Raw genomic sequence first — 115343 nt, forward strand, 5'->3', positions numbered from 1 at the left:
GAGTCATTTGCCCTACGATACCATGATCACATCCTGGAATAATGCGGTTCATTCCTTGAACAAAGGATTGATGATCATTACGCCGGATGGCATCATAGACAAAATTAACGATCCACTCATTACCATGGCCGGAAGATATGGTGTTTCCCCTGAGTTTGGATGGCAGGGGGCATCTTTTTTTAATCTCGCTTCCAAGTCCCTGAGTCTGGCTTCATTTGGTCACTTTTTCCGTGAGTTGGATTTGCCCTCCGTAAGAGATGTTATGTTGGGGAAGCAATCTGATTATTCCTTTGAATATGCCGTACAATGGAACGGCCAAGAGAATTGGGTTTTATGTGAGGTACTGCCGCTGCTTATCAACAAGGACAGCCGTATTCACGGAGCTATGATATCATTTACGGATATTACGAAGTTCAAACGCAAGGAGCTGCTGCTGGAACAAGCGCTGGCTCACAGCTTTCCCCTTCCCGGGCATATTCCCATCTGCGCCGTATGCAAACACGTTCACCACGCGGAAGAGTGGGAGCCTGTGGAGAGCTATTTGGAGAGCCGCCTCCCCATTGAATTCACCCACGATATCTGTCCGGATTGCATTCGCAGATTATACCCGAAGTACTCTTCCATCCTTGATGATCCGGAGATACACGATTAACTCTCTGCCTATACACAGCAACGCAGAATAAGCAGCTTCATCATCCGGCTTTATCCCTGGATATGAGGCTGCTTATTCATGCTTATTCATGCTTAAGGCATTATTAAGGCATTATTCTCATTACGCGTTCACAAAACGAAGCAGAGGGCTTATCAGAGCAGGCAGCACCGAGACGTGGCCTTCTCCCTCAATTTCATGGAACGTAGTCTCCAGCACCTCATCATGCCCTTTGAGGAATGCATAGAGTTCCCTGGCGTCTTGAACCATGGACGGCTTCTCCTCAGCTCCAACATACAGACGCAGCTCTTTACGCTGTCCGCTCTGTTGTAAACGGAGCTTCCCCTCTTCCCACCGTTTGTACAGCGCGTAGTTCTTCCACCACACCGAGGGACAAGCCGCAATATACCGCGAAAAGGTCTCAGGTCTGGTGAATAATGTATACAAGGTGAAAAAACCACCGAGCGAGTGCCCGAACAGCGCCTGCTTCGAACGATTCACCGCGTATTGCCGCTCCACGGCCGGCTTCAGCTGAAACTCGATGAACATAAGGAATGCTTCGACGCCGCCTGTTTCCGGCCAATCCAATCCGTTAGGGCGGACCGGCAATTCATGGTCTTCAGCATATTCAGTAAAGTTGTAAAAACGCTCGCTGCTCACGATCGGACTGTCACTATCAAAGCCGATCCCGACAATAAGCGCCGAGGGAATGCCGCGGGGGGTCCGGGATTGCAGTCGGATTGCCTCCGCAAGCGTTCCGAAGGTCGCATTGGCATCCAGCGAATATAATACAGGATAACCGCCTTCAGGTGGTGGTCCCATCGGTTCGGCAATGAAAATACGGTATTCGCGGCCTGTGACGTCGGATTGCATGGACCATGTCACCGTTCCCGGTATGCAAAACAGAGGATCCTTTTCGTGGTAATTGCAGTTAGCTCGCACAATCTCAGATTCTTGGTCATATTCTTCCTTGACGAACAACCACCGCAGCGCATCCGGAAATCTTCTGGCCATAAAAATGGGATCGTGGGTCCCATCAGGATCTACCGCCAGTTGGAGCCGCTCGGGGCTCACCCCTTGTTCGATCCAGAATCGATGCGCCTCGACGTTATTCGGATACATATGTTTCTGCGCATTGTTCTTATATGCGCCTTCCAACTGTCCAACGAACATATATACCCTCAGCCCGGCAGGCAATTCCCCCTGCTCCCTAATGTAACCCATAACCCCGTCATACCATAACGAAGCCGACAGCATCCCGATCCGTCCGAAGGTCTCGGGACGCCAATACCCCGCGAACATCGAGATCAAACCGCCAAAGGAACCACCGATGATGGCTGTATGTTCGGGCGCTGCGAGTGTACGGTACTGTCTGTCTATGTACGCCTTGATGACATCCGCCACCTCATCGACATAAGCTCTGCCCTCCCCGCCGAAAGGCGGATTGCCCTCCAGCAGCGGCTCGGCCGGCCAAGGCGTGTACTCACGGTTTCGATTTGTTGACGAAATCCCGACCAGGATGACCTCGACGAGTTGGCCTGCTGCAAACAGATGGTTCAGATAATTGAGACAGTCCGTGAACATATCTCCTTGATCCTGTACGTAGGCAACAGGATAAGAACGGTCCGACTCATGATAGGAAGGAGGCAAATACAGTGTGAGTTCCCTGTCCTCAACCACCAGCTGTTGATAACGATTCATGTGATCCTCCCGAAAGCTGCTTTTATTTTCGCATACGAATTAATAGATAGATAAAATATGGAACCCCAATCACGGACACCACAATGCCTGCAGCCAGCTCGGCCGGAGCGAATATCGTTCTACCGATGAAATCGCCTATGACCACAATCGCCATGCCTGCTATACCGCTGATCGGGATGATATGCCTGTGCTGCAGTCCAACCAGCTGCCTCGCCAGATGCGGAGCGATCAGACCGACAAACCCGATGCTGCCGGATACGGCAACGCTCGCGCTGACCAAACCGATGCTGCATAGAAGCAATACATTTTTCTCGCGTTCAACGGTTACCCCGACACTCTTCACGCTTTCCTCGCCCAGCTGGAACAAATCGAGCACTTGAGAGCGGAGCCAAATGACAGGCGGCAGCATGATGAGCCAAGGAAGCATCGTGACCACGAACTTCCAGTTAGCGCTGTGAAGGCTGCCGGCCAGCCAAGCTACAGCCATCTCATAATCCGATGGATTCATTTTCAGCGAGAGGAACATCGTAATAGCACCAAAACCGGATGCAATCGCAATCCCCACAAGAATTAGCCGCTGCGGATCCAGCTTTCCGTTTTCTCTGGCGAACATAAATATGGCCGTAGTCGCCGCCAAACCGCCAGCGATACCGAACATCGGCATCATCATAACCCCGAACCAGCCGGTCATCGTGATCTGCCCTTGCAGCAGGAACATAAACAACACAACCGCCATGCCTGCGCCTGCATTGATGCCGAGAATGCCCGGATCCGCAAGACCGTTGCGGGTAACCCCCTGGATAACTGCACCGGCCATACCCAGCGCAAAGCCGACGAGAGCGCCAAGCACAATACGAGGCAGCCTGAATTCGAACACAACGAGATCGAAATCCGAATTGGGATTCATGCGGAGCAAAGTTTGAAATACTTCCTTGATGGACATATCAAACGTCCCGTTGGTCAGACTGAAATATACGGCAGTCAATACAACCAAGATTCCTCCAGTCAGAACCATCGGGAATCGATAATAGGTGTTACGCACGCTGAGCCCCTCCCCTCGTCTTGATCAAGTAGAGGAAGAAAGGAACCCCGATCAACGAAGTTATAACACCCACCGGCGTCTCAAACGGGTAATTTACAAACCGTGCGAGAATATCGCATAATGCAAGAAACATGCCGCCAAGCACGCCTGACACCGGTACGATCCATCGATAATCCGAGCCGGACAGGAAACGGGCAATATGAGGAATAATCAAACCTACAAAAGCAACCTTACCCGCCAGCGCCACAGATACGCCGGTCAGAATCACAACAGCCACCATCGCAAGGGCTTTAATAAGCCATGTATTCACACCGAGCCCTTTGGCCGTCTCGTCCCCGAGCGACAGCAGCGTGATCGATTTGGATAATACAACGGCAAGACACAAACCAACGATTGCAAACGGAATGCTCAGTTTAATCAGTTCCGGGTCCATGGCATGCAGCCGGGCATTGTACCAGAAGCTGATATTTTGCGATATCTGAAAATAGGCCGCCAAAGCCTCTGCAGTACCGCTAAGAAACGTCCCGATTACGGTTCCGAGTATAGCCAGTCGAACCGGGCTGAGCCCGCCAGGAATAAGCCATGCCAAGCCGAACACGACGGCCGCTCCGATGGCTGAGCCGATCAACGAGCTGACGATATACATATTGGAGCTGGCGTTCGGGATAAATACCATGAACAGTGTTACCGCGAACACCGAACCATCTGATACTCCCATGATGGATGGGGACGCCAAATAGTTCCTTGTCATTCCTTGCATTAAAGCGCCTGATACCGCGAGAAAAGCGCCGATAAGCATGGCACCGACAACTCTCGGCAATCGGGAGCTCACTATGATCTGATGATCGATGCTCTCCGAATCAAAAGCAAAGATGGAATCCCAAACGGTATCCATCGTAATATTTTTGGCTCCATACAGGATGGAGGCCGCTATGAGCAAGAAACAGACTGCCGGGGCCATCACAAGGATGACAGCCGGCAGTGATTTTTTGAACCTCATGAACAACACGCCTTATAGGTTTATACTGAAATGTTGGATGTTACTTTGTCAGGCTTTCGACTGCAGCTTTCAGAAACTCGATTTTGCTGTACGCGGTTCCGCCTTGAGCCAGTGGATCCACCACGTTGACAAAAGCGGTCCCGTTCTTGAATGCATTCAAGTTCTTCATGATCGGATCATTCTGAAGTTCTTCCAAAGCATTCGGCGTATCCTTATTCTCATCTGGCGAGAATTGGACAAATACATAATCCGGATTCATCTCTGCAATTTTCTCTTTCGAGATCAGTTCCTGTGCTTTGGCTGCCGCTACTTCAGCCGGTACTTCAATCCCCAAATCCTCATACAATACCGGGTTAAAGAACACGCCTGCCGGATAGATGTACATCTCGCCCGCACGAATCCGAAGCGCCAGAACTTTCTTGTCCTTCAGGCTATCTCCAATCGTCGCTTTGACTTCTTCCAAGCTCTCTTTATATTTCGCGATTGCCTGTTCCGCTTGTTCCTGTTTGCCGCTTAACTCGCCGAGCAATTTCAGGTTGCTCTCCCAGTTGGTCGATATATGGGAGTACGGAATCGTGGGTGCGATTTTATTTAACTGCTCAATGACTTCAGGCTTGGCTTTGGACGATGCCAAAATCACATCCGGCTTCAAAGACAGGATCGTTTCGAAATTCGGCTCCATTTTCTCGCCAACCGACTGGGCGTTCTTCGTAATCGATTCAAACATCGGCGGGAATTTACCCGAGAAGCTAATGGCCCCAACCGGGTTTACTTCCAGCACAATGGCATCCTCCATGGCTTCAACGGCACCGGTGATAACGATGCGCTCCGTCTTGGCCGGAAGCGTATATTCCTGATCGAGATATTTCACAACGTTAGTATCGGACGATGCTGGAGCCGCTTCTTCTTTCGCAGCGTTTTCCTCCCCGGCTGTGTTCGCGCTCTCTGCTGCATTATTCGCGCTAGCTCCGTCTGTATCTTTAGCCTCGCTGCCTCCACCGCAGGCGGACAGTACCAACGCAAATACCAGCAATAACCCCAAGACCCATTTCATTCGTTTCATCTCTCTCCAATTACCCCTTCCATGATCTATGATCAACAATTGATAATGATTATCATTATTGATCATAGTATAGGATTTGCTCTCTTAGTACCATGGACAAATCACCGGATTCCTCATGGACAATTTCCGGAAAACAACCGAAAGGCTTCCTCCGCCATCTGCTCCATCGCAATGGGAGAGTACTCGCGCCAAGGGTAAGAGGATAGTTGGTGCAACGTTCCGTCTCGCACCGCAGGAATGGTCATCCACTCCGGCGTTGCCTGCAGTTTTCTCCAATTGGCCAGCGTTTCGGAATCCTGACGGATCAAGAGCAGCATATGGTCTGCCCGGCTCTCCTTGATCTGCTCAATCGTTAAACGTCCAGCCTCCTCCCAGTCCACAGACTTAGCCGGCTGAAAATTAAAATAATCAAATAATAGTTCCTTCATGCCCGGATGACTGTAAGCCATCAGTTCATCCTGATGCAGGCGTGCGGTCAAAAGCGTGCGTTCTTCCATCATTTCAGCGGGGAGCTTCCCACGGTAAGTCGATATTTTATGATGAAACGTATCGATCCACTGCTCTGCTTCGGGCAGCTTGTTCAGCAATTTAGCGAGCCCTAACAGATTAACCTGCCACCCTCCCTGCTCTTCAGGCATTTCGTAGAGGGGGGCAATCAGCCGAAGCTGCTCCTTCTCCCAATCTTCCACCCCCTGTGCACAAACGATGAGCTCCGGACGTGCCGAGGCCAGCTTCTCCAGATTCGCATATTTATTATGATTCTGACGGTATGCATCCAGATGAACGGGGATATCCGGCCCAAGAATGTTATAGTAATGCTGTGACCACTTCGGATGAAGCGGAGCCGCATACGGCGTGAAATCCAGCGGCATGGCGTAACCCAGGAGGGCCGTTGAGCCGTACATCGCCAGTTTATTTTTCCTTGTTTTCATATACACCGAGGGGGATATCCCGAATGCCTTCTTAAACTTGCGGCTAAAATAAAATTCATCCTTATACCCCACCATGTGCGCCACTTCACGCAGCAAAGAATCCGAGCCCAGCATCAACTGCTTCGCCTTGTTCAAACGAACATGCGCCAAATAATCCATCGCGCTGTGCCCGTACGTCTTCTTATATACTTCAACAAAATATTTGGGACTCAGCTCCGAAAGGTTCGCCAATTGTTCAATCGTTAAATCTTCATCATAATGTTCCTCGATATACTCCTTCACCCGCTCCAGCGCTTGCCGCTTATCATTCTTGGAGTAAGGGCTGCATTCGGCAATCATCGTATATAGCAGCTCTTGAAAATCCAGCTGAACCCTCCATTGCTTCATGGGCTCCTTACTGTGAAAATCCTTATACATCGACCGGCAGACGAGATTCAAGCGGTCCGGAGAGCTGATGACAAAGATGCCGTCATAGGGCATGAAATCGGCGCAATCCACCTCATGCAATCGACCGCAGCCTGATATCCCTTCCATGAAACTATAATGAAGGATCGCGACCGAAGCCTGCTCGTGCTCCTCGGAACTCCTGTGATCGACACTCGTAATTCCGAAAGTAGTCCCCGCTGCACAACAATAAACGCATCCCTTATTCATACGGGTGATTTGCTCGGCCTGTTGTAAACAGGTTTCTCCGCTAAGCGGGATAATCAGGGCTGGCTGCACTGCCAACTGCTGCTCCAAGGAGAGCTCTTGCCCATGAACAATATCCATATTCCATAAACGGGCCGTGAGCCCGCTGTATTCACGCGAATCTTTTTTGCTACTGCTATTCGTTGACAGGTTTAACATATGTACAGACCCCAACCTTAAATGAGAATGGTTATCATTATCATATAATTATCACACACCGTCCCAAAAGTCCAGCACGATATTCTCTTTTCCACCTTGTCGCATGCTGATGTTAGACAAAAAGAAAGCAGCCACGCGCTCCCTGTCAGGAAGCCGTAGCTGCTGCTTTTCAAATATTGGGTATGAAGGCGGATCCTTCGCATGAGAGAATTTCAGTCCCCTCCAAGAAAAACCTCTTCTCAAATGCGCCGGATTGTCATTAGTTCCCCCGCTGGCGCTGTCTTGCTCTTGCCTCGCCGCCTTTGCGGCCCGCTTCTTCACGGCTCATCTTGCCGTCCCCGTTGCTGCCGCTGTCGCTTCTGGCTTCGCCGCCCTGCTGTCCAATCTCTTGATAGAACTCACGTCCGTGGGATTCCGAGGTAGCCTCGCCGCCTTTGCGTCCGATGTCCTCATAGAATTCCCTGCCATGGGAATCGGAAGTCGCTTCCCCGCCCTTCTGGCCGATTTCCTGATAAAATTCCTTATCATGGGAGTTTGACGTGGAGTCTCCTCCCTTTTTACCGATGTCCTGATAAAACTCTTTGTCATGGGAACGGGAAGTTGCTTCGCCGCCCTTCCGTCCAATTTCTTGGTAGAACTCTTTGTCATGGTTGTTCGCAGTTGCTTCTCCACCTAAACGTCCTGCTTCTTCACGGCTCATCTTTCCGTTGTTGTTATTAGCCATTCTGAATCACTCCTTATAGGTAATTTGAAGTTGTTGCTCGTCCACGTTATGATATTAAACTCCTGACCAGAGATGAAACACTTGTTGTGCATAAATGTGCAATGAAAATCGATCAAAACCGTGATGAATCCTATGTAAACCTTGATATAAGAAAAAACTATCGACGTACATTCTAAAGAAGACAGAACTCGATTAGATGTTATTTTCTTGCATGATCAGGTAAGGCCATGCTTCGAAGTTTATACTTTCTGATATCTTAAGCGCAAAAAAAAGCTCCGCACAAGGTACGGAGCTTTTTCTTAATATTCGTATGCGGTAGAGAGGACTCGAACCTCCACGGGTATACACCCACTACCCCCTCAAGATAGCGTGTCTGCCATTCCACCACTACCGCATAATATAAGGAGTACATCGTTTCGTTGCTTTGTAAAAAATGGTGAGCCATGAAGGGCTCGAACCTTCGACACCCTGATTAAAAGTCAGGTGCTCTACCAACTGAGCTAATGGCTCTCGATGACAATCGTGCTGCTGCCATATAAGAAAGTGGTGACCCGTAGGGGATACTCTCTCTTCGTTCGAGACTGCGAAGCTTATCCTAACGATGATTACGCTCCGACGAACCGACGGGGTTCTCATCCCGAGGTTATATAGAAAGTGGTGACCCGTAGGGGATACTCTCTCTTCGTTCGAGACTGCGAAGCCTATCCTAACGATGATTATGCTCCGACGAACCGACGGGGTTCTCATCCCGAGGTTATATAGAAAGTGGTGACCCGTAGGGGATTCGAACCCCTGTTACCTCCGTGAAAGGGAGGTGTCTTAACCCCTTGACCAACGGGCCACTTTAACCACGTCGCCGTGACGACAAGATTGAGTATAGCATAATTCCAAAAATGCTGGCAAGCTTTTTTTTCGTAAATTTTAAAATTTATTTTTGGAGCTTTTTCGGCCAATAAATCAGCCTAAAAATTCCGGTGTTAACTCCACTTCTTGAACGCTATTTCCTTCTCGATCCACATGGTATGCATGTGCATTTTCCCTTGAGCTTACGATTCGATGCAACCGTCCGTCCATAAAATGTAATGCAACCCCATCATGGGAGCTTTCTTCGATGTAACGCTCAACGAAAGAGAGAGGGATACTCTCCCTTCGGTCGAGACTGCGAAGTATTCCTAACGCTGCTTATGCTCCGACGAACCCTATTCAGGGTTCTCATCCCTATGCAAAAAAAAGCTCCCGATCACTTGGTGATGGGAGCTTTCTTCGATGTAACGCTCAACGAAAGAGAGAGGGATACTCTCCCTTCGGTCGAGACTGCGAAGTATTCCTAACGCTGCTTATGCTCCGACGAACCCTATCCAGGGTTCTCATCCCTATGCAAAAAAAGCTCCCGATCACTTGGTGATGGGAGCTTTCTTCGATGTAACGCTCAACGGAGAGAGAGGGATTCGAACCCTCGCACCGCTTACGCAGTCTAACCCCTTAGCAGAGGGTCCCCTTATAGCCACTTGGGTATCTCTCCATATGGCTCCCCGAACAGGACTCGAACCTGTGACAACTCGATTAACAGTCGAGTGCTCTACCAACTGAGCTATCAGGGAACATTAAGTTGGATATTAATAATTTATCATGACTTCATAGGGGAGTCAAGCTTCAGGAGTGTAAGGCGTCCGCTGCACTTTCCGCACCGATACCGGGCGGGATTCATCTTCCGTTTACGCAGATATTCGGTTGCGCAGACGCTGCAGCGTAGTTTATATCGGTATGGTTCCGGTTGACGACGGCCCGCGGCCTTGCCCTTCGGCAAGGATTTGCAGAAACGGCTCCCTCCAACGGCTTGCAGCAGGCTTTTGAAATCAGCGTCCCGATGCCGATATCCCCTGCCCGCGATATGCAGATGATAGTGGCACAGCTCATGCTTGATGATCTTCTCCACCTCTTCCTTACCGTTCGTAGCAAGCTGATGCGGATTGATCTCGATGTTATGGCTTTTCATGAAATAACGCCCGCCTGTTGAAGACAATCGCCGGTTAAACGTAGCCTGATGCCTGAACGGAACCCGAAAGCTTTCCAGCGAGATTTTCTCAACCCATGCCTGCAGTTCTTCATTACTCATCTCGTTCATCGTCACCATGTCTGATCCTTCCTTTTGCCGTATAAATGCTACTTGAATTTTAACTTCTCTCTGGGCTACACTGTCAAGTAGAAAGTATGGAGGGAGAACCTGCAATCATGCCGAACATGCGCTACGTTATTTTAAAAGGACAGGACGAGCTGTTATTTGTTGAAATGCCCAGTGACTATGCTTACCAGCTCAGTGCTCTAAATTTACGCCTCAATAAGGAAATCGATAAACTCACCGCCGCAGGCAAACCTCAGCTGCCTCTTGCTGTAGCCGAATGCGACAATTTGGATCTGCTTCAGGAATCGCTGAGCATTCAAGGTGGTCTGGAATACATAAATGAGCTTGAGCAGGCCTTTGCTTCCCTTAAGGAAACGGAATATCCGCTCATCTCATTGCTTACCGAAATTCGTGCTCTCCAAGCGCAGCTTGAGCAATGGTACGAGGAAGAAGCGTTATAATCGAGGTAGACCTGCACGCTTTGGGCTTTTTCCCCATATGCTATCCATACAGATGGAATTAGCAAGAGGAGGAGATACCCTTGCCGCAATGGCTCTGCAATCAATTGACACGCGCTTTTCGCAAAAAGGACAGACGTCAGATCAAGCTGCTGAATGAATGCTGGTACTTTTACCGGAATTCCCCGGGCGAAGAAAACTCGAATGCCCGTTAGTGCACTGCAACCGATCCATAGGTATGACAATAAGCCGGACGCCCTGTCCGGCTTATTTTTGCATTTATTATGATGGCTGAATGGACGAATGTTATACTTATAGATCGCTGCGTTTAGCTGGCCAGGAGCCCTGAAGCTTCCGGAGAAAAACAATTTGTCCCGTATGATACGCATCATGCATGATTAAGCTAAGTATTCGCTGCGGCGATTCGATGATCTCCGCCTCCGTCATCACTTCCATCTTCTGTCGTAAAGCGGCATGAACATCCTGAAGCTGCTCCCGGGCCGTATTCCATGCCCCCTCACTTGTGTCATGAATAAGAAACGTCTCGTCATTGCCGATTCCTTCATTAGGAAGCGGCGTTCCTTCCAATCTCGCGAGCAGACGCTGCTTGTAATACAGCAAATGCTGAACGTTCTCCCAAATGGAATTTGCCGCCTGCCCTTCCGGTTTCCACAAAGCCTGCTCAACTGTTACGTCCTTCAGGGCAGGAAGAATCGGCGGATACCAATCCTCCTGCCCCATCGCATAATCCCAGTTTTGGAGCAGCAGTTCCTTCATGTTCATAACTATCGCCTCCGCATCAAATTTGTAACCAGTATAAACTAAATAGATTGTTACATAAAAATTAACACACTTCGGACCCCATTACAAGTAACTAGCAACATTAATGTTTACTTGTTACAATAATGAGATGAGAAAGGATGAGTTTCATGTTATGGGATGATTTTATAAACAGCGAATGGCATGACTGGAGGGGCAGCGGCCGATCCGAGGACCGGCTTGCCCGAGAGGATTGGCTCACCGATTTCATGAACCAATATCAGCTTCAAGTCAGCCTGCCCCTGGCCCCGGATGAGCTGGGGCAGTTGAGGGAGCTTCGTTCCCTCCTGTTAACGTGCGTTCAACACATCGTTGCGGGGGAGTCACCCTCTCCCATGGAGATAGAGCAATTAAACCGCTGGATGGCTGCTGGACCCGTTATTCGTCATCTGGAGATCGATGAGGAACAAAATTTGGCGCTGTCCTATATCCTCCAAAATCCTGGCCTGCAAGCAGCGGCTGCCGAGATTGCCGGCTCCTTTGCGCAAGCCATCGAGCAAGGCGAATTATCCCGGTTCCGCATCTGCACGAATCCCGATTGCCTCTGGGTATATTACGACGACACGCGTAACCGTTCCAAACGGTACTGCGACGATAAAATGTGCGGCAATCTGATGAAGGTCAGACGATTCCGGGCGAAGAAAAAACAGCAATCTTCGGACAGCGAGGACTAATCCGAATGCTTATGCTGCGCGCAGTATACCTCCACATCCATTTTGAAGAAACTGAGGTGAGTAATCATGAGCATCAAAAGGGTGACTCAAGCAGAATTGCCTTGGGTCAATCAACAATACGAGCACATCGGCTTTCAGCCAAGTTCACTGGACAATGAAATCATTGCCATCGTCATGTCGCAAAACAACTACGCAGGAGTCGGTCGATTGGTTAGACTTAATGAACACGAGGCGGAGCTCGGCGGTATTTATATTCTGGACAAGTTTAGAGGCCAGTCCCTCGCGCACGAAGTCGTCTCGTTTCTGGTGGAAGAATCCAAAAGACTAGGTTTAAAGACGGTTTACTGCATTCCATTTGAGGAGCTGCAGCATTTTTATAAGAAGTTTGGTTTTCATGAAGTCGATGTAAATGCTCCCGCAGTCGAACCCAAAATTTCAGCAAAATATCACTGGTGTCTCGAAAGATACGATAAAAAAGTACTGCTGCTAAAGCTGAACCATGGCTAAGCCAACCGCCAGGACATGCCCCGTTAGCTCTTACTCCAGATCAAGAATTATACAAAAAAAGAGCCGTTCTCCCCAAAGGAACTGCGCCTCCAAATGTTAGATCATCGCTAACAATTGGGGTACAGTTCAAGGAGTTACGGCTCTTCTTCTATTTTACGCAAGTTCCTATGACTGATCTTTCGGCTTGCGCATCGTCAATCCGACGCGGCCTTTCTTCAAATCTACATTCAGCACCCACACGGTAACGTTATCCCCCACAGAGACAACATCCATCGGGTGTTTGACAAACCCATCGCTCAGCTGGGAAATATGCACCAGTCCGTCGCTCTTGATGCCGATATCCACAAAGGCGCCAAAATCGATGACATTGCGTACCGTTCCCTGCAGCTCCATTCCCGGCATGAGATCCTCGATCTTCAGCACGTCCTGACGGAAAATCGGCAGCGGCAATTCCTCCCGCGGATCGCGTCCCGGGCGCTGCAAGCTGTCCAGTATATCACGCAGCGTCGGCACGCCAACCTCCAGCTTCACGGCAAGGTTCTCCGGCTGCTGGGCATCCAGCAGTTCAGCGAGCTCCTTGCTTCCAAGCTTGTCCAGACTTACCTGAAGCTCTTTGAATAAACGGTCAACCACCACATAGGATTCCGGGTGAATCGGGGTACGATCCAATATGTTCTCGCCTTCCGAAATCCGCATAAAGCCCACGCACTGCTCATAGGTCTTGGCACCGAGACGCGGGACCTTCTGGAGCTGCTTCCGGCTGACAAACTTCCCGTTCTCTTCCCGGTATTTCACGATATTTTTGGCAATCGTGGCATTGATGCCGGCCACATAGGATAGCAGTGACGGCGAAGCCGTATTCACATCCACCCCGACATGGTTCACCGCAGACTCCACGACGGCCTTCAGGCTCTCCTCCAGATGCTTCTGGGTTACGTCATGCTGATATTGGCCCACGCCGATCGATTTCGGATCAATCTTCACCAGCTCGGCCAGCGGGTCCTGCACACGGCGGGCGATCGAGGCCGCGCTGCGCTCGGCGACATCCAGGTCCGGGAATTCTTCCTGCGCCAGCTTCGAGGCCGAGTACACGCTTGCTCCCGCTTCATTGACGATGAGGTAGGCCAGCTCAGGGTCAGCAAGCTCCGCAATGACTTCTTCGGCTACGAACTGCTCCGTTTCACGGGATGCCGTACCGTTTCCAATGACAATAAGCTTGATGCCGTATTTGGCAATCAGCTCCTTAAACTTGGCGGCGGCCTCCTGCTTCTTGTTGGCCGGCGGCGTCGGATAGGTTACGGCCACCTCAAGCAGCTTGCCCGTATCATCGACCACTGCCAGCTTACAACCGGTACGGTAGGCCGGGTCAACGCCCAGCACACAGCGTCCCTTCACCGGCGGCTGCAGCAGCAGGCTGCGCAGGTTCCCGGCAAAGATGGAGATTGCCTGGTTCTCCCCTTTTTCCGTCAGCTCTCCCCGTACTTCCCGTTCAATCGATGGAGCAATGAGGCGCTTGTATGAATCCTCGATCACCGCCGTAAGAATGTCCGTGACGGCTGATGGACCTTTAAGCACCTGCTTGCCGATATACGCGTGAATGGATTCGGAAGGAACATCCAGCCCTACCTTTAGAATATTCTCGCGCTCTCCCCGGTTAATGGCCAAAATCCGGTGCGGCGGCATTTTCTTCGCCAATTCCCGGTAATTGTAATAGTTCTCGTATACGGATTCCACTTCGGTATCCTTCGCCTCAGAGGTCAATATGCCGTGGTCCAAGCTGTATCTGCGAACCCAGGAACGAACGGTTGCGTCATCGGCAATGTTTTCAGCCAGTATATCCATCGCGCCTTGCAAAGCCTCTTCTGCCGAAGCCACACCCTTCTCCTCATCCACATACTTGGCTGCCTCAACCATCACATCAGCCTGCTTCGGCTGCGACCATATCCACTCCGACAGCGGCTCAAGCCCTTTTTCCTTGGCAACGCTTGCCCGGGTTTTACGCTTTTGCTTATACGGACGGTAGAGATCTTCTACCTCCTGCAGCTTAACGGCGGCCGTAATCGATGCCTTCAGATCTTCCGTCAGCTTGCCTTGCTCCTCTATGATGCGGATGACTTCCCGCTTACGGATCTCCAAATTGCGCAGATAGCCAGTCCGCTCTTCAATATAACGTAATTGGTTCTCATCCAGTTCGCCTGTCATTTCCTTACGGTAACGCGCAATAAACGGTATGGTATTGCCCTCATCCAGAAGTTCAACGGTCGTGCGCACCTGTTTTTCGGACAATTGAAGCTCCTTCGCGATCTGCTTCACGATCCGTTTCGATTCTTCCTTGCGAATCTGTTCCTCATTTACTTCCACAACAGCTTCTAATTCAGACAATGATATCCCTCTTTCTTCAATGAAACTATATTTGCTATTATCCCAAACTTAAGCGCTCATTTCCACTACATCGCTCACTTCATAAGGCTTTAAGCTGCTTTTAATGTCAATTTCATCTGATTTTAAGATTTAATTTATATTCTTAGTGTACGAAAATGCTGCTGCCGGATATCCGCACCTCATTACAATTAGGGGGTCACCTTAGATGAATGACAAATATGCGATTGCCTGGTCCGTTGTCTGCCTTTTGTTTATCGTTGCGGCGGTCACAACGGCCTACATCCTCATACCTACAAACGCGTAAACCGCCGCTCTCTTAGTCTCATGCATCCATTGCCGTGCCCTTCGAACATACCCTCCATATAAAAACCCTCAAGGAGTTAGTCCTTGAGGGTTTTTAGTCATAACATTCTATGTGGAAAACGTTAGCGCTTGAATGGAATCAAAAATCAATCAAGCCCAGACTTATTTGCAGGGAATCATCCACCTTACTCATCATTTCATCATCAAGATGGGTGATTTTGTCGGTTAGCCGCTGCTTATCAATCGTCCGGATCTGCTCTAGCAAAATGACGGAATCCCGGTCAAATCCATGCGACGCCGCGTCGATTTCGACGTGAGTCGGCAGCTTGGCTTTTTGAATCTGTGCCGTAATGGCTGCAACAATCACAGTCGGACTAAACCGGTTGCCGATATCGTTCTGAATGACAAGGACTGGCCTTACGCCGCCCTGCTCAGAACCGACAACAGGTGATAAATCCGCAAAAAATACGTCGCCCCGTTTAACGATCACTGTCTACACCCCGCTTACTAAGCGGTCTAGAGTGTTGTCTGCATCTTCCTCCGCGTGAAACGCCTCAGAAGCCATGGTCAGGTTAATTTTGGCCATTTCCATATAACCCCGCTGCATGGATTCACGAATGTAACGTTTCTTCCGTTCATTCAGGTACAACTTCATGGCTTGCCTAATAAGCTCACTGCGGTTGGAATTTTCCAGCTGAGCGATCCCGTCCACTTCCTGCAAAAGATGATCCGGTAAACTGATCATGATTCGTTTGGTGTTCTGCATATTGGCCACCCTCTATTACACCCCCACAACCTTCTCGCCCTGTGCACCAGTATTACATTATTCAAGGAAAATTATACAAAAGAATATATATGCCGAAGGTATATCAAGTATGCTGCATATCATTATAAACTACAATCGACACTTTCGTACAGACTTAAACGACATATTCCTAATTCGGGAAGATCTGTACTTATTCCTTCTTTCCTGAATAAATTACTTATGGTGACTTGACTTTTAAAGGTTGCTCCAGAGTGCATTTACGGTCTTCACGGGTATATCATTGCGTATATACTGACGTGGTACCCGGTGGGCAATCATGCAGACGACCTCGTAGTGGATCGTCCCCAGCTTGGACGCCAGCTCATCTGCCGTAATGCATTCGTCAGACTGCTGACCGATGAGTACAACCTCTTCACCAGCTTTAATTTGTTCCGCCTCATCGGCGAAAGGTTTGAGCGATACCATACATTGGTCCATACAGATGGTTCCGACAACAGGGACGCGGCGGCCGCGTATCAGTACTTCCACTTTACCGCTCAGCATACGAGAGAAGCCATCGGCGTAACCGATGGGGAGGGTTCCAATTTGCTCTTCCTCCTCCGTTACATACTTCGTCCCGTAGCTGATACCGGAATGCGGAGGTAAATTTTTGACGTAGACAAGCTTTGTCTTTAACGTCATGACAGGGCGGAGGCTCACTGTTTTTCGATTCACCTCGTCCGAAGGATACAGTCCGTACAAGCTGATGCCGACACGAACCATATCATAGGATAATTCGGGTGTATCAATCGCAGCAGCGCTGTTGCCCGTATGTATGAGCGGGATATGGTAGTCCTTATCCCGAAGAGCGTCCGCTACGCCCTGAAAACGGCGGTACTGTCCCAACGTATAGTCTTTGTTCTTTTCATCCGCTCTTGCAAAATGGGTAAACATTCCTTCGACAACAACCTGCGGCAGCGAAAATACTTCTTCTATAAAAGAAATTGCATCTTCGCCTGGAAGCAGGCCCAAACGACCCATTCCGCTGTCAATCTTGATGTGTACCTTGAGTGGCTTCTCCGGCTGGACCGGCAGTGCCTTTATCGCTTGGAGCACTTCCGAACTGAACAGGGTTATGGTTACATCATGCTCATAAGCGATCTCTACAGCCTCCGGTGGTGTATATCCGAGCACCAGGATCGGGCTGGAGATGCCTCCTTGCCGAAGCTCGAGCGCTTCATCCAGGAAAGCTACGCTTAAGTAAGCCGCCCCCAGTTGCTGAAGTTCGCGTGCCACTTCTACAGCTCCGTGACCATAGGCGTTAGCCTTCACACAAGCAAGCAATTTCATGTGGCTTGGCAGCGCCTCACGAAAAGCGTTATAGTTGGCGCGCAGATGGTCCAGGTTGATCTCCGCCAGGGTAGGTCGATATATCGCTTGCAATTCCAGTCACCTTCTTACCATTTTGAAAAAAGCATTATGCTTTACATTAGATTAATGGTAATGTTCCCGGGGGCAACTGTCAATTGAGGCAAATTGCTTATTTATGAGGCTCGTGGTTCCCCCCGGGTGCGAAACTTGGTGAAACATCGGAATCTATGCAAGAAATAGTGATGAGCCCACGGATGGAGTTCCTTTATTTGGAAAATAGGCGAATGGCCTCATTGTCGGAATTTTGCCCTCCTTCAATGCTCGGTATCCGCCTACTTCGTATTATTTACCCGATTCTCCCTGCATGGAAGCAGCGACTTTCTTCATTTCTTCAACAGGCAGGTTGGCGCTCGTAATTCGGTATTCCACGCCTTCCGAATTCCAGGTCAGCGTTCTTTGCTGATCGCCGGTGAGCAGGCCAACCGTTGTGAAATCGATATTCACGGCCTCGCCCGGTACGAGGGAAACCGCACGATCCACCGGTCTGGATTCCATAATCGTGTATTGATACACACCGTCATACTTCAGAATAACCGCATGATCCTTGCTCTCCGGAACTTCCATCGTGTCTTTGTTCGTGACCCCTGCAGGCACATATTCCGGATAGATGATGCCAAAGGATCCCATATCGCGACCCGAAGCCGCTTCCGTCAAACCTTCGGTTCCCTGAGTGCCGTTACCTTCCGTACTGGAAGCCACCGGTACCCCGTTCTCGTCCACTTCCGCCATGGTCCCCTTCGCATCGTTCATGGCACTTAGATTCTTGTTCGTATCAAATGAATCCTTGGTCAGGTTCGTATCAAAGGTAAAGGTGTTGAATTTCACCTCAACAACCACATTCGCTTCGGAATCCGACACTTGTACCTGTTTCGGCGTGTAGTTGTCCTTGGCGAGCCAAATCTTCTGACGAATCAAGGAATGGCTGTGGTAATTGGCGGCCACATCAAACACGTAACTATCCTTATCCTCGGCAAACTGACGGGTGTTGTCGCTCAGAATGCTGCTGAGCAGCGTTTGGTACAGATATACCTGTCCCTGATTATCCGGCCAGTCGCTCTTGAAGCGGAAGCTCTTGTTTAAGCTCGGCGTCAGAACGAACACGCCGTCATCGTTGCGAAGCACGATTTGCGTAATATCCTTTTGCCCATTGGTTAAGCTGATCCGGTAATAAGATGGAGACTGGTACCATACCTCAACCTGATACTCCTGCGGCGCCGAACCGGTATGTATGGTCATAACGCCCGCTCCCTGGTAAGCGCCCTTGGCACTTTCCAGCTTATCAGCCACCTTGCCCAGATCCTTTACAACGCTGTCTGCATTCTTCTTCCCGCATCCCGCCAGTATTGTTGTTAAGCATAATACTACCGCGAGCAGCACCCATGAAATCCGGCGCATGTCATCATCCCCTTCAACACTTGTTTTGACTTGATTGATACATGTCTATGAGGGACTTGGTCACATTATGCAGACTAGCCTGACAAGCACCGCTGCGTTCCGGACTCGGCAGGCATTTACACTTCGCTTAAACGAAAAAAGAGCCGAGATTGAATCCGTCGATCGCTGATTCATCCTCGGCTCGATATATGAAAATAATCAGTACAAACCCTCTTCTTATAGGACTCTGTAAGTATAGAAGCTGATCGACCTTAGCCAACTCTAAGGGGCTGTGTGCATAGAAACGGACTTCTCAGCAGCCGTATTCGTATAAGGCGCGAACCATTCCTCATCTACATTGTCAGGTGACGGAAGACTACGGGTAGTCGAGTCAAAGACCCAGAAGATCCCCACGCTGAGCACGGCGATTCCGCATCCCGCGATAATGGAGTAACTTGCCGCAACCACGCCAAGGGCGCCTCCGATTAGGCTGCCAAGCGGCATGGCAATTCCGCTGAGTCCGCTAGCTGCCGCGAACACCGTACCCAATCTTTTCTCGGGTATTGCCTTCTGAATGACCGAATTGATGATAACGTTCGTAATCCCTCCGGGAAACCATGCCAGACCGTACACCAGAACGACAAGCCAAGTCCAAGGGGTGAATACGCTGAGACACCAGGCAGCGCCCGATAAACAGAACGCTCCGGCAAAAATATAACCAAGGGGCAGGCGCTCCAGCTTCAAATATGGAGCCAGGATCGCCCCCAGCAAACTTCCGAAAGCCTGGGCCATGAGCAATATACCGTAGACGCCGGCTCCGCCGAGGCTGTCGGCAAACGCTGGCATAACCGTAAAGGTAGCGCCGCCCGCAGCATTGATGACAATCATCCCCATTTGTACCCGTGCGAGCGGGGTTGCCAGAATGTAGCGAAGACCTTCCTTCATGTCCACCCAATAATTTTTAAGGGCATTAACCTTAGGTTTTGAAGTTAAGGTATTGTTCATTGATGTTTTATTATCGTTGTTATCCGAAGTTTTGATGGATTTCTTGATTTTCAATTGCGAGAATAACAGCGCTCCGATGAAGAAGCCAATGGAATTCCACAAGTAAAGGGATACTGCGCCCAGCACAATAATCAACACGCCGGATATTGCGTTGCAAGCGACATCGATGCCTTGATAGGCTAAGGAGAACAGCGAGTTGCCTTGCGTCAGCTGCTTCTTATCGAGAATTTTGGGAAGGGCCGACATTTGGGCCGGATATACCCACATATTCAGCGTGGACAGAATCGGTGTAATCGCCAGTACAACGCCGACCGTCAGAAAGTCGAAATAAAATGCAAGCGGAACGATCAACAGAAGAAGCGCCTGAAATAACTGGGTGTACACCAGAAGCCCCCGTATAGGAACGCGGTCAATCATCGGACCGGATAGCAGTTGAATGATTCGGGGCAGAATCGAGAGGAAGCCGGCAAGCCCCGTATACAGCGTCGAGCCTCCGAGATCGTACACCAGCCACATGGCCGCTACCGCGTACAGGCTGTCGCCGATATTCGTAAGAATTCGGCCAACGAACAACAGCAGGAAATTGCGATTTTTTAATATTTCCATAGAGGAACACTCCTTGATTTAAAGTTTAGTAGTTTTGGAGAGAAGAGGCTCTGGAAGCCCCTTCCTAATCGGACGTTTCCGTCGAAACCACGTTGATCCCGACGGCATACTCCTTACTGTCTTTCCCTTTGGTCGTGAGGGTTTTGTTCACCCATTTTTCAAGCAGCTCCTTGAATTCCGTTGTCATCTCTTCATATTGGTCTGCGTCCAACTGCAGCCTCAAGCTGATTCTTGTACGGGTCGCCGCTGCGTAATCTTCGGCAAGAACCGGGTCCATCGTTTGCGTTCCCTTGGTGTTAAACCACTTCGCTTTGGATTTATAATATTTTTCTACGATGCCGCCGACCGTCCGGGTCTCCACCAAATCTATCAGCCCGCCGTCATATAACTTCTGAATATGATAGTGGATGCTCCCCGGCGAATCTCCCAATTCATCCGCTACTTGCTTTGAGGTTTTGGCCGTATCCAGTATGGTTCCGAGAATTTTTACCCGCTGGGCGCTCCCGAGCAGCTTTGCTTGTTCCACCGATATTTCGATGCTTTGATTTTGATCTTGTTCCATAGCTCAACACTCCATTCTAAATTCATTCTAATTACGTAAATTATACGGTTATTTTCGTTCATTCCATTTTAATTTATCATTCTAATTTTTTAGATCGGTATGACACAATAATAAACCACCTATTACCATTTGTAAATAGGCGGCTTATAAATTATTTATTTTTTCCTTATACGGGTTTGACCATATGATAATAAACATGCCCGTTAATCATGATTTCCTTATCCGTTTTATATCCTCTTCTGTCGTACAAAGAATGGGCGCGATGATTGTCCGTTACCACAGCGAGAGCAATTTTACGATACGTAAGCTCCTTTGCCCGGTTCTCTGCATGATCGATGAGCGCCGAACCGATTCCCTTTCCTCCAAACCGCGGAGAAACGGATAACGTATCGATATAATACTCATCCTCGTCTGCCTCTTTGTCCAGCGCTGCGGAAGGGTCATTCTTAAGCTTCCGCAAACGATCCAGAATCGGACGATCCAATTCGGCCGCTTGATCCCCGCCGTAAGCAACGATAATGCCCGCTACCTCGCCGTCGATCTCTTTCACGGCAGCCTGACGGTAACTGAGCCTGCCCTCGTCTGCCCGGAAATATTGCTCCAGCACTTCAAGCACTTTCTCTTCACTGTCTTCCCCTGTTAATTGATGCGCCACATCGTGCAGTGCGTCATACAGCAGCCTTACCGCTGCAGCTGCATCCTGTGGTCTAGCTGATCTGATGCTCATGCCTATTCATCCTCCGATTACAATTCAATGCATTTTCATATTTCAAGTATCCCAGTCCTCAACCTCATAAAACAGCTCCATCTCAGACGATGCTGTAAAAGAACGCCGTTTAACTTCAGGATCCCCGATCTTCTCGTGCAGTCCAAACCCTCTTGATACCTTGAACGTAAAAGACAAGCCATGAGGTACCATTGCACTTCCTCTATATATGCCATCTCCGCAGTACGGAATCTCAAATCCGGCATAGATCGTGGAGGAAGCCGGTGTGGAAGGCGGTACCTTCACCTGAATCGTGATTTTCACAAGCTCAGGCAGTTGTTCCACGATCGTAATCTCTTTATCTGCGCTCAAGCTTCCCATCTGCAGCGTAACCCGGGTACTGCCGGATGTTCGAGGCTTCATCGTTCCGTCCGGCAGCAGCGTGAGCAATTCCGGCTCCTCGACATGGTAGGTTCCGTTCATCAACGATTGCACAAATCCGCTGTCGTATGTAATGACCGGGTTCAGTTGCTTGACGGGTCCGTTCACCCCTACGACGCCATCTCCATGCAGCTTTATCGAGGCTGGTTCTCCAATGTCGCCGAAAAAATACAGCAGCGGCGCTTGCGCTCTGCCTGCCCAGTCGCTTTGGCTGTGAGCCGCTCCCGGATCAAGGAACAGCATGAGATCTTCCCCAGGCACAAACCCGTCTTGGATCAAACGTTCTGCTTCCTCCCGTGCGTATTTTTCCATGAAGACCCCTTCCGCGCCGCCCATATCAAGCCATATCTTAAGATTGGGATGCGTCCCGTATCTTTCATAAAAGGGATGTTCCTTAAGCTCTCCCTGAGCATCAAAATGAGCTTTGACGACATAAGGAGACATGACCGCTATACTTCCGAACACGTCCGGTCTTCTAAAGCCGATATTGTAGGTAACGATCCCGCCCGCAGACGAACCCATCATGGCCGTGTGCTGAGGGCCCCTCAACGTGCGAAAGTTCTGATTGATATAGGGTATAACTTCTTCAATAATAAATAATTCGTAGCGTTCGCCGGCAAACGGGGGATCAAACACCTCATGCATCCTTGGATTGTCATGGAAGTATTCATTCAGTCTTTGATGAGGAACCGTTGCGATGCCAACGATCATAATCTCCTGCATTCGTCCCTCGGAAACCAGCCGATCCGCGGTGACGTGCATATCCCAGGAACCGCCTCTCTCATCCGCTGAAAATACATGCTGCCCGTCATGCATATAGAGTACGGCATAATGCTTATCCGTATTCTCATGATAACTGGGTGGAAGATATACATACAAACTTCGGGTATTGCCTAAGTTAACCGATGGAAAATCTGCAATTTCTACCATTCTTGAGGACATACTGACCATTCTAACCCCTCCTGACTATTTTTGCACCACATACGCTTGTTTCCCGATAATTCACTCCAGGCGATGCCAGATAACAAAAAAGAGGCACAACCCGATAAAATCAGGTTGTACCTCTTAGGTAAGCATTGCCTTACTTCACATTATACTGGGTAAATTCCCCATTTTCAATATCAGGATTTGCCTTCTGGCGGCTCTTTCGGCACATAATTAAAGATCTCGCCATCCACAAAAGTATCAATCAATCGTTCCAGCCATTTATAATAAGCAACGGCCTCACGCATCTTCGCCTGATCCTCTTGCAGCACCGCTGTCAGTTCTTCATCATCTTCATGTGCTATACGGAGCTTCTCCGTTTCGTCGAGCGCTTTGCGCAGAACCAGAATGTTGCTCTCCACCGATTTTCTCCACTTAATATCAAAGAAATCCACAAAGCTCTGGTACCAGTCATACTCCACTTCATACAAATCCTTGCGGGAACCCTTCTCCCACACCTTGTTTACCATTTTATAATCGAGCAGCGTCCGCACGCCTGTACTCATGCTGGTCTTGCTCATCTTCATTTCCTGTCCCATTTCATCGAGGTTCATCGGTTTATCCGCAAAATAAAGCAATCCGTATAAATGTCCCGTTGAGAGTGGAATGCCGTACAAATCCATATTCCGTCCAATATTTTCAATGACACGCTTACGAATCTTATGCACGGCTGCCTGCCGTTCATCATCTAAATGGTACAAGCCCATGCTTGCAGCCTCCTCTTTCTGTAGCCATCCAAGAAGTCATGTCAATATAACAAAACTAGGTGGACTCGAAGTGTAGTGTGAACGTTCTCCATGAAATCTAAACAAGCCCCGATCCACACACATTCTCTGATCTATTGTAGGGAAAGCTATTTTAAAAGTAAAGAAGATCGCTCTAGAGGATATTGGAGCATATGGGAGCATTTCAAAGGATAACTTTGTACAGTTTTTACTGTACGTTCTTTATGTACGGATATAACGTTTGATACTTTACGTATCGGTTGTTACAATGGGTGACATGGGTTTACGAGACGACAGGAATAAGAAGACTCGGTCAAATGGACGCGTCTCTATACAATAAAAGGAGGAGTACTTTTGGCTATTCTGCAAGTTAACAAAGTCAGCAAGTTGTTCGGCGCGAATCCGGAACAAGGGATTCAATTGCTGGAGCAAGGCTGGAGTAAAGCGCGAATTGCGAAAGAGAAGAACATAACGGTTGGCGTTAACCGTGTCAGCTTCGATATTCACGAAGGCGAGATTTTTGTCATCATGGGGCTGTCAGGCAGCGGTAAATCTACATTGGTCCGTTTGCTAAATCGGTTGATTGAACCAACATCGGGCGAAATATTGATCCACGGCAAAGATCTCCGAAAAATGAACAAGGAACAGCTGCGTGAAGTACGACGCAAAAAAATCAGCATGGTGTTCCAGAAATTCGCCTTGTTCCCTCATCGTTCGGTTGTAGAGAATGTGGAGTACGGATTGGAAATTCAAAAGGTACACAAAAGCAAGCGGCACGAAGCAGCCATGAAATCGCTTGAGCTTGTAGGCTTGAAGGGCTGGGAGGAAAAGATGCCCGATCAGCTTAGCGGCGGTATGCAGCAGCGTGTCGGGCTAGCCCGCGCACTCGCTAATGATCCCGAGATTCTGCTAATGGATGAGGCCTTCAGCGCACTGGATCCGCTCATTCGCAGAGACATGCAGGACGAGTTGATCGAGCTCCAGGATAAAATGAAAAAAACCATCGTGTTCATCACGCATGACCTGGACGAAGCTCTTCGAATCGGCGACCGCATTGCCTTGATGAAGGACGGTTCGATCGTACAGATCGGAACGCCGGAAGAAATCTTGACCCAGCCTGCCAACGATTACGTTGAGCGGTTCGTGGAAGATGTGGATCTGTCCAAGGTGCTTACCGCTTCACGCGTTATGCGCCGTCCGGAGACCATTACGATGGATCGTGGACCTCGCGTTGCGCTGGAGCTTATGCGTGAACGGGGGATCTCGAACCTGTTCGTCATCGACCGTTCCAAGAAGCTGCTTGGCGTCATTACGGCCGAAGATGCTTCGAATGCCATGAAAAATAACCTTAAGCTTGCGGATATACTCATCACGGATGGCCCGAGTGTTGGACCCGATACATTGCTAAATGAATTGTTTGAAATTACGAGCATGGCTAAAGTACCGTTGGCCGTTGTGGATGAGAATGGCCGATTGATGGGCGTTATCGTCCGCGGTGCTGTACTTGGTGCCCTGGCCGGAGAAAGCAAAAGCGAGGAGGTGACGCAAGATGCCTAAGATCCCTCTCGCAAGCTGGGTTGATTCCTTGGTCGAATGGATGGGAGACGTCTTCTCCGGATTCTTTGACGCCATCTCCTTCATCATCGAAAACATCGTGCAGCTGTTTACGGATTTGTTCATGCTGCCTCATCCGTATCTGTTCATTGTCATCCTGGCCGTCATTGCCTACCTATTAGGCCGTCTGCCGTTGACTTTGTTCACAGCCATCGGTTTTCTGCTCATCGATAACTTGGGTTACTGGTCACAGACCATGAGCACGCTCAGCCTGGTTATCACAGCAGCCTTAATCTCCGTTATACTGGGTGTTCCGCTGGGTATATGGGCGGCCTACAGCAAGTCGGCATCCCGCGTGATCATACCGGTTCTTGATTTTATGCAAACTATGCCGGCATTTGTGTACTTGCTCCCTGCCGTTACATTCTTCAGCTTGGGCGTGGTTCCCGGGGTTATCGCTTCGGTTATTTTCGCCATACCGCCAACGATTCGCTTGACCCGTCTTGGCATTATGCAAGTATCAGGTGAACTGACGGAGGCTGCAGATGCATTCGGTTCGACTTCCGGACAAAAATTGTTCAAGGTTCAGCTTCCGCTGGCCATGCCAACCTTGATGGCCGGCATTAACCAGACCATCATGCTGTCCTTGTCGATGGTCGTCATCGCTTCGATGATCGGTGCCCAAGGTATCGGTGCCGAGGTCTACCGGGCCGTAACGCAGCTGCAAATTGGTAAAGGTTTTGAAGCTGGCTTGGCTGTCGTCATTTTGGCGATTGTCCTTGACCGCTTTACACAAAATATATTTAAAACGAAAAAAAGGGGTGCTTAATTTGAAGAAACAGAAGTTTTGGTTGCTGCTCAGCTTGGCTGCTATTCTGGTTCTGTCTGCTTGCGGACAGGGCGGAAATGGCGGAACGGATGGAACGACGGACAAAGGGGCTGAAGGCGGTTCAACTGCTTCCCTCGGTGAACAAGTGAAACATGAAATCATCGGTATTGATCCAGGTGCAGGCATTATGAAGGCGACCGCAGCGGCTATTGAGGAATATGGATTGACCGACTGGAAACTGGTCGAAGGCTCCGGAGCTGCCATGACGGCAACCCTTAACAAAGCCATTAAGAATGAGGATCCGATCATTATTACCGGTTGGACTCCGCACTGGATGTTCTCCAAGTATGACCTGAAGTATCTGGAAGATCCGAAGAAAGTATTCGGTGAAGCGGAAGAGATTCACACCGTTGTCCGTCTTGGACTGAAAGAAGATCATCCGGACGCTTACAAGTTCCTAAGCAATTTCAAATGGACGTCCGACGATATGGGTCAGATTATGACGGCGATTCAAGAAGGCCAAGACCCTGAAGCTGCCGCGAAGGAATGGGCAGACAACAATGCGGAGAAAGTCGACGCCTGGCTCGAAGGCGTTCAACCCGTTGACGGCAAAACCTTCAAATTCAGTTATGTCGCTTGGGATTCCGAGATCGCCAGCACCAATCTGCTGAAAGTGATCATGGAAGACAAGCTCGGATACAAAGTTGAGGCGCTTCAAGTCGAAGCAGGCCCAATGTGGACCGGCGTTGCCAACGGCGACGTGGATGCAACCGTAGCAGCATGGCTTCCGTTGACGCATGCAGACTACTGGGATAAGTTCAAGGACCAAGTCGAAGACCTTGGCGCTAACATGGAAGGCGTAAAAACCGGCCTGGTGGTTCCGTCTTATGTGGAAGCCAATTCTATTGAGGATTTGAAGTAACGATGAAAGCCATCCCATGGTTTGTGGGATGGCTTTCTTTTTTTGGTGGTCAAGATTAGTCGGCCTGTTCTGGGAGGATGTATCCGTTCCGGTCGCTGTTGAAACCAGGAAAACGGGATGATATTCTTGCGGTATTTTCCCGGTTTCAAAGGCGAACGCCAGGTCTCCTCCACGCATACATCCTCTGTTCCTAAGTACGGCCTCCAATCTTTCCACCCACCAAAAGAGAGCCATCCCTATCGTCTGGGATGGCTTTTTTGGGGGCTGGGCGCGGGAGGGGCTAAGCTGACCACTGCTAAACGGTCAGCTGCCTGATTCTTGCCGGGCAAGCTGTGACTCCTCTTAGGACTCACAGGCTTGCCAGGCTAACTTCCTTGCCCTGTCGGGGGCTTGCAGCTTTCCCCGTACGGCCTCGACATTGCACTGCTTCAGCTTGTCCCTCGCTCACAAAAAAGATCATGCCCACAGATGGGCATGATCTTTTTTGTACCATATAAACACTACTCTTTAATCGTTACCGTCACGGGAGAGTATTCGGCAATGACGGTTTGCCCATGCACGGATACGCTGCCCTGTGGCGTAAGGTCTTTTTCGGTCATGATGCCCAAAGCGATGGTGAACTTATTAAACTTGATCGGGATGTTTTTCTCCCGGCGGATCTCTTCGCCGTTCACGTAGAAGATCGCTTCGTCCTCGGCACGGTTATACGTAATTTTGTACGTGTTGAATTCCCGCGGTGTAAAATGCGTATCTTCCTCTTTGAAAATGCAGAAGTAACGGGTCTTGTCCGATTCCGGCACCTGCACGCCCGGGAACGGCAGGACGGCATACACGCTGGCATACTTGTCGTTCGAAGCAAAAAAGTCCAGGGCTGCACCCGTGCTGAAATCAAGCAGATTCAACGATACGTAGCCGTCGTACAAGTCGCCGGGAACCGTACCCTGGGTGCGTGCCCGAATTTGCAGCTCGAACGTGACTTCACCGGATTCCGGCACCTCCACCTCTTCGTTGGAATAATACATATGCTTGGCATTATCGAGAATTTGGATTTGATCATTCTGGCGGCTGAGCGGTGCCCGCACGTACAGGATTCCGTTGCGGACGATCACGACTGCATTCGGCTCGCGATATTCCCAGAATGAACCGTCCGGCAGCGGAAAACCGCCGATCTTCCAAGTCCCGGTCTCGGATAGGATAGAGTGAAAATCACCAAAAACGCGTTGTTGTTCCATCTAATTCCCCTTCTTCCTTACAAAGTCTGAATGATTCCTTGAATGATCAATGACAGGATCAGCACGCCGCCGCAGCGCATGGTGGTCATCGTTGACGCACCCATCAGCGGTAAATACGCTTCGGAACGGTTGTTGTCCTTCAGTCTTCCATAGACAAGATACAACGGAATCATCGTAAGCAGTGCAATCAATGCGTACGGCGGGAGCGCCCCGGCCAATACGCAGGCTATCAAAGACAAGCAGGCCAGCAGCAGCAGAACTCTCGAGAAGCTCAGCGCTCTTTTTTCACCCCATACCACTACCAGGGTCTTCTTCCCGGCCTGACGATCCGCCTGCCAATGCAAAAAGTGATGATTAAACAAAATCAGCGTTGTCAGCAGCCCAATGGGCAGTGACAGCAGCAGCGCCCGAACATCCATATGTGAGGTTTGAACGTAGTATGCGCCCATCACCGGTAAAATACCAAAGGATAGCAAAATCGCAATCTCGCTGAAACCCTTGCCGCGGTAACCGAATTGAATCGGTGGTGCGACATAGAAATAAGCGATCAGCCCGCCAAGTCCGCCAAAGATGAAGGCCCACCAACCGCTGATCAAACTGAGGATAATGCCGCTCAGCGCCGCAATCCCGAACAGCGTCCAGGTAACGATCTCGAATTTACGGAGCGACCAGACGCCCTTCGTAAGAAAACCGGAATTCGTGGAGATCGCATCTACATGCTCCTGCGCTTCCGTATCCGTTCCGTTCTTATAGTCCCACAAATCATTCACCATATTGGAGAACAGATGGGCAGCGCCGCTCCCGATCAAGGTCAATAAAAAGAGGCCGATATGAAATTCACCCGTCCATACATAAGCCCCGAGTGCTCCTAAAGCAACCGGAATCAGCATAACGGGAATCACTTTGATTCGGGAAGCTTTTTTAAACTGTTCAAGGGCATCCACGTGGTTATGCTCCTTTCCTTCTATAATACAGAATAGAACGCCTGCAGGCAGCTGCAGACGTTAACGTTGTGAAACATGGAACTTGCATAAATAAGAATATCATAATTGTCGAACTTTGTAATCCGTTTGTTAGAACTTGGCTACGCAGCCATTATACCGATGAACGTTCGATCAGTTCGAAAGCAAGCTCCTTGCGAATCGGCTCTTTCCGCTCCCCTTGAATATGCGCATACAGCATTTTGAAGGCCTCCGAACCCATATCAAAGAGTCGGTTATCAATCGTGGTGAGACCCAGCATTTTTCCGATCGGTTGGTTATCGAAGCCAATGACAGCGAGCTCTTGCGGAATGGACAGTCCTCTCTTCTCAGCTTCATAGATCAAACCCGCGGCCACATGGTCACCCGTTACCAATAAACTACTTGGACGTTCCTCCATAGCGGACAGCCGATCCATGATTGCCGCACCGTCTTCCAGATCGATACAGCCATCCAAAATCCATTCTTGGCGGTAAGGCTCCCCGATCTCTTTAAGGACTTCTTTATATGCCACTTGGCGTGCTCTCGTGCTCGGACTGTCCAGTCTTCCCACCGTGAAGCCGATGCGTCGATGCCCCCGCTTTATCAAAAATTGCATGGCACTGCGAAATGCCTCAGCATGGTTTATATATATAGAAGAAAATAATCGTTCACCCGCATCCTGACAGCATACAATCGGTCCATAAGCACAATAGGCCTCGATCTGTTTCGGAGTTACGGCCGATGATAAAATAATAATGCCGTCAATCTCGCGGTTTCGCAGCATCTCCAGCACTTCCACTTCCTTGTCCGGCGCATACCCGGTTTGGCACAGGATTAGGCGATAGCTAGCGGCAAGCGCTTCTTGGCCGGCTCCCTCCATCAGCAAGGAGAAGTAGGCATGATTAATAAACGGCAGCATGATAGCAATATTCATCGTTTTCCCTGTAATCAGATGAACCGCGTTCATATTCCGGGCGTATTTCAACTGTTTCATGGTCTCCAACACGCGTGTCCGCTTATCTTCCCTGACATAGGGATGGTTGTTCAGCACCCGGGATACCGTTGAGACCGATACGCCTGCCAGCTTGGCAATCTCTTTAATGTTAGCCACAATCCATCAAGCCCCCTCATCCACCGGTTCCTTCCTGATACTATCATGTTTGCTTTCCCTATTCAAAGGGAGGCATTCCGGGAGTAAAGAGCGGATACGTTCGAGTGCACACAATACCCACGCATTGCTTTTTTTTAATACGATTACACAATATCACCCCTATGGAGGTATCGGCATGTCAAAACTGTTCAAGACACTGGGAGCTATATGGCTAGCCTGGCGATCAGAAACCACCCCTTGGAAATTCCAGGGCTAATCTCAGCGCACTGAAGGGCTATAAGATGAATGCAAAAGATGAACAACGATAAAAAGAAGTCTTGATCTGGTATGCTTTTCATACTTTACACTGAGGTTGGGTGGAAACCTTCATTCATTGTCAGCGTGACCGGCAAGGGCGTGATGGCAAGAGCAAGGCTTCTGCCTTTTTAGCATGATACGTGAAACTTGGATCTTGTCCATTACGTTATCCTTGTCAAAAGGAGCTGATGGAAGATGGAGACGTTCGGCAGAGGCTGCCTGTACATTATAATGGGTATGGTTGGATTGTTGCTGCTTGCCATTCTATTGGGGACGACGATTACGATCCCCTGGTTCATCTTCATTCCGCTTATCATCATTGCCTTTGCTATAGCTGCATCCAAGAGCAAGAACAAGGATGATGATTAAGCGAACCAGCGGATAAGCCGCCGGATGCTAGAGAGGTTGCTACCCGTCGTTATCAGACCCATATACGAATTTAGACCCGATCAACGCTTCTCTAGCCACTGTACATGAAAAAGACTCCCTTCATGGGAGCCTTTTTTCTTTCCTTATGATTCCGATCATTCTTTTTCTTACTCGTTCGTCGCTAACCCTATTATAAATGAATATCAATAGAGACGCTTGTTGTAACTATCCTGTAATCCCCGAATAACCGACTCCTCCGTCACACTATCTTGATTCACATGATCCGTAATGATCTTGGACGGATTCGGCAGCTGTTCGCCTGATATCCAGGAATCGGGATTCCATGCTTGCGAGCGTATGAAGGCTTTTGCACAGTGCATATAGCATTCCTCAACCGAGACCCCAATGCCAAGCCATGGCCGTTTGCCTTGCACGCTAAGCCGATCCAGGATTTCTTCATCCCTTACCAAGACGGCACTGCCGTTAACACGCAGGGTCTCCTTCAAACCCGGTATGACAAACACGATGCCGACCCTCGGGTTGGTCAGGATATTTCGCAGCGAATCAAAGCGTCGATTTCCCGGCCGTTCCGGAATAACCAAACAGGATTCATCCATCACATGCACAAACCCCGGTGCATCTCCCCTGGGCGAAGCATCGCAGTAACCGGATGCGTCCGAAGTAGCCATAAATAGCAGCGGACTCTTGGCAATGAAGTCTTTGCAGTGATGATCCAATCGATCAATCGCTTTATGTTTGACCACGTGATTAGACTCGCCGAACAGGTCCCGAAGCTCCTCCTCCGCTGTAATGATGGACTGAAATGGAACTGTTGTCATCATAATCACCCTCCTTTTAGTTACCCCTCAAACCTTCTTCTTATATCCAATCAGATTCTGACTCTTGTCCTCTCCCATCATATGAAAAGAAGCCCCCCGCAAGTTCCAAGAACCTGTGGGAAGCCATACTCCATTCTTATAAGAAGACAAGCAGCAAAACACCGACGACAAAGCAATAATAGGCGAAATATTTCAGGTTTCCGCGCGCCATGATATTCATGAGCCATTTCATCGCAACATAGGTACAGATCAGTGTAGCAATGAACGCGATCAGATAAGGAATTAGCAGCGAAGAAAAGTCGGGATCCGATGTGATATCCGATACACCCAGCACCATACCGCCGAGACTTATAGGGATATAGAGCATGAAGGAATACCGAAGCGCTGTCTCCTGCTTCATCCCTACAGCGATCGACGTAATGACGGTTGAGCCGGATCGGCTAATACCCGGGATCAGCGCAACCGCCTGGGCCAAACCTACGATAAGCGCGTCCTTGAATGACAGGTCATTGTCCAGCTTGCGGCCGCGAAGATTCCTTATCAGCCAAAGGGCGACCCCCGTGAACAGCAGCGCAATACCAACCGTATGTACAGAAGCAAATATTTCTTCGATCTGATCTTTGAACAACAGACCAATAATGACAGCCGGAATCGTACCTACAACAATATACAGAATGAACAAGAAGTCGGATTTATACTCCGGTTTTCGTGTGCGTAAATAATTTAGGCCGTTCACGATCAGTCTCTGCAAATCCTTGCGATAGATAAACGCAATCGCAATCAACGAGGCCGCATTGGTTAGCATTTCGAATGACAGCCCATTCTGCTCCATGCCCATGAGTCTCTGGGCGACAATCAAATGACCGCTGGAGGATACCGGAATCGGCTCCGTAACCCCCTGCACAATACCCAGCAGCAAGTACTTCAACCACATGATGAAATCTTCCATAACTCTCCTACTCTCTTTACAACATTTGTATGGCTTAAAAAAATACTAGTCTATCATATCCCAAAAAAATAGCAACAATCAAACCACGAGCGGGTCAAAAAGGTATGTAAACAAGAGAAGCCCCTCTAACCACGGAATTAGAGGGGCTCCTAATCTATTGTTAAGAGGTGATTCCATCATATGATCTGCAGCTTAATGAAACCTTAAAGCTTCATTAGGGGGACATAAAAAGTTGTAAGTACACCAGTGATCACTATGGTGAGATATGGGAAAGGCTACTGTTCACAGGTAATAGTTCTATTTTCCCATTAATTTCTATTATTCTACAATATCCGTACATTTTCGCATTAAATATAGAAATATATACCTAGTTCTGATAGACTATTCTATAATATTCCTGTTTTAACAGGCTAACAACAAGCGGCGGAAAATTTCCGTGCAAGCAAATCCCCTAGCCGATAGGGACTTCAAGAAAAGAGAAGAAGAAATGAAAAGCCTGGCAAAATCCACCCTGTTCATCATGTTGTTATTGGTCATGCTAACTGCATGCAGTTCAGGGAAAGACGCAACCGAAACTTCATCCGCCCCTTCACCATCCGAAAATGAAGCGGCAACAAACACGGCCTCTGAAAATACGGAGACGAATGAAGAACCTGACAAAACTCAAACATTTAAGGGAGAGAATTTCTCCTTTTCCTACCCTTCGACATGGAAGGATGCAGAGCTTAACGTCCCTCAAGTCGTCGCGGCATTCGTAAACCCCAATCCCCAAGGAGCTTTTGTTGATAATTTAAATGTCGTTATTGAGGAATCGTCTGCTACTCCCGAGGAAGCAGCTAATGTTGCCGTACAAGGTTTAACCAATGGAGATGGGGGACCATTAATACAAAATTTCAAAAAACTGAACTACATCGACGTTCCCGAAAAGGCGGCGGGAATCCTGGAATCGGAATACACTCATGGAGAGTCCAACGCCCAGGTCATACTGACTCAATATTTTGTCCCAAACGGCAATGAGCTTTATACGCTTTCCATTTCCTATTCCAAGACAGCCTACGATAATGGAGGAAAAGCGAGTGTCCAAAACATAATGGACTCGTTCGAAACCGTTAAAGTTAGTAATCAGGTGGAAGACTCGAACGCTAACGATGGCAGTAATGTCGAAGGATTAACGGAAGAAAACCTTTTCGCTGAAATCATGGCTTATGTGATCCCTATTGAAATTGAAGACGCAGCTCTAGACGAGCTCACCTATAACTATTTTGTTGAGCATTATGAGTTATTTCCAGCGCTTACACCCGAAGCTCAAAAGAGAGCGAAGGCAGAAGTCGATCCCAATATCACGTCTCGTCACCTCAACAAAAATCTGAGTCCCTATTTAGATCAGATGATCGAGGTAAGTGGATACGTTGTTGATATCGTTGAAGAGGAATTTGACGAGGGCATTACTCTTGCCGAAATACACATCGTAGATGATAACGATAACTCCATTATCGGTTTTTACGCCCACACTACCGGCGATATTCTGCAAGACGATTACGTCACGATGCGAGGAGTGCCGGCAACATTTTATTCATTTGAAAATGTAGGTGGAGGAACCACGAATTCCGTTCTTATCGGTGTGTCCACGATTGAGAAAACGGAATAGTTTGTTTCTTATAGATGCTCTATTATACGGTGATACCTGGACATAAAGAAAAGCACCTTTAGCGGTGCTTTTCTTTATTCTTTATAAATGACCAAAATATCGTACGTTCCGTCGGCAGACGAAAGCTTAACATCCTTGACATCATCAGGATGGATATTATGCAGGAACTCATTAACCTGTTCTTGCAAATCGTCCAGATTGGAATCGCTAAAGAGCTCGACTTTCAACGTTTTTAGCATGTAAGCACCCCCCACATCAAACTTCGACATAAAGTGAGTTTTCCCTGCTGGAATTGAGTAAACCGGGCGTTTCATCCCTCTAAGATACACTGGCCATTTTAACGTCTGGTTTCTCATACACGGCTTATCAACACTTAAATTATGGTATATTGGTGGAGTCGTTGTTCGATTTTAGAGGAATTATGATAAAAACATTTTTGGTGGTGGAACAGGATTATGCGAGTCAAACACAAACGAATCATTGGGATTACTGCCTTACTGATGTTACTTTCTACCATTCTCTTCTGCGCCATAATTTATATGATGGAACGACCTGGAGGATTATCGGATCGGCGTATGTCCCGCGCGCTGGGGCAAAAAGTTACCCTTCATATCCCACTCGGGAAAACCCCGGATAAAGCGGTTGAACGGTTTAGAGGTCCATCGTCGATGGAAGTCATTCACCGAGAACCTGTTAAAGGGGGCATCCTTTTATTTATGAGACGATATAATCAATCGGATAGCAGCAATCTTCAGGTAGAGTATGTGCGAAAAACATGGATGGGATGGAAGTGGGTTTGGGGCGGGGGATTCGGGATCAGTGAATCTCTACAATCAAAATCATCATTAAACTATATGAGCATGCCTAAACTAGATCATATCTCCACCCCCTTTCCCATGGTTTTTGGAGATATTCTGAATCCTTCCATCAAGAATGTAACTGTCAAGAGTCAGAAGAATGGTACATATCAAGCTAAACTGGCGACCGTAGGAAATGAAAAAATGATCTGGTTCGTGTTTTTGCCATCGGCCATTTCCACACCTTTTGATATCGAGGGCTTTAATGAAGAAGGAAATCTCATCGCTCGCAAAACAATAACCGACCCGAGAGACAGCGGCTCGGTCAATTTAGAAAATGATTTGAAGTTGTCTGAGACGCAATGTTTACCAACAAATTGACTTAGTAATAGAGGAGCTCATCCACCTCGGCTATATCCGGATGATCACTGATGAATGTTGTTTGCCTTGTGATGTCGATTTCGTTTTAGTCGATGTAGTTACGCAATATGACCTTCAAGTCGAGCATCGTGCCTTCAGTAAGCGAATACTCGTAAGAATCCAGTTGGATATAGCCATCGAATTCGTCCGGATATCCGTCAGCGTACGTTCGACAGGCGGTATATTCACTGACGGCGATAGCTTCATCAGCTGGAACTTAGTCACGTCTCCCCGCTTAATCGTTCCAGGAAAAATAAATCCGCCGTCAGGAGTTACCGCTGCACTTCCGACGCTGTAGATGGGAGGGCCTTTAAACAATTCCCTGCTGATCAACTCGCCGTTCCTCATCGACGCTCAGCACATCATATTGACGTTTGTAATCCAGACTGTTTCGAGAAAAATGTTCTCCCAGCATGGCGTAGGCGTCTTTGGTTCGGACAAGACGTTTGACGTATTCGGAGTTCGTCCCGTCTCGATATGTTTTTTCCCATTGCGCTTGTCCGTTCAGGTCCGTCTTGGTCAGTACGTTCACATGATTGCGGTTGACACTTTTTCCACTGCCAATGACATACCCCCCATCCCCCGAAGCCGTAACGAAGGCGGTCCAGCCGCTATCCGACTCTTTGAATTGTTCCGACCAGACCTCTTTGCCTTGGTCATCAATTTTGGCCCCGTTTCATATTCCGTCCGGCCTACGCTGCCAACGGCCAATGTACCCTCCGTCATTTGCCGGAATCAAATCGTTGAACGCCACGCTGTCCGTATAATTGTATTTGTTATACCACAACGTGTTGCCGTTTTTATCAATCTTAAAAATATAGGCCTTTTCATAGATAACCCAGCTTATGAGCCCACTCCACAGCTGACCGCGCCGAATCGGCAGCCGCGTGACTGGAAATGTCTAACTCAAACATCAGCAGCAATCCGACAAAACCCGCAATCAACAATCGAGAATATTTTTTGGACACAATCCTGCCCCCTTCAGCGAATGATATTTGTGAGTTTGTAAATATCTTCAATTCCTTTTCATTATTCATTCAATCCCTTGGAATTGGAATCCAACAAACTTCATAATCCCCTGACGCAATGGGGCTTTTTTTCATTTATGGATAAACAAAAAAGATCAGGACAGTTTCACTTTATGAACCATCTCCTATTTGCTGAAACTTCCATTTTGTTACTGCGTAAGTATCATCAAGGGGTTGATTTACATGTTTTGGATGTTTTTTGGCGTCATAATCATTCTACTTTGCCGATATAACTTCAAAAATCCGGATTCCGATTGGGTACGTTGGGGAAAAAGATTACCGGAGGACTACGAACAGGACGATCATGATTTATTAAAAACTCAGGTTAGTGCAGCAGTAGGTGGATTTGGGGGTGGTGTACTAATCTTAATGGGGCTATCGACTCTGGTTCAACAAGGAGGTAACGCCATGTCATGGGGCACACTTTTTCTTTTTGCTATTATCCTCATAGGAATTGGCATCCTGTCCAGAAAGTATCCGACATTCGGATGGAGGATGAATGAGGGATGGAAAGTCAAGGGAGATTCTGAACCAAGCGATACTTATATTGATTTGGTGAAATTCGGAGGACTAATCTCCATTTGCCTGGGATCCATATTTTTTGTGCTTGGAATGATAACATTATTGCTTTGATGTTTCATGCTCACGAGAAGATTATCTTATCGCTGACATTGTGATCTTTTTGCGGCACAATCTGTGGGGCGGCTGCATAAACGGCAGTACCTCCCAACATCAATAACGCGGTCATCGATAAAACAATTTTTCTCTTCCTCATTCCCCTTTCTTCCTCCCCTTCAGTTATTTCCCTAGACTATTAAAATATCGGATATTATACCAAAATAATCAATAGATCAAGAGAAGAGAATAGTAGGACAAAACTATGACATACACTTGTGTTTGGTTGCTTTGATTGGGCAAATTGTTAGTGTAACCGATATAAAATTATGTCCAAATTTTGCCGTAATAAGTGTTATACTTGACGAAAAAAGGAGTTGTATCACTTGAAGAAATCTTTTGTTAAAACCATTACCACTCTAGGACTTGGCATGATGATTGGATCTGCAACCATTGCAGCTGCAGCACCTGGTACAATTCAAGCCGTTTTATCAAAATTCACGATTATCGTAGATGGACAAAAACAAAATCTCAAATCAGATCCGATCATATACAAAGGTACAACCTACCTACCGGTTCGTGAGGTTGCTGAAATGCTAAACGCTGAGTTATCTTCTTTCGATAACAAGGCTAAGAGAATAGAATTGAAGACTGGGTCACAAACACCAACAAATACCCAAGTAAATTCAAATCAAACAAATGCACCGGAGCCTCCATTAAATCTCAGGCTTAATGAAACCGCTACTCGAGGTGATATGACACTTAAAGTTAACAGTGTAAGTTATACAAACTTCGTCCCATCTGGACCTGGAGCAACATCTGGGATGATTGCTGATAAAGGAATCAAGTTCGCTGTTATTCAATTTGAAGCAACGCTAAACGAAGAGCCTAAAAATCAATTTGCTTGGAGTGCATTAGATTTTTTTGATAGCGCTACTATTGGTGATAAGAAGATAAGTTCAGCTACTTCATATGACCATACCAATCTACTAAAGGGTGAGACAAAAACGATTCAAATTACGCTCAACCTTCCAGAAAGTATGGATATCAGTTCTATTACCTTTAGAGATCCAAGTAAAAATTCGATTTTTGGTACGATGAATCTTAAATAATCGATGCCAACGGCGGCAGCGACCGGATACCGATATTTGGGACCACTCCCGCAAGAAACGTGACCTTTTTGAGATTTCTAATAGAGAAGAGACCCCTTGAGGTCTCTTTTTCATTTATTAAACTTGCCAATAAACTGAACAGCTCTGGAAATACCATGCTCCGGATTTTGATCCACTTCACGTTCATCGTTAAATATCCCGTATAACCAATTTCCTGCAGGGCTGTAAAATAAAATCACTGTACCTCTACCTAGTGGCACTTCCCGAAAAAATCCGCCTCTTCAATTTTCTTTAAGTCCAGTTTATCACGGTTCCGGTCTATTGATTCCGTTGGATATTGCCGTGAGAAGTTTACTTAGTCTAGACTATAATTTTATAATTTCAGTCTAATGCTTTATTTTCCCTGAACAGAAGGCGCAGCTAAGCAGATCAAGCTCATACTTATTTAATCGAATTTCGTAACCTGTCCGTTTTAGCAGAGGCTGAAAAATAACTCATTTCCACGACGGAAATAGGCTTTGTTTTTGCTTTCTCCTTTTCTGCTTCTAAAGCCTCACCTTGACTTTGTTCTGCGCTTTCCTGGCGAGGTCTCCCTTCATTCAGCTTGATATCAATAAAATCAACGATCTGCTGAAGTGAGGAGATTTGATTCACGATATTTTCACGGTGGCTTCTTAATTGATCCACCAACTCCGTATATTCCACGGAATCTGTGTTGGCTGAGGCCGCCAAAAACGGTCGCATCGCCTCGAGCGGCATGCCCGTTTTTTTAAGGCAAGATATCAGCTTGATCATATAGATGTCTTCTTTTCTATAGACGCGATGCCCGTTTTCCTTTCGATCCGCCCGAGGTAGTAGCTTAATCTTTTCGTAATATCGAATGGTATCCTCGGAAATTCCGGTTTGCTCGGCGATTTGCTTGATCGTATATGTTAGTTCTTCCACTGCGTCCCCTCCCAAAATTGCATTTTGCCCATTATACATCTTGGATCCGACTCCAAGTCAAACTTATTCTCCTATCTCTTTCCCTTGGCACCTCTTTTGTTTTCGCATCTTGACTTGGATTCGACTCCAACTTTTATGATGAGCTCTAACAGGGAGAAGTGTCCCGACCATATAAAGGAGGAAATGTATATTGGACTCGAATCGACGCGACATTTCACGCGGTTAACTGCGCCTAGTGCCCGCATCAGATTGGAACTGCAATGATTAAAAAATAGGAGTGGACATCTATGGACCGTAAATATCAGCCTTTAATGGAGCCGTATCGTTTTAAGAATGGTATCCAAGTAAAAAACCGTATCGTTCATGCACCGATGACAATATCTTATTCTAAGCAAGACGGTACAGTATCTGATGAGTTAATCGCATATTACGAAAGTCGTTCAAACGGAGTTGGAATCGTTGTCACTGGGAGCGCCATAATCTCACCCAACGCCAAGGTATTTGGCGGCGAATTAGCGGCTGATCGCGATGATCTAATCCCAAGTTTACAACGCCTGGCGACAGCCATTAAGAAACGCGGGGCAAAAGCCATTCTGCAAATCTTTCATGGTGGTCGTGAGAGTTCGCCAGAATTGGTACCGAACCGTGAGATTGTCAGTGCGAGTGCGGTTGCTAAAGAAGGATCGAGCGTGATCCCTCAAGAACTCCAAGAGAAAGAAATTGTGGACATTATTCGAGCATTTGGCGATAGCACTCGTAGGGCAATCGAGGCTGGTTTCGACGGTGTGGAAATTCATGGGGCAAACCGATTTCTTATTCAACAATTCTTCTCCCCATACACAAACCGACGCGATGATCGATGGGGAGGAAATATAGACAAACGTATGGCATTTCCACTCACTATTGTAGATACAGTAAGAAAAGTGGTGGATGAGTATGCGAAACAGCCGTTTCTTGTGGGGTATCGGTTATCGCCAGAAGAAGAGTTGACGCCCGGTATTACCATGGCCGACACACTTATATTGGTGGACGCCCTCGCAAATAAAGATTTGGATTATTTGCATGTCTCTTTAATGGATTTTTGGTCTAAACCTAGACGTGGCGTAGAGGACAATCGCTCCAGAATGGAGATTATTAACGAGCTCGTGAAACAAAGAGTTCCCATTATCGGCGTAGGATCGATCCGTACGCCCGACGAAGCGCTTAGAGCGTTACAATCGGGAGTTCCATTTATTGCGCTTGGACGAGAACTGATTATCGATCCAGATTGGGTTGAAAAAGTAACTCTGGGTAAGGAAAACGAAATTCGTACAGAGTTAACTTTAAATGATCAAGCAAAATTAGGGATTGCTGATTCGTTATGGCTGAAAATCATCAATACTCCAGGATGGTTCCCTATCTCAACTAAAATTTAACAGACTGTAGCTACATCACAGTAAATGCTACTGCTCTTAAAGACATATATACATTTGTGACCTTATACAAGAAAAGAGACCCCGAGGGGTCTCTTTTTCATTGATATGACAGGCTTTTGGGGCCTAATGTTACATCATTCCACCCATACCGCCCATGCCGCCCATGTCAGGCATTGCTGGTTTTTCTGGTTCTGGCTTGTCAGCGATAACCGCTTCGGTTGTCAGGAACATAGCCGCAACGGAAGCTGCGTTTTGAAGAGCGGAACGCGTTACTTTCGCAGGGTCAACGATACCTGCTTCGAACATGTTCACCCACTCATCCGTAGCAGCGTTGTAGCCGATACCGATCTCTTCTTTTTTCAGACGCTCTACGATAACGGAACCTTCTTTGCCAGCGTTTGCTGCAATCGTGCGGATTGGCTCTTCCAGAGCGCGCAGAACGATATTCACGCCTGTTTTCTCGTCGCCTTCTACTTGAACAGCAGAAACAGCGTTGTATACGTTAACGAGCGCCGTACCACCACCGGATACCATACCTTCTTCAACCGCAGCGCGAGTTGCGTTCAGGGCATCTTCAATGCGCAGTTTGCGTTCTTTCAATTCCGTTTCAGTAGCCGCGCCGACTTTGATAACCGCTACGCCGCCAGCCAATTTAGCCAGACGCTCTTGCAGTTTTTCTTTGTCGAAATCGGAAGTGGTTTCTTCCAATTGGTTGCGGATTTGCTTCACGCGAGCTTCGATGTCTTCTTTGTTGCCAGCGCCATCCACGATGATGGTGTTCTCTTTGGTTACGCGCACTTGACGAGCAGTACCCAATTGATCGATGGAAGCTGTTTTCAGGTCGAGACCGAGCTCTTCCGTAATCACTTGGCCGCCAGTCAATGCAGCGATATCTTGCAGCATCGCTTTACGACGGTCACCGAAGCCAGGAGCTTTAACAGCAACAGCGTTAAACGTACCACGCAGTTTGTTCACGATCAGCATCGCTTGCGCTTCGCCTTCGATGTCTTCCGCGATCAGAACGAGCGGTTTGCCTTGCTGTACGATTTTTTCAAGGATCGGCAGGATCTCTTGCGTGTTGGTTACTTTTTTATCGGTGATCAGGATGTATGGATTCTCAAGAACAGCTTCCATTTTATCCGTATCGGTGATCATGTATGGAGAGATGTAGCCGCGGTCGAATTGCATACCTTCTACTACTTCCAGCTCCGTCAAGAAGCCGCGGGATTCTTCAACGGTGATAACGCCGTCTTTGCCCACTTTATCCATTGCTTCTGCAATCAGTTGACCTACTTCATCGTCAGCTGCGGATACGGAAGCGACTTGAGCGATTTCCTGGTGGTTTTTAACTTCTTTTGCGATGTTTTGAAGCTCAGCCACAGCTGCTTTAACCGCTTTGTCGATACCCTTGCGGATGATCATTGGGTTTGCGCCAGCTGTTACGTTCTTCAGACCTTCACGGATCATGGCTTGAGCCAGAACCGTTGCCGTTGTTGTACCGTCACCGGCAACATCGTTGGTTTTGGTAGCTACTTCTTTAACAAGCTGAGCACCCATGTTCTCGAATGCATCTTCCAGCTCGATTTCTTTAGCGATGGTTACACCGTCATTCGTGATGAGCGGGCTTCCGAATTTCTTCTCAAGAACCACGTTACGGCCTTTCGGTCCGAGTGTTACTTTAACTGCATTTGCCAAAGCGTCTACACCGCGAAGCATCGAGCGACGGGCGTCTTCACTGAACTTAATGTCTTTTGCCATGGTATTACATACCTCCCTAGTGGATTATGAAATAGTGAAACAAAGATATATTCAGGCGTTCATTAGCCTAAGATCGCGTGGATGTCGCTTTCTTTCATAATCAAATATTCTTTACCTTCGTATTTGATTTCTGTTCCAGCGTATTTGGAGAAAATGACGCGGTCGCCTTCTTTAACTTCCAAAGGTACACGTGCGCCGTCTTTCAGGGAGCCACTGCCTACAGCAATAACTTTACCTTCTTGCGGCTTTTCTTTAGCAGAGTCAGGAAGTACAATCCCGAATGCCGTAGTTTCTTCTTGTTCGATCGGTTCTACCAATACGCGTTCACCTAAAGGTCTGATCATGAAAAAATAGCCTCCTTTAAATATGTTGTGATGCTTTTTTCAAAGCTTTATGTATTAGCACTCGACAACCCTCAGTGCTAACAACCAATTTTATGATACTCAAGTTGTCTTAAAATTTCAAGTCCTTTGCATGATTTTTTGATCATTTTTTTGCAATCCGGCCTTAGGGAGGGGTTGTCCCTAAACCCCCTTCTCCATTGTATCCATGACCAGCCAAAATATGCCTGAGTCTTAAGGGACACTGTGCGGCTGGAACTATAGATCCAGTCATCATTCTCGGAAAATAAAACAGCCCGAAATCAGGGCCCTCCCTTAGGAAGGGTGCCATCTTTCAGACTGTTTAACGTTCAGCGAAATGTCCGTCCCCCATCGCTTAAAGCCTAGGGTCGATTTCCTTTTCTTTCTCCATCTCGAACAGCAGCTGCATCGCAATCGCTTGGTAATCCCCGTGGCTCGGGGAAATCTCGTCATACTTTACCCCAAGCATGCGCTTTCCAAGCTGATGCTCGGCGATCGAAGTGCGGAGCTTCTTGTGCGTGTTTTTTTGTTTCAACAGCTTCGCGTATTTATGCGGAAACCGGTAATCGTAACCGTAAATGATCGAGAGATATTCGGGATTTCGCACCTTTAGGTAAGGGGCAGCGTTCTCCCGCTCCTTTTCCGGTTTGATCACAACGCCTTCCATTCGGTTCCGGGTCGTCAGCGTGGAGAAGAAAGCCTCCGCCTGTTCATAGCTCTCCCGCTCACGCAAATCCAGAACCAGAATCTTGTCGTCATTCAGGAAACGGAACATGGCCGAGGTATTCATATCAGGCATGACTTCTTCTCCGGTATCCCGAATTTCTTTCAGAATGGCGAACGGCTTGTAATCCAATTCCGCGTCCCCCGCATAAAGTTCGAGCTGCTTCTTGTACATGCGATAAGCTTCCTCATGCTTCTCGAGCGGCACATAACCTTTCCGAACATCCCGTATATATTTATACGATTGATAGCTGCTCGAGCCATGCTTCTCTATAAGCGCGGATTTGGATAGTCGAAACTGTTCATTCTCAAAGCCGCTTGCGTCATAGGCAGTGAGCAGCTGAGCGTAAGCCTCCTCAAAACCCGTCTCTTTCAGAAACCTTGTTTCCGACTCAAGCGCAGCCGCAATCGGTTGAAATTGCCTGTCGATCAGGCCTTTCCCGAGTGCCCTCCATGGCAGCAGCTCCCCATCCAACAGCATCATTTCGATCCCTTGGGCCTGCATATGAGGCGAGAATCTCTCCAGCAGCCGTTCGTACACCACAGATAAATCAATCCCGCTGATTCGGTAACCGTTACGGCTGACGGCATAGCAGCGCTTAAGGTCCCGGAACAGATAGATGCTGCATCTGGAGCCCATATATTTAGGCTGGAGCACCACATGTTCAATCCCTTGGTCCTTGTAATAATCGAGTCCTTTTGCGAGGGACTCCAGTTCTCCCTTAGCCAAATCCTTATCCGCCGGCGACATCGTTCCGGAAATAAAATTGATTTTATGCTCCGCGCAATACAACAATCTTCGCTGGGCTTCGCGGTCTAAATCCCGAAGATCGATGCTGCTGCGCTCTGATCTGGCAAACAAATCCGGCAATTGTTCATGAAGGAACACAGGGTCTTGTTCCCTAAACGGCGACTTAAAGCTGCGATAGACCGGTTTTTGACCGATTTGAACGGCCGTCAGCATATGCCCGTGCACACTTCCCGTATCGATGTGAATTTTGTTCTTGATCCGAAACGGTCTCACCGCAGCGACATGACCAAACACATGGTAAGGATGATTGCTGACCGCTTCTTCGCTTAAAAATAGAAGCTGCTGCTCAGTCGTGACTTCCGGGTTGCTCCGTTCCAGACGGAAGGAACGCTGATGGCGCAGGGAATTCGAGTCGAGTTTACCGACATATTTATTCCGGCAAGGAGCATGGGTTACGTAATAGGAAGGTCCCTGCTGTCCCACATATCGATAAAATGGCTTAGCCCGGCCTACAAGTTCATCGAAGCGCTCCCGCAGCGCTTCATCTTGGCCTAACGTTTCCGTAGAATCAAAGTAGGAACGCAGCAGCTCCGGCTCGGCCCCCTTGATCTCTCCCTTCAGGTACTTATAAACGAAGTTCTCATGATTCCCCATAACGAAAAGGAAATGCTCCATATTGTCGTAGAGGAAATCGATCATGGCTCGGGTTTGCTTCCCTTTGTCGATCCAATCCCCGGCCAGAATGATCCGGGTGTTTCGCAGTTTCTCCGGAACGGATAACTTTCCGTCCGTCATCCCGTAACCATAACTCCTCAAAAGCCCCTGAAGCGCGTCCACACGCTCGTGCACGTCTCCGATCACAATGTATTCCATATCCTGACTCAGAATCGAGGACAGATACTCCTCTTTATTGTCCACAATCACTTCGTAAGCAGGTTTCGCCAACTCCTTCTCCTTGTTAAGAAAATCCTTCGCACGCACTTTATGAATGGCGTCGTATCCTTCCCGTGCGAGGACGGGGAGCACCTCCTTTTTCAAGCGGCTAATATGCGTGGATATCAGCTTCTTGGAGCGATCGGAGGCGTAGTAATCCTCCCGTTTCCGGTAATCAAACAGAATGACTTCCACACGGTAGTTGTTCTCATGCGCGATTTCAAGGACCTTGCCCCGGAAATCATCGGCCAATGCCGTTGTATCCACTACAACAAAGTCAGCCTGAATCGGAAAAGAAGTCGTCAATCTAAGCCGCTCAAATAATAACTGAAACGCATGCGAGCTCGCCTCCAGCATCACCTGATCGTATTTATCATAATCATAACCGAGCAGCTCCTGTCGAATGGCGTCCGATGATAGGTACTGGACATTGCTCCTGTAGTTGCGCTCAGGGTATTCCCACTGCAAGGATGGAATCAGGATTTCCTTCGCAAACGTCGTTTTTCCGCACTCTGTCGGACCGACCAGCATAAAAATCGTGTGCATTTTGGTATGCAATTCCATGGCCTTACTCCCCCTTCCTCGTAACAATCATTCCCTGCGTTGTATGCATGCCGTCCACACTGTCACCGATCATCACATACTCATATTGAACGCCCAGATTCTGCAGGATTTCGTCACACCACGATCTAAACTTCTCCTGCCCCATTTCCCACTTATGATCATCATGCCTGAAACCATCGAGCTCATAATACGGGTTGAAATCGGCATTGGGCGTCGTAATGATCAGCTTCTCGAACCGGATCTCCTGCACGACTTGGCGGATGAGGTCCGCCGCTTCCGCTTCCGGCATATGCTCGATCACTTCGGTCAAAATAACGTCTACGGACTCATCGTCATACCCTTCAAGAAAGTGAGCGATCGACGGAAAGGTCACCAGATTGTCCAGCCCCTTCGCTTCCGCTTTACGCTCTACCACTTCCAGCAAAGTTTCATTAATATCTACCGCATAATAGGTTTCCTCTATTTTTCCGGCAAAAGAAAGGGCGTAAAAGCCTTCACCGCAGCCGATATCCAATATCGGCTTGTTGAATGGCAGCACTTGAGCGATGTAACTTCTGCGCTGCTTAGCCGTGTTTCCATATGCAAAATTGATGCTGTATCTAGGCGTAAACTCAAGCTCCTGCTTGAACTGCTTGAATCGATCCCGATGATTCAGAAAATTGCGCACGAACAGACTTCGTATGTAGTAGGGGGCATCGATGACATTCAGACTGCGAATGTGCTTTTCAAGCACTTTATCCGAGGTATCGAGATATTCGCTCCCGAACATTGCCAGGAACAGGCACAACACATTGACCGTATGCAGCAGATGGTACAGGCTCTTCCCGGTGGTTATGGTGAGGGCATAGCTTTTATGGGCTTCGTGCCGAAGCAAGAACGAGTATTCCTCGAGATGCTTTTGAAAAAATTCAATATAACGCGTCTTCTCAATATGAATGAGATTGATGTAAAAAACATGCTCGTGTCCCTCCGTGTCCCGTTCATCGTGCTTTTTGAAGGGAGCTGCAAAAAACTCGTTAATGGCAGCCAGCGGAAACAAAGGTGTGTTATAACGGGACACGTTCAAATACTCGAAGCTCTCCCCTTGATGCTGTTTGAAGGATATCTCGTTATCCGCATCCTTGAAATACACGTTAAACGCAGCTGACTCGGAATACCATCCGTATGCCGTTCCTTGCCTCACGCTCCGAAGCTGCATGCCGGAGTTCGGGTTCTTCTTCATGAGAAACGAAAACTGCGGATTCGTTGATGTGAGCTGTATAATTGCCAAAATGACTCTCTCCTTTCGTCAAACCGTGAATGACTGCGGTCCACCGGTTCCCCATGCTTCAACCAGCGCGTCCCGAAACAAAGCATCCAGCCTTTGATCCAGATCCGTATCTTGATGCTTCTTATCCTTGGCTAGCAGCTCATATTCGTTCAATTTCTCTTCAATGAATGCATTAATGTTAGGAAGCCTCGGTTCAACATCCATCTCTTCACCTGAACGTTTGCGGAGAAGCAATTGATCAATCTCCTGTTTCAGCGCACTTCCCTGATTTAATAGGCGATTCGTAAGCAGCTCGAATTCCATGGGAGGCATCTCGTTGTAGGTTTGAATCCAGTCGCATGCCAGGATCGGACGCAGGACATAGAAATATTTTTTGATCTTAACGTCTCCCCCTTGCAAATACATCCGGTAATTGCCTTTAGCCATGTTCAGGTAGTGGTGCATGCAAGATTTTGGCGAGAACGCAAGCGGAGATATGCTGCGGATTTGCTGGGCGATGCCAAGCGTCTCCTTATACTTGATGGGGGACTCCAGCCATTCGAGCAGGGGCGGATTCGACTTGCGAAAAAGCCCCAGCGCTTTTTTCAAATCCCAACCGCTCATATCCAGCCTGTCACTGATCGGCCGCTCAATCACATCTCGCTTGTCGAAGATCGATAAATACCACTCCACGGGTCTGATATAGATAAACCTTACGTCATAATCGCTGTCTGTCGACGGAAAGCCCCAGGCCCTGCTGCCTGATTCGCAGGCATACAGGATAAGGACGCCTTCCTCCCGCTCAATTCGCTCAAGTTCTTGCTGAATCGTCGAATTCATTTCCTGCGATATATTCATATCTGGTATCTCTCCTTCTGTAGCTGCCGTCTGATGTCCGATAACCTTATTGTCCTCCACACGTTCCAATTTCAACAGGGCGAAAGTATGGCGATAACAAAAAGATGTTATAATTTCCATCCTTTATGCAGTTCCCTATCCTTGCTACAATAGTTACAGACAGCATCACGTACGATCTAATATATGACTTGAAGGAGGGCGCCATGGCTCGGGAAAGCTTCGATAAAGAAATCCAGTTCCTTCGCATTCTGGCGCTGGCCGGAGGAGCATACAACCGGCAACAACTGGCCGATCGACTCGGTATTTCGGTACATACCTATGACAAAACGCTTCGAAATTTAAAAAATAGGATTGAATCGCTTCAGCCGCAGCTCTCGGAAGAACAAAGTCTCACCCTATCCGAAGGCCTGCGCTATTCATACTATGAAACCGCAGATCCGCTCCTGCTGCTGTTGTTCCGCGGCAAATCGCTTAAGGCATCGGAAAGCTTGAGGCTGTCCACGATCCTCACCCAGCTGCAGCATCAGCAGTTAACCGCCAAAGAACTAATCGACCTATGCGGCGATCACTTGCCTGACGGGGAGTCTCTGCCGGATGAGAAGACGATACGCGGAGATCTCAAATACCTGGAGGAAGTCGGAGTCATCGTGAAGACAGGCACAGACCGGCCTTACCGATACAGGGGCGCCCGTGATCTGATCGATTCGTTGTCGGATGACGAGCTGCTTGATCTCTACGACTATGTGGACGTCATGTCGAATACGCAGCTCCCGTCCGTGCAGGGTTATATGCTCAGGGATAACTTAAAGCGGGCTTTGCGGAAGCGTGACATCGCTGCGCACTCAACCGCTGCTTATATTTATAAATATCATTATCCTTCACGCATATTGGACGAAGCGCATCTGCATACCATTTTTCAGGCCATTACCAAAAGAGCTAGAATCCGTTTCCTGTACTTATCACCCAAAAGCACTTCACGCTATGCTTCCCAAAATACGAATCCGCTGTTCCACAGGGAGTCCAAAGGGCTTCGGGAAACGGTGCTGCCGCTGCGCGTGATATATGACCATCAATACGGCCGTTGGTATCTGATCGGTTATAACGGCAGACAAGGTCTCATGAAGTTTCGTATGGAGGGATTGACTCAGATCGAAGAAGGCGATGTGGTTAAGGAAGAGGTCTTCCAGCAGCGCCTGGAGGAAGTGCTGGCCGAATTCGAGAATAGTTGGGTTACCGATACCCGTAATCCCACCAAGGTCGTGGCCAGATTTTTTAACCCGGCGGACAGCAAAGTGAATTTCGTGCTGAACCGGGTTAAGGCGCAAGGGCAATGGGGGACCGTTACGATAGAATCCGACGATTCATTTCTATATGAAATCGAAGTGAACGGCACCAGCGAAATCAAGCCCTGGCTCCGGAGCTTCGGCTCCAGCTGCGAGGTGCTCAAGCCCCGCTCCCTTCGCCTGGAGTTCATCAAGGAATGGAAGGAGATTGCCGCTTATTATGAGCCAGAATCCGTTCGAGAAAATTTTTAATTATCAGATTATGACGCGGCTTGAGGAAACCGACTCGATTGCCATAACCGCTCAAGAACGGGGATGGCTCAAAATGATGCTGGTGCACCCTGAGGCAGCTAACGCCTTTACGCCTGAAACCTTAAAGCGTCTCGAACAAATCCTTCACATGGAGCATAGCGGTGCCGAGATGAAGGAGATTATCCTGGAGAAGGCCAAGGGACAGGAACGAAGCGTATATCACCCGCATCTTCGCACCTTGCGAAGAATGATCATGCAGGATCAGGGCTTTCGCTTAAGCTATCGAACGAAGCTTGGAGAGACCCGCAGCAATCAGTCCGGTTTCCCTTTCAAATTGGAGTATTCCATGATCAAACGGGAATGGATGCTGATCTGGTACAGCAAAAGCCGAAGAGGACTCATGTACACGAAGCTCGATCATATTCTATATATCCAAGGGACATCACTTCCGTCTTTTCGAATCGATCGCATCAAGGAACGGCTGCAGAATCTGATGGAAAATCGCGAGAAGCAAGCCCTCATTGAAATCCATCGCCGATACAACGGGGAATTGTCACGGATTCTGTACGCTTTCTCCTGTTTTGACAAGATCGTCCATTATGATGAAGATTCCAATACCTACCGCATTAAAGTCTCCTATTTGAAGGATGAGTGCGACTTTCTGCTCTCCCGTATTCGCTTTCTCGGACTGCGGGTGAAGGTCGTGGAAGGAAACACGCTGCAGGCCCGAATGCAGGAAACCGCAGCGATGGCGCTGGCTAGATATGCGCAAGATGAAAGTCAGGACGATATGAATAGATCCCTATGAGACCTGGAGCGAATGCACTTATGAAATTTGACTTCTAACCATTCGATCCTCCAACAAAAAACAACCCGCAAACCATACTCCCGTGGGGATTGGTTAAGCGGGTTGTTCTTATTCTAAGTAATCCTATTTTTCCAAAAAACGTCACATTCCATCCTCTTCGTCTACCCGTATGTACCGGCTGTCCCGTTCCATGTCCGCCTCTAGCTGCTTGCGGTAGATCACGGAAGACAGAAACACGCTGAATTCGTACAGCAGCAGCAGCGGAATCGTGACCAGGAAATCCGATATGAAGTCCGGCGGCGTAATGACAACCGCGATGAATACGAGCGCGAAGTACGCGAGTTTGCGCATTTTTCGAAGCCGCAGCGGATTCAGAATGCGAATTTTCGTTAAGAACATCACCACAAGCGGCAGCTCAAACAGCAAGGCCAGCGGCAATACGAGATTGAACATAAAATTCAAGTAATTAGTAATGCCGTAGGTTTCCTGAAGCCCCATGCTCTGGGTAATCGTTGTCGTGAATGACAGCGTCATCGGAAACACGACGTAATATCCGAACGTGATCCCTACAATGAACAGAAGAAACGCATAAGGCACGTAACGAATGGCCGCTTTCTGCTCTTCTTTGCGAAGTCCCGGCTTGACGAACGCCCACAGCTGATAGAAGATCAGCGGAACGGAAATGACAAGCGAGAAAATGGCAGCGATTTTCATATAGATCCCGATACCATCCCAGAAGGAGAAGGCGTGCAGCTCAAAGTTCTTGGCTTCTTCAGCCGCCGTCAAATAATGATAGATCGGGTCCGCAACAAAAAGCCCGCCGATCAAACCCGCTACGAATACCACGAGCACAATAATAATTCGTTTGCGAAGCTCGCCCAAATGCTCAACAAGCGCCATATCTTTCACTTGCTCCGACAAGTTAACCACCACCCTGTATGTGACCCTGACAAAACAAAATCCCTCCCGAAGGAAGGGACTTCAAGCCTTGCTTTATTTCTATTCCGGAAGACGCTTGTCTTCAACCTTGGTTGGCTCAGCGACAACGGCTTGTTGGGGAGCCTCTTCTTTCTTCTTCGCCGGTGCATCGTCAGCAATAATCTCCCGCGCACCGTCCTTAAACTCACGGAATGTTCTTCCGACCGCACGTCCAAGTTCAGGAAGCTTGTTCGGTCCGAACAAGAGCAGCGCCAAAATAACGAGCAAAATAATACCCGGCACTCCAATTCCACTCATATCTATTCTCCTCCTCGTCCTGCTCAATGCCTTTAAAAGGACTTCAGGATGATCTAAATCCGTCATGCCTTGCACTACAACAGGTGTTAACTAATGACCATAATCCGACTACTACAGTTGAAACAAGCTCATATACCGCCATCATACCATAATGTAAATCACATATACAGTCTAGAAACGTGACAGTTTATTTACATAATTATCTAGTAAATACTCTCTAGAGCTGCTCCCGATATTGGCCCGTTACCATCAGCAGTGCTTCCGGAAGCTGATCCATAACCGCCGCCAGATTCTCGTGCACGCCTTTGGGCGAACCCGGAAGATTAACAATCAAGGTACGGCCGCGGACGCCGCATACGCCCCGAAACAGCATCGCGCTCCGATTCTTCTGCATGACGGTAGCGCGCATCGCTTCCGCAATGCCCGGCACTTCGCGTTCGATGACCCGCTTGGTCGCCTCCGGCGTAACATCCCGGACCGCCAGCTCCGTTCCGCCAGTCGTGAGGACAAGATCCACTTGATAATAATCCGTAAGTTCGATCAATGCCGCAATAATTTCATCCGGCTCGTCCGGTACGATCCGGTATTCAATAATTTCTCCGCTCAGCTCTTCTTCCACCAATTCCCGGATCACTTGAGCGCTCGTATCCTCGCGTTCCCCCCGCGAACCTTTGTCGCTCGCCGTCAGGATCGCCGTTTTCCACACCATCTGCCCTCTCTCCTTCCCACTCGTCCGAATCTCCTATCTCTATGCAATCCTATGTTGTTTCTTGTATGTAATCCCCGCTCTTTCCTCCGGTTTTGCTTACCAGGTAGGTCGGGCCGATGACCATGTCTTTTTGCAAGGCTTTGCACATGTCATAGACCGTCAGCGCAGCGGCGGAAGCTGCTGTCAAAGCTTCCATTTCAACACCGGTTTTGCCTGTGGTCTTCACAGTCGTTTCTATATATAACTCATCTCTAGCATTATCGCTGAACTCCACATTCACGCCGGTCAACGGCAGCGGATGACACATGGGAATCCAGTTTGACGTGTTTTTGGCAGCCATGATAGCCGCAACCTGCGCTACGGCAAGTACATCTCCCTTGCCAATTTTCCCCTCCTGGATGCGAATCAGCGTATCCGGGTGCATACGAACCGTAGTCTTCGCTACCGCTGTCCGGGCTGTTACATCCTTATCACTGACATCCACCATGCGTGCTCTGCCTTGGCCGTTAAAATGACTCAATTCCATCTCTTATCCCTCCGCTGCAGGTCTGGCCGTCGCCGAATGTCCCAGTTCCGTAACCAAACCGTCCAATACCCTATCATGTTCTTCCATAGGGATATGCTCCAAGACTTGAACCTCGTAGCCGATTCCCATCCACAAAGGTTCACCGATCTGAGCGTTGTCTTGCGCTCCCTGACTAAGCCTGTCCGACAGCCGGTCATAATAACCGCCTCCGTATCCAAGTCTTCCGCCCTTCCTGTCAAACGCAAGCCCGGGCACCCAGATGATATCAGGTCCGGGAGGATTCCATTTCTGCGACCGCAACGGATCTGGCTCCGGAATGCCGTAAGCTCCGGGAATCAGCTCATTCCATGCCTGAAGTTTATACAATTCCATCGAACGGTCTTGGGGCAGACTTCGGGGAACGATAACCTGAATCCCCTGCTTCCACGCCCATTCAACCAGCGGCCGGGAATCCAGTTCGGAGCGAAAGGGGACATAAATCATCATGCTCTGAAATTGAAACCGATTCATGACCTCTGAAGCAAACTTGCAGGCTTGCTTCGAACGCTTCGAACGCTCTTGCCCGGATAACTCATCCCTGCGTAATGTCATCACTTTGCGCAGGGCTTCTTTTGCGGATACCCGCTTCAATTCTTCCTCAGGGTTCAACACGTGATCTTTCCTCTCACGCTTATAATTAATTTTAGTTTACCACTGTTCCTTCCTTTCGCCAAGAATGCCGGAAGTCGCCAATCATGGTCGATTGTTCGGCCATTTTCATGTACACTTACTTTAAGATATCAGAACGTATACACTTCAAAGCATGACCACGCTGAGAATGTACGTCGGGAAACGTTTTTCTTAAGAGATAAGATTGTTTATACATCAGGGGCTACCCTCCTTATCTCGCAAGAAAAGCTTCCGCTATATGCGGTCTGTCTTCTGAGAATGTACGTCGGGAAACGTTTTTCTTAAGAGATAAGATTGTTTATACATCAGGGGCTACCCTCCTTATCTCGCAAGAAAAACTCCCGCTATATGCGGTCTGTCTTCTGAGAATGTACGTCGGTAAACGTTTTTCTTAAGAGATAAAAATGTATTTACATCAGAAGCACCCTCCTTATCTCGCAAGAAAAACTTCCGCTATATGCGGTCTGTCTTCTGAGAATGTACGTCGGTAAACGTTTTTCTTATAATGAAGAATTAATGGTACAAACATATAGAATGATGGAGGTTTCACATAACATGCTGCTGCAAGCCAATGGCATCACGAAATTATACGGAGTTACGCCTGTCCTTGACGGGATCAATCTGCAGGTGCTTGAACGTGAAAGAATCGGTCTTGTCGGAGTCAATGGAGCCGGGAAATCGACCCTGCTCAAAATTTTGGCAGGCGAGATGTCTTATGATGGCGGACAAATCTTCAAGGCTAAGGAAACCACCGTTGGTTATCTTGCCCAGAACAGCGGGCTTCAGTCCGATTCGTCGATATGGAACGAGATGCTGGATGTCTTCGCTCCCCTTCTGGAGATGGAGCGCGAGCTGCGTCAGATGGAGGAACAAATTGCCGACCCGAAGTCGAGCGAGGATCCGAAGAAATACCAAGAGCTTCTGGATCGTTATGCGATCCGTTCGGACTGGTTCAAGGATCAGGGCGGTTATGAGATCGAAACACGTATCCGCAGCGTCCTTCACGGCATGGGATTTGGCAGTTTTTCGCCGGACACCTCCATTGCCACATTAAGCGGCGGGCAGAAGACAAGGCTGGCGCTTGCAAAAATATTGCTGCAGGCACCCGACCTGCTCATGCTGGATGAACCGACGAACCATCTGGATATCGCGACCCTCACCTGGCTGGAGGATTATCTGCGCGGCTATTCCGGTTCATTGCTGGTCGTTTCCCACGACCGCTATTTCCTGGATCGGCTTGTTACGACCATCGTTGAGATCGAACGCCGTCATTCCAAAAAATATACGGGCAACTACAGCCGGTATATTGAGCTGAAGGCAGCGGAATACGAATCCCAGCTGAAGCAGTACGAGAAGCAACAGGATGAGATTTCCCGGATGGAGACCTTCATTCAGCGGAATCTGGTCCGGGCCTCCACGACCAAGCGCGCACAGAGCCGTCGCAAAGCGCTGGATAAAATGGAACGGCTGGACAAACCGCTGGGAGATTTGAAGAAAGCACACTTTTCTTTTGAAGCCGAATATATGTCAGGCAAGGATGTGCTTCATGTGCGGGATCTGGCGCTTGCTTTCGAGCAGGACAAGCCATTGTTCCGTCAGGTTTCCTTTGACCTCAGCCGCGGGGAGACCGTAGCTTTGATCGGACCCAACGGAGTGGGCAAATCGACACTCCTGAAATGCCTGATCGGTACCATGAAGCCAACGGCGGGATCGCTGCAATGGGGTACAAAAGTCAAGATCGGCTATTACGATCAAGAGCAATCCGAGCTGAATCCGAGCAATACCGTTCTGGAAGAGCTATGGGGCACCTATCCGCATATGGAGGAAGCCCGCATCCGCACCGTTCTGGGCAACTTCCTCTTCAGCGGCGAAGATGTGCTCAAGAAGATCAGTTCCTTAAGCGGAGGGGAAAAGGCACGCGTATCGCTTGCCAAGCTGATGCTCCTGGAAGCCAATATGCTCATCTTGGATGAGCCGACGAACCATCTGGACTTATTTGCAAAAGAGGTTCTTGAATCAGCACTCATGGATTACGAAGGCACTTTATTGTTCATATCCCATGACCGTTACTTCCTTAACAAAATGGCCGAGCGCATCATCGAGCTTCATCCGGACGGCATTCAACATTTCCTGGGTAATTATGACGACTATACGGAGAAAAAGCAGGAAATTATCGATATGAATGACGAACCTTCCGAGCCGTTTGCTCGTCACACCCTGAAACAGGAAGGAAAAGCTGAAGCTTCCGTCGAGAAACAGGGAGCCGTTTCCTTTGAAGCCGAGAAGCAGGCCAAACGGGAGGAGCGAAACCGTCAGCGCAAGCTCGCAAGTCTGGAAGAGCAAATCCATGCTTTGGAATCGGACATAACCGAGTTAGAGGCCGAGATGACCCTGCCGGAGATCTATCAGGATTATATGGCACTCCAAGAACGCCAACAGTCGTTAGAGGAGAAAAAGAGTCAGCTTGAGCAAATTTTTGCCGAATGGGAGTCATTGCTAGAAGATTAAAAAAAGTTCACAAAAGTGTTTCAAATGGAGTTTTGCATTTATACACAAACTTATCCCCAAGAATGGTGCATAAGTTTACCATGAAAATGGCCGAAACGGCCATTTTTTTGTTGTTATACGCGCACTCCTGGTCCTATATCCAGCTTTATCCACTAAGTTATTCACATTATCCACAGTTTCCACCGGAAAATTTGAAAATCCTGTCCCCTCTTTTCAGCGTCTTGCAAAAGACCAATTTATCGACATTTTTCTCGCTTATGCACAATTTCAGGCGAATATGTGGATAACGTTGTTCACAACTTGACAGAGTTATATGTCTTATATAATGGACTTCTATATAGACTTATCTCTTGTTATTTGCAAGTTTTTATCGAGCTTGATTATGAAAAAAAGCGACCCTCCTCCATCCGGTTCGGAAGGTCGCTTCTGCCAACAATCATTAGAAGCGTTAGACGCTAAGGTTTCCCATTCAGCTTTTCGCCTAGACCGACATCAACGCCGAGTTGCATGCAGCAACGTATGCCAGGCCTGCCGCCATAACGATATCCTGATGCACAGCCGTTCCGCGGAAGATCTTGCCCGCCTTCTCAACCGTGACCGCCGCTTCGGCATGCGCGTCTTCGCCGCTGCTTAACGAGTGGAGCTCCAGATCGCCAAAGCGGATATCGCTGCTAATTCCTTGGCTGATTGCCGAGATAACGGCTTGCACCGGACCGTCCGCCACGCTGGAGTAAGTGGCTTCCGTTTGCTCGCTCAGATGACGCAGCGTGACGGCTGCGACCCTGCTGCTGCCCGTTCCCGAGATGACCTGGGCCTCGGTCAGCTCATATACTTGGGCTGGTTTGCCCAAAGTGCTGCTCACCATTTGCAGCAGCTGATCATCGCTGACCACCTTCTGACGATCAGCCGTCTCCTTGAAGGTATCGTACAAGGACTCCATCTCGTCTCCATCAAGCTGAACACCGTACCGGGCAAGACGATCCTTCAGCGCATGACGACCGGAATGCTTGCCCAGCACAATCATGCTCCGCGGAATCCCCAGCTTTTCCGGATCCATAATCTCGTAGGTGCTTCGATCCTTCAGCAGACCGTCCTGGTGGATGCCGGACTCATGCTGGAAGGCGTTCCTGCCGACTACAGGTTTATTAAAAGCGATCGGAAAATGCATCGCACCGCTAACGAGACGAGATACTTCATACAGCTTCTCGGCCGTAATGCCCGTCTCTGCCCGCAGCATGTCACCCCGGGTGGATAGAGCCATGACCAGCTCCTCCAATGCGCAGTTGCCTGTACGCTCGCCTACCCCATTCACGGTAACCTCGATTTGGCTGGCGCCATTCTCAATCGCGGCCAGGCTGTTGGCCACAGCCAAACCGAGATCATTATGGCAGTGGGCGCTATAGGCGACCGTCTTTCCGCCACGGGCGCCTTCCCGCACACGTCGGAACATCTCGCCATATTCATTCGGAAGCGCATATCCCACCGTATCGGGCAGATTGATTATCGTTGCACCCTCTTCAATGACGGCTTCCACCATCTCAATCAAGTCGTCAATGCCGGTACGCGAGGCATCCATCGCCGTAAATTCCACCACGTCGCTGAACTGCTTCGCATAAGCTGTCATCTCACGTGCCCTTGCCACTACATCCGGACGACTCATGCGCAGCTGGTGTCGAAGATGGATGTCGGAAGATGAAATAAACAGATGGATTCGCCTTTTGGCCGCATCCTGGGTGGCCTTGACGGCAGCATCAATATCCCCTTTCACGGCCCGCGCGAATCCGCATATCTCGACCTGCTGCAGCTGTCTCGAGATGGCCTGCACAGCGGCAAACTCCCCGGGACTGGACACTGGAAATCCGGGCTCCATCACATCTACGCCCAGCTCAGCCAGCTTTCCGGCCAGCACAATTTTCTGTTCTGGCTGCAGGCTTGCTCCCGGGGCCTGTTCCCCGTCCCGCAACGTTGTATCGAATATTTGGATGGTTCTCATGGATTCACTCATTTTGCATACTCCTCCTTGGTTATGGTATGACCCGATTTCCTACGGGAACGTTGTTTAATCTGTTCCATATGTTCGCTTTACGTCCGCACGTCGACTTGCGTCCGCATCCCACCCTGCTGCTGCCGGCAGCAAAAAAGCCCGCCATCTCTTCATATAAGAGACGACGGGCTTAGACCCTCCGTGGTACCACTCTAATTGACGCGCCTAATTTCGCAGCTGTTCCTTCGCGACATATGCACGTCCACTCACTGTCCATGATCTCCTCATACCGGCCGGTCATGAAGAGAATGGACGTCCTGATGACGGAGGAAACTCCGTAAGAGAGTACAGCTGCATTCAGGGTCGTTGGGCTGTCTAGCTCCATCAACCGATGCTTGCTGCTGTTCCCCTCTTCCGCTCCCGGGCGAGATTCGAAGGTTGCTGCCGCTGCGTTACACCAAACCCGCAGCTCTCTGTAGACGGCTCCCTTTTACTGCTCCCGTTCATTGCGTTTATTCGATATGTTGTTATGCTGACTATCATATCCTTCGGATCACTATATCCGAGATTCCGCTTTTATCATCTGCGGATTGAAAGTGAAGCTTTATCAGATTGATTCGTATTTAGCTGTCCAAGCATGCAAAAAAGCCTGCCATCTCTTATTCAAGAGACGACAGGCTATCCTATCGCGGTACCACTCTTGTTGACTCTAAGCTCCCGGGATCATCATGCTGTCTCCCGAACCTAAAGCCCCCTCCATCGCCAAATCACAAATGATTTGTGCGGAGCCATTCTCACGGAGGCCATCCCGTAGCAAGGTCAAACTCCGCAATTCAATCCGTGCCTGAGCGGCACTTCGCTGCGCAAGGTTCCCCAGCTCCGCTCCCAGGTGAGTTCAGGTCCCTCTCGTCTGCGTTGCACCGTCCCGCAGCTCTCTTCATCCAAGGTTCACCTTACTGATCCTGTTCTTCGCGTTTCAACATTCTGGAATTTGATAAAGATTATACGTCCTATACAAATACGTGTCAAGTGGCTTTAGCTTAATGGCTCCGCCCAAAGCTCCAGTGACATTTGCGGGTCGGCCTTCATATCGAGCGGCGTAAAGCTCCCCTGCTTCCATTTCAGATGCGCCGCGGCAGCAATCATCGCTCCGTTATCGGTACAATACTGAAATGGCGGGTTCGTCAGCAATATCCCTTCCTGCTCGCAGCGTTCAGCCAAGGCTTTACGGAGTCCGCGATTGGCGGCAACGCCGCCGCACAGCAGCAGCTGCTTGGCATCATATGCTCTGACCGCACGAACCGCCTTTTCCACGAGCACTTCGACCACGGATTCCTGGAAACCCCGGGCTATCGCTTCCGTCCGGACTTCCTCTCCACGCATTTTGCTCTGATTGACGACATTTAATACAGCCGATTTCAGACCGCTGAAACTGAAGTCGTAGGAATCCGGCTCCAGCCATACGCGAGGAAGCTCCACAACCTCCTCGGCCTCCAATGCCATTCGGTCGACATGCGGACCGCCGGGATATGGGAAGCCAAGCGCCCTGGCCACCTTGTCGTACGCTTCGCCAACCGCATCATCCCGCGTCCTGCCGATCAACTCAAAGCTGCCTTCGTCTTTCATGTAGACCAGCTCGGTGTGACCGCCGGAAACCACCAGCGCCATGCAAGGGTAAGCGATATCGCCCACAAAACGATTGGCATAGATATGACCCGCAATATGATGCGTGCCAATCAGCGGCTTGCCGAGCGCAAACGCCAGGCTTTTAGCAGCCATAACGCCAACGAGAAGCGCCCCAACCAGGCCAGGACCCTGCGTTACGGCGATCGCCGACAAATCCTTCATTTCAATGCCGGCCTCAGCTACGGCTTGTTCAATAATTAGCGTGATACTCTCCACATGCTTGCGGGAAGCCACCTCGGGCACCACCCCGCCAAAAGCTTTATGCGTTTCAATCTGGCTGGCAATGACACTGGACAAAACCTCGCAGCCATCCTTTACAACGGCAACCGAGGTTTCATCGCAGCTCGTTTCTATCGCCAATATGCAGCTGCGCTGCCGGTCTACTCTTTCTTCATTCATGATAGCCTTTGACTTCCTTCCTCGCCATCGTCCTCCCGATAAGGGGGCAGATCTGCCCACATGATGAGTGCGTCTTCCTGATTATCGGAATAATACCCCTTCCGGACACCGGCTGGTTTAAACCCTTTTTTGATATATAAGTGCTGGGCCACGTGATTGGATACCCGGACTTCCAGCGTCATTTTCTCCATTCCCATATAGGCAGCAGTCTTCATCAATTCCGTAAGCAGACGATCGCCCCACTTGCGTCCGCGGTACTGCTCCAGAAGCGCAATATTTGTAACGTGCGCTTCATCCACGATCGTCCACATGCCTGCATATCCTACCGTTTTGCCTTCGTACTCCATAATCATATAACGTGCAAAATGATTCAATTTCAGTTCATTGTGAAAAGCTTCCTCGGTCCAGGGCACGGTGAACGCTTCGCGCTCCACCACGAGAACCTCCGGAATATCCTCCAGGGTCATCAACCGAAAGGACAAACCGTCTTCACCATCTACCGGCTTCTTCTGCTGATTCATGACGAATCCTACGCTCCCTTCACCGCTTACGCAGCAGGTTCGCTTCCGCTTCGGAAAGCTGTGTATAATTGGGTACCAGTGTATGCAGATCATCCGTTTCTCCGGCGAGCAGCCTCGCTGCGCCCAAGTACCCCATCCAGCGGCCTTCGAGCGAGTACGGATGAATATGCAGCCGTTCTCCGAACCCCGGCTCAAGCCTGCGGGCGGTTTCGGCATGGAGTTCCACTTCCCCAATAAACCAAAGGCAGACCGGGCGTTCCTCTTCAGGCAGCTTGCTGATGCGTTCCTTAATGGCTTCCACCCAGGATTGCATCAGGCGAATACCGTCTGCCTCCAGACGTATCGGCGCACTCTCCTTGCTCTCTGAATCGGCAGCGAATAATGCCGTGTACACCTGCCCCCGTCTTGCATCCAGCAGCGGAATGATCCAGTGGACTCCCGCCTTTGGCTCGGCTTCGTTCCATCCGGACTTCAGGCCCCCCCATGCAAGGGCATGCAGGCTGGATACCCCGACAACCGGGATGTGATTAGCCCATGCCAATGTTTTGGCAGCCGTTACCGCAATCCGGATTCCTGTATAAGATCCCGGCCCTACTCCCACGGCAATGCCGTCCATCTGGTCCATGCCGAGGCCTGCTTCAGCAAGCGCCTGTGCCATCACCGGATGCAGATGCACCGAGTGATTGCGGTCTGCGTTCGTGTTCACTTCCGACAGCAGCTTGTCCTGCGCCATCACGGATACCGCCAGCGATGCCGTAGACGTATCCAGCGCCAAAAACCGCTGCTGCGGCTTCGTGTCATTGTTGTTCATTCCAGCTACCCCATTTTTCATTCAAATCCCGGCACCACTCGCCATAGGGCTCGCCCTGGCTTGAAAGTGTGATGGTCCGGTGCGTTTCGCCTGTCGTTTCAAGCTGGATATGCAGATACCGCTCAGGCAACAGCTCAGTGATCAGACTGCTCCATTCCACGAGACAAACCCCTTCGCCAAAAAAATACTCATCCAGCCCGAGCTCATCCGCTTCATCGATCGACAAACGGTACACATCCATATGGTAGAGCGGCAGACGCCCCTCATATTCTTTAATAATCGTAAATGTCGGGCTATTCACAACCCCGTTCACACCAAGGTGCTGTGCAAATTGTTTGGAGAATGCCGTTTTTCCTGCCCCAAGATCCCCGTCCAGTCCGATGACAGTCCCTGGCTCCGCTCTAGCGGCCAGCCAAGCAGCAAGCTGCTCCGTCTCCTCCAGACTGCTTGAAATCATTCGAAACCGGCCCTCCGTACGGCCATTGTTCACTGATAACCCACCCTTTACTTAGTTTGCCCATATCTCAAAATACTTGATCTTCATTATATCGGTCCTCCCAACCTGCTGCAAGAACATGAGTTTTTACCTTCATAACTCAATTAAGAAAAGAAACGTCAAACCAGGTTGCAAACACTGACACTACGTAGTCAAAGATTAAGCATTATAGTTAAACCATATCGATGATAAAAAGATTTGAGGAGGATTATAATGAACCCCACGAATGTATCGAATACAGCCCCATATTCAGAAGAAACCATACTTCCATTTCGCATTCAAATTTCAGAGTCGGACCTGCTTGACCTTAAGGAACGTTTGACCCGCACTCGCTGGCCTGATGACCTGGAGGATCATCACTGGGAATATGGCACACCGCTGTCTTACCTGAAAGAGTTATCCACCTATTGGAAGGATGTTTATGATTGGCGTAAATATGAAACCATGTTGAATCAATTCCCTCAATATACGACCACCATCGATGGGCAAAATATTCACTTCCTGCATGTTCGCTCCCCTGAGCCTGATGCGATTCCTCTAATCATAACCCATGGCTGGCCCGGATCGATTGTGGAGTTTACCCGCATGATTGAACCGCTCACCAATCCCGGCAAGTACGGTGGAAATCCGTCCGATGCATTTCATCTCGTGATCCCGTCCCTCCCAGGCTTCGGCTTTTCCGGGCACACCACCGAACGCGGATGGAATATCGAGCGTGTCGCTAAAGCGTGGGATGAATTAATGCGCCGCCTGGGCTATGAACGATATGGAGCACAGGGGGGAGATACCGGGAGCATGGTTTCAGCGGAACTTGGCCGGATCGCTGCAGAGCGAATCGTTGGCGTACATTGTAACGGTCTGTCGGTGTTTCCAACCGGGGATCCGGCTGAAAGCGACAACCTTACGGCTGTAGAAAAACTTCGCTATGATGAATTAGCCGGTGGCGGATTTGAAGGGTCCGGATATGCCATCCTTCAGGCGACCAGACCCCAGACGCTTTCCTACGGCTTAACGGATTCCCCTGTTGGGCAGCTTGCATGGATAGTAGAGAAGTTTAAGGAATGGACCGATCCAACGGCTGATCTTCCTGAGGATGCGGTAGACCTTGAGCTCCTTCTTACGAATGTCTCGATCTATTGGCTGACAGCAACGGCAGGCTCCTCCGCAAGAATTTATAAAGAAAGCTCGAACAATTGGGGAGCGCCGGCACCATATTCCTCCGTGCCCACCGGCGTGGCGGTCTTTCCCAAAGACCTCTCCATTCGCAGTATGGTCGAGCAGCAGTACAATGTCGTCCATTGGTCAGAGTTCGACCGCGGCGGCCATTTCGCCGCATTGGAAGCTCCTGATCTGCTGACTGAAGATATCCGGTTATTTTTCAGAGAGATTCGTTAACGACAGGGTCAACACAAACACACCTTATCCGGGTTCCAACTTACGGAGTCCCGAGTAAGGTGTATTTTTTCGTGTTTATTAAACAGTTTCCCGGAATTCTAGAGGCCCTGCAATAATAAGCTATTCGCCTTCTTTTAGCCGGTCTACGTCTACAGTCAGCGTATTGGTCGGACGGGAGCCGACCTGGACGGTGGCCATTCCGTTCTGCTGATCCACATGCTCGATCCACACGGACTCCCCTTCAAGATTGACCTTGTAAATATCCTTGGAGTTGAAAATCTCTACGGCGCGCTGTATCTCCATACGTTTAATCCTCCTTCTCCCTATTTCTTGGCGATTCGTCCACGATGTCCATCGTATCGGTTGTGGAAGGGCCGATCAGCCCATTATCTATGGTGACATTGCCTCCGCCAAGGCCTTCGTTGATCATCCGGTCAATATCGAACATCGTAGATTCGCGAGAGATCTCGCTCTCCTCCGAGGTCAGGCTGTTCCAATCCACCATGTCCCCGTTCACCGATTCTGCAGCGGAATGGTCCGAGGCTCTGTCCTTCTGTATCTCTTCCGACGTTTGGGTTTCTCTAGGCTCCGTCATGACGAAAATCACCTCCTTATACAGGCAGCATTCAACGTCAATATGCCACAAACAGGTTCTAATTATGCAATCCTGAGCTATAACTCATACTAGAGTCTTTTTTTGGGCACACTGATAGAGGTAGTACAAAAAGTCATAGTAGTCGTTATTACGTATACTACACGGTCATACCCAAACATATTAGAATTTGATAGGAGGTTTCATAGAATGCATACGGTATGGAAGGGCGCGATCAGCTTTGGTCTGGTGCACGTGCCTGTCAAGATGTTCTCGGCCACGGAAGATAAGGATATTTCGATGCGGTACATCCACAAGGAGTGCGGCAGTCCGCTCTCTTACATCCGCAAATGTCCGGTATGTGAAGAGGAAGTGGCCTGGGAGGAAATTACGAAGGGATACGAGTATGAGAAGGGGAAATTCGTGCTGTTCGAAAAAGAGGAACTGGAGCAGCTGGCGGAGCAGAACAGCAAAAACATAACGATCCTGGACTTTGTGGATCTAACCGAGATTGACCCGATTTATTTTCAAAAGACGTACTACCTCTCGCCGGATCAAGCAGGCGCAAACGCATATCGGCTCCTGCTGGAAGCGATGAAGCAGTCCGGCAAAATCGGCATCGCCAAAATCGCTATTCGCTCGAAGAGCAGTCTGGCCGCGATCCGGGTGCTCGATGAATGCTTGTCGATCGAGACGATTTTCTACCCGGATGAGATCCGGCCGATCTCTCAGGTCCCGAATTTGCCTGAAAGAACCGAGGTCAACTCCAAGGAACTCGATATGGCCAAATTGCTGATTGACCAGCTGTCGACTCCCTTTGATCCTGAGAAATACACGGATGATTATCGCGAACGTCTCCTGGATCTGATCAACAGCAAAGTATCCGGTGAAGAAATCAAAATTGCCCCTGCTCGTCAGGAGACCAACGTTGTCGATCTGATGGCTGCCCTCCAGGCAAGCATCGAAGCTGTAAAGCCGATCGGAACGGATCCGGGCACCAAACCAAAGCCGCGTAAAACGACCCGGAAGACGGCAGCCAAAGAACCTGCTGCCAAGGTCAGCGGCGGAGAAGGCGATCTTGACGCACCGAAGCCGAAGCGCCGAACAACCAAATCCAAGAAATCCGACTCCACTTCCTGATTCGTATGGGACAAATGCAGAATCTGCTGCCCAAAGAGCCGATGGCACCGATCTCGACGGACCAGATCACGACGGGCGAGGATTGGGGTTATCAGCTGAAATGGGACGGTGTGCGCATACTCGCCGGAATTGACCAACACCGCGTATCGCTATATTCCCGCAAGCTGCTCGATAAAACGTCGCTGTATCCCGAAGTCGTTCAGGCATTATCCGGCTTGCATGAACGGCGACTTCTTTTGGATGGTGAGGTTGTCTATTTTCATCCGGAGCTGGGTCGCCCCGTGTTTCAGAAGGTACTTCAGCGGGAGCGTTCGCGTGCGATCAGCACGAACGCTCCTCTGTTTACTTATGTTCTCTTCGATATTATGGTGGACGGCGACCAAGACTTGCGTAAGCTGCCCTATCTTGAACGTCACCACCGCCTGAAGGAGATCGTTTCCGATACGCCGGGCCTGCTGACCGCGGATCTGTTTCTTGAAGGTGAGCATTTATGGAATTGGGCCGAAGCACGGGGATGGGAGGGCATTGTAATGAAGCGCCTCTCCTCTCCTTATCGTGAAGGCAAGAAACACCGGGATTGGTACAAGAAAAAGATTGCCGTGAACATGACAGCCACCGCCGTCGCCATGATCATCAGGGAAGGCCGTGTGGCCAGCCTTGTCATTGCCGATGACGATGGCAATTACATCGGCCGTGCTTCCCTGGGGCTTAATGAGCAGATGAAGAAGAGGCTGCTGCAATATGCCGGAATGCATCGTGCTGACGCGATATGGAGTACGCTCCATACCGACCTGAAGAAGGAACAGCTGGCCTGGCTTAGCCAGCCGCTTTCCGTTCAGGTCACATTTCTCGAGTGGAGTCAGGATGGCATGATGCGCCATCCCAAACTCGTATCGATTGAGGGGGTGTAAACCATATGGCTCGTACCGTCAAAGGCACCCTGACGATCGAGGGGCAGGAGATTCAAATTACGAATCCAGACAAACCGCTTTGGCCGGAAGTCGGCATTACCAAAGCGATGTATCTGCAAAAGCTTGCGGCCATCTCCCCGTTCCTGCTCCGGTACTGCCGGGGCAGGCTGCTCACGACCATTCGGTATCCGCACGGAGCCGAAGGCGAATCCTTCTATCAGAAAAATGCGCCGGAGCCGCTGCCTCCTTTTGTTCAGACCTATGTGCACGAAAATATTAACTACGTGCTGCTCAACGGACTGCCGGAGCTGCTCTGGCTGGGGAACCTGGCTGCGCTTGAGTTTCACCCTTCACTGCACCTCGCAGGCAGCAATCTGCCCTGCGAATGGATGATTGATCTGGATCCCACGCTGCCGGAGGAGCCGCGCATCATGGAGGCGACTGCCATTGTAGGGGACGTACTGACCTCGTTGGGCCTGTCCTCCGTCCCGAAAACTTCAGGTGCTACCGGGGTCCAGATCATCGTTCCCATTCAGGAAGGCATTACGTTCGATGAACTTCGAACAGTAGGCCAATTCGTGGGGCAATATGTAACCGAGAAATTCCCCAAGCTGTTCACCATTGAACGGCTGAAGAAGAATCGCGGCGATAAAATCTACTTCGATTATCTTCAGCATTACAGCGGAAGGACACTCGCCGCTCCTTATACACCGCGGGCCCGGCGGCTGGGGACCGTCTCTACACCGCTCACTTGGGACGAGGTCCGTCAGGACGTTTCTCCCACGGAGTTTCATCTGCTGAACATCGAGGAACGATTAAGAGAGAAGGGGGACCTGCTGCAGACCCTGCCTCCTCAACCGATAGAGAACGTCATCCGACATCTGAAGCCACAAGGAAAGGCAGGATCAAAAAGGAAAGGATAGCTGCTCCACATCCGGCACAAGCTCCTCCCCGGAGACCGGTGCGGCCGGTTGCGGCAGCTTCCTTGGCTGTACAGAAACAGCTGCCAAATCTTCCGCTGAACGAAGATGATCGCGAGCGCCTTCCACCTGCGCCCCGTCCTCTTGAGAAATCCCGCTTCCGATCGTCCCGGGCCGGCTCACGCCAGCAGCAGATGCCCCCGGGGTCAGTCCATTCAGTTCACATTCGTTCAGCAGCCTGGCTGCCATCGACTTGAAGGAACGTACGTAATGCTCTTCGGCATATGCGCCCTGCGCATATAACTCACGGTAAGGCTGAACCACTTCAGGAAACTGGTGTTTCAGTGTTTCGATATACCATTTTTTCACATCGCGCGAGAGTCTCAGCAGCGAGATCATGGCAAAGGAAACGCCCCTTACCTTCGCCTGCGACAAGAGCTCCCTCAGCTCCCATTCCTTATCCGTCAAAAAGGGCAGCACAGGCGCCACAAACAAACCCGTTCTTATGCCTGCAGCCGATAATCGGTGGATCGTATCGAGCCTGCCCTCCGGATGAGGCGATGCCGGCTCCAGCTTCCGGATGATGTCCCCATTCAGCGTGTTGAGGCTCATGTTGACGGATACATTCTCCATCCGTGTCAATATGTCCATATCCCTGAGCACGAGCGGAGAGCGCGTTGTAATGCTCGTGGAGATGCGGTATTTAGCTAGCAGCTTCAGGCACTCCCGCGTAATGCCCTCCTTGCTCTCGATCGGCTGATACGGATCGGTTGCCGTTCCGATCGTAACCTGTCCTATCGATCTCCGCATCGCTTCAATATCATGATCAAACTTCCTCGCAGCACTCGATAACTGCTTCTCCAGCGCTTCCGCTGCATTCGACTTCATAAAGATATGATGCTGAAACTCATCCTCCGCCCCCATGCCAATGAAGGACTGGAAAGCGCGAGCATAACAAAAGCTGCAGCCATGCCCGCACCCGCGGTACGGATTGATGGACCAATCGAAGGGCATCCTCTCTTCCTTCACTCTGTTTAAAGTCTGTTTGGTGGTTATACGTTCATATTGCGTACGAGCCATTCCTCTTCCTCCCTTCTGATCCTGTAATGCTATCTTGAATTATTTCATATTTTAACAAACATATGTTCTTATTATAAGTGGATTTTACTGGATTTACAAACCAACCCCCACCACGCTTCATGGGAACCGGTTGAACTCCGTCCATTTAAGATTTATAATCATTAAATATCATGTGATATATATCAACTGTTCTACATATAAATTATCTAAGGAGTTGCAGACAGTCATGGCACCCAAAACGAGGTTCACCAAACAAGATATCGTGCTAGCCGCATTTGACATTGCCAAGACCGATGGGATCGAGTCCATTACGATTCGTAAAGTAGCTGAACGTCTGGGCAGCTCCATCGCGCCGATCTATGTCAATTTCAACGATGCCGAAGAACTGATTCAACAGGTCGTCGACAAGACCTTCCAGGTAGCTAGAGGATTGATTACAGAGCAGAAGTCCGGTCAGCCCTTCCGGGATATCGGCATGGCAAGTCTCCGATTCGCCAAGGAGTACCCTGTGCTCTACCGGGATTTGATAATGAAGAACAATCCCCACATGAAGAATACCCCCGAACAAATTCGTGAGGTTATCGGGTTAATGAAGTTGGACCCGGAGCTTGCGGGATTTTCTGATCAGGAGCTGCAATCAATTTTATTGAAAATGCAAACCTTTCAGACGGGTCTCTGTGTCATGCTAGCCAATGATCTGTTCACGGAGAGCGTTGATGACGACAAGATGATCCATATGATGGATGAGGCTGCTCAAGATTTCATACGTGCCGCTCGTTTGCGGAAACAGCAAGAGAAATGAATCTGCATTAGGTGTCAATACATTTCGATCTATAGGAGGTATACGGAGAATGGGAAGAGCCCTGGAGCAGTCGCTTCTGGATGAATGGTTGGAACGGATCGCCAATAAAAAGAATGTGTTTAGCACGGTTCTGTGCGTCGAGGACCAGGAGCAATCACTATCCCTTATCAGCAGCAGCGGGGCAATGAAGACTGAAGACCGCTATTTCATTGCCAGCGTGACCAAATTGTACGTGACAGCCGTAATCTTGAAATTACGAGCGGAGCAGCGGATCGGGCTCGATGATCCTATCGGTAAGTACCTCCCCGAAGAGATCATGGCGGGACTGCATAGGATGGAGAACAAGGATTACTCTGGAGAAATCACCGTCAAACAGTTAATGTCCAATACGTCAGGCATCCCGGACTATTTTTCTGGAAAGGTCTTCTCCGACCTCATCGCCGGGCATGATCAGCCTTGGAGTCTGGACAAAACATTGGATGCCGCCAGACGGCAAAAGCCCAAATTCAAACCAGGCCAGAGAAATAAAGCCCAATATTCCGACACCAATTACCGGCTGCTTGGCCGAATGATCGAGACTATCAAGGGCGAACCCATTCAGAACGTATTCAAGGAGTACATTTTCGACAGGCTGAATCTGACACAGACGTATTTTTATCATCATCCTGAGGATACAAGCCCCGTTCCTTTCTACTATAAGAAAAAACGTTTGGACCTTCCTCTGTACATGGCGTCAATCGGAGCGGAAGGCGGCATCGTCTCAACGGCAAGGGAAACGATGGGGTTCCTGCGCTCCTTTTTTAACGGGGAACTGTTTCCGATAGGTGATCTGGATGAACTCCAGAGACAATGGAATTTTCTCTGGGCACCGGGCCCCTTTTTCTATGGCACCGGCATTTCAAGACAGCCGCTATCTCCATTCAGCCTGGGACGGGGACTCATCGGTCACTGGGGTCAATCCGGCGCATTTGCCTTCCATCATCCTGAATCAGGACTCTATTTCACCGGAACCGTGAACCAGGCTGTCGGTCAATCCGCGGCTGTGCAGGTGATGACAAGAATCATACGTCATTATGGGCGGGAGAAGTAGACGCTTCACTTGCACACAGACACCCCATAAACAAAAAAATGCTCCACCCGGTTAACTCTCAACGTGGGTGGAACATAGCACTTTAAGGTTATTAATGTATGGCCTTCTTCTTAAAGCGGCCGCCCTTCACATCATGGATGTTTCCGATGGCAACAAAAGCCTGGGAATCCCAATCTTCCACGATGGATTTGAGTTTCGCTTCTTCCAAACGGGTGATGACAACAAAGATAACCTTCTTGCTGTCCCCGGAATAAGCACCCTCTCCATCCAGATAGGTTACGCCGCGTCCCAAACGTTGGGTTAACGCATCACCGATCTCCTTATGCTTATCACTGATTATCCATACCGATTTGGATTGATCGATGCCTTCGATTGTAATGTCAATCAGTTTAAACGCCAGGTAATAAGCAATCAGTGAGTACATGGCATGATCCCAACCGAAAATAAATCCTGCGCTGCCCAGAATAAATACGTTAATGAACATCACGATTTCACCGACAGAGAACGGTGTCTTCTTGTTGATCAGAATGGCTACGATTTCCGTGCCGTCCAAGGAGCCGCCGGACCGGATTACAAGACCAACCCCGATCCCGAGCAGAACGCCGCCGAACACGGCCGCTAGCAGCGGATCGATAGTAATCGGATCGACGGGATGCAGAAAATAAGTTCCAATGGACATGACCACTACAGCGAACAGCGTGGATAATGCAAAAGTTTTCCCGATCTGTTTATATCCCATAAACAAAAATGGAAGGTTGAATAAGGTCAGAAATATACCGAGCGGAAAATCCGTGATATGGGAAACCATAATGGATATCCCGGTAATGCCCCCGTCAATAATTTTGTTGGGCACCAGAAAGATCTCCAGCCCTACTGCCATTAGTACCGCACCGAAAGTTAAGAACACCAGACGACGGAGAAGCTTCAAGGTGGTTGAGCCTGCCTTGGGATTCTCCGGCTTCTGCTGCTCCGCTTTCACTTGCGCAAGAATCTTCACATCACTTGACATAAATCTCCCCCGTTCAACTTATGAAAAATAAGCTAATTTATATTTATAAGTGAAACCCTTATAAATATTCTATCATATAAACAAATGCTGGACATAGAACTTTCAGGCTTCTTCCTGAATTTCACTTGCTTTCCCTGCATTCTTACATATCACGTAAGATGTGAAACCTAAAGTAAGGGAGACAGCATCCTGCATAATATTTCGGCAGCTTTCTGCCATCTTCCGCGCTGACGAAACACCTCCGCATCGATAAGCCTGCTCTGTTTGAGATCCTCCTTAAAATCCGCAACCAACCGTTCGATGGGCAGCTGATCAAACAGTACGGCGGTCAGCTCGAAATTACAGAAAAAACTCCGCATATCCATATTCGCCGTACCGACCGAGCCGAGAAGCTCGTCCACAATGAGCACCTTGGCATGGATGAATCCTTTTTCATACTCGTAGAAGGTAACTCCCGCTGCCAGCAGCTCTTCCACATAGGACAAGCTCGCCATTTTCACAAAACGGGAATCGGCACGATCGGGAATAATGATTCGCACATCCACACCGCTCACCGCCGCCGTCTTCAGCGCCTCATATATTCCTTCATCCGGAATGAAATAAGGCGTGGTGATCCATATTCGTTCTTTGGCTACGGATATCGCCCCAAAGCACATCTCCTGGATGGCATTCCAATTCAGATCCGGTCCGCTGCTCAATATTTGCACTTGCTCATCCCCGGTGCATTGATGCTCCGGGAACAGCCCGAAATCCGCAATGCGCTCTCCGGATGCGAGCTTCCAATCATGCAGAAACACATTTTGCAGGAAGTAAACCGCATCTCCCTTTACTTCCAGATGCGTGTCGCGCCAGTAGCCCATTTTCGGATATTCGCCCAAATAGTCGTCCCCGACGTTAATCCCGCCAAGAAAACCGATTATGCCGTCCACCACGACGATTTTACGGTGATTCCGGTAATTGATTCTGCGGCTGAACATCGAAACCATGGCGGGCAGGAAGAAATAGAACTCCACTCCCGATTCCTTGAACCGCCGAATGAACGTTTTCTTGAGTTTATAACTGCCAAGCCCGTCACAAACCAGGCGTACCTTGACGCCTTCTTGCGCCTTTCGGATCATGACCTCCTGAAACTTCGTGCCGATCCGGTCATGACGAAAGATATAGAACTCCACATGGATGTGGTCTTTGGCCTGTTCCATAGCACGCAGCATGGCATCGTAAGTCTCTTCTCCATCCGTCAACACGCGGCTCTGATTACAGCCTGTAATCGGACTCTCCGACAAGTGATTGAGCAGATTGAACAAACGGTCATTATGATGAAATTCAGCATTGTTCATGCCTTCCTTGTTCCAAACAACGGCGGCCCGATCCCACAGGTGTCCCCTAAGCTCCTGAAACAGTCTGGAGCCCCGCTTGCGAATCTTCAACCGCTTCTGATAGTCCCTAGCCACAAAGAAATAGAGTACAAACCCGATCAATGGGAGGCAAAATAAAATAAACAGCCAGGCCACGGCCTTGGACGGATTCCGAAACTCCAGCAACAGCACTGCAACCATCTGCAAAATAAAAGTAATAAGTGCAACCAGAAGCCACACCATACCGGCAGCCTCCTCACCATGAATAATAGTCGTATTTGAATCGATTAACTACACTACATCATTGACCAATTCCATATGTATTTATTCAATTACCCAATGGCGCACCATACTGAATAAATTCTCTTATCTAATAATTTTTGACATGTTCTTCGAAAGAATAGAATACATACTAGATAAGGAGCTGGCCAAGTCTAGCGGGTACCATGATCCATAAACGATGTATGGAAGGGAGATGCCATGAAAACCACACACCGTAAACAACGCTTAACCTTGCTGGTGCTTCGGGATGCCCAGCATTCAGTCAAACAGATCCATCTGTCCAAGCCTCTAATGATAGCGGTGCCCGCGGCCGCTATTTTGTCCATCGCCGGACTGATCGTTTCCCTGCAGATCCAGTCGGCCCAGACGATCTCGGGGCTGGAGCAGCAGCTGATGCTCAAAAACCTGGAAGCCTTAAAGATGGAAGTAACGGTTACCGACAAGGAAGAAGCCATAGAACGTCTAAACAAAGCCATCATTCAGCTGTCGGGCGAAGCAGAGCAAACGAAGGTCCAGATGGAGCGCGTTCAGCAGCTGGAGCAAGAGCTTCAGCAGTTTATTCAGAAGCACGGCAGCTTGTCAGGACAGACCTCCTCCATCACAGATGAGGATAAGCAGCATGTCGGAGGGGAATTCATTGCCGTTCATGAGAATGGAATGTTAAGTCTCGCGAAGGAGACTCAGGATGATTTTGAGGAGATTCAGCAGTTGATTTCTCGCATGGAGCAGCATATTCCGCGTACGCTGGATCAGGCTCAGGAAACCCAGGAGAAACGTGAAGGCACACCCTCTCTATGGCCGACCACCTCTAAGCGGCTGACATCGAATTTCGGTTATCGGAGCGATCCTTTTACCGGGCGTTCGGCCTATCATGCCGGCATCGATATTGCCGGTAAAACCGGCGATCCGATCTATGCCGCCGGTGCCGGTGAGGTGACGGCAGCGGAACGCAGCGGAGCTCGAGGGCTTTATATCGTCGTCAAACACCCGAATGGGCTGGAGACCTGGTACATGCATCTGGACAGTCTGGACGTGTCGGTAGGCGATCATGTCGATCAAGGTGATACCATCGGCAAGCTGGGTTCCTCCGGGCGAAGCACAGGCCCTCATCTTCATTTTCAGGTCGTCAAAAACAACCAGACGATTGACCCGTTGCCTTATCTGCAGTAACAACATATTCATTCTTGATGAGGAGGAATATAATATGAAAAAGAAAAACAAGAACAAGAACAAGCGGGCTTCAGAGCGAACGGATACGCTGATTGGGCCGGGAAGCGAAGTGGAAGGTGTGCTTCAATGCGAAGAAAACCTGCGAATTGATGGCCGCTTTAACGGCTCCATCGAAAGCCAAGGCTGTGTCACGATCGGCGAAGAAGCCATTGCACGCTCCAATATCTCCGCTCGGGAGGTCATCGTGGCCGGCAAGGTGTATGGCGATGTAACGGCAGAAAACAAACTGACCATTACGCCTACGGGACAAATGTACGGGGATGTTTACGCCGCTTCCCTGATCGTTATGGAAGGCGGACTCCTGAATGGAGCAAGCCGGATGGACCATCCAACCTCCAATCAAGATGCTGCGGAGTCAACGGACACCACACTGCCGCTTCAGCGTTCGGAAGCAGGTTAACCTAAGCGTATGGACGACCACTCGAACCCGGCAGTTTTATATAGAGCGGCTAGTTCTTTCAGCCGGCATAATCAAAGAGCCCCTTCCCATCCATGTTCACACGGGCAGAAGGAGCTCTTTTCTTATTCATAAATTAAGCTGCAACGTCTCTCCTCGTAAAGGCCAACCAAGAGATGAGCATGAACAACAGGCTATAAACAACCAGAATCGTGATGGAGAAACCGAGCCCAACTCCCCCCGGTCCGACCGGCGACTGAATGTAACCGCTCAGGTCGGTGTGGAGAAAGAGTAAGTACTTCGCCCATGCAAACCGCTCCGGATTAAAGATAAAGCCGAAAATATCCTTGGTGAACAGAACCAGCAGCGATAAGCCAATCGCCAAACCGCCAGAACGAAACACCGTAGAAAGCATAAACGCAATCAGCGAGATGACCAGCGCCTGGGTCGTATCGGTCAGCAGGAGAAGCAGCGAATTGTTCATCGAAGATCCCTCGAATCCGCCCGACCATCCGGTATTTCCGGAGAATAACAGCAGCGACATAGCGATCCCTACCACAGCCGTGATTCCTGCACAGAGCAGACCGAATAGAAGCAGAGCGGTGAATTTGGACAACAGAATCTTCCCTCGGCTCCACGGCCGAATCAGCAGCAATTTGATGGTCCCTCCGGCAAACTCCCCTGCCACGATATCCGCTGCGATGATCACCGTGAAGATCGTACTCAGGTAGATGGTGAAACTCTCCGTCCATGTGAATACGGTCCAGACATCCATTGGCGCATTCGTAAAGTACAGCATGGCAGGCATGGCCACATTAAACAAGAGAAGAATCGCCAGCATGACCCATGTCCGTACGCGATAGTAAATTTTCATATTCTCATTGGCTACAAGACGGGTAAAGTTATTCAACAACGAATCCCCCTCCCGTCATTTCCAAGAATTGATCCTCAAGGGACCGGGTCACCGGCTGTATGGCATAGACCCGTATGCCGGCTCCGACCAATGTCGCGTTGATATCCGCAATCATATTCTCGTCACCGCGGACAATGATTCGGTGATCGCGGGCCGACGCTTGAAATTCTTGGAGCAGCGCCGCCGCTGCTTCCGCGTCATTGACGGTAAATGCCGTCTCTTCAAACACACGCTCTCCCTCAGCCGTCCGCAGCTGCCGGATATCAATCAGCTTGCCGTGACGTATAATGCCAACGGTATCACACATCAGCTCCATCTCGGACAGCAAATGACTGGAGACAAATACGGTCGTCCCTTCCTCCTGCGTCAATCTGCGCAAATAATCTCGCAGCTCCCGAATGCCCTGCGGGTCCAAGCCATTCGTAGGCTCGTCCAGGATCAGAAGCTTCGGCCGGTGCAGCAGTGCCTGCGCCACGCCGAGTCGTTGACGCATCCCCAGCGAATAGGTCTGCACTTTCTCATGAATCCGATTCCCTAGCCCTACGAGTTCCACTACCTCTTCGATACGCTCCTTGGTAATGCCCTGCATCATGCGCGCATAATGCTTCAGGTTGTTATAACCAGACAAAAATTTATACATCTCCGGGTTCTCGACAATCGCGCCAATCTGGGCGGCTGCCTGCTCATAATTGTTCCGTATGCTGTAACCCCCGATGGTAATATCCCCTTGAGTAATAGACATCAGCCCGACCATCATCCGAATGGTCGTTGTCTTGCCAGCCCCGTTCGGTCCAAGAAACCCGAAGATTTGTCCAGATGGAATATCTAATGTCACATTATCCACCAAAACCTTGGACGAGATTTTCTTCGTAACCCCGAGCAGTCTTACCAGCGGTTCCTGCTTCATGTAATCTATTCTCCTTTGCCCTTGTATCATGCAATCTCCACAATTATACAATACTAGAGCAAAGGACAAAATTGTTGAATGCATGACCCCTATATTGCTGTTAATGGAGCCGTCTACTCGCGATGCACCAACAAAGCCGATTGACACGACTTGCAGACTCCCGCCGGAACATTATGCTTATAGAATCCGGTTTTATACAAGCTGTGGCTTTGTGCAATAGGAAGCATCCGACAGCAACTGACGCAATACATCATCACTTCTTTCATCCCGTCATCTCCTCTTTCGGGATAGATGCATCTATATCTATGCACAGTATGATACAAAATGTATCCACTACAAAAATTCTATATAAATTGTTACTCTTTGTCAAACCTAAATCAAGCATACTATGATGAGACTACAGGACCTGGGATAACCATGATATCGGAAAGATAAAGATACATTTTTTTCTAAATTTTTAATTAATGATACAATATGTATTGACGATCGATGGAATTTAAGATACATTTTGTATCATATTAGATATTTTATATGATATAGGTTTCCTCTAAATTAATGGAACCTGTAGAGAGGTGATTGTGAATGTCATATGGATCTCGCATTGCAAAATTGCGGGAGCAAAAAGGTTGGACCCAGGAAGAGCTATCCGAACGTATTGGTATCAGTCGGGCTTCTTTATCACATTATGAGAAAGATCGCAGAGAACCAAACTTGGAAACGCTAACAAGATTAGCGGACGTATTTCAAACCACGATTGATCAAATCATTGGAAGATAGTCTGTTCAATCCCCCCACTCAAAAATAATCAAAACAACCTAAAACTTCGATATTCTACTCCACACACAAAAACCCCCTCTACTCAAAAAGGGGGTTTTGTGTTACGAGTCATTCCATATACGCTTGTAACGTAGACGTTATCTTTTCTCGTTCTTGATCACCGACGATATAATACCAAATTCCATTCATTTTTTGTCCATGGCCTGCGATTTCAACCTGCTCAACCTTTTTCAGTTTTTGACGGTACTCTGTTACAAACATCTTCATCTCTTCAAACGAAATATCCGTTTTGACGCTGTTCCCAATGTTATCCAGAAGTGATTCTAGTTTAAAAACCGTCGAAATCCTTATCAACTTATTTAAGATCCCCTTCAGAACCTCCCGCTGCCTTGCATTCCTGCCTAAATCCCCCTTAGGATCTTCAAACCGCATACGCGAGAATGCCAATGCTTCCTCACCGTTTAAGTTCAACTTCCCCTGATCAAAGTCATAGCCCGCATATTCGAACCGCATATGGTTATCCACGGTAACTCCACCTAATGAATCTACAATGCTTGAGAAGCCCTCCATGTCCACTTTAATGTAGTAATCGATAGGGAATTGCAAAAAATTCTCCACGCTGCTGATCGACATCTCAACGCCCCCAAAGGCATAGGCATGGTTAATTTTATCCACCGTTCCATGTCCTACGATATCAGTCCTGGTATCACGTGGAATATTAAAAATAAGTACTGACCCCTTTGCAGGGTTTACTGCCATTAATATCATGACGTCGGATCGTCCACGATCATAGGGCCTTTGGTCTACACCCAAAACCAGAACAGTAAATGGATCAGCGTCCTTCATGTTTTTCTCTCCGACCTGAATAGTCGTCCGGTCATGTACGAATGTTGGAACTACAGGCGAAGGCTCCCGCTCTTCGTAAATCCGAACTGCTGTCGACTTAATGGATTGATACGTATACAGAAGATAAGCTGAAGGCAGCAGTATAAGAATAGCCAGCAGCCACAGGACCCATTTCCTTGTCATTTTCATCCAGTGATGCCTCCATTGCGTTGACCTTATACTGTCCCGTTAAAGGTCGATGTTGAATCACGACTTAAAGAATACATAAATACAGTGAAATCATCTTGAACAAAGATAGATTAGGAGAAGGGAAACCAGCAGAAAGATGTATCGAGGATATTTCATGATTACAATGAACTAAATATACAACTCCGATTCGAGATTAGATACAAATCTACATATGAAATTATACAATGAAGTCTCATTATTAATAGGAGAAAAACATCGATATTCTAAAACCTATCCCTCATCATGCATACGGATTTAAGGTAAAAGAACTAATGACCAAGCAACGTAAATATAGTAGAATAGCAATAAACCATGATAATGATGCATCGGGATTCCCTGTTCGCTGCAGGTAATCCATGAATTACGTTTCAGTTATAGAGACTCATTTTATTCGACTCGCTGTGACTGAACATCATTCGGTTCAACATACCCACGATACGGGTCTTTTTATCGCCGTCTGTATGGAATTCAGTATGATACAATTGGCGTCCATAAAAGAGCCCCCTTGATTCAATGTGGCCCGAAAGCAGAATATGATCCACATTATCGTCAATTTCGTAACCCAATATAATATTAGAATGAATCGGTATTTCCCAAGGACATAGGAATACAAGACCACTGGGCAGCAGTTCTAGCGGAGTAACGGAATGACTTTTCCCATGAATGGTTAATTGCCCGATCTGCATGACTTTAATCCTTACCGTAATTTGGTGTTGCCGTTCTCGTAACATTGGAGGTCACCCATCCGCTCCTTATTATAATTTTTTGGTATGGGACATTTCTGCACTGGATAAAATGATACTAACTGTACCCAAACCTTTACAATGCAGATACAATATGTATCTCATTAATGTTTATAATACGATACACATTGTATCTAGTCAATAAAAAGTAGTCTTTTTATGTTTATAATAAATCGGCAATTTCGTCTTATAGATCTATCCAACTAGCTTCTATAGATACAAAGCCATTCGAAAGGGGGATCAATGCGTGAACTACGGAGAACGAATATCAGAATTACGTGAACAGCATGGTTGGACTCAGGAAGAACTCGCTACCTCTGTCGGTATTACACGTGCTGCACTATCCCATTATGAAAAAAATCGGCGCAAGCCTGATTTCGAAACATTGACCCGCCTGGCAGATCTGTTTGACGTATCCATAGATTATCTGATCGGGAGAACGACACAGGAAAAAACGGTGCTAGATGCGGAGGTTCGATCATTTGTGGACGGACTTGAACTATCCGATGAGGATTTATTGGAACGCTTTAACCTTACGGTGGACGGTCGTAAGCTAACCGAAGATGAAGCCAAGCGATTCATTGCATTTGTTCGCATGGAACGAGCCATGAAATAATGCTCATGCCTAAGAACTACAAAATCCCCGCCATGTAGGATACGCTCATCACTACATGCCGGGGATTTTTTGCCTTCGTAAGATCATATTTAATCTTTTCGTAATTCCTCCATTTGCAGCCATTTATCAGGATGGATTCCCAATTGAGTCATGAGCTTATTGATGTCGATGTTCGTTTTCTGCTGGTCAAGCCGCTGCTCGGTGCTTCCGGAGCCTCTCTCCTTGTCCACACTCATTTCCACAACTACCTCGCTTATCTATAATTTCCTCTCCATCCCAGCTGCCAATACTTGTTGAAATTACCATGTATATAGCAACAACCTACTAAACAACTTACTTACCAATATTATAACGAACGAATCCACATGATGCTGTCGTCTTATGGAGCCTTTGTCCTATGCTTCCGGTTCTAATTTTGTCGAATTTTCTTTTGGAATATTTTGCTGAAAAGCATAATTTCTAAAAACAATACCATCGTAACTTATTTATATATGAAAAAAAACCACATTGCATTCATTAAAGAACACAATGTGGTATCAGCTGATCTCTCATCAGATGTTAGTTCCCTGTACGAGCCAACTCTTTCATATTTGCTTCAAATGCGGCGAGAAGCGCAGCTTCACCTGCCAGCCCTTGGTCTTGAGCCTTCTCGATATGCAGGAGCATGCGTTTGTAATCCTTCGGAATGATACGGACAAAGCGGCTCAGAGCCTGATCCCAATCCCCCAGAATTTGCTGCGCAGGCACACTGCCCGTGTACTGCTCATGCTGCCGGATAAGATAATGGAGTGCTTCCGCTTCTGCTGTTTCCTCTACGCGCTCAAGGAGTACCATCTCCAGATTGCAGCGATCCACAAAAGTTCCTTCAGGATCATAGACGTAGGCCACCCCACCGGACATACCGGCCGCGAAGTTCCGTCCGGTTTCACCGAGAACGACTACCCGGCCGCCGGTCATGTATTCACAGCCATGATCGCCGACACCTTCAACCACAATGCTCGCACCCGAGTTACGAACGGCAAAGCGCTCGCCGGCAATGCCTCTTACGTAGGCTTCGCCGCCTGTAGCACCATAAAACGCAGTATTACCGGCAATGATATTATCCTCGGCTTTGAAGGTTGCCTTCGGTGACGGCTTCACGATCAGTTTGCCGCCGGAAAGGCCTTTACCGATATAGTCATTCGCATCCCCTTCAACCGTCAACGTCATCCCTTTCGGCACAAAGGCACCAAAGCTCTGGCCTGCGGACCCCACGAAGTTAAATCGAATCGTGTCTTCCGGCAGTCCGGCAGCGCCGTATTTGCGCGTGACTTCACTGCCCAGAATCGTACCCACTGCACGATCCACGTTTGTGATTGGGAAGGTGCCTTCCACCGCCGCTCCCGATTCCAATGCAGGTGCAGCGCTGCCAAGCAGTGAACGCATATCCAGCGTCTCTTCCAGGCCATGATTCTGTCTTTGACTGCGATAGCGAGTGCTGCCTTCCGGAAGCTCCGGCGTATACAGCAATGCGGAGATATCCACGCCTTTCTTCTTCCAGTGATGATCCGCTTTGACGGCATCCAGGCAGTCGGTACGTCCAATCATCTCATTAATGGTGCGGAAACCCAGCTCTGCCATCAGCTCGCGCATGTCTTGAGCGACAAAGCGCATAAAGTTGGCAACATGCTCCGGATCTCCTGTAAAGTTCTTACGCAGCTCCGGATTCTGAGTGGCTACGCCAACCGGGCAGGTGTCCATTTGACAGACACGCATCATGATACACCCGATGGCAACCAATGGTGCCGTAGAGAACCCATACTCTTCGGCTCCAAGCAGAGCCGCTACCACCAAGTCGCGTCCGTTCAGCATTTTGCCATCCGTCTCGAGCACGACCCGGTCACGCAGATTGTTCATGATGAGCGTCTGATGGGTTTCGGCTAGGCCAAGCTCCCAAGGCATACCGGCATGACGGATCGAGCCTTGCGGCGAAGCCCCCGTACCGCCATCGTAACCGCTGACCAGAATGATATCCGCGCGGCCCTTCGCAACACCTGCAGCGATCGTGCCCACACCCACCTCGGATACGAGCTTCACGTTGATATCCGCACGCGGATTGGAGTTCTTCAGGTCGTAAATAAGCTCTGCCAAATCCTCAATGGAGTAGATATCATGATGCGGCGGCGGCGAGATCAGGCCAACACCCGGCGTCGAACCGCGAACCTCGGCTACCCAAGGATACACTTTACGGCCCGGGAGCTGTCCGCCCTCGCCCGGCTTCGCGCCCTGCGCCATCTTAATCTGGATTTCGTCTGCGTTCACCAGGTAGTTGGAGGTTACGCCGAAACGTCCCGAAGCCACCTGCTTGATGGCGCTGCGGCGGGAATCGCCGTTAGCATCCGGGATGAAACGGGCCGGATCCTCTCCGCCTTCACCCGTATTGCTCTTGCCTCCGATGCGGTTCATCCCGATCGCAAGGCTCTCATGCGCTTCCTTGCTGATCGAGCCGAATGACATCGCGCCGGTCTTGAATCGGCGCATGATGGATTCTACGGATTCAACCTCATCCAGTGGTACCGGCTCGCCGACCGGCTTAATTTCGAGCAGTGAGCGCAGCGTAAGATGCTGCTCATTCTCACCTTTCACAAGCTCTGCGTATTTCTTGTAGGTTGCGTAGTCATTGGTGCGGACAGCCTGCTGCAGCAAATGGATGGTTCTCGGGTTGAACAAATGCTCTTCCCCGTCAGCTCTCCATTGATATTCGCCCGCTGAATCCAGCGCTTTATCGTTCCCGTCCTTATCAGTAAAGGCACGCTCGTGATGAGCCAGGGTTTCCTTAGCCACTTCTTCAAGACCGATCCCCCCGATCCGGGACGGCGTCCGTGTGAAATAGCTTTCTACGAAATCTTCTTTGAGGCCGACAGCCTCAAAGATTTGGGCTCCGCGATATGATTGGATCGTGGAAATCCCCATTTTCGATAAAACTTTAACGACGCTCTTGCTTGCCGCTTTAATGTAATTCTTCACGGCTTTCTCATGCGAGATCCCGCGAAGCATGCCTTCCGCAATCATGTCATCCAATGTTTCGAACGCCAGATACGGGTTGACCGCGCTCACGCCGTATCCGAGCAGCAGGGCGTAATGATGTACTTCGCGAGGCTCACCGGATTCAAGCAGGATCGCCACCTTGGTCCGGGTTCCCTGACGGATCAGATGATGGTGGAGTGACGATACGGCAAGCAGCGATGGAATCGCTGCATTGTCTTTATCCACCCCGCGGTCCGACAAAATCAAGATGTTATGACCCTTGGCAATAACCCGGTCCGCTGCCTCGCAGAGGGTATTGATCGCTTGACGAAGCCCTTCTGCTCCTTCCGCTGCCGGGAAGAATATCGGAATGGTCATGGACTTGAAGCCGGGACGGCGAACGTGGCGCAGCTTCGCAAAATCTTCATTCGATAGCACCGGCGAATCCAGACGGATGTGACGGCAGCTCTCGGGCTCGGGCTTCAGCAGATTGCGCTCCGGACCGATCGTTGTTGCCGTTGAAGTGACCAGTTCTTCACGAATCGCATCAATCGGCGGGTTCGTCACCTGGGCGAACATCTGCTTGAAGTAGTTGAACAGCCGCTGCGGACGGTCGGACAACACCGCAAGCGGTGCATCGTATCCCATGGATGCGACAGCTTCCGCACCCGTGATCGCCATCGGCTCAATGACTTTGCGCAGCTCCTCATACGTGTAACCGAAGGCTTGCTGCAGCTGACGTACATTTTCATGCTTGGGATCCGGCAGTTCCGGCGCGTCAGGGAGATCATGAAGCTCTACCAGATGCTCATCCAGCCATTCAGAGTAGGGAAGTTCCGCGGCGATGCTAGCTTTGACTTCTTCGTCAGAGATGATCCGGCCTTCCTTCGTGTCAACGAGCAGCATCCGGCCAGGACGCAACCGGTCCTTGTACAGTACATTTTCCGGCGGGATATCCAGAACGCCCGCTTCGGAGGACAGAATGATCAGATCATCCTTTGTTACATAATAACGGGATGGACGCAGTCCGTTCCGGTCCAGGGTAGCCCCGATCTGAACGCCGTCCGTGAACGCCATCGCAGCCGGGCCGTCCCATGGCTCCATCAGCGTGCTGTGGTATTCATAGAATGCTTTTTTGGTCTTGTCCATGCTCTCATGGTTGCTCCACGGCTCAGGGACCATCATCATGGCCACATGCGGCAGGGAACGACCGCTGAGGTACAGGAATTCAAATGTATTATCGAACATCCCGGTATCGGATCCGTCCGGGTTGATGACAGGTTTAACCTTCTCGAGATCGCTTCCGAACAGTTCATGCTCGAACAGCGATTGACGGGCGTGCATCCAGTTTACATTCCCGCGCAGCGTGTTGATCTCGCCGTTGTGAATCATGAAGCGGTACGGATGCGCGCGTTCCCAGCTTGGGAACGTGTTCGTACTGAAACGGGAGTGAATCAGCGCAATAGCGGATTCCAATCCCTCTTGCTGCAGATCCAGGTAAAATTCCCCTACCTGCTCCGTCGTTAACATGCCTTTGTATACGATCTTCCGGCAAGACAGGCTGGATACATAGAAGCTGTCGCCTTCGGGCTTGCCGCTGTAACGGATAGCCAGCTCGGCGCGGCGGCGGATGACATACAGCTTGCGCTCAAACGAGAGATCATCCTGAATGTCGGAGCTTCGTCCGATGAACACTTGGCGGACGTACGGCTTTGCCGCTTTTGCCGATTTACCCAGCATTTCATCATGCGTCGGGACATCGCGGAATCCAAGCAGGGTCTGGCCTTCTTCAGCAATAATCGAAGCCAACTGATCCTCATGGGCCGAACGGACGGCAGGGTCATGGGATAGGAACAGCATGCCGGCACCATAATGCCCGGCTTCCGGAAGCTCAAAGCCCAGCTTCGCTGCTTCGGCGGAGAAGAAGGAGTGAGGAATTTGCAGCATAATCCCAGCGCCGTCACCGGAGTTCGGCTCGCTGCCCTGTCCGCCGCGATGCTCCATATTGGCAAGCATGGTCAGCGCGCTGCTAACGATTTCATGGGATGGCTTACCTTTGATATGGGCAACAAAACCCATACCGCAAGCATCTTTTTCAAACTGCGGATCATAGAGGCCCTGTTTCTGGGGAAAATCAGTATGTTTCATAAGATGCAACCTTTCTTTGTATAGAATAAAATGCTGCTGATCAATAACAGAAAACATAAAGTGCGTGTTCAAAAAGGTCGGTTTTCAGCACCGAGAAGATTGGATGAAGCTAGGGACTGAGGAGTGGAGCGTACGTTTTTGGTACGTGAGCACCGGAAGGCCCGGCTGAATTCAAGATTCGATGCCGAGTGGCTTCCTGATTCACCTCGTGTTAGATATAGGATTTATAAGTTATCAACGGAGTTGATGAAATCCTATATCGCAAGAAAACCTACTTCTGAATCGCGGTCGCTCAACCTTGAATTTGCCTCGATTAGTTCTCTTATCAAAAGCGGACTTTTTGAACAACCTATTAAAGGTTGGACATCAATCCTCTCCTGCAGCGGACACACTGTCATGAGGTGATGCAGTATTGTGCAAAAGCGGCAAGGGGTAACATTTACCTGACACGTAAGATTTATTAGTTCTATATATTTTATCACCGTCATACAGTGCAGGCAATTCAAAGTTTTTATGAATTTGATAAGAATTGTTTTTATGAGAGTTATCACAACACACAGTTAAAATTTATGTAGAATAGTGCAAAAAAACATGCAAATAAAACATTCCGAACAGGCGTTTTTGTTCACCTTATCTCATTTTCAAAACCATTCGCTGGTCTTTTCCCTTCAACTTCTCTCCAACGGGAGAGGCAAGTGATCATCATCACCATGATCCAATATAAGATGATGCAGCTCCAAGGTCAGTTCTTCATGGCCACACTATACCCGAGCATCAAAAAAAAGACTTCCCCGAGATCTGCTCGACCTTCGGGGAAATCCTCTTCCTTCATATAATAGATATCTTGCTTATGCAGTCAACGCTGTATCGGTGTCTGCTGCTTTCTTGTTGTTTCGGGTAGCCAGGAAGTACACGGCGGTCAGAGCCAGGAATACGAGACCGAATCCGGCCAGTACACCCACATTCGCCCACATGCCGTCGAAACTTCCTGTGGATATGACGTCCTTGTAGCCTTTTACGCTGTAAGTCATCGGCAGCAGCGGATTCAATGCCTTCATCCAGTTCGGAATCAGCTCTACCGGGAACGTGCCTGCGCTTGTAGTCAATTGGAGGATCAGGATAACGATGACGACGAAGCGTCCAGGCTGATCCAGCCAGGTTACAAACATTTGCACCAGGAACATGAACGACAAACTCGTGATGATGGAGAAGAGATAGAAAAGTGGAACGCTCTGCACCTCAAGCTTCAATCCGTACAGCATAACGACCGATGCCAGCAGCGCTTGAATCAATCCCATTCCGGCAAAGGAAAGCGTACGGCTGACAAACCGGTTCCAACCCGATGCGTTCGGTACCGATGCTTCGCGGATCGGCAGGATAATCGTACAGAGCAAGGCTCCGACAAACAAACCGAGCGACAGGAAGTATGGCGCGAATCCCGTACCGTAGTTCGGCACTTCGTTCACCTTGTGCTCTTCAACCTGTACCGGTCCGGCAAACATGGTGACCGTTTCGTCAGTTGTTTTGATATCGCCTGTCTTGTCGGCAGCCTCGTTCAGCTTGCCTGCAAGCTCTCCGCTGCCTTCCTTCAATTCATTCATCCCGTTTACCAGCTCACCGGCTCCGGAATCCAGCTTTTTCGAGCCGTCGGCAAGCGTTGTAACGCCAATTCCGAGCTTGCCGGCTCCTCCTGCAAGCTGCTGCGTCCCTTGCGAAAGGGTGGCTGCTCCGCTTGCGAGCTGTTTGCCGCCAGCGGCCGCTTCGCTCAGCTTCGTGCCGAACAGCTTCATGCCGTCAGCCAATTGGCTTTGGCCGGCGCTCAGCTGTTTGGCACCAGCCAGCAGCTCTTGACCGCCAGCTGCGAGCTGTTTGCCGCCTTCAGCCAGCTGACTCGCTCCCGCGCTCAGCTTGCCGGCGCCTTCCTGCAGCTGCAGCGTGCCTTGATTCAGCTCGGCTGCGCCTTGTGCGAGCTGTTTCTGGCCGGCATTCAGCCCGCTTGTGCCGGTGGCAACGGATTGGCTCGCAGCCAGCAGCTGCTGAACCTCCGGACTTTGCGCCAGCTCCGGATTGCTTTCAGCCAGCTTCTTCAATCCGTCTGCAACGGCCTTAGCGCCTTGCTCCAAGGAAGCCGTAGCCTCCAGCGATTGATTCAGCCCGGCTTTCAGGCTGCTGCTGCCTTCATGAGCGCTTTTCGCGCCTGCCACAAGCTGGGAAGCCCCTGCTTGGTTGGCTTGCAGGCCTTCATTCAGAGTGGTACTGCCGGCTGCGGCAGATTCAATCCCAGCTTGCAGCTTGGCACCGCCCTTGCTTGCTTCCTCAGCTCCTGCTTGCAGCTTGCTGTGACCCGCTTTAAGCTGATCCAAGCCGGAAGCGAGGGTACCGGCTCCTGCGTTCAACTTGCCTGCACCGTTATTCAGCTCCTGCACGCCTTTGGTCAAAGGCGCGATTCCATTCTGAAGCTCCTGTGTGCCGCTGACGAGTTTAGCCAAATTTTCCTTCAGCTTCACGGCGCCGTCATCCAGCTTCACGGCACCTTCGGATATTTTGGTTGCACCGTCTCCCGCTTCGCTCAAGCCATCGGATACTTTGGCTACTTGATCGAACAGGGTTTCCGTATAGGCTTCCGTCACTTTCGCGGACACCTTGGACTGAATCTGCTTCACCGCAGATCCGCCGATCTGGGCCGCCAGGAAGTTGTAGCCTTCATTCGGCTCAAATACGATCTGCGCAGGCTGCGGATGTTCATCCATTAAAGTTGTCGCCTGCTGGGAGAAATTCTCGGGGATGCTGATGGTCATGTAGTACTTGTTATCCTGCATGCCCTGCTCCGCTTCCTGCTTATTAACGAATTGCCAATTAAAATCTTTTCCCTTCTTCAGCTCGGCAACCAAATCCTCGCCGGCGTGCAGCGTCTTTCCTTCAAAAACAGCGCCCTGGTCGTTATTGACGACCGCAACGGGCAAATCCTCCATCTTCCCGTACGGGTCCCAGAAGGCCCCGAGGAACATACCGCTGTACATGACCGGTATGAACAGCACCGCGATGATCGGAATCAATATTTTTTTATTCCGAACGGCAGCGCCAAGATCTTTTGCAAATACAGATAATGACTTCATCCCAGTCTCTCTCCTTTTTTTCTCTAGATAACCAGCCGACATGAATCTGCAGCATGGCAGATCACATTCCAGTACAAAATGACCAATATCCTCAATCAGTCAGTTTAGGCCAAAAAAAAACGATCCCTGGCAAGGAAGACGATCCCTCAAGCCTAGAGAGTCCGCCTTCCTCATCACGAAGGAGGTTCCTGTATCCTTCTTATGAAGTAGCCTTCAATCCGTCAGCCAAGAACACCATCATATATTCCTTGATCTGTTCCTTGCTCAGCGGCTTGTGAAGCTGATTGAAGTCCGTCGTGAGGGCAACGTACAGTTTCAGCATCACGAAGGATACCACTTGAGCATCCAGCGGCTTGAGCTCACCGATCGATATGGCCTGCTCCACAATTCCCTCGAGATATCCGACGATCCCGTTCTCCACCTTCGTCAACCCTTCATGCGCCTTCGGCGTGCCAATATCCCGCACCTCTTGCGATAGCTTAATGAACAGCTCATGCTCGCCTCGGAATTCAAGCAGCGCATCCAGCACCCGATACAGATTGTCGAAGAAATCTCTGTCCTTCCGGATCTCCCGCTCGGCAATACGCTTCATCTCCATAATGGCCGACAGCAAAATCTCGTCGAACAGCTCATCCTTATTCGTGAAAAACGTGTAGATCGTACCTTTCCCTACATTTGCAATCTTAGCCACCTGTTCCATCGTCGTCGCTTTATATCCGAACAAAGCAAACGACTTGGAGGCAGCATCCAGCACCTGCTTCCGACGGTCCACAGCTGACATGCTTACCCCTCCTTCTTGATCTTTTTAGATTGGCCTTCATTTCAAAACTGACCAAAATACTCTTTCGGTCATTCGGTCAAAAATCACTTTACCAGATAATCGGAGCCATTGCAATATCTTTTCGTTAAATTTTTTAATATTCTGAATGCAGGGTTCAAATTTTCTCATGACGTCTAATGTAAGGGTACGCTCGGACTCCCAGCCGTAAAATAATTGAAATGCTTTTCCCTTTTGCGCGTATACTTATGATGCATACTCTTTTTTTTCGCGCCGCTCTTCAAAAAATGATTCCTGTTTTGTAAGATAGAGGGAGAAAGAAGTAGGTGAAACCATGCGATATACAAGAGTGCTCCTCTTTTCCGAGGGTTTCGGCACAGGTCATACGCAAGCAGCGTATGCGCTGGCTGAAGGTATACAACGGATGAATCCCGGCATCCACTGCCGCGTCATTGAGCTTGGCAATTTTTTGAATCCAACCGTGGGGCCGTTAATCTTATCCGCTTATCGAAAAACCGTCAGCACCCGTCCGCGCCTTGTCGGCATGCTGTACCGTTCGCAATATAAGAAATCGCTAAACCGTTTGACGCGGCTCGCGCTGCACCGTATATTCTACGCGCAGGCTCAGCAGGTCATCGAGCAGCTGAAACCGGATCTTATCATATGTACCCACCCCTTCCCTAACGCCGTGGTCTCCCGCCTGAAGCGTCAGGGACTCGAGGTTCCGCTCTATACGCTGATTACCGACTATGATGCCCATGGCACCTGGGTCAATCCGGAAGTGGACGAATATCTCGTATCAACGCCTCATGTGAAACAAATGCTGCTGCGGCGGGACATTCAGCCCGAATTCGTTCATGTGACCGGCATTCCGGTGCATCCCAAGTTCTGGGAAAGGGGCAATCGAGAAGCGCTTCAAGCCGAGCTTCACTTAAAAAACATGCCAACCGTATTGATTATGGGGGGCGGTTGGGGTCTCGTATTCAACAAGGAGCTGCTCAGCAAGCTGGCCAGCAGGGCCGATGATATCCAGCTGGTCTTCTGTATGGGACAGAACGAGAAACTGGTTGCCAGCATGCGCGAGGACCCGATCTTTCAGCATCCCAACATTCATGTTCTCGGGTACCGCGAAGATATACATAACCTCATGGAAGTGTCGGATTTGCTCATTACCAAGCCAGGCGGGATGACGTGTACAGAGGGAGCCGCCAAGGGAATTCCCATGCTGTTCTATGAGCCTATCCCGGGACAAGAAGAAGTGAATTCCCATTTCTTTGTCAGCGAAGGTTATGCGGAAATTTTGGACTCTCCTTCCGTGATCGACAAATGGCTGAACCTGCTGTCCGATCATTATGATCAGGTGAGTACGAAACGTAATGGAGCCGGCCGGCGGCGCATACCGCATCTGGAGCCCGACCACTGCGCCAGCCAGGTGATGGAATTGCTGACCGAAGGGCGCATGCCCGATCATCGTGAGGAAGCCGTCAAACTGTTGGCGGACCAGCCCTAATATCTATAGCATGCTCTATCTATAATTCCCGCTTTTGAACTATTACCCCAAAAAAGCTTCCCTGTCTTCGTGACAGGGAAGCTTTTTATATGAAAAATGCATCTAGATTTCCAGCGTTTCTCCAGCCTTCAATGGATGTCCCTGAATGCCTGTTTTGGCTAGTTCGTCGCAGAAGGCCCCAGCATCCTGTTTAATGCCCGGGAACGTGTCATAATGGACTGGGATTACATGCTTCGCACGAATCCACTGTGCGGCCAACAGGGCGTCCTGTGGGCCCATCGTCAATAAATCCCCAATCGGCAGCGCAGCTGCATCAATACGGTTCATCTCTCCGATCAGCCGCATATCGCCAAACAAACTCGTATCGCCCGCATGATAGAATGTTTTTCCGCCCATCGTCAGAATGACGCCACCAGGCTGCCCTGCATAGATCCAGGTGTCCCCTACCGAAATGGATGAAGAATGAAAGGCCGGGGTAAACTTCACCTTAAAGCCATCGAATTGCGCGCTTCCGCCGATGTTCATTCCATGGGATTTGGCACCCAGGCTGCCGCAATACACGGCGAGTTCATAGACTGCGATAATCGGGCAATCATTCTGCTTCGCTATCTCGATGCAGTCGCCAAAATGATCGGAGTGCCCATGCGTCAGCACAACCGCATCCACCTTGACGTCCTTGGGCTCAATGCCGGAGCCTGGATTCCCTGATAGCAGCGGGTCGATGATCACACGAACTCCGCCTTCTTCCACCAAAATGCTAGAATGGCCGTAATACGTAATATTCATGCTTAAACACACCTCCTACATCCTAGTTTACCCATATGGGCACTACTTGTAAAAAGAGTGATTTCCTATTTTTTTAACAAATGTTCTTGAATGATGCACCGTCAGGTCCTGAGCCAGCTTCAAAGACAGGAAGAAGTACGTATCGTCCTTTACCTCTTTTTGGCCATGAAGTGCCGCATTCACGGATTTAATCGTCTCTTTGTTCGGCTTGACACGTTTAAGACGCCCGTTCGCTACAGGACTAAATTGGTGCTTTTGATAGATGACATCGGTAATCGTATCGGGAAAATTAGCGGACCGCAGCCGGTTTAAGACAACGTTAGCAACGGCTACTTTGCCTTCGTACGGTTCGCCTTCCGCCTCTGCCATGACAATCTTCTGGAGCAGAAGCAGTTCTTCAGCTGACAAATCATAGGTCCAGGTCGCTTTGGCTTTCTGATCCTGGGTTAACGTATTTGTTCTTGTGAAGAATAAAGTTGTGGGGGGTGTTAAGCTTTCAGTCTGAGATTTGACGACATGCGTCCCCTTTTGTTTTGCCGGTTTCCCGTCCGCAGCCTGAGATTTCGACGGTTTCTTTTTCTCATCTGCAGCCTTCAATGCTTGTTGCGAGTTCCAATATCCGTTTTCAGCCAAACCTATGCCTTTTGTATTTGAAAAAGCATGACTCTTGCTCCCCGGCTTATTCCACTCTTGGAAAACAATTGAAGACAAAATATTGACAGGTTCCCTATCCTGTTTGGTACTCGCGTCTTTTACGGATAGATCAGGGTCATTTACAGGAGCCGGGGCAGCCGTCACGAACTTCGGCATATCCTGCTGCTGTTCTTCCCCTTCCGCCTTTGTCTGCATTCCAAGTAAACTTATAAGAGACAAACTCACAAAGAGCGCTCCGATGAGCAGCGCAACCCAGCGATTTTGCCGTAGCACTTTCATAACCATATTTTTCCTCCTATGATGTCGGCACATTCCTACACTATGTAACCACATTTTTAGGCGTTGAAAACATGGTAATTTTATGAACATTCTATTTTCAGTTTCAGAAAATGGTCGAAAGCCGCGCCACACCTACTGTTTCGTACATTGGAGTTGCATGCAAATTTGTTCGAAAAAGAACGAGCTGCTGCACTTCCCACTGGATGGGCTTGGGTCCTGTTCCGATAACATCCAATGAAAACTGTTGGTTTCCTTGAAACTTCCGGCCAACCGTAATATGCGGACGAAACGGTCGCTCCTCCGGCACAAATCCGAAAGCCTCCATCTTCGATACCACCGCTTGCTGAAGCTGAAACAGAGCATTCAAATCCCCGCCGATTCCCGCCCATAAAATTCTTGGCGAGGCGCTTGCCCCGAACACGCCGGCATCATAAAGGCCAAGCTTGAAGGGCTTATGCTCCTTAGCGACTTCCTGCAGCGCCGCTGTAATCTCCTCTATGCGATTTGACGGCGTATCGCCTAGAAACTGTAAGGTAATGTGGTAATCCTGCGGATGAACCCATTTTTTAAAAGTTACTTGCTCCCCCAATGTTTCCGTCCATTCCTGAATCCGGGACGACACCTCCGAAGGCAGATGTACGGCAACAAATAAACGATCCATAGCTCCCTCAGCCGAATGGCTCAACTAAGACACTTCCTTCCAATCTCTTTTATCCTAAGCAGCCGCTAGGCCACTATAAGCACCATGTTTTCTTGGTTCGTTTATAGTTTGAGCAATAATACCTGAAAATAGTATGAGGGGTACATCAAATTCGCCTAAAAATATGATGAAGCTTCAATTTACCATAAACCGGACAAAAATTCATGTACAAATTTTCCAATCGGGACAGTTCGTCCATGCGCAAAGTGATGATTTCTGATAATATGTTCCCAAAGAGTTTAACGCTTTTATTCTGGTTTATATCACATTCCTTAGGAGGTAGCACCATGCCGAAAATCGTTGCCATACACGACTTAACCTCGGAACAACAGCAGAAAATCAAGGATATCGCCCCCGACTACGAGCTGCTGGTTACGAAAGCGAAAGAGCTTACGCCAAGCATCGTTCAGGATGCCGAAATCATGATCGGCTGGTCACGCTCCGTACAGGAAGATGTATTGTCTGCAGACAGTAAACTGAAATGGATTCAAGCATGGTCAGCCGGTGTCGATAAAATGCCGCTCAAAGAGCTCGAAGAAAAGGGTATTCAGCTTACCAATGCCAGCGGCGTACATAGCGTACCGATCACGGAGCATATTTTCGCGATGATTCTGGCCTTCACGCGCAACCTTCATCTAGCAATTCGACAGCAATCGAACAGCAAATGGGATACGTCCGGCACGTTCACGGAATTGGCAGGCAAAACCATCGTCATCGTCGGCGTCGGCCAGATCGGCAGTCATACAGCGCGCGTGGCCCAGGCGTTCGGGATGCGTACCGTCGGTGTCCGTCATTCCGGCAAATCCGATCCTTATGTGGAAGCGATGTATAAGGTCGATCAGCTTGATGAAGCGCTGGCGGAAGGCGATTATATCGTGAACATCCTTCCGCTAACCGATGATACCCGTGGACTGTTCAATGAGGCAAGATTCTCGGCGATGAAGGACTCTGCCTTCTTCGTTAACGTAGGCCGCGGCCAGACCGTGGTAACGAATGACATGATTCAGGCACTTCAAGCCGGGTCATTGGCGGGTGCGGGACTGGATGTGTTCGAAGAAGAGCCGCTTCCGTCAGACCATCCGCTGTGGTCCATGGACAATGTCATCATGACACCGCATATGGCGGGCGATACGGATCGCTACGGCGAGCGTGCCGTGGATATTTTCCTGGAGAATTTGCAGAACTATGTAAGCGGTAAGCCCCTGTCGCGAAATGTAATCGACTATAGCAAGTCGTACTAAGACCAGGTAACAATTAAGACCAGATAACAAATTCGCAAGACAGTTTTACCCCCGTTCCCGAAGGATCCGGGGGCATGCAGCTAAAACCACAAGATCCATACAACAAAAGGAACGTCCCAAGGTTTCCATACCTTCCGGGACGCCCCTTTTTATTTTTTAACTACATTTATACGCAATGGGAGAGAGAATCGATGCAGCCGTATACGCAACGTGTAATTGAAGTGATCCGGAGCATTCCGGAAGGATATGTCATGACGTATGGACAGGTGGCCAGACTGGCCGGCAGCCCCAGGGGCGCACGACAGGTCGTCAGAATACTTCACACCCTCAGTCACATTCACAAGCTGCCGTGGCATCGGGTCGTCAACGCAAAAGGAGAAATCGCCATCAAGGACGATGAATCCAGACTCATGCAGGAGCTGTACCTCCAAGGCGAAGGCGTTACCGTCAATTCCAAAGGCATCATCGATTTAGTGAAATATCGTTATGACCCTGGGCAATAGGTAGCAAGCCCCATTATTCGCACAACCAGATATCCCTCACAAAACTCCCCTTGCGGGTCGTGCAATGACGCAGGACCTTCCAGCCCGTGCTCATCAGCAACTCGTATAATGGCTCTGTGCTGACGATGACAGCTCGATCTGACAACCGGCGTAAGCTTTGCAGCATCTGCAGCTTCTCTTCCTCCGGGAAAACAGAACACAGATTATACGGCAGGTCCAGGATCGCGGCATCATAATGCCCTTGCAATGTATTCATATCCTGAATGGCAACTTTGTTGTCATCATAACCGTAGTGCCTCAGATTCACCCTCGCTCCCCGAATGGCAAGCGGATTGATGTCACGCCCCTCAGCCGCGATACCCATCGAGAACGCCTCAATTAATACATTCCCCATACCGCAGCAGGGATCCAGAAGCGTTACTTCGCTTAATCGAGGAACGGCCAGGTTGACCAGTGCCCTCGCGATGCGCGAGCTTAGGCCTGTGGAATAATTCTGCGGCTTCTGTTTATGCTTCAGCCATGCGCGTTCAGGTTCATGAAGAAGTCCCAATCTCCAGATGCCGCCTGTTGATATCATACCGAGCGTGACATCCGGGGCTTTCATCTGTGCAATTCCTGTAATTTGGCGGCCTACCACCCGCTCATACCCGCGTGATTGTTCATAACTGAACCGATCTCCCGCCTTGAGACAGACGACTTTGAAGCTTACGTTGTTAAGATGAATGCGGTCTGCTTGCTCAGCCATTTCTTCGATGGATTCTCCGGTCATCCTGACGTCGATACAGGCTGATAAGAACGGGCTCCGATCCGGATCAACCCATAACTCGCTTTCCAGCCAATCCTCACCGTCAGGCTCATGACCGAACAGCTCCGTCAGCTCCATCAAGCACAGCTCACGCTCCGTTTCATGACAGGCATACGTATACAGATAAGGGGACTTATCGCTTATGAAGGATGGACCAAAAGTAATGTCATAATCGTTTGAATGCATCATTTATTTCGTCTCTCTTCTATTATATATGTGCAACAGTTGACTGTTGCTCCATTAACAGCCGATAGGATTCCAGCCGTGCATTGTAATCACTTACCGGCGTGACGATCAGGAACTCGTCACACCGATACTGCTCTGCCATATGCTGCAGTCTGTTTCGCACACTTGCAGGCGTGCCGATGATTAGCCGCTGGGATGGGCCTGACGAATCGGAACCAGACGGGGCCGGATCTCCGGATTCTGACGCTGAATTGCCTTGAGGATCCCCGTCATGGATCGTGGCTGCTGTTCTGCCACTGGAATGTGTATCGCCGCCGCCCCCACCAACTTCTGCTTGTCCGATCGCAGCCAAGACTGTGCTTTGTTCATGATCGGCCGTTTCCTTACGGCCCGTCGGTACGCTGCCCTGCCCTGGTCGGGGTATCTCCGCGGCAAGCTTCTGCGCCTGTTCCTCCGTCGCCGCGCATACCACGCTTACCGCCACCATGGTGCGCGGTTCTTGCAGAAAAGCGTTTGGTCGATAGGCTTCCCTGTAAGATTGGAGAACTTCCGCCCCGTCCGTATCGCTCATAAACTGGCCGAATACATAGCCCGTACCGAATTCAGCCGCATAACCCGCACTCTTCGTATTCGTGCCGAGCATCCACATTACGGGCGGGGTTGCGGGCACCGGCTTCGCAGCCACTGGCACGTCTTCGTAGCGATACCGATCCTCCAGCAGTTCGGTTAATGCCCGAATCCGCTGCGGCAAATCCGCCACATGACCCAGGAAATTTCCGCTGAGCGCCATGCTCGTATGCGCCGAACCTCCCGGCGCCCGCCCAATCCCGAGATCGATGCGTCCGGGATACAGCGCTGCAAGCATGCGGAAATTCTCCGCAACCTTCAGCGGGCTGTAGTGGGGCAGCAGCACGGCCCCGGAGCCGAGCCGAATGCGCTTTGTCCTAGCGCCGATATGGGATAGCAAAATCTCGGGCGATGCACAGGACAGATGCTCCAGATCATGGTGCTCTGCCGCCCAGTAGCGCCCGTAGCCCCATGCTTCCGCATTCTGAGCCAATATCACCGCTTGCTGCAAGGCTTCTTCGAACGTACTCTCTCCAAAACGCGGAACCAGATCAAGCACGCTCAGCTTCAATTGGTTATTCATGCAATCCCCCTTTCCGTCAGCATTTCAACTTCCTATAGAATAAAATGCATGCTCATTAGCAGGTGGTAGCTGATCCATTATCAACGCAACCACACACCTGCTCGCCGCTGTTAATCCAAATCGTAGATCGAGCCTACCTTGAGGCCATACAGCTCGTTGTAGATTTTTTCGGCAAAAGCGTCCGTCATGCCCGCGATATAATCAATCACCATATGCTCCCATGTCCAGATCGGCTGCGCCCGCTTCTGGTCCGCTTCATAGCGCTGAAGCCAATCGGAAGGAATGATCGCCGTGGAGGCAACTGGATCGAGAAAAGCATCCCACAGGCGCTTGATGATCCATTCGCTGCGCTTCTGCAGGCGCTGCACCCGCAGGTCGCGAATCATGGTCACCCAGGCAAAACTCTTCAGGACGCTGACCGTACGCAGCATGTCCTCGTCTTCCACGCCGTCTTTGACAAACGTCACCTTTTTCCAATCCCCGTTCGTAATTACGCCCAAGCTGCCTACAAACAGGCTGACCCAGTAGGCCTTGACCTCCCGCCGGGTACGGGAATAGTCATTCTCGCAGGTCGGCATTTTCTCGTTCCAAATTTTCAGAAACTCGTCCAGCACCAAATCCACTTTCGGTTGGATCTGCTCCTTGGTCCATCCCTTCCATACCTCGTCTTCCAGCGTCATGATCTTCTGCACGATCAGTTTGTTCAAGTGACTGTCCCGCAAAAAGTGTTCATGCACCTCGATCTTCCCGGCTTTGATGCCATCCTCCAGATCATGCGCGGAATAGGCGATGTCATCGCAAAGATCCATCAGCTGCGCTTCGAGCGTTCGATGCGTGCCGGGAATTTGCCACTCCTTCCGGATATGGGAGATGTATTCCCATTCATGCCGGTACATCCCCTTGTGATTATCCAACCCGGAGAACGGATATTTATTGATGCCAAGCAGCACCGCATCGGACAGATTGAGTCCGTTGACGTTCTCTCTTTTCTCCAAAAACATGATCAGCCGAAAATTGTGCGCATTCCCTTCAAAATGCTCATACTTGCGCCGCATCGCTTGTTGTACCTCAGCTGCCTGCTCTGGTGTCGGTGTTCCAGGCTGACGTGTCAGCTCCTTCTCGGTTCTCCGGTCGATATGCTTCTCCAAAATGCCCTGCAGCACCTCTTCGCCCTTATGACCGAATGGAGGATGCCCAAAATCATGCGCGATCGCCGCGCATTCCACCACCTCGGGGTCTATCATCAGCCCGGCGTTCTCCGCCTGTTCCGGCATCACTTCAGGGTAATTGCGGGTCAGGCTTCGCGCTGCTTCACGCGCAATCTGTGCAACCTCAAGCGAATGCGTTAAGCGCGTCCGGTAATAATCGCCGGTGCCGGCACCGAATACCTGTGATTTTCCTTGCAGCCGGCGGAACGTCGGCGAATGGATCAGGCGCGAATAATCCCGCTCGTAAACCGCACGCGAAGCATCCGACTTCGTTTGCTCCGGATATTGGCGATGCTCTCTAAGCTCCTTCAGTGTCATTTATCCCACTCCTGTTTTATCTGTATAGGGTCGATTCGGAATCGTTCGTTCTTTAGATTATATGCCATCCGGCAGCTGAAAGAAAAATATGATTTCCAAGTAAACCCGTTCCTCCTTGTATACCCGAATTGTCACATGGGCTATCCGCTAGGCACGATATTCCCGTCAAGGTGGTAGATGGAGTAAATCATTAAAAAGATGATTTGCAATCTCCACTACGCTATTTCGCACCCTTAGGAGGCAGAAGCATCAATAATTCCTCCATTATGCAAAAACGCCAAGCGCTTATAGGATTAACACAAGACCTGTGCGCACATTCTTGCTACGTTGATAGGTAAGCGCTGTCATTCGCTTGTTGAAGCGCAAACCGGAAAGGAGGGAAATGATATTTCATAAGGGTTTTCACCATTATACGGGAGGGATTGCTGTGAAACGAAGGCATGCTTTTTCGAAAAAACTAACGTTCTGCCTGCTCAGTGCAGCCATACTGTTTGCTCCTCTGTTTGAAGGACACGGATTGGCCGCCGGAGAGAGCCAATACTCGGCTTCCGCAACGGCAAGCAGCTACGACTCTCGCTGTGCTTGCAATGCTACGAAAGCGGTGGACGGCAGTCTTAGCACACGCTGGTCCGGCGAAGGCGACGGCACTTGGCTGAGGCTGGATCTAGGATCTGTCAACCCGGTTTCAATGGTTAAAATCGCGTTTTACAACGGAGATTCGCGAACCTTCACCTTCGATATTCAGACCTCCACCGATGGCTCCAACTGGATTCAGGCACGGAACGCTGTCACTAGCGCTCAAAACAACCAGCTGCAATCCTTCCCCATCCCCGTCGCGGAAGCCCGGTATGTACGCATTGTGGGCTACGGCAACACCTCCAACCAATGGAACAGTTATACGGAGGTCGAAATATGGGGAGGCACTGCGGATGGAGGAGGCGGAACCCTTGACCCGGCTAAACCCCCTTCGGGCAATTTTGACCTAACCAAGTGGAAAATCACCCTGCCCGACGCGTCCGAGATCCAGGCCGGATCACTCGCCAGCGGGTATGTGCATCCGGATTGGTTCTATACCGATCCCGTCACCGGCGGCATGGTATTTACATCGCCTAATATCGGTGAGACCACCACGAACAGCACCTACACCCGCTCCGAGCTTCGTGAAATGCTGAATCCGTCGACGAACAGCGCCTCCTCATGGGCCAACAACTGGGTAACCTCTACCTCCTCCCCATCCATAAAATCTCAGGCAGGCGGCGTGGACGGAACGATGAATGCTACCTTACGCGTGGATCATGTCTCCGTCAGCGGGAACGAAGCCGATAAAATCGGCCGCGTCGTGGTCGGGCAAATCCATGGCCCAAGCACCGAACCGATACGGCTCTATTACCACAAGCGTCCTTCGGACAGCAAGGGTGCCGTTTATTTTGGAACCGATGACCTGGACAACAACAACACCTGGGTGAACATTCTCGGCGGACCGAACCAGCTAAATCCTGCAAACGGCATTGCCCTTGGCCAGAAATGGAGCTATGAAATCAAGGTGACCGGGCTTCTTATGACAGTGAAAATAACCCCTGAGGGCGGATCGGCCACCACGGTGACGCATACCCTCCCTAGCGGTTATAACGATAAGTATCTGTACTTCAAAGCCGGCGTCTACAACCAAAACAAATCGGATACCACCCCTGATCAATCCGATCATGTCAAAGCCACTTTCTTCTCTCTAACGCACGTGCACCCCTAACATCCACTAGCCTAATCCCATCTCAGAGCAGTCAAACGACGGCTTCACGGTTTCTTAAACGAACTTCATGCACCCATATTGAAAAGCGAGGGATGATATGTTGAAAAAGCAACTTAACCGGATCTCATGCCTGATCCTCTGCCTTTTGGTCGTAATGAGCGTCATGGTTTCACCAGCGCAGCTTATGGCCGTATCGGCACAACCTGCGGCAGAGGTTGATCTTGCGGATGAATCTTTTGCATCGAATTCCGATCCCCTGCCGGAACCAGAAGGGCCGGATATTCTCTTCTTCTCCGATAATTTTGATTCGGAGCGCTACGGAACCGCGGGTGGTGTCGTCGTTCCCCTGCCCTGGGTTCAGACCGGAGAAGGCGGAAGCAAAGCCAAAACTTCCTTATCCAGCAGCGCGCCGTCCACGCCAAACCTTATGAAGATCGATGTAACCGACTCGGTCTATCTGCCTGTCAATACGACGGGGTATGGCAACATCAAGTTAAGCTATTATACAAGAGCTTCATCCTATGTCAGCGGAAGCATTGTGGCCGAGTGGTCCGGTGACGGCGGAGCGACCTGGAGCACGCTGGAGGAGTTTAAACTGGCCCCGGGAACGCCCGAAGCGCCGCGCAGCGAATCCAACACGCTGAAAACCTGGATGCTGCCTCCGGAAGCCAACAGTAACCCAAATGTACGAATCCAGTTCCGGGTAGGTGATCCGATGAACGCGAATATGTACATCGACAGCGTCTCGCTGTCGGGCCAGGCCATCCCCGGCATTCCGCCTGCGGTCGATCCCGTGCCTGAACCCCCGCCGACCGAAACCGGCCCATACCCTGCTCCGGAAGGCGTAACCCTTTATGAGGACGTTTTGATCGGCAAAGCCGGCGACCGGGACCTCTATACGTCCATCGCTGTTCCGAACACGCCGCCAGCCGAGCCTATGCCGGTCATGATCTACATTCACGGCGGAGGTTGGAATAAAGGCGACCGCAAAAACGCCCTCGGCAGCATCTGCAACTATGTCCTTAAACGCGGGTACATCGGCGTATCCTTAAGCTACCGCCTAACCCCCGAAGCGCCTTACCCGGCCCAAATTCAAGACGTGAAGCTGGCTATCCGGTATTTGCGCGCCCATGCCGAGCAGTACCACATCGATCCGAGTCGCATCGGCGTTTGGGGAACTTCGGCGGGAGGGCATCTCGCTTCCCTCCTGGGAACGACCGGAGACCTGACCAAGGAGGATACGGTTACGCTGGATACCGGAGATACGGTTCATCTGCCCGATATCGAAGGCGCAGGAGGCTGGCCGGAATACTCCACCAAGGTGCAGGCGGTGGTGGACTGGTACGGACCAGCCGATTTCACGACCGATTTTGCCGACCGCTACAGCTCGGTCACAAAGCTGCTCGGCGGGCATAACGCCCTGTCCGTTCCGATTGAAGCACGGCTTGCCATGCCTGGAACGTATGCCACTCCTGATGATCCGCCGTTCTGGATCCGCCATGGAGATGCGGATGCCACCATTCCCTACACGGACAGTGTCACATTCGCAGATCAGTTGACGGCCGCCGGAGTGCCGGTTGTGGATTTTGAGATCGTGCCCGGCCAGGGCCACGGTTTTACCGGAGAAGCCAAGGCAATCGCGGATGCCGAAGCTTGGTCCTTCATGGATCAGCACGTAAAAAATTTGGACGTAACGACACCGATCCTCTACAAGGACGGCTACACGCCGCCTGATCCAACGAATCCTACAGATCCAACCAATCCGACGGACCCGACCGAACCTACAGATCCCGATCCCTCTCCGGGCGTTCCCGTTGAGGTTGGCCGTTTGGGCCCTACAGACGATGCCCTGATCGACAGCTCCAAACCTGATACCAATATCAACTCGGCTACAGGCACAAGTTTCGGACTTCTCAGCGTTTCATCCGGTACAACCAACAAAAAAGTTGTCTATTTCAAATTCGATGCTTCCACCCTGAGCGATCCGGAATACCGCTACGAATTTCAGGTCGCTGCAAAAAAAGGCACCAGTAACACGGATCTAGAACTCTCCCTTTATGGAATCGAGGACACGGCTTGGAGCGAAAACGATCTAACCTGGAACAATGCGCCCGTGAACAGCCTCGATCCGACCGCTTATATTGGATCGTTTACGGTAAAGGCCGAGAATAGCGGGCGGCCGGAGGTGTACAGCGTCGATGTGACGGACTATGTCCGCAGTCGTCTTGCGAATGGCAGCGTATCTTTTCTCCTTGCGGATGCGGCCCATACCGGTGTCAGCGTCAATATCTATACCAAGGAAGCCAACGGCTCCAGCAATCCAAGGCCAGCGCTGGTCGTAAGCGAGTTGGTGGATTCTAGTCAGGATACGACGACGCCGTCCTGGCCGGACGGAAGCCGTTTGTCCGTCAGCAGTATCGGCGAAGATTATGTACACTTGGCATGGCCGTCGGCGGAAGACAACAAGTTGGTTGCGAAGTATAACGTTTATCAAAACGATGTCAAAGTAACGGAGTTGGGCTCCGACATCACCCGCTATGAAACGGAAGGACTGTCTCCGCACACGGAGTACAGCTATAAGATCGAGGCCGTGGATGCCGCCGGAAACGTCAGTCCGGTTCCGCTAACGTCATCAGTTACGACGCTTAGTGCTCCCTTAGCGCCTTGGCCTGTGGCCTCCGTCACGGCAAGCGTCAGCGACGGCAACATCGAGGATAATACCCTGGACCAGAATTTGTACACCCGCTGGTCTGCCGCCGGCGACGGTCCGTGGATCATGTACGATCTGGGCGAGACCCGGGACATCGGCTATCTGGGCATTGCCTTCTATAAAGGGGACGTTCGCGCTACGGAGATCGATATCGAAATCTCAGATGACGGCGTGACCTGGTCCCCCCTTTTCAACGGTTCGAGCAGCGGAACCACCACCGCGATGCAGCCTTTTAACGTTCCGGACACGAATGCACGTTACGTGAAGCTGACCGGGCGCGGAAATTCGGACGGCAGTGCCTATACGAGCCTGACGGAAGTCCATATCTATCCTCCTTTCGCTAACGGGGATACGCCCGTGGCGATCATTCCGGATTTTGTGCCGCAGCCGCCGGAGGGTACCGTTCCTTTTACCGCTCCAGGGATGAAAAATGCGGACGGCAGCGACCATCCGGTGCATCAGGCTTTTGTTGCTACCGGAAGGACGTTGAATGTGGTCGATTACGGGGCTGATCCTGCAGACAGCGGTTCGGACGATCGACCGGCAATTCAACGAGCGATAGATGAAGCAGTCCCGGGAGACGAGGTGTTTTTCCCGAACGGCGTGTATAACTTAAACAGTACTCCAGATGGCCTGACCAATCTGATACTGAAATCGGAGGTCAATTTACGGGGGGAAAGCCAAAATGGCGCGATCCTCAAGACCTCGCTGAACAAGGTCCGGAACAGCACCATGCTGAGATCCGCCAAGCAGCATGATCTGACCATCTCCAACCTGACGCTGACTTCCGCTTGGGAAGGTCAATATACGACCGATCACAGAATCAACAACCCGGATGCCGGCGGTCCGGACATGATGATCATTGCCGCTAATTATGGCGAGACGCCATCGTACAACATCACGATCGACGGCGTAACGATCGAAAAATTCAGCCGCATGGGCGTCCGCATCGAGAACAGCCATGATATCGTTGTCCGAAACACCACGTTCCGAAATGCTACGGACCTTGGACCGGGCGGTGCCGGGTACGGCGTATCCATTCAGGGCGTGCCGAAGGTCGACCGCAATGGGTTTGCTAATGATACCAGGTGGAATCTGGTCGAGGACTCTTCCTTCGAGGGGCCTTATCTGCGTCACGGCGCGCTCATACAGTATGTGGCCCATAACAACGTGATCCGGCGCAATGAATTCAACCAAGTCCGGTTAGATGCGATTGATCTGCATGGGGAACTGGAGTATTTTAACGAGATTCACAATAACCTGATCACCGACATGCCGTATGGCGGCGGCATCGGCATCGGAAATACCGGGGGAACCGCCCCGACCAATCACAGCAAATCCGGCCCGCAAAACTATATCCACGACAACACGATCCGCAATGCGCGGGAAGGCATCGTCGTATCAATGGGATCGCCGGATACCATTATTGAGAACAACCGGATCGAGAATACCGTCGACATTCCGGACGCCTCCGGTATCAACATTTTGAACGGGCCGGGCACGATCATCAAGGGCAACACGATCCGCCAAAATACCGCCGAGCATTATTGGGGTATTCTGCTCGAGCACGACAACGGGGACACCAACGCGGGCGGCATTGGAGCCGGAGATCCGGAGAACGTGCAGATTCTGGACAACCTCATCACCGGTAACAGTAACGGAATTCAGCTCAAAGCAGGCCGGAATATCAAGCTAAGCGGCAATACGCTGGATAACATCGGCGAGAACTTTACTGCGGCTCCTGGCGTCACGTATAGCGATCTCACCGTAGGCTTGGAGTACAGTACGACCGCCCCCACAAATGGAGACGTTATTGCAGCCTTAGTCTCGAATAGTCCAATTACCGTCATCAATAACGGTGGATCTCCAACTTACAAATTTACCGAGAATGGTTCATTTACCTTCGAATATGAGGATGCAGACGGCAACCAAGGTACGATAACGGCAACCGTATCGAACATCGATAAAGTCGCCCCGGTACTGAAGGTTACACTATCTCCATCATTGCTGAAATCGCCAAACCGCAAAATGGTCGATATTCACGCTGACCTGGAATCTAGCGATGAAGGCTCTGGCGTTGCATCAGTCGTGCTTACCTCTATTACCGTGGAGAGTGCGGGCGGCAAGGGGCATAGCAAAGATATCCAGGAGAATTTGAACGGGAGAGATAAGGAAACCGGTAAAAGTGAAAGCAAAAACAATCGAGGCGATGGTGGCGACCGGGGACCGGATATACAAGATGCCGAGTTCGGTACCTATGATACCCATTTCCGGCTGCGGGCCGAGAAATCGGAGCGTGGCCAAAGCCGAATCTACACCGTGACTTATACCGTGACGGACCATGTGGGGAATCAAGCGCAGGCAGTAGGAACGGTGAAGGTGAAGTGAGCTGAGTTGTATGTTAAGGAACTCACGAGGAGGAGCATGTTATTCTACGTTTACGTAGTGAATTATTATTAAGGTGAATGCACGGACAGGAATTCATCGAACAATCAAGCATGACATTCGTCGGAAGGGTAAGGAATGTTCGAATTCACTAATATCAAACGATTCCGGGAAATGAATAACCGAATCTGCTAGTAAAACACTAACTGATATATATCTCCCCATACAACAAAAGCTGCCCATACCGCTCTAACGGTTGGGCAGCTTTATTGTTCAAAATAACGCTTCATTATATAGATGTGACCTGAGAGAGCAGCTTGCACGTTATATTCTCGATTCACTTACTTGGTCTATCGAAAAAACCCAAACGGTGCAGCACGGTCATGATTCGATAAAAATCAAAACTGCCCTCAGGATCATGCAATACTTCTGCCTGCTGTGCAGCTTGTACTGCCGGTTCTGCCCAAGCTGGAACTTTAGCCGGTTTCTCTGTCTCTACGGCCTTGAGCCTTGTGTTCAACTGCTTCATGGCATTGCTCTGCTCCTCTAACAATTTTATAGCAGAAGCATATTGCTTACTAAGCTGCTGCATCTGCTCTTGTGTTTTTTGCAGCTCGGCCGTCAATTGTTCAATTTTCATGCGTTCCTCCTCCTCTGGATTAAGCAAATCATATTGATGGAGCAAATTCTGCTCCATTAAGGCGATGAGTTTTTTCGGATAATTGGGGTCTGTGGCATAGCCCCCTCTCCAAATCTCCGTCGCCGCCGTTTTATAATCCGCCCACAATACGCCATGGTAACGCTGTGGCTTATCTCGCGTGCCGTTTAGGATCAGTCGGGTATGATCGGCAACCGATTCATGCCAGTTGTTGTACTTACGAAACTGGGCATTGGTCGTATAGGGTGTCTGCCCCCGGTATTCGGTTGTCTGCATGGTGACGCTTCCCGCCGGACCGGTTCCTTTGATGCCAAACAGATTGTTCGCTTTTTGCGTTAAACCGCTCATTCCCCAATTGGATTCCAAAATTGCCTGAGCGAGCGTAAGCGAAGCAGGCACCCCGTACTGGCGCATATCCTGGGTGGCTATAGGTGCCAGCTTGGCTATAAATTCAGAGGGTTTCATCCTTTTTCTCCTCCTTTCGTGCGGTTGGCTTATCCCCTTCTTCGGATTTGATCTGGAATACCTGTACCACATTACGCAGGGACTGGGGGATCGGTACCCCCATTCTTCCCACGTTCTCAATAATAGACAGCAGCTCATTCGCGAGATAGAAGAAGATCACCGTATTCTGAAAATAATTCATCTCTCCCAGCACCCGGTCCACCAGATGCATCAGGGCGATGATGAGAAAAATGGTCATTTTGCGTGCAATTCCAGTATAACCAATACGGCTGCGCAGCTCGCCGTTCATCCAGGCCGCGCCCCATCCGGTCAACCAATCGATCACCACGAACCACAACAACAGATGCAGCGGCAGCGACCATCCGCCCCAGACGTACCCTGTCACGGCCCCCGTCCCCGCCACCAGCATCTTAAACAGCTGACCGATGTGCTCATACATAATACTTCCTCCTTTATAATGGTTTTGAAGGTGTGAAAAAGCCCTCGGGGAGCCGAGGGCTTGGATTGAAGTTATTACTAGTTGCTTTAAGCAAGAGATAAACCTTTTTAGCATGTACATCACTTCGCCTGCGGATCATGCTTACGATCGCTGTTGCCCCCGGATTTTCCTGAGAACTTATGGATAGGGTTAAAATCCGTGGACAAAGGCGACCGCTTCGCTTCTCCAGCATGATTCCGCCTTCTCCGTTGAAGCTTCTTTTCATGTAAGACTATTCTAAGCAGCGTTTAGTATGCCTCGCCAGTGATGACTTCATATTCTTCCGAGGTTATCACGCCAAACGCGACATACTGTCTCAATTGAGGCTTCTGCGCCCACTTCTTTTCATAGTAGTACTTCAATCGTTCAAAATCGTTCTCGAACATCGTCTACCTCTCCTTTCGCTCAGCTATTTTCTAATGACAACAACCGCAATTCAAGCCCTACAATTTGAGCCCCCTGCGCCTCATTTTGTTGGCGCAACTCCATGGCCTCCAGCTCTCGTGCAACCATCTCGGTACCTAATCGATTCACTTCATTGGGTTCAATAGGGTGAGGTCTGGTTAGCTCCTCGATTTCTTCCTGGGTTAGGCCTTCGATCCAAAGAGCTGGTTGAGGCGGAGATTTTAAAATAGGCAGGTCACCGCGTTCTTCCTCCGACAGTCCTCGCCATTTCGCAAGGGCCTCCTCAAATGAATCTTGAGCTGCACTTATGGCAGTTTGGTATGCAGTCCAGGCTTCAAAATCAAAACGTGGGCGGAACAAGCCGGGAGTCACCGGGAAGCCGATGATGTAGCCGGAAATGTTGGATTCTGTTTTGTTGGGCGACTCACCTTCTGATTGTGCATTACTATCAACCGTTTGGGACTTAAAATCTGGTATCGCTTTCCCTAAGTGGGAATTAAAAGGGACGACACCGGTAAAGGTATCGTCCACGAGAGTGTCCTCTAAATAGAGGCCGTCTGTTTTTACTTTAGGTACTGCTTTCATGGGATGCCTCCTTTATTGTTCGGCTAGGAATATAATATGGTCTAAACTAAGCCAGTCTAATGGACTTGTGGTATTAACGGTCACATTACCTGTTGGAGTAACTCGGAGGTCCATCATACTATAAGAAGCAATACCTCCGGACAATCCCGCAAATATAAGGACTTTGTTTGGGCGATATCCTGGGGGAAGGTAAAACATTGTACCAGAAACTGTAACTTTAATCAGTCCACTTAATTTAACCCAATTTCCAATTTTAGTATAACTTGGTTTACGGAAATTTGTATCGGGATATTCAGTAGCACCATTAATCAGAGTAGGTTTAACCCATACAACAGAGTTATCCTTATCCACCTTCTTATTCATCAGCACGGATACAGCGGTCGCATTCTGCTGCACGGCTTCGGTTAACTCTTCGAGCACGGCAATTTCATTGGCTGCGTACGATCCGTTGACTGGGACGATAGGCGACTTGTCCAACATTAGGTAGGTGGTAGAATAGGCCGCTGATGGGTCATAAATAGTATTAGGCTGCTTCTCCTGTATGAGCGCCCCGTATTCGTCTGTAACGTATTGTACCCACCCGTTATCCTGTAAGCTGTTTTTATATACAGCTATTACATTTTTCGCCTTATATTTAAATCCTTGTGAAGTTGGGTTAGCTACAGGATTACCTATGTTCCATACATTGTTGGCGTCTTTTGATGGTTTTGCATTTTCCCGCACCACAAGCCCCGTCCCAACTTCGATCTTATTATCGCCTTTATTAAACGTCAGCGTACCTTCGGATACAATCGGCTCGACTTTTGGCGTTGCGAGTTGGTATACGAGTTGATAGGGCGTCCAGTTTGGTGCTTGCATGGTGGGTACTGCATTATCTACTTTACCTAACCAGTCGATAATTCTCACCCACGACTTATGAGAACCGTCAGTTCTGTTGTAAAGAGTCGACGCACCGATAGTGCCGTCAAACATCCGCCAACCCATAAAGTACGCCTTAATCTCATCGGTTGTCGGCGTATAGTTGTTGCCCCATCCACTGTCTGTATTAGGTATGGATAAATATAAAAAATTATCCCAAATACGCGTTAAGTCTCCTGTTGTCCAAGTAGCATTAACTCCAGTGTCTAATATACTTAATAGCTTTCCATCATATTTTTGGACATACAGACGACCTTCATCATCATTGTCATTTTTAGACATTGCATTTTGAATATCAAGCCTCATTACCTTAAAATCTAAACCCGCAATGCCAGAGGACGAGTAAAATGTATAATTGGTGCTTCCGTCTAAGACGATCTTTTTCCACTTAGCAAGCTTGAAATACTGCCCATCCTTTTCGAACACTTCGTCAGCATTCGCCCCTGTCAGTGGATCGGCGTATAAGTCCGTATGCAAAGCAAGCATGGTGTCTTTGCGTGGTTTGAACGGTTTTGGCGTGTTGCCAAGGGTTAGCATAGGGTTATTTACCTGTCCGACAATACCAGCATCAATATAAACACTTACAGTAGTATTATTACCGCTGTTAAATGTGCCTCCTGTATTTGTTAAATCTAGAAGCACAGAAAAAGACGTTTTATTGTCAATGATTCTAATCCTAACCCCGCCTACACTTTCAAATGAAAGGGTATAGTCAGTGAACGGCTTAACCAAAATAGATATGTTGGTCCAAGTGCCTGCATCGTATTCAGGTTGAAGATATGAATAGGGCGAAAGTATTTTTCCCTTGTTATTAATATGGCCCCACTCATAAAACGGCGGCAACAGATTCTCCCCGTATCGGATCGCATACGGATTTCGTACAGGTTGGACGCTATCGACGTATGGATATTTAGCAGCTACTTGAGCAGCTGTCATTGCCCCGAGTTTATTGTACTCTGAGTGTGTAATTTCATAGATCCGGAATCCGTCAAAGTAGGATACATCCCCCACTGATCCTCGAATGAGTCCATGTAATACGAGATTACCTGTCCCCTCAATATCAGAGGGTTTTATTCTCAAAAAGGAGGGGTAAAAATTTTCTGTGTCCGTAACTGGCGTTCCATCTACATTGATTTTTCCAGGGACTTCTAAAACCAATCTTGATTTTGCTCCCATTGCCGATTTTACATCTACGACGGCAACATAGTATCTAGATCTATCTATAAGATGGGCTATTTGTCGGTATCCAGTCCCTTGACCGTTTCCTCCACTTATAACTGTTACTTTTAGACTGTTAGAACCGTAGACTTTGTTGCTTGCATCAATGGATATAGTCGACGTATTATGCGTCCAACCGCTGATACTTTCACAATCTCCATCCCGCCCCAACAAATTCACCAACGTCCGCCCCTTAATCCCACTTAACTTAAAAGGCGCGCTCCGCTCCGCGTTCACGATCTGAAGCCCCGGCTGCAGCACGACTTCCCTGCGTTCTTCCGTATCCAGGCGCTTTTCCAGAGCATGGATGGCCTCACTGCTTTCACCCGCGAACCGATCTACGGCATCCGCGTTCTGATCAATATACTTCTCCAGATCGAAATACGTCGTGGACGGCGAGGTTCGATCGATTTTGTTCAACCCGATATTCGGCGTAACCGGATTCGTCATTTAGGCTCCTCCTCCCAACAATCTGTCTTGTGTTGTTGCTGATATTTCCTCAAAGGTCATGCCCTCTACCTCGGCAATGGTGAGATAACGCAAAGCGTAATCCACAGCCATATGCGCGGGTTTGATCTCCTCAATGGCTGATTTTAGATCGCTTAAATTTGGTGGAATACCCAGCGTATCTCGAAAATGAATCGTCACTTTATAATCCGCTGGTTGGACGGTTACCTCGATGCTGCCCCGCTCATAGGCTTGCGCCACATTTTTGAGCATGCTGGCGGACACCTTGCCGCTTCCCCGCATTTTCGAGATGATAACCGAACGCCGCTGCTCGATCGGCTTGGAGAGGTTCACCGGAATGTTCAAGTCCTGCTCGAACCGGGATAGCGCCCACGTAGCGGTTTCGGGATAATACTGGTCCACCTGATCCTCCAGTTCCTGCGCTAACTTGTCCAATTCAGCCCCTTTTGCTCCGGCAATGGCTTTCATTTCTCGAACATCGTGATAATAGGACGGCAGGTAACCCAGCCAGGCTTCGGCTTTACTCATCGGACCGTCACCGTCCCCAGGACAGCTACCGCTTCCGGTTCGATCGGAATGCTGTCCGTTCCTCCGTTCACGGTCAATACCTCGTAGTCGATGACCGCCGGAATATCCAAAATCACGTTGGCGATCCGGTTATACCGGACCAACGGGTCGGACATAGCCAGATCTTTCAGATACTGGCGAACACCCTGCTCAATGGCTTCCTGCACACCATCCGTTCCGGCTCCATCGAGCAGCGTAACCTGTACTTCAATATTTACTGGCACTTCAACTGCCCCAACAACGGTGACAACCGAACCGACCGGAGCTGCCCCTTCCCCCATACCATCCATGGTCGGATCGATATATTGCTGTACCGATTCCACTACGGAAAGCGTAGGCGATCTCATTTCGTTATCCAGCAGAACCACCTTGACGGTGCCCGGACCATTCCATAAAGGAAAAGCCTTAGCCTTTCCAACCCCGGCTTTCTCCCTTGCCCACAGTTCATACTGATTCCGGTTTGCGCTGGTCACGGGTCGGGAGATTTTTTCGCGGTATCGGTCATACAACGCTTCGTCCGACTCGGTATCTTCACCAGGTACCCAGAGCTCCATCAGCTCTGCCTTCACCAAGCCTTCTACGTATTCCAGCGGAAGCAGCGAGCCGAATCGGCGGTTGCCTTCCTTCCCGCTTGTCTCGCATTCCAGAACATATTGCCCTGTATCCAGACGGGTCATGACTTTGTAATTCAGCGGATCCAATGAAAAACGACTCCCTAGAGGCACATCCACCGGGGTGCCGTTACTGCCCGAAAATTGCCCCAGCAGCTGTGCTTTAGTAGCCTGCTTTCGGGTCAGTCCCGACCAGGCAATACTACGATCCAAAAATTCGCCCGAGGCCGTAGCGGCAAATTTCAGGTTCATGGAGTACCCTAATTCCACGTACATCTGGGCAAGCTCAGCCGCAGAGGGGGCCAACGCATCGTATATGATGCTCCCCTCTCTTTTGTCCATGCCATCCGGGATGCGATCCAGCATCCGCTCCAGAATGGCTTCATACGTCTGTTCCTCAACCATCCTCCCTCACCTCCTTGGTCTTACTGTAAGTGCCATACACACTTCGGACCGTAAACTCTGCCATGGCCAACTCACCAGTAAACGTAATATTCATGTCATCCACCGACAATACGCGATCATCCTGCAGTAGCGCCTCCTTGATATGCCGCTCGATTTCAGCATAGGCCCACAGCGGGTCGCGGCCAATGACGGAGTCTAGCTCCTGCCCATAGTTGCTGCTGTAGATCAGATGCTCAAATCGGCGAGTCTGAAGGATTTTGACGACAGCCTGTTTAACGGCTTCAAGACCGTCAATGTGACCGGATATCGTCCCTTCCTCCAGGTTCAAGTTATACGTCAGACTAGGCTGCTCCAGTGTTTCCACAATCTCGCTATCTGGCTCCAGCATTCCTCCCTGCGGAATCATGACGGCTTCACCAACCGATCCAGCACGAGATACGTTTGCCCGCCTTGGTAACGAATGAGCAGCACCGTATCACCGATCTCCAGCCCTTTTCGAATCACATATTCCGCGCCGCCAATGTTCAGCTTGTACTCGGTCATTGATTCTCCGATAACTAAAAAATCCTCCGTCAGGCTAAAACGCTGATCCACGTTCACCTCCAGAGGATGGATTGATGTGACTGTGCCGTACAGCACCGCCATCGGGTTTGTGCTTCCCACGGCGCTGAGACTGGCTTTTTTGATAATATCCAGCATCACTGCTTACACCACCTTCATATTCAGCGACATCGTGTGCGTACCGTCCGAGAATTTATGCGTACACTCATCGATGAGATACGGCTTCAAGCCTTCTTCCGGCAGATTCACATAAATCGTGTTTCCGGCACGGACCCGTAAATCCCCGATAGCCTCAATCGACAACGTCTGCTGCTCCCTGTTCTTCAGCTCCAGTAAATTTTGCGCTAACTGCTTCAACTGAGCTGGGTTCATGTTCTCGTCAGCAACCTCGTATAACTGGAGCAGGCCCCACTGGGCAATGTTTTGTCCGTGCTGGTAAAGGTAAACATCTCGCTTCCCCGTCTGCTTGTTGTCCCGCACGACTTTGACGCGGTTGTACGTCTCGTTGTCGATGCTTTTTTTATATGAAAAATCCGTCATGAGGCTGTCTTCTCCCACCGCAAGCATGAGCAGCATGTCGTTGATGTTGGTCAACGTCAGCTCACCGTACTGGTCGTAAAACATATAGTACTGCTTGGTCGCGATCAGCGTAGAATCCAAGGCCTTGCAGATGATATCGATCAGTTTCTTGTCCGCTTCCAGCATGGCAGGGATGGTATGGCCGGTATCGGCCAGCGTCCCTGTTTTCAGATTAAAATCCTTGGCAATCTTGCGAATGATATCCTCAACCTTGGCATTCGTAAACCGGTAGGTGTCGTTGCTGGACAGGTAACGCAGCTGGTCGTAAGCCATCACTTTGACCTGGGCGTCCATGCCCCACTCCTTGGAAAAAACATAGCCATAAAACAGATCCTTGTTATCCTTGCGGAATCGCGCAATGTCGCCGTTCTCCACTTCGAATGCCTTGCTCTGCGCAAGACCATTATTCACATAGTTGATATCCAGACTCGCCGGCTTCGCCTGACGGCTTGTTTTCCACGTGATGTCGGTTACGATCTGCCCCAGATCCCACACGCTTCCGTTCTTGCGGTCAATCATCAGTTCAATCACGGCGCCACCTCTTTAGGGAATCTTGAGAACCCGGCCGACGGCCAGCTTCCGGACCTCATGGTCCTTGATTCCGTTCAGTTTTTGGATGTCCGCATGACGGGAACCGCTGCCGAGCAGCTTTTGGGCAATGCTCCATAGGGAATCGCCTTTGGCAACCGTATAGGAGGTTGGTTTTTTGCGGTCATCCGGTCGGTCTTTCTTCTTCACTGCTGCCGCTTTTTTGTCTTTTACCGGTACCACCTTCCGAGCCCCATAAAACACGTAGCGTTTGAGCGTAATCGAGAACTCGATATCCTCCGGCGATCCGGACATCGTATTCCAGTTGAAGCTCTCGATGGAGGCCGCCATGTTGATGCCAAAAGACTTCATCGCCCGCACCACGTTCTTGCCATCCGTACCGCTCAGCGGATCGGGAACAAGCCCCGTCATGACAAAGCGAACAGGTCGGCGGGACTCCATCCAGCCTTTAATGGTATTTACGTAGTCAATCGGCAGCTTCAGCTCCTGGTCAGACCCTAGATGGACAAAGGGGTACACCCTGCCCGGGAAAAAGCTCTCAAACGAAATCTCCGTCAGCTTCGGATGCAGAATCGCATTTACTTCGCCAAGCCCAGCTACCGTGTAGGATTTGCCTTCACCGCTATCCTTGACGTCAATCTGCTCGGGGTTCACAGGAAACCGAAAAACCTCCTCTTGATTATTGAAGCTCAGAAAAAATCCATAATCGCTCATGCTACAGATACACCCCCTCGGCACTGGACACAAACTGCTCCTCCAGCGTTCGGTTAATTCTCGTCATGATCGTATCCAGATCGGCCCCCGAGTTAATATCTCCCGTCGTCATCTGCACGGTCGGCGTCAGGGTGATCATATTGCTGATCGCATTCACTTCCGCCAAATCGCGCATCACTTTCAGATCCTCGCTCGCCACGTCCACCGAATTATCCACTTTACCAATGGAATCAATGCTGCCCCCTGCAGGGGCTACCGGGATTGGAGCCGTTGCCATAGCCGGCATGGACGGGGTTGGGGCTGTTTTTGGATAGGTAACATCGTATCCGGTTTTCCCCATATTGTACTGTTCCAATAATTCCTCGTTGCTCTTGCCCGTGTCCTTAGCCGGCATGAATTGGCTTTTGAACTTATCTATAGAGAAATCTTCAATATAGTCTTGCCCTTTATCCTTGAATTTCGTAAAATTCGCCTTATATTCAATCTCAGCAATTTGCTTGGTATCCACGCCAAGAACCTTGCCAAAAAAGCCCGCTACCGCGTTAACACCTTTAATGATCCCGTTAATAACTGAAATGACCGTGTTAACCGTGTTTTGCGCCAGATCGACAATGAAGCCGAATACGTTGCTAAATATCTGCTTAAGGCCCATAGTCACCACTTTCCAAGCCCCGAATGCGGCCATAGCAGCGATAACTAATGAAATTAACAGCATAAGAGGATTAGCCTTAACCACCATGTTAAATAATCTCATTGCACCTGCCGCTATATTCGTAACCGTAGCCATCACAGTTTGTGCCGCAGTAAACGCGTAAGCCGATATTCTTCCCATGATCATCCCTGCATTTAACATTGCAAAAAAAACACCCACTAAAGCGATAACAGGAAGCAACCCCATAAATATAGTGACCAGATTCCATATGGTGTTACCGACACCAGCAATCGTAGCTTTAATGAATTCCCAGGCAGGAGGGATCATTTGCGCTACCCACAAAAACCCCTCAGCAATTACGGTTAATCCTATGGATATAGCATCAATAAAAGGCTGGAAAGTCCCGTTTTCAAAAGCTGCATTCAACATATCCAGAATTGGCATGATTGCAGCTAATGCGCCACCCCCCATCTGAACAAAAGAATTGTTGACGGATCCCATTAGTTGCTGCCACTTATTAACAGGCGAATCCAGCATGGCATCCATAGCTTCCTGTGTCATGCCTGATTTTTGCAGCAGTTTGTCCATGGATGAAAGAAATGCAGTAAAATTCCCTTTAGATGATATGATTTCTGCATTAAAGCTTTTAATCTGGGAATCAGGAATATTAAAATCTTTAGCTAGAGAGCTGGTATCGCCACGCATCGCACTCATAATCGCCCCTGTTGCATCTTTTGAACTCTTGCCGTCTGTCGATAGTGTGCTCATTCGATCAGCGAAGCCGTTTAATTGCGCAATTTGATCTGAGTTTTTAGTCATTGACATGAACGTTAAAGCATTATTTAACGAATCATTAACATCCAACCCGGTTTTTAATGCATTCTGTTTGACGTTCTCGAATATAGCTGAACCTACCTCGGCATCACCAGTCTTAACTTTAAAGAAGTCTTCCGTTACTTGTTCTTTTGCTGCTGGAATAATCGTCATTTTCGCAACAAAATCGGCCGCTTTATATGCGGATTTTAACAATTTAAAAGCATTCCCGAGCTTACTGGCTTTCTTTTCCCCTTGCTCAATCCGTTCATTAAGCTGCTCTTGTTCTGCTGCTGCCTC

106 protein-coding genes, 5 tRNA genes, 1 pseudogene and 1 other annotated feature (1 of these 113 running past the window's edge) are annotated in these 115343 nt (G+C 49.5%); of the genes and pseudogenes, 32 read left to right on the forward strand and 80 right to left on the reverse strand.

From position 1 onward, the window contains the following. Positions 1-7 precede the first annotated feature (7 nt). On the forward strand, positions 8-652 hold the full coding sequence (locus MKX98_RS27775) for a PAS domain-containing protein (protein ID WP_220683987.1): 645 nt from the start codon (positions 8-10) through the stop codon (positions 650-652). Positions 653-772: 120 nt separating this feature from the next. On the opposite strand, the gene MKX98_RS27780 is transcribed toward MKX98_RS27775, so the two are convergent. The 12 genes from MKX98_RS27780 to MKX98_RS27835 all read right to left on the reverse strand — a co-directional run bounded on the left by MKX98_RS27780 (position 773) and on the right by MKX98_RS27835 (position 10094). Further along, positions 773-2350 carry an alpha/beta hydrolase-fold protein gene (locus MKX98_RS27780; protein WP_339219638.1) on the reverse strand — a complete coding sequence of 526 codons (1578 nt, stop codon included), beginning with the start codon at positions 2348-2350 and terminating at the stop codon, positions 773-775. A 22-nt stretch (positions 2351-2372) separates the two neighbouring features. Beyond that, entirely contained in the window at positions 2373-3365 is a 993-nt protein-coding gene (locus MKX98_RS27785; protein ID WP_339224599.1) for an iron ABC transporter permease, read from the reverse strand. 19 nt (positions 3366-3384) lie between these two features. Then, positions 3385-4392: an iron ABC transporter permease gene (locus tag MKX98_RS27790; RefSeq protein WP_339219641.1), complete on the reverse strand. Its 1008-nt coding sequence runs from the start codon at positions 4390-4392 to the stop codon at positions 3385-3387. 40 nt (positions 4393-4432) lie between these two features. Next, complete coding sequence (locus MKX98_RS27795) at positions 4433-5455, reverse strand: ABC transporter substrate-binding protein (protein WP_339219642.1); 1023 nt, start codon at positions 5453-5455, stop codon at positions 4433-4435. A gap of 113 nt (positions 5456-5568) precedes the next feature. After that, on the reverse strand, positions 5569-7158 hold the full coding sequence (locus MKX98_RS27800) for an AraC family transcriptional regulator (RefSeq protein WP_339219644.1): 1590 nt from the start codon (positions 7156-7158) through the stop codon (positions 5569-5571). 337 nt (positions 7159-7495) lie between these two features. Next, complete coding sequence (locus tag MKX98_RS27805) at positions 7496-7960, reverse strand: general stress protein (RefSeq protein WP_071222578.1); 465 nt, start codon at positions 7958-7960, stop codon at positions 7496-7498. A 311-nt stretch (positions 7961-8271) separates the two neighbouring features. Beyond that, positions 8272-8354, reverse strand: a tRNA-Leu gene (locus MKX98_RS27810). Between the two features lie 40 nt (positions 8355-8394). Then, positions 8395-8470: transfer RNA gene (locus tag MKX98_RS27815), tRNA-Lys, on the reverse strand. A 256-nt stretch (positions 8471-8726) separates the two neighbouring features. After that, positions 8727-8801, reverse strand: a tRNA-Glu gene (locus MKX98_RS27820). 592 nt (positions 8802-9393) lie between these two features. Further along, positions 9394-9482 (reverse strand) — tRNA-Ser (locus MKX98_RS27825). Positions 9483-9485: 3 nt separating this feature from the next. Further along, a tRNA-Asn gene (locus tag MKX98_RS27830) sits at positions 9486-9561 on the reverse strand. 26 nt (positions 9562-9587) lie between these two features. Then, a complete protein-coding gene (locus MKX98_RS27835; protein WP_233355076.1) occupies positions 9588-10094 on the reverse strand; it encodes a SprT family protein in 507 nt (168 codons plus the stop codon). 98 nt (positions 10095-10192) lie between these two features. Here MKX98_RS27835 and MKX98_RS27840 point away from each other — a divergent pair, with 98 nt between their 5' ends. Together MKX98_RS27840 and cmpA are read left to right on the forward strand one after the other, a co-directional pair. Next, positions 10193-10543, forward strand: a complete 351-nt coding sequence (locus tag MKX98_RS27840) for a hydrolase/acyltransferase (RefSeq protein WP_071222576.1) — start codon at positions 10193-10195, stop codon at positions 10541-10543. Between the two features lie 80 nt (positions 10544-10623). Then, on the forward strand, positions 10624-10755 hold the full coding sequence (gene cmpA, locus MKX98_RS27845) for a cortex morphogenetic protein CmpA (protein WP_015737250.1): 132 nt from the start codon (positions 10624-10626) through the stop codon (positions 10753-10755). A gap of 97 nt (positions 10756-10852) precedes the next feature. On the opposite strand, the gene MKX98_RS27850 is transcribed toward cmpA, so the two are convergent. After that, a complete protein-coding gene (locus tag MKX98_RS27850) occupies positions 10853-11323 on the reverse strand; it encodes a DinB family protein (RefSeq protein WP_194544415.1) in 471 nt (156 codons plus the stop codon). 146 nt (positions 11324-11469) lie between these two features. Here MKX98_RS27850 and MKX98_RS27855 point away from each other — a divergent pair, with 146 nt between their 5' ends. Then, positions 11470-12033, forward strand: a complete 564-nt coding sequence (locus MKX98_RS27855) for a CGNR zinc finger domain-containing protein (protein WP_339219646.1) — start codon at positions 11470-11472, stop codon at positions 12031-12033. 66 nt (positions 12034-12099) lie between these two features. Continuing rightward, positions 12100-12540: a GNAT family N-acetyltransferase gene (locus MKX98_RS27860; RefSeq protein ID WP_339219648.1), complete on the forward strand. Its 441-nt coding sequence runs from the start codon at positions 12100-12102 to the stop codon at positions 12538-12540. Between the two features lie 165 nt (positions 12541-12705). On the opposite strand, the gene MKX98_RS27865 is transcribed toward MKX98_RS27860, so the two are convergent. The 10 genes from MKX98_RS27865 to MKX98_RS27910 all read right to left on the reverse strand — a co-directional run bounded on the left by MKX98_RS27865 (position 12706) and on the right by MKX98_RS27910 (position 23786). Next, positions 12706-14922 carry a Tex family protein gene (locus MKX98_RS27865; RefSeq protein WP_339219650.1) on the reverse strand — a complete coding sequence of 739 codons (2217 nt, stop codon included), beginning with the start codon at positions 14920-14922 and terminating at the stop codon, positions 12706-12708. 442 nt (positions 14923-15364) lie between these two features. Further along, on the reverse strand, positions 15365-15715 hold the full coding sequence (locus MKX98_RS27870; protein ID WP_006212388.1) for a type II toxin-antitoxin system PemK/MazF family toxin: 351 nt from the start codon (positions 15713-15715) through the stop codon (positions 15365-15367). Positions 15716-15718: 3 nt separating this feature from the next. After that, the gene (locus MKX98_RS27875) at positions 15719-16000 is read right to left on the reverse strand and encodes a ribbon-helix-helix protein, CopG family (RefSeq protein WP_028406492.1); all 282 of its coding nucleotides are present in this window, start codon (positions 15998-16000) and stop codon (positions 15719-15721) included. A 225-nt stretch (positions 16001-16225) separates the two neighbouring features. After that, positions 16226-17413, reverse strand: coding sequence for an alanine racemase (alr, locus tag MKX98_RS27880; RefSeq protein WP_071222571.1), 1188 nt, complete (start codon positions 17411-17413; stop codon positions 16226-16228). Positions 17414-17683: 270 nt separating this feature from the next. Then, the gene (locus MKX98_RS27885; protein WP_339219653.1) at positions 17684-18796 is read right to left on the reverse strand and encodes a DUF4367 domain-containing protein; all 1113 of its coding nucleotides are present in this window, start codon (positions 18794-18796) and stop codon (positions 17684-17686) included. Positions 18797-19057: 261 nt separating this feature from the next. After that, complete coding sequence (locus tag MKX98_RS27890) at positions 19058-20386, reverse strand: MFS transporter (RefSeq protein WP_339219654.1); 1329 nt, start codon at positions 20384-20386, stop codon at positions 19058-19060. Positions 20387-20450: 64 nt separating this feature from the next. Continuing rightward, positions 20451-20948, reverse strand: coding sequence for a winged helix-turn-helix domain-containing protein (locus MKX98_RS27895; protein WP_113058975.1), 498 nt, complete (start codon positions 20946-20948; stop codon positions 20451-20453). Between the two features lie 166 nt (positions 20949-21114). Next, positions 21115-21675, reverse strand: coding sequence for a GNAT family N-acetyltransferase (locus MKX98_RS27900; RefSeq protein ID WP_194544421.1), 561 nt, complete (start codon positions 21673-21675; stop codon positions 21115-21117). A gap of 42 nt (positions 21676-21717) precedes the next feature. Beyond that, complete coding sequence (locus MKX98_RS27905; RefSeq protein ID WP_339219658.1) at positions 21718-23046, reverse strand: alpha/beta hydrolase-fold protein; 1329 nt, start codon at positions 23044-23046, stop codon at positions 21718-21720. A gap of 170 nt (positions 23047-23216) precedes the next feature. After that, complete coding sequence (locus tag MKX98_RS27910) at positions 23217-23786, reverse strand: GbsR/MarR family transcriptional regulator (RefSeq protein ID WP_220683978.1); 570 nt, start codon at positions 23784-23786, stop codon at positions 23217-23219. A 372-nt stretch (positions 23787-24158) separates the two neighbouring features. Here MKX98_RS27910 and MKX98_RS27915 point away from each other — a divergent pair, with 372 nt between their 5' ends. The 3 genes from MKX98_RS27915 to MKX98_RS27925 are packed head-to-tail and all read left to right on the forward strand — an operon-like array spanning position 24159 to position 27109. Then, positions 24159-25361, forward strand: coding sequence for a glycine betaine/L-proline ABC transporter ATP-binding protein (locus tag MKX98_RS27915; RefSeq protein WP_339219660.1), 1203 nt, complete (start codon positions 24159-24161; stop codon positions 25359-25361). Beyond that, positions 25354-26187, forward strand: coding sequence for a proline/glycine betaine ABC transporter permease (locus tag MKX98_RS27920; protein WP_113058970.1), 834 nt, complete (start codon positions 25354-25356; stop codon positions 26185-26187). The genes MKX98_RS27915 and MKX98_RS27920 overlap by 8 nt, the downstream gene beginning before the upstream one ends. Before the next feature lies 1 nt (position 26188). Beyond that, entirely contained in the window at positions 26189-27109 is a 921-nt protein-coding gene (locus MKX98_RS27925) for a glycine betaine ABC transporter substrate-binding protein (RefSeq protein ID WP_220683977.1), read from the forward strand. Between the two features lie 500 nt (positions 27110-27609). Here MKX98_RS27925 and MKX98_RS27930 read toward each other — a convergent pair whose 3' ends face one another. From MKX98_RS27930 to MKX98_RS27940, 3 genes are all read right to left on the reverse strand, one after another. Then, entirely contained in the window at positions 27610-28341 is a 732-nt protein-coding gene (locus tag MKX98_RS27930) for a DUF6081 family protein (protein WP_127593381.1), read from the reverse strand. Between the two features lie 17 nt (positions 28342-28358). After that, positions 28359-29285, reverse strand: coding sequence for a prenyltransferase (locus MKX98_RS27935; RefSeq protein ID WP_260067912.1), 927 nt, complete (start codon positions 29283-29285; stop codon positions 28359-28361). Positions 29286-29436: 151 nt separating this feature from the next. Next, a complete protein-coding gene (locus tag MKX98_RS27940; protein WP_194544427.1) occupies positions 29437-30414 on the reverse strand; it encodes a LacI family DNA-binding transcriptional regulator in 978 nt (325 codons plus the stop codon). 492 nt (positions 30415-30906) lie between these two features. Between MKX98_RS27940 and MKX98_RS27945 the strand changes: the two genes are divergently transcribed. Continuing rightward, positions 30907-31080: a hypothetical protein gene (locus tag MKX98_RS27945; protein ID WP_339219665.1), complete on the forward strand. Its 174-nt coding sequence runs from the start codon at positions 30907-30909 to the stop codon at positions 31078-31080. 203 nt (positions 31081-31283) lie between these two features. Here MKX98_RS27945 and MKX98_RS27950 read toward each other — a convergent pair whose 3' ends face one another. Both MKX98_RS27950 and MKX98_RS27955 read right to left on the reverse strand, forming a co-directional pair. Next, the gene (locus tag MKX98_RS27950; protein ID WP_194544945.1) at positions 31284-31919 is read right to left on the reverse strand and encodes a pyridoxamine 5'-phosphate oxidase family protein; all 636 of its coding nucleotides are present in this window, start codon (positions 31917-31919) and stop codon (positions 31284-31286) included. A gap of 136 nt (positions 31920-32055) precedes the next feature. Further along, positions 32056-32868, reverse strand: coding sequence for an undecaprenyl-diphosphate phosphatase (locus MKX98_RS27955; RefSeq protein ID WP_339219667.1), 813 nt, complete (start codon positions 32866-32868; stop codon positions 32056-32058). A gap of 487 nt (positions 32869-33355) precedes the next feature. Between MKX98_RS27955 and MKX98_RS27960 the strand changes: the two genes are divergently transcribed. Then, positions 33356-34516, forward strand: a complete 1161-nt coding sequence (locus MKX98_RS27960; protein ID WP_339219669.1) for a hypothetical protein — start codon at positions 33356-33358, stop codon at positions 34514-34516. Positions 34517-34590: 74 nt separating this feature from the next. On the opposite strand, the gene MKX98_RS27965 is transcribed toward MKX98_RS27960, so the two are convergent. Next, positions 34591-34755, reverse strand: coding sequence for a sporulation protein Cse60 (locus MKX98_RS27965; RefSeq protein WP_194544434.1), 165 nt, complete (start codon positions 34753-34755; stop codon positions 34591-34593). Positions 34756-34971: 216 nt separating this feature from the next. Here MKX98_RS27965 and MKX98_RS27970 point away from each other — a divergent pair, with 216 nt between their 5' ends. Continuing rightward, positions 34972-35694, forward strand: a complete 723-nt coding sequence (locus MKX98_RS27970) for a hypothetical protein (protein ID WP_339219671.1) — start codon at positions 34972-34974, stop codon at positions 35692-35694. A 114-nt stretch (positions 35695-35808) separates the two neighbouring features. Here the strand turns inward: MKX98_RS27970 and MKX98_RS27975 are convergent, their stop codons facing one another. The 3 genes from MKX98_RS27975 to MKX98_RS27985 all read right to left on the reverse strand — a co-directional run bounded on the left by MKX98_RS27975 (position 35809) and on the right by MKX98_RS27985 (position 36701). Beyond that, a complete protein-coding gene (locus tag MKX98_RS27975) occupies positions 35809-36051 on the reverse strand; it encodes a hypothetical protein (RefSeq protein ID WP_339219673.1) in 243 nt (80 codons plus the stop codon). Then, entirely contained in the window at positions 36044-36265 is a 222-nt protein-coding gene (locus MKX98_RS27980; protein ID WP_339219675.1) for a hypothetical protein, read from the reverse strand. The genes MKX98_RS27975 and MKX98_RS27980 overlap by 8 nt, the downstream gene beginning before the upstream one ends. Positions 36266-36560: 295 nt before the next feature. Next, on the reverse strand, positions 36561-36701 hold the full coding sequence (locus MKX98_RS27985; protein WP_339219676.1) for a hypothetical protein: 141 nt from the start codon (positions 36699-36701) through the stop codon (positions 36561-36563). A gap of 243 nt (positions 36702-36944) precedes the next feature. Between MKX98_RS27985 and MKX98_RS27990 the strand changes: the two genes are divergently transcribed. Beyond that, positions 36945-37394: a DUF6199 family natural product biosynthesis protein gene (locus MKX98_RS27990; RefSeq protein WP_339219678.1), complete on the forward strand. Its 450-nt coding sequence runs from the start codon at positions 36945-36947 to the stop codon at positions 37392-37394. Positions 37395-37404: 10 nt separating this feature from the next. Here MKX98_RS27990 and MKX98_RS27995 read toward each other — a convergent pair whose 3' ends face one another. Continuing rightward, entirely contained in the window at positions 37405-37536 is a 132-nt protein-coding gene (locus MKX98_RS27995; RefSeq protein WP_339219680.1) for a hypothetical protein, read from the reverse strand. Between the two features lie 226 nt (positions 37537-37762). On the opposite strand from MKX98_RS27995, the gene MKX98_RS28000 reads away from it, so the two are divergent. Continuing rightward, positions 37763-38488 (forward strand): stalk domain-containing protein, encoded by a 726-nt coding sequence (locus MKX98_RS28000; RefSeq protein WP_339219682.1) that lies wholly within the window; start codon positions 37763-37765, stop codon positions 38486-38488. 441 nt (positions 38489-38929) lie between these two features. Here MKX98_RS28000 and MKX98_RS28005 read toward each other — a convergent pair whose 3' ends face one another. Next, positions 38930-39472: a MerR family transcriptional regulator gene (locus tag MKX98_RS28005; protein WP_339219684.1), complete on the reverse strand. Its 543-nt coding sequence runs from the start codon at positions 39470-39472 to the stop codon at positions 38930-38932. Between the two features lie 248 nt (positions 39473-39720). Between MKX98_RS28005 and MKX98_RS28010 the strand changes: the two genes are divergently transcribed. Further along, a complete protein-coding gene (locus MKX98_RS28010) occupies positions 39721-40848 on the forward strand; it encodes an NADH-dependent flavin oxidoreductase (protein ID WP_194544442.1) in 1128 nt (375 codons plus the stop codon). A 129-nt stretch (positions 40849-40977) separates the two neighbouring features. Here MKX98_RS28010 and groL read toward each other — a convergent pair whose 3' ends face one another. The 5 genes from groL to MKX98_RS28035 form a co-directional block, all read right to left on the reverse strand. Further along, positions 40978-42606, reverse strand: a complete 1629-nt coding sequence (gene groL, locus MKX98_RS28015) for a chaperonin GroEL (RefSeq protein ID WP_071222540.1) — start codon at positions 42604-42606, stop codon at positions 40978-40980. Between the two features lie 62 nt (positions 42607-42668). Further along, positions 42669-42950, reverse strand: coding sequence for a co-chaperone GroES (groES, locus tag MKX98_RS28020; protein ID WP_006212454.1), 282 nt, complete (start codon positions 42948-42950; stop codon positions 42669-42671). Between the two features lie 373 nt (positions 42951-43323). Then, a complete protein-coding gene (locus tag MKX98_RS28025; protein ID WP_339219687.1) occupies positions 43324-45939 on the reverse strand; it encodes a metallophosphoesterase in 2616 nt (871 codons plus the stop codon). A gap of 4 nt (positions 45940-45943) precedes the next feature. Further along, a complete protein-coding gene (locus MKX98_RS28030) occupies positions 45944-47209 on the reverse strand; it encodes a methyltransferase domain-containing protein (protein WP_339219689.1) in 1266 nt (421 codons plus the stop codon). An 18-nt stretch (positions 47210-47227) separates the two neighbouring features. After that, positions 47228-48046 (reverse strand): nucleotidyltransferase domain-containing protein, encoded by an 819-nt coding sequence (locus tag MKX98_RS28035; RefSeq protein WP_339219691.1) that lies wholly within the window; start codon positions 48044-48046, stop codon positions 47228-47230. Between the two features lie 203 nt (positions 48047-48249). Here MKX98_RS28035 and MKX98_RS28040 point away from each other — a divergent pair, with 203 nt between their 5' ends. Both MKX98_RS28040 and MKX98_RS28045 read left to right on the forward strand, forming a co-directional pair. Beyond that, the gene (locus MKX98_RS28040) at positions 48250-49581 is read left to right on the forward strand and encodes a WYL domain-containing protein (protein ID WP_339219693.1); all 1332 of its coding nucleotides are present in this window, start codon (positions 48250-48252) and stop codon (positions 49579-49581) included. Further along, positions 49550-50389, forward strand: a complete 840-nt coding sequence (locus tag MKX98_RS28045; RefSeq protein ID WP_339219695.1) for a WYL domain-containing protein — start codon at positions 49550-49552, stop codon at positions 50387-50389. Before MKX98_RS28040 ends, MKX98_RS28045 begins: the two co-directional genes overlap by 32 nt. Positions 50390-50530: 141 nt before the next feature. On the opposite strand, the gene tatC is transcribed toward MKX98_RS28045, so the two are convergent. From tatC to MKX98_RS28070, 5 genes are all read right to left on the reverse strand, one after another. Then, a complete protein-coding gene (gene tatC / locus MKX98_RS28050) occupies positions 50531-51310 on the reverse strand; it encodes a twin-arginine translocase subunit TatC (RefSeq protein ID WP_194544449.1) in 780 nt (259 codons plus the stop codon). Between the two features lie 78 nt (positions 51311-51388). Beyond that, on the reverse strand, positions 51389-51625 hold the full coding sequence (locus MKX98_RS28055; protein ID WP_071222526.1) for a twin-arginine translocase TatA/TatE family subunit: 237 nt from the start codon (positions 51623-51625) through the stop codon (positions 51389-51391). A gap of 217 nt (positions 51626-51842) precedes the next feature. After that, positions 51843-52334 (reverse strand): MogA/MoaB family molybdenum cofactor biosynthesis protein, encoded by a 492-nt coding sequence (locus tag MKX98_RS28060; protein WP_071222524.1) that lies wholly within the window; start codon positions 52332-52334, stop codon positions 51843-51845. A gap of 49 nt (positions 52335-52383) precedes the next feature. Further along, positions 52384-52860 (reverse strand): cyclic pyranopterin monophosphate synthase MoaC, encoded by a 477-nt coding sequence (moaC, locus tag MKX98_RS28065; RefSeq protein WP_071222520.1) that lies wholly within the window; start codon positions 52858-52860, stop codon positions 52384-52386. 3 nt (positions 52861-52863) lie between these two features. After that, positions 52864-53511: a 5-formyltetrahydrofolate cyclo-ligase gene (locus MKX98_RS28070; RefSeq protein ID WP_339219698.1), complete on the reverse strand. Its 648-nt coding sequence runs from the start codon at positions 53509-53511 to the stop codon at positions 52864-52866. A 573-nt stretch (positions 53512-54084) separates the two neighbouring features. On the opposite strand from MKX98_RS28070, the gene abc-f reads away from it, so the two are divergent. Then, entirely contained in the window at positions 54085-56037 is a 1953-nt protein-coding gene (gene abc-f, locus MKX98_RS28075; protein WP_339224601.1) for an ABC-F type ribosomal protection protein, read from the forward strand. A gap of 481 nt (positions 56038-56518) precedes the next feature. Here the strand turns inward: abc-f and MKX98_RS28080 are convergent, their stop codons facing one another. The 5 genes from MKX98_RS28080 to tsaE form a co-directional block, all read right to left on the reverse strand. Continuing rightward, positions 56519-58042: a 2-isopropylmalate synthase gene (locus MKX98_RS28080; RefSeq protein ID WP_339219701.1), complete on the reverse strand. Its 1524-nt coding sequence runs from the start codon at positions 58040-58042 to the stop codon at positions 56519-56521. Positions 58043-58195: 153 nt separating this feature from the next. After that, positions 58196-58537: a binding site (T-box leader), on the reverse strand. 519 nt (positions 58538-59056) lie between these two features. Then, the gene (gene tsaD, locus MKX98_RS28085) at positions 59057-60106 is read right to left on the reverse strand and encodes a tRNA (adenosine(37)-N6)-threonylcarbamoyltransferase complex transferase subunit TsaD (protein ID WP_339219703.1); all 1050 of its coding nucleotides are present in this window, start codon (positions 60104-60106) and stop codon (positions 59057-59059) included. Then, entirely contained in the window at positions 60103-60627 is a 525-nt protein-coding gene (rimI, locus tag MKX98_RS28090; protein WP_194544452.1) for a ribosomal protein S18-alanine N-acetyltransferase, read from the reverse strand. Before rimI ends, tsaD begins: the two co-directional genes overlap by 4 nt. A gap of 19 nt (positions 60628-60646) precedes the next feature. After that, entirely contained in the window at positions 60647-61438 is a 792-nt protein-coding gene (gene tsaB / locus MKX98_RS28095; RefSeq protein WP_339219705.1) for a tRNA (adenosine(37)-N6)-threonylcarbamoyltransferase complex dimerization subunit type 1 TsaB, read from the reverse strand. Next, complete coding sequence (gene tsaE, locus MKX98_RS28100) at positions 61425-61895, reverse strand: tRNA (adenosine(37)-N6)-threonylcarbamoyltransferase complex ATPase subunit type 1 TsaE (RefSeq protein WP_220687315.1); 471 nt, start codon at positions 61893-61895, stop codon at positions 61425-61427. Before tsaE ends, tsaB begins: the two co-directional genes overlap by 14 nt. 252 nt (positions 61896-62147) lie before the next feature. On the opposite strand from tsaE, the gene MKX98_RS28105 reads away from it, so the two are divergent. Beyond that, complete coding sequence (locus tag MKX98_RS28105) at positions 62148-63329, forward strand: epoxide hydrolase family protein (protein ID WP_339219707.1); 1182 nt, start codon at positions 62148-62150, stop codon at positions 63327-63329. Between the two features lie 120 nt (positions 63330-63449). Here the strand turns inward: MKX98_RS28105 and MKX98_RS28110 are convergent, their stop codons facing one another. Together MKX98_RS28110 and MKX98_RS28115 are read right to left on the reverse strand one after the other, a co-directional pair. After that, a complete protein-coding gene (locus MKX98_RS28110; protein WP_071222503.1) occupies positions 63450-63632 on the reverse strand; it encodes an H-type small acid-soluble spore protein in 183 nt (60 codons plus the stop codon). Between the two features lie 4 nt (positions 63633-63636). Beyond that, complete coding sequence (locus MKX98_RS28115; protein ID WP_216530731.1) at positions 63637-63924, reverse strand: hypothetical protein; 288 nt, start codon at positions 63922-63924, stop codon at positions 63637-63639. A 207-nt stretch (positions 63925-64131) separates the two neighbouring features. On the opposite strand from MKX98_RS28115, the gene MKX98_RS28120 reads away from it, so the two are divergent. The 3 genes from MKX98_RS28120 to ligD are packed head-to-tail and all read left to right on the forward strand — an operon-like array spanning position 64132 to position 66895. Beyond that, positions 64132-65061 carry a Ku protein gene (locus MKX98_RS28120; RefSeq protein WP_194544456.1) on the forward strand — a complete coding sequence of 310 codons (930 nt, stop codon included), beginning with the start codon at positions 64132-64134 and terminating at the stop codon, positions 65059-65061. Between the two features lie 5 nt (positions 65062-65066). Continuing rightward, positions 65067-65972, forward strand: a complete 906-nt coding sequence (locus MKX98_RS28125; protein WP_339219709.1) for a DNA ligase — start codon at positions 65067-65069, stop codon at positions 65970-65972. Positions 65973-65977: 5 nt separating this feature from the next. Further along, positions 65978-66895, forward strand: coding sequence for a non-homologous end-joining DNA ligase (gene ligD / locus MKX98_RS28130; RefSeq protein ID WP_194544458.1), 918 nt, complete (start codon positions 65978-65980; stop codon positions 66893-66895). Here the strand turns inward: ligD and MKX98_RS28135 are convergent. Further along, a complete protein-coding gene (locus MKX98_RS28135) occupies positions 66878-67972 on the reverse strand; it encodes a radical SAM protein (protein WP_194544459.1) in 1095 nt (364 codons plus the stop codon). The genes ligD and MKX98_RS28135 overlap by 18 nt on opposite strands. A gap of 226 nt (positions 67973-68198) precedes the next feature. On the opposite strand from MKX98_RS28135, the gene MKX98_RS28140 reads away from it, so the two are divergent. Both MKX98_RS28140 and MKX98_RS28145 read left to right on the forward strand, forming a co-directional pair. Next, a complete protein-coding gene (locus tag MKX98_RS28140; RefSeq protein ID WP_339219712.1) occupies positions 68199-68774 on the forward strand; it encodes a TetR/AcrR family transcriptional regulator in 576 nt (191 codons plus the stop codon). A 49-nt stretch (positions 68775-68823) separates the two neighbouring features. Then, a complete protein-coding gene (locus MKX98_RS28145) occupies positions 68824-69864 on the forward strand; it encodes a serine hydrolase domain-containing protein (RefSeq protein ID WP_339219713.1) in 1041 nt (346 codons plus the stop codon). 91 nt (positions 69865-69955) lie between these two features. On the opposite strand, the gene MKX98_RS28150 is transcribed toward MKX98_RS28145, so the two are convergent. Then, the gene (locus tag MKX98_RS28150; protein ID WP_113061072.1) at positions 69956-70873 is read right to left on the reverse strand and encodes a YitT family protein; all 918 of its coding nucleotides are present in this window, start codon (positions 70871-70873) and stop codon (positions 69956-69958) included. A 167-nt stretch (positions 70874-71040) separates the two neighbouring features. Then, positions 71041-72471 carry a cardiolipin synthase gene (gene cls / locus MKX98_RS28155; RefSeq protein ID WP_194544462.1) on the reverse strand — a complete coding sequence of 477 codons (1431 nt, stop codon included), beginning with the start codon at positions 72469-72471 and terminating at the stop codon, positions 71041-71043. Positions 72472-72708: 237 nt separating this feature from the next. Between cls and MKX98_RS28160 the strand changes: the two genes are divergently transcribed. Together MKX98_RS28160 and MKX98_RS28165 are read left to right on the forward strand one after the other, a co-directional pair. After that, on the forward strand, positions 72709-73680 hold the full coding sequence (locus MKX98_RS28160; protein ID WP_339219715.1) for a M23 family metallopeptidase: 972 nt from the start codon (positions 72709-72711) through the stop codon (positions 73678-73680). Between the two features lie 34 nt (positions 73681-73714). After that, complete coding sequence (locus tag MKX98_RS28165) at positions 73715-74140, forward strand: polymer-forming cytoskeletal protein (RefSeq protein ID WP_220683949.1); 426 nt, start codon at positions 73715-73717, stop codon at positions 74138-74140. A 133-nt stretch (positions 74141-74273) separates the two neighbouring features. Here the strand turns inward: MKX98_RS28165 and MKX98_RS28170 are convergent, their stop codons facing one another. Together MKX98_RS28170 and MKX98_RS28175 are read right to left on the reverse strand one after the other, a co-directional pair. Beyond that, positions 74274-75047, reverse strand: a complete 774-nt coding sequence (locus MKX98_RS28170) for an ABC transporter permease (RefSeq protein ID WP_233355078.1) — start codon at positions 75045-75047, stop codon at positions 74274-74276. Next, positions 75040-75957 carry an ABC transporter ATP-binding protein gene (locus MKX98_RS28175; protein WP_194544465.1) on the reverse strand — a complete coding sequence of 306 codons (918 nt, stop codon included), beginning with the start codon at positions 75955-75957 and terminating at the stop codon, positions 75040-75042. Before MKX98_RS28175 ends, MKX98_RS28170 begins: the two co-directional genes overlap by 8 nt. Positions 75958-76539: 582 nt before the next feature. On the opposite strand from MKX98_RS28175, the pseudogene MKX98_RS28180 reads away from it, so the two are divergent. Next, a pseudogene (locus tag MKX98_RS28180) lies at positions 76540-76731 on the forward strand (helix-turn-helix transcriptional regulator); the annotation flags it as partial. Positions 76732-76842: 111 nt separating this feature from the next. Here the strand turns inward: MKX98_RS28180 and MKX98_RS28185 are convergent. Both MKX98_RS28185 and MKX98_RS28190 read right to left on the reverse strand, forming a co-directional pair. Continuing rightward, positions 76843-77769 carry an LCP family protein gene (locus tag MKX98_RS28185; protein ID WP_194544466.1) on the reverse strand — a complete coding sequence of 309 codons (927 nt, stop codon included), beginning with the start codon at positions 77767-77769 and terminating at the stop codon, positions 76843-76845. Positions 77770-78176: 407 nt separating this feature from the next. Further along, positions 78177-78539: a hypothetical protein gene (locus MKX98_RS28190; RefSeq protein ID WP_339219717.1), complete on the reverse strand. Its 363-nt coding sequence runs from the start codon at positions 78537-78539 to the stop codon at positions 78177-78179. A gap of 259 nt (positions 78540-78798) precedes the next feature. Between MKX98_RS28190 and MKX98_RS28195 the strand changes: the two genes are divergently transcribed. Then, positions 78799-79167, forward strand: a complete 369-nt coding sequence (locus tag MKX98_RS28195; RefSeq protein WP_076324736.1) for a helix-turn-helix transcriptional regulator — start codon at positions 78799-78801, stop codon at positions 79165-79167. A gap of 89 nt (positions 79168-79256) precedes the next feature. Here the strand turns inward: MKX98_RS28195 and MKX98_RS28200 are convergent, their stop codons facing one another. The 4 genes from MKX98_RS28200 to MKX98_RS28215 all read right to left on the reverse strand — a co-directional run bounded on the left by MKX98_RS28200 (position 79257) and on the right by MKX98_RS28215 (position 88218). Beyond that, positions 79257-79409: a hypothetical protein gene (locus MKX98_RS28200; protein WP_326096197.1), complete on the reverse strand. Its 153-nt coding sequence runs from the start codon at positions 79407-79409 to the stop codon at positions 79257-79259. Between the two features lie 316 nt (positions 79410-79725). After that, positions 79726-84321 (reverse strand): glutamate synthase large subunit, encoded by a 4596-nt coding sequence (gene gltB / locus MKX98_RS28205; protein WP_220683948.1) that lies wholly within the window; start codon positions 84319-84321, stop codon positions 79726-79728. 848 nt (positions 84322-85169) lie between these two features. After that, positions 85170-87437 carry a YhgE/Pip domain-containing protein gene (locus MKX98_RS28210; protein WP_339219720.1) on the reverse strand — a complete coding sequence of 756 codons (2268 nt, stop codon included), beginning with the start codon at positions 87435-87437 and terminating at the stop codon, positions 85170-85172. Positions 87438-87636: 199 nt separating this feature from the next. Next, positions 87637-88218 carry a TetR/AcrR family transcriptional regulator gene (locus MKX98_RS28215; protein WP_071222484.1) on the reverse strand — a complete coding sequence of 194 codons (582 nt, stop codon included), beginning with the start codon at positions 88216-88218 and terminating at the stop codon, positions 87637-87639. A gap of 331 nt (positions 88219-88549) precedes the next feature. Between MKX98_RS28215 and MKX98_RS28220 the strand changes: the two genes are divergently transcribed. Then, the gene (locus MKX98_RS28220; protein WP_194544470.1) at positions 88550-89725 is read left to right on the forward strand and encodes a glycosyltransferase; all 1176 of its coding nucleotides are present in this window, start codon (positions 88550-88552) and stop codon (positions 89723-89725) included. A gap of 102 nt (positions 89726-89827) precedes the next feature. Here the strand turns inward: MKX98_RS28220 and MKX98_RS28225 are convergent, their stop codons facing one another. The 3 genes from MKX98_RS28225 to thpR all read right to left on the reverse strand — a co-directional run bounded on the left by MKX98_RS28225 (position 89828) and on the right by thpR (position 92105). Beyond that, entirely contained in the window at positions 89828-90511 is a 684-nt protein-coding gene (locus MKX98_RS28225) for a metal-dependent hydrolase (RefSeq protein ID WP_194544471.1), read from the reverse strand. A gap of 42 nt (positions 90512-90553) precedes the next feature. Beyond that, the gene (locus MKX98_RS28230) at positions 90554-91450 is read right to left on the reverse strand and encodes a cell wall hydrolase (protein WP_339219721.1); all 897 of its coding nucleotides are present in this window, start codon (positions 91448-91450) and stop codon (positions 90554-90556) included. A gap of 97 nt (positions 91451-91547) precedes the next feature. Further along, entirely contained in the window at positions 91548-92105 is a 558-nt protein-coding gene (gene thpR / locus MKX98_RS28235; protein ID WP_339219723.1) for an RNA 2',3'-cyclic phosphodiesterase, read from the reverse strand. A 326-nt stretch (positions 92106-92431) separates the two neighbouring features. On the opposite strand from thpR, the gene MKX98_RS28240 reads away from it, so the two are divergent. Beyond that, positions 92432-93385: a D-2-hydroxyacid dehydrogenase gene (locus MKX98_RS28240; RefSeq protein WP_339219725.1), complete on the forward strand. Its 954-nt coding sequence runs from the start codon at positions 92432-92434 to the stop codon at positions 93383-93385. Between the two features lie 191 nt (positions 93386-93576). Beyond that, on the forward strand, positions 93577-93888 hold the full coding sequence (locus tag MKX98_RS28245; RefSeq protein WP_339219727.1) for an MGMT family protein: 312 nt from the start codon (positions 93577-93579) through the stop codon (positions 93886-93888). A gap of 13 nt (positions 93889-93901) precedes the next feature. On the opposite strand, the gene MKX98_RS28250 is transcribed toward MKX98_RS28245, so the two are convergent. The 3 genes from MKX98_RS28250 to dgt all read right to left on the reverse strand — a co-directional run bounded on the left by MKX98_RS28250 (position 93902) and on the right by dgt (position 97555). After that, complete coding sequence (locus MKX98_RS28250) at positions 93902-94879, reverse strand: methyltransferase domain-containing protein (RefSeq protein ID WP_339224603.1); 978 nt, start codon at positions 94877-94879, stop codon at positions 93902-93904. 22 nt (positions 94880-94901) lie between these two features. Further along, positions 94902-96029 (reverse strand): MsnO8 family LLM class oxidoreductase, encoded by a 1128-nt coding sequence (locus MKX98_RS28255; protein ID WP_339219729.1) that lies wholly within the window; start codon positions 96027-96029, stop codon positions 94902-94904. Positions 96030-96139: 110 nt separating this feature from the next. Next, on the reverse strand, positions 96140-97555 hold the full coding sequence (gene dgt / locus MKX98_RS28260) for a dGTP triphosphohydrolase (RefSeq protein WP_071222477.1): 1416 nt from the start codon (positions 97553-97555) through the stop codon (positions 96140-96142). A 427-nt stretch (positions 97556-97982) separates the two neighbouring features. On the opposite strand from dgt, the gene MKX98_RS28265 reads away from it, so the two are divergent. Together MKX98_RS28265 and MKX98_RS28270 are read left to right on the forward strand one after the other, a co-directional pair. Further along, a complete protein-coding gene (locus MKX98_RS28265) occupies positions 97983-99302 on the forward strand; it encodes a polysaccharide lyase family 7 protein (protein WP_339219731.1) in 1320 nt (439 codons plus the stop codon). A 97-nt stretch (positions 99303-99399) separates the two neighbouring features. Then, the gene (locus MKX98_RS28270) at positions 99400-104400 is read left to right on the forward strand and encodes an alpha/beta hydrolase fold domain-containing protein (protein ID WP_339219733.1); all 5001 of its coding nucleotides are present in this window, start codon (positions 99400-99402) and stop codon (positions 104398-104400) included. 334 nt (positions 104401-104734) lie between these two features. Here the strand turns inward: MKX98_RS28270 and MKX98_RS28275 are convergent, their stop codons facing one another. The 12 genes from MKX98_RS28275 to MKX98_RS28330 form a co-directional block, all read right to left on the reverse strand. Beyond that, positions 104735-105520, reverse strand: coding sequence for a glucosaminidase domain-containing protein (locus MKX98_RS28275; RefSeq protein ID WP_339219735.1), 786 nt, complete (start codon positions 105518-105520; stop codon positions 104735-104737). Further along, on the reverse strand, positions 105507-105959 hold the full coding sequence (locus tag MKX98_RS28280; RefSeq protein WP_098748788.1) for a phage holin family protein: 453 nt from the start codon (positions 105957-105959) through the stop codon (positions 105507-105509). The genes MKX98_RS28275 and MKX98_RS28280 overlap by 14 nt, the downstream gene beginning before the upstream one ends. 287 nt (positions 105960-106246) lie before the next feature. Next, positions 106247-106384 carry an XkdX family protein gene (locus MKX98_RS28285; protein WP_076324751.1) on the reverse strand — a complete coding sequence of 46 codons (138 nt, stop codon included), beginning with the start codon at positions 106382-106384 and terminating at the stop codon, positions 106247-106249. A gap of 19 nt (positions 106385-106403) precedes the next feature. Continuing rightward, complete coding sequence (locus MKX98_RS28290) at positions 106404-106988, reverse strand: hypothetical protein (RefSeq protein ID WP_339219737.1); 585 nt, start codon at positions 106986-106988, stop codon at positions 106404-106406. 12 nt (positions 106989-107000) lie between these two features. Next, entirely contained in the window at positions 107001-109574 is a 2574-nt protein-coding gene (locus MKX98_RS28295; protein ID WP_339219739.1) for a hypothetical protein, read from the reverse strand. Continuing rightward, complete coding sequence (locus MKX98_RS28300) at positions 109575-110120, reverse strand: YmfQ family protein (protein ID WP_339219741.1); 546 nt, start codon at positions 110118-110120, stop codon at positions 109575-109577. Beyond that, on the reverse strand, positions 110117-111175 hold the full coding sequence (locus MKX98_RS28305) for a baseplate J/gp47 family protein (RefSeq protein WP_339219743.1): 1059 nt from the start codon (positions 111173-111175) through the stop codon (positions 110117-110119). The genes MKX98_RS28300 and MKX98_RS28305 overlap by 4 nt, the downstream gene beginning before the upstream one ends. Beyond that, positions 111168-111581 (reverse strand): DUF2634 domain-containing protein, encoded by a 414-nt coding sequence (locus tag MKX98_RS28310; protein WP_339219745.1) that lies wholly within the window; start codon positions 111579-111581, stop codon positions 111168-111170. The genes MKX98_RS28305 and MKX98_RS28310 overlap by 8 nt, the downstream gene beginning before the upstream one ends. Beyond that, positions 111578-111874 (reverse strand): DUF2577 domain-containing protein, encoded by a 297-nt coding sequence (locus MKX98_RS28315; RefSeq protein ID WP_071222469.1) that lies wholly within the window; start codon positions 111872-111874, stop codon positions 111578-111580. The genes MKX98_RS28310 and MKX98_RS28315 overlap by 4 nt, the downstream gene beginning before the upstream one ends. A 6-nt stretch (positions 111875-111880) precedes the next feature. Further along, complete coding sequence (locus MKX98_RS28320) at positions 111881-112846, reverse strand: hypothetical protein (RefSeq protein WP_339219747.1); 966 nt, start codon at positions 112844-112846, stop codon at positions 111881-111883. Positions 112847-112858: 12 nt separating this feature from the next. Beyond that, positions 112859-113578: a LysM peptidoglycan-binding domain-containing protein gene (locus tag MKX98_RS28325; protein WP_339219749.1), complete on the reverse strand. Its 720-nt coding sequence runs from the start codon at positions 113576-113578 to the stop codon at positions 112859-112861. Position 113579: 1 nt separating this feature from the next. Further along, positions 113580-115343, reverse strand: partial view of a hypothetical protein gene (locus MKX98_RS28330; protein ID WP_339219751.1) — the 3' portion only. Its footprint extends 114 nt past the window's final position; 1764 of the gene's 1878 nt are visible here — the last part of the coding sequence; its start codon lies off the right edge, out of view; its stop codon occupies positions 113580-113582.

The sequence above is a fragment of the Paenibacillus sp. FSL W7-1332 genome (assembly GCF_037969785.1).
GTDB lineage: Bacteria > Bacillota > Bacilli > Paenibacillales > Paenibacillaceae > Paenibacillus_AQ.

Bases quoted from the DNA above. Each gene is read 5' to 3' on its own strand.
- MKX98_RS27840 (WP_071222576.1), top strand. From the start codon at position 10,193: ATGCCGAACATGCGCTACGTTATTTTAAAAGGACAGGACGAGCTGTTA.
- MKX98_RS28115 (WP_216530731.1), bottom strand. From the start codon at position 63,924: ATGACGGAGCCTAGAGAAACCCAAACGTCGGAAGAGATACAGAAGGAC.
- MKX98_RS28215 (WP_071222484.1), bottom strand. From the start codon at position 88,218: ATGTCAGCTGTGGACCGTCGGAAGCAGGTGCTGGATGCTGCCTCCAAG.
- MKX98_RS28275 (WP_339219735.1), bottom strand. From the start codon at position 105,520: ATGAAACCCTCTGAATTTATAGCCAAGCTGGCACCTATAGCCACCCAG.
- MKX98_RS27990 (WP_339219678.1), top strand. From the start codon at position 36,945: ATGTTTTGGATGTTTTTTGGCGTCATAATCATTCTACTTTGCCGATAT.
- MKX98_RS27895 (WP_113058975.1), bottom strand. From the start codon at position 20,948: ATGGAACAAGATCAAAATCAAAGCATCGAAATATCGGTGGAACAAGCA.
- MKX98_RS28080 (WP_339219701.1), bottom strand. From the start codon at position 58,042: ATGAGTGAATCCATGAGAACCATCCAAATATTCGATACAACGTTGCGG.
- MKX98_RS27850 (WP_194544415.1), bottom strand. From the start codon at position 11,323: ATGAACATGAAGGAACTGCTGCTCCAAAACTGGGATTATGCGATGGGG.
- MKX98_RS28110 (WP_071222503.1), bottom strand. From the start codon at position 63,632: ATGGAGATACAGCGCGCCGTAGAGATTTTCAACTCCAAGGATATTTAC.
- MKX98_RS28165 (WP_220683949.1), top strand. From the start codon at position 73,715: ATGAAAAAGAAAAACAAGAACAAGAACAAGCGGGCTTCAGAGCGAACG.
- MKX98_RS27970 (WP_339219671.1), top strand. From the start codon at position 34,972: ATGCGAGTCAAACACAAACGAATCATTGGGATTACTGCCTTACTGATG.
- cls (WP_194544462.1), bottom strand. From the start codon at position 72,471: ATGGTGTGGCTTCTGGTTGCACTTATTACTTTTATTTTGCAGATGGTT.
- groES (WP_006212454.1), bottom strand. From the start codon at position 42,950: ATGATCAGACCTTTAGGTGAACGCGTATTGGTAGAACCGATCGAACAA.
- MKX98_RS28140 (WP_339219712.1), top strand. From the start codon at position 68,199: ATGGCACCCAAAACGAGGTTCACCAAACAAGATATCGTGCTAGCCGCA.
- abc-f (WP_339224601.1), top strand. From the start codon at position 54,085: ATGCTGCTGCAAGCCAATGGCATCACGAAATTATACGGAGTTACGCCT.
- MKX98_RS27785 (WP_339224599.1), bottom strand. From the start codon at position 3,365: ATGGTTCTGACTGGAGGAATCTTGGTTGTATTGACTGCCGTATATTTC.
- MKX98_RS28025 (WP_339219687.1), bottom strand. From the start codon at position 45,939: ATGGAATTGCATACCAAAATGCACACGATTTTTATGCTGGTCGGTCCG.
- MKX98_RS28125 (WP_339219709.1), top strand. From the start codon at position 65,067: ATGGGACAAATGCAGAATCTGCTGCCCAAAGAGCCGATGGCACCGATC.
- MKX98_RS27965 (WP_194544434.1), bottom strand. From the start codon at position 34,755: ATGCTAAAAACGTTGAAAGTCGAGCTCTTTAGCGATTCCAATCTGGAC.
- MKX98_RS28270 (WP_339219733.1), top strand. From the start codon at position 99,400: ATGTTGAAAAAGCAACTTAACCGGATCTCATGCCTGATCCTCTGCCTT.
- MKX98_RS28120 (WP_194544456.1), top strand. From the start codon at position 64,132: ATGCATACGGTATGGAAGGGCGCGATCAGCTTTGGTCTGGTGCACGTG.
- moaC (WP_071222520.1), bottom strand. From the start codon at position 52,860: ATGGAATTGAGTCATTTTAACGGCCAAGGCAGAGCACGCATGGTGGAT.
- MKX98_RS27790 (WP_339219641.1), bottom strand. From the start codon at position 4,392: ATGAGGTTCAAAAAATCACTGCCGGCTGTCATCCTTGTGATGGCCCCG.
- MKX98_RS28145 (WP_339219713.1), top strand. From the start codon at position 68,824: ATGGGAAGAGCCCTGGAGCAGTCGCTTCTGGATGAATGGTTGGAACGG.
- groL (WP_071222540.1), bottom strand. From the start codon at position 42,606: ATGGCAAAAGACATTAAGTTCAGTGAAGACGCCCGTCGCTCGATGCTT.
- tsaE (WP_220687315.1), bottom strand. From the start codon at position 61,895: ATGATTTCAAGCAGTCTGGAGGAGACGGAGCAGCTTGCTGCTTGGCTG.
- MKX98_RS28285 (WP_076324751.1), bottom strand. From the start codon at position 106,384: ATGTTCGAGAACGATTTTGAACGATTGAAGTACTACTATGAAAAGAAG.
- MKX98_RS27910 (WP_220683978.1), bottom strand. From the start codon at position 23,786: ATGGGCTTGTACCATTTAGATGATGAACGGCAGGCAGCCGTGCATAAG.
- MKX98_RS28150 (WP_113061072.1), bottom strand. From the start codon at position 70,873: ATGTCAAGTGATGTGAAGATTCTTGCGCAAGTGAAAGCGGAGCAGCAG.
- MKX98_RS28300 (WP_339219741.1), bottom strand. From the start codon at position 110,120: ATGAGTAAAGCCGAAGCCTGGCTGGGTTACCTGCCGTCCTATTATCAC.
- MKX98_RS27855 (WP_339219646.1), top strand. From the start codon at position 11,470: ATGTTATGGGATGATTTTATAAACAGCGAATGGCATGACTGGAGGGGC.
- MKX98_RS28055 (WP_071222526.1), bottom strand. From the start codon at position 51,625: ATGAGTGGAATTGGAGTGCCGGGTATTATTTTGCTCGTTATTTTGGCG.
- gltB (WP_220683948.1), bottom strand. From the start codon at position 84,321: ATGAAACATACTGATTTTCCCCAGAAACAGGGCCTCTATGATCCGCAG.
- MKX98_RS27960 (WP_339219669.1), top strand. From the start codon at position 33,356: ATGAAAAGCCTGGCAAAATCCACCCTGTTCATCATGTTGTTATTGGTC.
- MKX98_RS28160 (WP_339219715.1), top strand. From the start codon at position 72,709: ATGAAAACCACACACCGTAAACAACGCTTAACCTTGCTGGTGCTTCGG.
- MKX98_RS28045 (WP_339219695.1), top strand. From the start codon at position 49,550: ATGAGCCAGAATCCGTTCGAGAAAATTTTTAATTATCAGATTATGACG.
- MKX98_RS28060 (WP_071222524.1), bottom strand. From the start codon at position 52,334: ATGGTGTGGAAAACGGCGATCCTGACGGCGAGCGACAAAGGTTCGCGG.
- MKX98_RS27920 (WP_113058970.1), top strand. From the start codon at position 25,354: ATGCCTAAGATCCCTCTCGCAAGCTGGGTTGATTCCTTGGTCGAATGG.
- MKX98_RS28135 (WP_194544459.1), bottom strand. From the start codon at position 67,972: ATGGCTCGTACGCAATATGAACGTATAACCACCAAACAGACTTTAAAC.
- MKX98_RS28105 (WP_339219707.1), top strand. From the start codon at position 62,148: ATGAACCCCACGAATGTATCGAATACAGCCCCATATTCAGAAGAAACC.
- thpR (WP_339219723.1), bottom strand. From the start codon at position 92,105: ATGGATCGTTTATTTGTTGCCGTACATCTGCCTTCGGAGGTGTCGTCC.
- MKX98_RS27835 (WP_233355076.1), bottom strand. From the start codon at position 10,094: ATGGTGACGATGAACGAGATGAGTAATGAAGAACTGCAGGCATGGGTT.
- MKX98_RS28250 (WP_339224603.1), bottom strand. From the start codon at position 94,879: ATGCATTCAAACGATTATGACATTACTTTTGGTCCATCCTTCATAAGC.
- MKX98_RS27995 (WP_339219680.1), bottom strand. From the start codon at position 37,536: ATGAGGAAGAGAAAAATTGTTTTATCGATGACCGCGTTATTGATGTTG.
- MKX98_RS27945 (WP_339219665.1), top strand. From the start codon at position 30,907: ATGGAGACGTTCGGCAGAGGCTGCCTGTACATTATAATGGGTATGGTT.
- MKX98_RS27795 (WP_339219642.1), bottom strand. From the start codon at position 5,455: ATGAAACGAATGAAATGGGTCTTGGGGTTATTGCTGGTATTTGCGTTG.
- ligD (WP_194544458.1), top strand. From the start codon at position 65,978: ATGGCTCGTACCGTCAAAGGCACCCTGACGATCGAGGGGCAGGAGATT.
- MKX98_RS28245 (WP_339219727.1), top strand. From the start codon at position 93,577: ATGCAGCCGTATACGCAACGTGTAATTGAAGTGATCCGGAGCATTCCG.
- MKX98_RS27780 (WP_339219638.1), bottom strand. From the start codon at position 2,350: ATGAATCGTTATCAACAGCTGGTGGTTGAGGACAGGGAACTCACACTG.
- tsaB (WP_339219705.1), bottom strand. From the start codon at position 61,438: ATGAACAACAATGACACGAAGCCGCAGCAGCGGTTTTTGGCGCTGGAT.
- MKX98_RS28310 (WP_339219745.1), bottom strand. From the start codon at position 111,581: ATGATTCCGCAGGGAGGAATGCTGGAGCCAGATAGCGAGATTGTGGAA.
- MKX98_RS27955 (WP_339219667.1), bottom strand. From the start codon at position 32,868: ATGGAAGATTTCATCATGTGGTTGAAGTACTTGCTGCTGGGTATTGTG.
- MKX98_RS27905 (WP_339219658.1), bottom strand. From the start codon at position 23,046: ATGGTCAGTATGTCCTCAAGAATGGTAGAAATTGCAGATTTTCCATCG.
- MKX98_RS28010 (WP_194544442.1), top strand. From the start codon at position 39,721: ATGGACCGTAAATATCAGCCTTTAATGGAGCCGTATCGTTTTAAGAAT.
- MKX98_RS27805 (WP_071222578.1), bottom strand. From the start codon at position 7,960: ATGGCTAATAACAACAACGGAAAGATGAGCCGTGAAGAAGCAGGACGT.
- MKX98_RS27800 (WP_339219644.1), bottom strand. From the start codon at position 7,158: ATGGATATTGTTCATGGGCAAGAGCTCTCCTTGGAGCAGCAGTTGGCA.
- MKX98_RS28280 (WP_098748788.1), bottom strand. From the start codon at position 105,959: ATGTATGAGCACATCGGTCAGCTGTTTAAGATGCTGGTGGCGGGGACG.
- MKX98_RS28035 (WP_339219691.1), bottom strand. From the start codon at position 48,046: ATGAATATATCGCAGGAAATGAATTCGACGATTCAGCAAGAACTTGAG.
- MKX98_RS28325 (WP_339219749.1), bottom strand. From the start codon at position 113,578: ATGAGCGATTATGGATTTTTTCTGAGCTTCAATAATCAAGAGGAGGTT.
- MKX98_RS28190 (WP_339219717.1), bottom strand. From the start codon at position 78,539: ATGTTACGAGAACGGCAACACCAAATTACGGTAAGGATTAAAGTCATG.
- MKX98_RS28175 (WP_194544465.1), bottom strand. From the start codon at position 75,957: ATGAAGCAGGAACCGCTGGTAAGACTGCTCGGGGTTACGAAGAAAATC.
- MKX98_RS28295 (WP_339219739.1), bottom strand. From the start codon at position 109,574: ATGACGAATCCGGTTACGCCGAATATCGGGTTGAACAAAATCGATCGA.
- MKX98_RS28210 (WP_339219720.1), bottom strand. From the start codon at position 87,437: ATGAAGTCATTATCTGTATTTGCAAAAGATCTTGGCGCTGCCGTTCGG.
- dgt (WP_071222477.1), bottom strand. From the start codon at position 97,555: ATGACACTGAAGGAGCTTAGAGAGCATCGCCAATATCCGGAGCAAACG.
- MKX98_RS28255 (WP_339219729.1), bottom strand. From the start codon at position 96,029: ATGAATAACCAATTGAAGCTGAGCGTGCTTGATCTGGTTCCGCGTTTT.
- MKX98_RS27860 (WP_339219648.1), top strand. From the start codon at position 12,100: ATGAGCATCAAAAGGGTGACTCAAGCAGAATTGCCTTGGGTCAATCAA.
- MKX98_RS28290 (WP_339219737.1), bottom strand. From the start codon at position 106,988: ATGAAAGCAGTACCTAAAGTAAAAACAGACGGCCTCTATTTAGAGGAC.
- rimI (WP_194544452.1), bottom strand. From the start codon at position 60,627: ATGAATCAGCAGAAGAAGCCGGTAGATGGTGAAGACGGTTTGTCCTTT.
- MKX98_RS28220 (WP_194544470.1), top strand. From the start codon at position 88,550: ATGCGATATACAAGAGTGCTCCTCTTTTCCGAGGGTTTCGGCACAGGT.
- MKX98_RS28305 (WP_339219743.1), bottom strand. From the start codon at position 111,175: ATGGTTGAGGAACAGACGTATGAAGCCATTCTGGAGCGGATGCTGGAT.
- MKX98_RS28185 (WP_194544466.1), bottom strand. From the start codon at position 77,769: ATGAAAATGACAAGGAAATGGGTCCTGTGGCTGCTGGCTATTCTTATA.
- MKX98_RS28230 (WP_339219721.1), bottom strand. From the start codon at position 91,450: ATGGTTATGAAAGTGCTACGGCAAAATCGCTGGGTTGCGCTGCTCATC.
- MKX98_RS28315 (WP_071222469.1), bottom strand. From the start codon at position 111,874: ATGCTGGATATTATCAAAAAAGCCAGTCTCAGCGCCGTGGGAAGCACA.
- MKX98_RS28005 (WP_339219684.1), bottom strand. From the start codon at position 39,472: ATGTATAATGGGCAAAATGCAATTTTGGGAGGGGACGCAGTGGAAGAA.
- MKX98_RS27900 (WP_194544421.1), bottom strand. From the start codon at position 21,675: ATGAGCATCAGATCAGCTAGACCACAGGATGCAGCTGCAGCGGTAAGG.
- tsaD (WP_339219703.1), bottom strand. From the start codon at position 60,106: ATGAATGAAGAAAGAGTAGACCGGCAGCGCAGCTGCATATTGGCGATA.
- MKX98_RS27885 (WP_339219653.1), bottom strand. From the start codon at position 18,796: ATGCGCCGGATTTCATGGGTGCTGCTCGCGGTAGTATTATGCTTAACA.
- MKX98_RS28225 (WP_194544471.1), bottom strand. From the start codon at position 90,511: ATGAATATTACGTATTACGGCCATTCTAGCATTTTGGTGGAAGAAGGC.
- MKX98_RS28040 (WP_339219693.1), top strand. From the start codon at position 48,250: ATGGCTCGGGAAAGCTTCGATAAAGAAATCCAGTTCCTTCGCATTCTG.
- MKX98_RS28240 (WP_339219725.1), top strand. From the start codon at position 92,432: ATGCCGAAAATCGTTGCCATACACGACTTAACCTCGGAACAACAGCAG.
- MKX98_RS27930 (WP_127593381.1), bottom strand. From the start codon at position 28,341: ATGGAACAACAACGCGTTTTTGGTGATTTTCACTCTATCCTATCCGAG.
- MKX98_RS27890 (WP_339219654.1), bottom strand. From the start codon at position 20,386: ATGGAAATATTAAAAAATCGCAATTTCCTGCTGTTGTTCGTTGGCCGA.
- MKX98_RS27950 (WP_194544945.1), bottom strand. From the start codon at position 31,919: ATGACAACAGTTCCATTTCAGTCCATCATTACAGCGGAGGAGGAGCTT.